The organism is Parasphingorhabdus marina DSM 22363, from assembly GCF_900128895.1.
GTDB lineage: Bacteria > Pseudomonadota > Alphaproteobacteria > Sphingomonadales > Sphingomonadaceae > Parasphingorhabdus > Parasphingorhabdus marina.
Genome location: NZ_FSQW01000001.1, coordinates 680514 through 791526, shown reverse-complemented (window position 1 = coordinate 791526; position 111013 = coordinate 680514). Strand labels below are relative to the sequence as shown.

Below are 111013 nucleotides of genomic sequence, written 5' to 3'. Positions count from 1 at the left end.
AGGTGACGGTTTTCAGCGTCCGGGAAATGAGCTGTTCACCAGCAATCGGGATCAGGCATTTGTGGCTCACGCCATGAGCGACCGCCAGCGGATTGACCACACCGGTCCGTTGCGCCGCCAGCAATATGACATCGAATTTCTCTTGCATTTCAGTTCCTTTCGCCAGGTCCGGGAAAAGATCAACCCTGATTGCGATCGCAACCGGAAAATTTCCCGTCAGCGGAATATGATTGCCATAGCACTGGTTGCCGGTTAGCCAAATCCCCGATGTCCGAAGCAACAGAAAAGCGGGGTTGAACCGGGGTTTGGCCAGAAATTTCCTGAACAGCTGGAAAACAAGCGAAGACTCGCTGGTCCGCGTTTTCCGCAACAGCGCCTGGCTCTTTTCCAGCAAGGGCGTCAGCGCCATTCTGAGCCTGTTCTATCTCGCCGTCGTCACGCGGTCACTTGGCGTTGCGGGGTTCGGGACCTTCATTCTGATCGTCAGCACCGGCCAGATCGTTGCCGCCTTTTTCCGGGTCCAGACCTGGCAGGCGATCGTGCAATTTGGCACGCCTTTGCTGATCGGGGGCGACCGCAACGGGTTTCGGCGCATTGCCAGACGCGGGTTCTTTGTGGAAGCCGGTGGCGGACTTCTCGCCTGCGTCCTGATGTGGTTCCTGCTGCCGCCGCTAGCCAGGCAGTTCGGACTGGAGCCGGATATCCAGTCCGGGCTGTTAACTTATACGCTGATCCTTCTGTTCGCGGTTCGCTCAACCCCGACCGGAATATTGCGGGCGCAAGACCGTTTCCGGGATGGAGCGATTGGCGATGTTGCGATCCCTGTCGTGCGCATGGCGGGGGCCATTGTGCTGGTTTTGACTGCGCCGACGATGATGGGATTTCTGATCGTATGGGGCGTATCCGAGCTTGTCTGTGCTCTGATCCTGTGGCTGCTGGTCTGGCGCAGGGGCAGCAATCCGGACGGACACCTCCCGGCACAATTGTCACAACAGCCAGCGGCGGAGATGCCAACCCGGTCGCTGTTCTTCCGGTTTCTCCTCGCAACCAATCTTTCCCATTTGCTCAATGTGATCCGGGAGCGATTCGTCGTCATCATTGTCGGCCTGTTCGTCGGTGCCGTCGCGGCCGGGCTGTTCAGGCTCGCCGATCAGCTGGCAAACAGTATCAATCGCCTCACCGAGATTTTCGCCAGACCGATATTTGCCGAACTGTCCCGGCTATATGGCCAGAAAAATTTTGATGATCTTTCCCGGCTGTTTTTCAGGTCTCTTCGGATTTCGGCCATCGCCGGAATCAGCATGTTTCTGGTGCTTGTGCTGCTGGGACAGCCGCTCATCCATCTGATGTCGGGATCAGAATATCTGGCTGCCTACCCGCTGCTCCTGCTGCTCGCAGCCGCGACGATCATCAATCTGGTCGGCGTTGGCCTCGAGCCCCTGATCCAGGCATCCGATCGCGCAGGTGCGGCCTTTCTGCTCCGCCTGTTCTCGCTGCTGGTTTTGCTCGGTTTGCTGGCCGTCCTGCTCCCAGGCTATGCCGCCACCGGCGCGGCCGTTGCCATGCTCCTGTCCTCAGCGCTGGGTGCGGCAATGCTGCTTTGGACGAGCTGGACGCTTCTCAAGGAAATCCGGCCGGGTCAATCCGCCTGAGCCGCAGCCTGCAATTGCGCCGCGCGGCTGTCGAAAAATGCCACCATATCGTCCAGAACCGGGCCCTTGTATCGAAACGGCTTGGCGACAGCCATCATGATTTCGAGATGTCCCATGTCCGGATATTCGACATATTCCGCGTCACCTCCGGCTTCGAGCATCCGGTCATGCAATATCCGGCTGTTGCGCGGACGAACCTGGGTATCAGCCGTGCCGGTTGAAAGCCACAGGGGCGGGGCATCGGGTCGGACAAAATTCACTGGCTGGGTCATGTCGGGCTTGTGATAGTCGCCGAAACTGTTCTTCGTCGAGTTCGAGTCAAACGGATAAAAATCATAAGGCCCGGCGAGAGCGGCCACACCCTTGATGATATCTGTCTGCTTGCCCAGCCGGCCGAGCCACTGGCGGTCGAGCGCCAGCATCATCACATTATACGCGCCCGCCGATTGACCGGACAGGAAGATGGTCTCGGGATCACCTCCGAACCGTGCGATATTGTCATGCACCCAGGAAACGGCCCTGGCGCTGTCCTCCACAAAACCGGGGAACCGGGCGTCGGGAAACAGCCGATAGTCTGCCAGTACTGTCAGAAATCCGCGATGGGCCAGAGCCCGTCCGGCAAAGGCATAATGATCCTTGGACCCGGCATGCCATCCCCCGCCGTAGATGAAGACCACAACTGGCAGACGCTGGGACGCTCCGGATCTGGGCGCCCAGATATCGAGTCCGAGACCCTGGTCTTCATCATAAATCTGGTCGCTGACCAGCAGACGCGCGTTGCCATCTCCGGGGATCAGATTATTCGCAATGTCCAGCTGGCGTGGCCCCGGTTGCGACAGGAGCCAGTACAGCACACCGCCCAGCACGAGGCCGACCACAATCAATACCAGGATCCATTTCATGCCCCGACGGTAACCGCGCTAGCTGGTGCTGGCAATGGCGCCCCAGTCAATCGGCTGATGCCGGTCGAGCGACGCGGCAGCGGGTGGCATCGGATATTTCAGGCCATTGCCACAGTTGAACAATACCGCCCGGTCTGACTTGCTGATCAATCCCTGATCCAGCGCGGCCTGGTAACCGGCGACCGTTGCTGCGCCTTCGGGACAGAGCAACAGGCCTTCCTCGCGGCCGACCTGCTGCTGCGCAGCCATGATCGCGTCATCATCCACGGCGATTGCGAAGCCACCGGACTCCTTGAGCGCGCGCAATATCAGGAAGTCCCCAAGGGCAACGGGAACGCGAATTCCCGCGGCCGCCGTCGAGGCATTCTCCCAGATTTCCGCCTCCTCCTTGCCCGCTTTCCAGGCCCGGACGATCGGCGCACATCCTTCGGACTGGACCGCGACCATTCGCGGCCGTTCCGGACCGATAAAACCAATCGCCTCCAGCTCGTCAAAAGCCTTCCACATCCCGATCAGGCCGGTACCGCCTCCGGTCGGATAGAATATCAGGTCCGGAACCTGCCAGCCCAGCTGTTCGGCCAGTTCGATACCCATCGTCTTTTTGCCTTCGACGCGATAGGGTTCCTTCAACGTTGCCACGTTGAACCATCCCATCTCTTTTTCGCCTTCGCCGACAATATGGCCGCAATCATTGATCAGTCCGTTGACCCGCCAGACATGCGCGCCCTGGAGGGCGGTCTCCTTCACATTGACATCGGGCGTGTCATCCGGACAGAAAACAAAGGCCTCCATTCCGGCCCGGCTGGCATAGGCCGACAGCGCGGCGCCGGCATTGCCATTGGTCGGTATCGCCAGTTTTTTCAGGCCGAGCTCCTTGGCCATGGATACGGCCATGCCCAGTCCCCGCGCCTTGAAGGAACCTGTCGGCAGGCGACTCTCGTCCTTCACCATCACCTGGCCTCCGAGACTGCCGGCAAGCGGTACCAGGGGTGTGAATTGCTCGCCTAACGACACGATATTCGCGGGATCCGAAACGGGAAGGAGCTCCCGGTAACGCCAGAAATTCAGGTCTCTTCCGGTGAGCTTTTCCCTGGTCATTGCCGATCGCACGGCATCCAGATCATATTGCACCAGGATCGGCGCTCCGGCAGGAGACAGGTTCTGCACCTCACCGGCCGGGAGCTTTTCTCCTGTCCGGGAACAGATATGATGGCTGACAAAACTCCGGTCCTGCAATGATCGGTTCTCCTTATCCTCGACCGGCATCTAGCAGCCTGCATGCCCCATCCCAATAAAAAAGGCGACCATCTGGCCGCCTTTTTGAAACATATTCCTGCTGAAACCTAGCGCTTGGAGAACTGGAAGCTCTTGCGCGCCTTGGCCTTGCCGTATTTTTTCCGCTCTACTTTACGGCTGTCGCGGGTCAGGAAGCCGGCCGCCTTGACGGTCGACCGCAAAGCCGGCTCATATTTGGTCAGCGCCTGCGAGATCCCGTGCTTGACCGCACCGGCCTGGCCGGAAAGTCCGCCACCCTTGACGGTGACGTCGACATCATACTGGCCTTCGCGTTCGGTAATGGCGAACACCTGGTTGAGCACCAGACGCAAGGTCGGGCGAGCGAAATAGGTTTCCTGATCCCGGCCATTGACCGTGATCTTGCCCTTGCCCGGCTTCAGCCAGACACGCGCAACTGCGTCCTTGCGGCGGCCGGTGGCATAAGCACGGCCATATTGGTCCAGCTCCTGCTCGCGCAGCGGCATGGTTTCGACCGGAGGGGCAGCTTCTGCTGCGGCATCACCAGCTGGTGCTTCCGCCGCGTTGTCACCAGCGATATCCTTGAGATCGGCGAGATCTGTTTTTACGTCCGACATTATGCGCTCACCTTGTTTTTGCGATTCATGGATGCCACGTCCAGCGGCTGCGGGTTCTGGCCATCATAAGGATGTTCGGTACCATTGAAGAGATGCAGGTTGCGCATCTGGGCAAAACCGAGTGGTCCTTTGGGGATCATGCGTTCAACGGCTTTCTCCAGAACGCGTTCCGGAAACTGGCCTTCGAGAACCTTTTCCGCGGTACGCTCCTTGAGACCACCGGGATATCCGGTGTGCTTGTAATAAACCTTCTTGCTGGTCTTGTTGCCGGTGAACTTCACCTTGCCGGCATTGATCACGATGACATGGTCACCGCAATCGACATGCGGGGTGTAGCTTGGCTTGTGCTTGCCGCGCAAAATATTGGCGATGATCGAGGCCACGCGGCCGACGACCAGATCGGTGGCATCAATAATGTGCCATTTCTTTTCGACATCGGCCGGTTTGACCGACTGAGTCTGCTTGCTGATAGCCTTCATGGCCATACTCCTGTGGAAGCTCCATTGGGGAGCGATGAATCAAAAATAGCAAAAGCGGGACGCCAGCGCCCCGCCAAGTGCCGCGCTAATGGCGCTGTTTTTCTTTGAAGTCAAGAGAAAGGGCGGCTTTCCCGACGGGTATTTTAATACCTTGGCTATTCGAGTGAAAAGTTTGGCCCTTGATTCGACCGACCCAGAACATGGACACCCCAGACCGTTGCCACAACCACAAGTGCGCCCACGGCCTGATGCAAAACGGCCAGTGTGATGTCCATGCCGGTCATCACCGTGGCGATGCCGAGCAGGATCTGCACGCCAAAGGCCGTATGTATGGCCACCGATGCCGGGCGTACCTCTTTGCGGACCCTGCGGGCGAGGACAACCAGAAACCCGACCACAACCCATGCCCACCAGCGATGGATGAAATGAGTCAGATAGGGATCGCTGTGCAGCGCAGCGAAAATTCCGGCGGTATAATCAATGCCGCCGGGGACAAAATAGTCATTCATCAAAGGCCATGTGTTCGACACATATCCGGCGTTGAGGCCGGCCACCCAGGCACCAAACAGCAACTGGATGAACAGCACCACCAGCACCGTCGCTCCGAAACCGGTCAGTCGGGCAGGATGGACATGGCCGCTGGCAAGGCGCCGTATATCCAGCGCAGTCCACACAAGACAGCCCAGTATAAACAGCGCCAGCAGCAAATGGGTCGCAAGGCGAAAATGGCTGACATCGGTGCGTTCGGATAGTCCGGAGCTGACCATCCACCAGCCAATCGCTCCCTGCAAACCGCCAAGCAACAGCAATCCGGTCAGCTTCCAGCCATAGCCTGCGGGAATCGCTTTCCGAACGGCAAAAAACAGCAGCGGCAGCGCAAAAGCCAGGCCGATCAGCCGACCCAGCAATCGGTGCACCCATTCCCAGAAATAGATGAATTTGAAGTCCGAGAGTGTCATGCCAGCGGGGCCGGTAATCTCGATATATTCCGGAATTTGCTTGTATTTCTCGAATTCTGCCAGCCAGTCCGCTTCATTGAGCGGCGGTATCGCTCCCATGATCGGTTTCCATTCGGTGATCGACAGTCCAGACTCGGTCAGCCGGGTGATTCCCCCGACAATAACCATGATGAACACCAGAAAGGCGACCGATAAAAGCCAGTTGGAGATGGCGATCGGCCGTGCGCCAGGTGCATCATGACCGGGCTTCATGGTTTGCGCGATGCGGTTCATAGGGCGCTATGTGATGACAAAAGGGAATTCTGACAAGCCTGATGTGCCAAAATCGGAGTCAATAGCGGAAATGATATGTTGTATCTTAACACCTTGGGACCTATATTCTGCGCATTGCAGCAACATGACGGAAAGCTGATTCGTGTTTAAGACTTCGAATCTCTGGAACAAACACGGCCTTTTGGGCAAAGACGGACTTTGGGACCGCATCGCGGTGCTGGTGTCCGGCCTGTGTCTGGTCCATTGCATTTCGACGATGGTCTTCGTCGCATTGCTGTCTTCCGCTGCTGGCGTGCTGCTCGATCCGATCGTCCATGAAATCGGTATCGGCATCGCGATTGCGCTTGGCCTGTTCACACTTGGCCGGGGCGTGCTTGATCATGGCTATGTCATGCCAGCCGCTGTCGGCGGTCTTGGTCTGGGGATCATGATGGGCGCCATCACGATCGGCCATCAGGGAGATCATGGCGCCGGAGAAATTCTCTACACCATGCTCGGCGTGGCGATACTCGCGCTGGGGCATGATCTCAATTACCGCGCAACGCACTGATATTTTTCCCTCAAGCGCCGGGCGGCGACATCCGTCGCCTTGGCTACGCGCCAATAAGGCGCGGCGGACGCCAGAAGATTTTGGCGCCCTTGCCTCGCTGCGCTCGGTTCGGTGCCCCGACGACAAGTCACCAATCCGACGCGCAGCGTCGGCAAGCGCGACCGCGCGCCCGAGCTACTGCGAGGAAAGCCAAGCGGGCGGATGCCCGCGCCCGGCGCTTGAGGTCAAAACAAAGACTCATCCCGGCACCTGAAGGACCAAACAAACAGTTCAAAACCCCTCTCTTGCCCAAAGCCCGCAACATCCCTAAATTGCAGTCATGGGAAAACATGATCATCACGAGCATCACGGCGAGTCACTGGCGGAAGCCGCGCAACAGAATCTCGAGGCCGCCGGCGAAAAGTGGACCGAAACCCGGGCCGCGATATTCGAAGCCCTGGCAGGATTTTCCCGCCCGGCTTCGGCCTATGACATAGCCGAGCTGGTTTCTGCTGCCCGTGGCAAAAGAGTGGCGCCGAACAGTGTTTACCGGATTCTTGACCTGTTTGTGGCGAAAAATCTCGCCATGCGGGTTGAAAGCGCCAATGCCTATATCGCCAACAGCCATCCGGGATGCGAGCATGATTGCATGTTCCTCGTCTGTGACTCCTGTGGCGAAGCGACGCATATCGATGATGACGCCCTGTCTTCGCAGGTCCGGGGCGTCGCGCAGCAAGAGGGATTCAACTCCATCCGCCCCGTGATTGAAGTCCGGGGTGTGTGCCAGAAATGCAACTAGGAGTCCGATTGTCCGGCATCGCAGGTCAGCCTGTGTTCATGCCTGCGCTGCACAATGTTCGACATCGCCTGCCATTGGCGCTAACGTCCGATGAAACAGGGAGCAAATATGTCAGGGCCTGATACACCATTACTGGACAAGGTTACCTACCCCGCCGATCTCAGAAAACTGAAGCCCGAACAGCTCACGCAATTTGCGGATGAGCTGCGCAGTGAAGTGATCGATGCCGTTTCCGTCACTGGCGGCCATCTTGGCGCGGGACTGGGTGTGGTCGAACTGACAGCAGCTATTCACTATGTGTTTGACACGCCCAATGACCGTCTGGTCTGGGATGTGGGTCATCAATGCTATCCGCACAAGATCATCACCGGTCGCCGCGACCGGATCCGCACGCTGCGCAAGGGCGGCGGCCTCTCGGGATTCACCAAACGGTCCGAAAGCGAATATGATCCCTTTGGTGCGGCGCACAGCTCGACGTCGATCAGCGCTGCGCTCGGCTTCGCCATTGCCAACAAGCTGAACGACCGTCCGGGTCGCGGCATTGCCGTGATCGGCGATGGCGCGATGAGCGCGGGCATGGCCTATGAGGCGATGAACAATGCCGAAGCGGCCGGAAACCGGCTGGTCGTGATCCTCAATGACAATGACATGTCCATCGCACCCCCCGTCGGCGGCCTCTCTGCCTATCTGGCCCGCATCGTCTCTTCCCGCGAATTTCTGGGCATCCGGCAACTGGCCCGCCGGGTAGCGAGCAAATTGCCCAAGGCACTCTATGATGCCGCGCGCAAGACCGATGAATATGCCCGCGGCATGACCATGGGCGGGACGTTGTTCGAGGAGCTGGGCTTTTACTATGTTGGCCCCATTGACGGCCACAATATGGAGCATCTGATCCCGGTGCTCGAAAATGTGCGCGATGCGGCCGAAGGGCCCTGCCTTGTCCATGTCGTTACCGAAAAGGGCAAGGGCTATAAATATGCCGAAGAGGCAGCCGACAAATATCACGGCGTTGCCAAATTCGATGTCGTGTCCGGCAAGCAGGACAAGGGGCCGGGCGGCGGCCCGCCAGCCTATCAGAATGTCTTCGGCGAGACGCTGGCCAGACTGGCCAATGACGACTCCCGGATTTGCGCGATCACGGCGGCGATGCCGTCTGGCACAGGTGTCGACAAATTTGCCAGGGCACATCCCGACAAGGCCTTTGACGTCGGCATTGCCGAACAGCATGGCGTAACATTTGCGGCCGGCCTCGCAGCCCAGGGCATGCGGCCATTTTGCGCAATCTACTCGACCTTCCTGCAGCGTGCCTATGATCAGGTCGTCCATGATGTCGCCATTCAGAATCTGCCGGTACGCTTTGCCATAGACCGTGCCGGACTGGTCGGCGCCGATGGCAGCACTCATGCCGGCAGTTTCGACCTGACCTATCTCGCCACCCTGCCCAATTTTGTGGTTATGGCCCCGAGTGACGAAGCCGAGCTGGCACACATGACGCTGACCGCCGCGCAGCATGACAGCGGCCCGATCGCCTTCCGCTATCCCCGCGGCAGCGGCACCGGTATACCGATCCCGGGCCGGCTGGAAGCACTGGAAATCGGCAAGGGCCGGATCGTCAAGCAAGGCAGCAAGGTTGCGATCCTGTCACTGGGTGCGCGGCTCACCGAAGCCATGAAAGCCGCCGACCGGCTCGAAGCCAAAGGCCTCAGCACCACGGTTGTCGATTTGCGCTTCGTCAAGCCGCTGGACGAAGAGCTGATTCGCAGGACGCTCACCTCGCACGAGGTCGCAGTGACCATTGAGGAAGCGGCAGTAGGCGGTCTCGGCGCGCATGTCCTGACTCTGGCCTCCGATCTCGGACTGACTGACGCCGGCCTGAAAATCCGGACGATGCGCCTGCCCGATCGCTTTCAGGACCAGGACAAGCCCGAACTGCAATATGCCGAAGCGGGACTCGATGCGGATGGCATAGTGGATACCGTGCTCAAGGCCCTGCGGCACAACAGCGCCAGCGTGGACAGCAATATCGAGGAAGGCGCGCGCGCCTGAATCAGAATTTCAGGTGAAAGCGGACCGCCCCGCCGAAATCGTCGCCCACTGATTCAAAATGCCCCGGCTCCTGCCGCCAGAACAGGTTTGTGTTGAGATATCCGCCCCATAATGGCGTCGCATAGACCATCTCGCTGACCAGTTCCCGGCCGGCCGGTGCCAGGTTCAGCGTGCGCTGTCCAAACTCCGTCTGCAGCGTCTGGTAGCTGTAGCCGACGGGCAGGAACAGATTGAGGCCGCCATTGCTGACACGGAGCGGCTGGGCAAACCGGAAAGCCAGCTGATCTGCACCCTGAAACAGGCCGGATTTTGTCAGATCGATCGCGAAGCTGGAACTTTGGAGGGTGCCACCGGTCACCAGACTGGCCGATTCAGCTCGGGTCCAGCCCTGGCGCCAGCTGGCGGAGCTATGCCATCCGGCGCCCAGAAGGGCGGAAAGATCGAAGTCCGCCCGGCCATCTGCAAACAGGCTTTGTGCGCCTTGCGCTCCAAGCGTTTCGGAAAAACGCGAACCCAGTATCGTGGCATTCTCATCCATCATGCTGGCGGCAAAACTCAGTGTGGCCGGCCCGATTTTCCGGTCAACGCTCAGGCCGATGGTGGCGAAATTGCGGATGTCGCGAACCGGATTCTGTGCCAGTTCGAGATAACTGGACGCACTGGACACCGGATTGGCACTCCCGCTCTCGGCACTGAGCGTGAGGCCGAAATTGTCAAGTCTCTGGCGCAACGCGAAGGCTGTCCGGGCCTGTCCGGTAAAGCCGCGTTCCCGGCCCGGCGACGGCGCCACCAGGAAAGCCGCGCTGCGCTGGTCCTGCACTTGAGCCACCAGACCGCTGGAGCCGCGGCGGAAACCGACAGCGAGCTCGAGATCCGGCGCGACGCGGGTCATGACCGAAGCGGCCAGCAGCCGGGCCTCCCGGGCATTGTCCCAGGACATTCGAAAATCGTTGAGGCCGATGCCCCGCGTTTCATCCCGGTCGATACTGACCGCAATCTGCAGGCCGTCACTGGCCGCGCTCATGTTGCGCCGGTCGCCTTGCAACGAAGAGGTCAGCCGATATTGCGGTGTGGCGACACTGAGTCCGTGCGCCAGATCCAGGGCAAAGGCGCGATCAAATCCGTCCAGAATGATCGCTCCGACATTTTGCGGCTGCAACGCCGCGTCGCCCATGGCAGCAGATGTCTGTCCCGGGTCAGATGCGATATCAACGGCCACCGACGAACCGGCGAAGCTGGTCTGTCCCTGCGGCTGGAAGGCTTCAGCGATATCGAGAATGCCTCTGCCATATATGCTGTCTGTCCCGGCATCACCCGCATCCCGGGCGCTCTGAAACAACAGGTCGACTATCTGGGACCCGGATAGATTGGGAAAGGCCTGGGCCAGCAAGGCGACAGCGCCCGAAATCTGGGGCGCGGAGAAGGAAGTGCCGCTCCACAGGAAAGCCGTACCTTCATGGTCATCGGCCCGCACCCGCTCCCCGAGTGCCGTGAGATAGCTGGCGGCCTCCGAGCCGGCCCGGTTGCTGAAAGAAGATATGCTCCCGCTGGTACCGACCGAGCCAGCGACAATCACATGTCCGTTGCCGCGCGCAGCGATACCGGCGGCAAATCCGTCCGGTGTGGATTCCCCGTCATTGCCGGCGGAAACGACCACGACCACACCCGCCGCAGCGGCGTCGGATACGGCATTTTGGACGACCCGCGAAATATCCGGTCCGCCAAGTGAAATATTGATCACCCGTGCGCCGGTTGTCCGGGCCTGATTGATCGCCGCAGCAATCGCACCACTGCTGTGACTGCAGCCGTCATCCGGATCATCCGGATCGTCCTCCTGGCAGCTTCCGGGCGTATCCGTCCGCAGCACCAGAATATCACTGTCAAAGGCGATACCATGCGTGGCGTTGTTGTTTTTACCCCCGGCAGCGACCGATGCGACAGCCGAACCGTGACCGCTCTCGTCGGCAATTCCGCGATTACCGGCGAAGTCCGCACTGTCGGGATGGATGCGGCCGACAAATTCGGCACTGGACGCGTTGATCCCGCCGTCAATGACACCCAGAGTCACACCAAATCCGGTGGAACCGCCGTCATAGGCAGTGATCGCCCCGTGCTGCGACGGGCCATCGGACCCGCGATATTCCGCTGTATTGTAAGGGCCAGGCGTCGGTGAAGGCCCAGGAGCGGGGGTGGGAGCAGGGGTCGGCGTTGGCGTTGGTGTAGGCGTGGGAGTTGGTGTCGGTGTGGGGGTTGGGGTTGGAGTCGGGGTCGGCGGGGGTGCAGGAGTGGAACTGGGCGAAGATCCGCCGCATGCGGACAGAAACAGCATCGCCGTCAGCGAACTTCCCCACAATAACTGCTTGCCATGCCGCCTGTTACTCATCTGACGCTTCCCCTAAAACCACGCATATATACATAATATCCCGTTACCGGGACCTTAACAAAGATCAGGGCTTGCCCGACACTCAGGGAGTGACTAGTCGCAATCGACCATGACGCCAGACCACTCGCATATCAACCACTGGATTTTTGATCTTGATAATGTGCTGTATCCGGCGGAATGCGACCTTTTCGCGCTGATTGACGTGAAAATGGGCGAATATGTCGCCCGGTTACTGGACGTGGACCGGGACCAGGCCAGGATTGTCCAGAAACGCTATTTCCATGACCATGGCACGACGCTGGCAGGCCTGATGTATCATCACGGCACCGACCCGCATGATTTTCTCCACAAGGTCCATGATATCGATATGAGCCGGCTGACACCTGCTCCCCGGCTGCGACAGGCGATTTCCGACCTGCCAGGCGAAAAACTGGTCTTTACCAACGGTGACAGGGACTATGCCGAACGGGTGCTGAAACACCGCGGTCTCGACGGCTTGTTTGACCAGATTCACGACGTACTCGCCTGTGATCTGGTCCCCAAGCCGGAACGTGCCGCCTACCAAAGTCTGGTGGAAACAACTGGCATTAACCCCGAACAGTCGCTTTTTGTTGAAGACATGGCGCGCAATTTGCGTCCGGCGAAAGAATTGGGCATGACCACGGTCTGGGTGAATACCGGGTCGGAATGGGGTGCGCGGGATCACGCACCGGACTTTATCGATCACGAAATAAACGATCTGGAACGCTGGATGACCGGCCCGGACATAAACAAGGGAACAGGACCGACATGACGAAAGACCTGATGAATGCGATTGATGCGGCATGGGAGAAACGGGAGTCCCTGTCGATCACGAGCCAGGGAGCGGAGCGGGAAGCCGTCGATGCCGCACTGGCGATGCTCGACAACGGGACCGCGCGTGTGGCGGAGAAATCCGGCGACAGCTGGACGGTCAATCAATGGCTGAAAAAAGCGGTGCTGCTGTCCTTCCGGCTCAATGACAATCAGGTGATTGAAGGCCCGGGCGGTGCCAATCACTGGGACAAGGTGCCTTCCAAATTTGCTGGCTGGGGCGAGAACCGGTTTCGCGAGGCAGGTTTCCGGGCTGTCCCCGGGGCGGTTGTCCGCCACGGGTCGCATATCGGTCGCAACACGGTTCTGATGCCGAGTTTTGTGAATATCGGTGCCTTTGTCGATGAAGGCACCATGGTCGACACCTGGGCCACTGTCGGGAGCTGTGCCCAGATCGGAAAAAATGTCCATATTTCCGGCGGTGCCGGCATCGGCGGAGTGCTGGAACCATTGCAGGCCGGTCCGGTGATCATCGAAGACGGCGCCTTTATCGGCGCCCGGTCGGAAGTGGCCGAAGGTGTTCGTGTGGGAGAAGGCGCCGTGCTTTCCATGGGGGTCTATCTCGGAGCATCGACCAAGATTGTCGACCGGATCACCGGCAAGGTGTGGATGGGCGAAGTGCCGCCCTATGCGGTTGTGGTGCCCGGCAGCCTGCCACCCAAAGTCAATATTGACGGGGCGCCGGGGCCATCGCTGTATTGCGCGGTGATCGTGAAAACCGTCGATGCCCAGACCCGGTCTAAGACCGGCATCAATGACTTGCTGCGGGACTGACGGTGATGCAGCTGGCGGTTTCTCTGGCGTTGTTCGCGGCGACACAGGGCACCGTCATTGGCGAATATGACCCGGGGGCTTACGCAAGGGCAATCACGGAATGCGATCGCCAAATGGCGCATCCGGATGATCCCCATCGCATCACGCCCGGTGTGACCCGCAAGGACGCCAATCTGCCAGCTGCGGTCAAGGCCTGCAAAGCGGCCATTGCGGCAGATCCGGACAATCCCCGGCTCCACTATCAGCTGGCCCGGGCGTACGGGTATAGCGGTCTCGGCAAAAAAGCGCTGCCGTGGCGTGCCAGATCAGTTGCGGCCGGCTATCCGCAGTCGCTTTTTGTGGTCGGGTACATTACCCTGCTCGGCCTCAATGAACAGCCGCAGGATACATGTGAAGGCGGACGCCTGATCCGGGCGTCGGCAAAGGCCGGACGTCTCGCCGGACAGATCGCCTTTCCGGACCATTATCTGGAAGGGCGGTTTGCGGAGTGCGGCTTTGACGTGACCCGGATGGAGTTACTGTCCTATCTCGAAGCCGCTCAGGAAAATCCCGGAGGCGACTTTTATCGGGCCATTTTAATAAGAAGGCTTGCAGATGACGTCCGGTCGGAAGAAAGTCTCGCCGAATGACATGGCAATTGATCAAGGAGCCCGCGCATGACCGTTGTTGAACGGATCAAAACGACACTTCCCGAAAACGACCATCCCTATCGCAACGGGGCATGGACACCCAATTTCGAGGAAGTTGTTGCGGAAGACATGGAAGTGATCGGGACGATTCCCAATGATATTGACGGTCTCTATGTCCGCAATACCGAGAACCCGGTGCATGATTCCATTGGCCGCTATCATCCTTTTGACGGCGACGGCATGATCCACACGATGCGGATCCGGGACGGCAAGGCCGTCTATCGCAACCGCTTTGTCCGGACCACCGGATTTGAGGCCGAGCAGGAAGAAGGCGGACCGCTCTGGGTCGGGATCATGGGTCGGCCATCCGATTCCCGGCGTCCGGGCTGGGGCGCGCATGGCAGCGTCAAGGACAGCAGCTCAACCGATGTTGTGGTGCACGCGGGCACCATATTGTCGACCTTTTACCAGTGCGGCGAAGGATACCGGCTGGATCCGGACACGCTGGAGACGCTGGGGACCGAGAAATGGGTGCCGGAGGACGGCATCTCTGCCCATCCCAAAGTCGATGAAAAGACCGGTGAATTGCTGTTTTTCAACTATTCGACCAAGGCACCCTTTCTCCACTATGGCGTGGTCGGTGCGGACAATGTGCTGAAGCACTATATCCCCGTCGAGCTCCCCGGTGCAAGGTTGCCGCACGACATGGCTTTTTCAGAAAATTACGCGATTTTCAATGATTGTCCGATGTTCTGGAAACCGGAGCTGATCGAACAGAATCTGTATATCCCGACCTATAATCCCGACATGCCGACACGCTTTGGGGTGATCCCGCGCCGGGGTCAGCCGGAAGACATCCGGTGGTTCGAGGCCGAACCAACCTATGTGCTGCACTGGGCCAACGCTTTTGAGGACGGCGACGATCTGGTGCTTGATGGCTATTTCCAGAATCAGCCGGTCCCGGCCCCGCTCACCGACTTCCCCGCCGGCTATGAAAGCATGGGCGCGAGCATCGATCTGCACAGCTTCCTGCCCGAACTGCGCCGCTGGCGGTTCAATCTGAAAACCGGCGCCACCAGCGAGGAGACGCTGTTCGACGACTATCCGGTGGAATTCGGGATGTTCAACCAGCAGGTCGCCGGCGAGCCCTATCGCTACGTCTACAGCGTTACCGGCGAGCCGGGCTGGTTCCTGTTCAACGGCCTGGTCAAGCATGATCTGGAAACCGGAACCGCCGAACGCCTCGACTTTGGCGAGCAGCGCTATGGATCGGAAGCCCCGTTCATTCCGCGCAAGAATGCGCAGTCTGAAGATGACGGTTATCTGATCAGCTTCATCACCGACATGGCGCAGGACCGCAGCGAGTGCATCATCGTCGATGCCAAAGACCTGTCAGCCGGCCCTGTCTGCACCATCATCCTGCCCCACCGGATCAGCAGCGGGACCCACGCCACCTGGGCGAGTGCGGAACAGCTTGGCGGCTAGTCGAACAGGTTTCCATCCGATGGCTTGCTCGCCGGCGGTGTCAGGCCAAGATGCTGCCAGCCGCGATCATTGAGCGCCCGGCCTCGCGCCGTGCGGGCGATCAGGCCGAGCTGGATCAAATAGGGCTCGATCACTTCCTCGATTGTGTCGCGCGGTTCGCTGAGCCCCGCGGCCAGCGTTTCGACGCCGACCGGACCGCCCTTGTAGATGTCGGCGATCATGTGGAGATAGCGCCGGTCCATGGCATCGAGACCAATCGAATCCACTTCCAGCCGGGTCAGTGATGCATCGGCAATTTTCGCATCCACCGTCGCCGCGCCCTCGACCCCGGCGAAATCGCGCACCCGGCGGAGCAGCCGGCCAGCGATACGCGGCGTCCCGCGCGCGCGGCGGGCAACTTCGGTCGCGCCATCCGGGGCAATGGACAGATCAAGCAGTGTCGCGGCCCGGTGCACGACCTGCTCCAGCTCTGCGGTGGAATAGAAATTGAGCCGCACCGGAATCCCGAAGCGGTCGCGCAACGGCGTAGTCAGCAGCCCCTGCCGCGTGGTCGCGCCGATCAGGGTGAACGGCGGCAGGTCGATGCGCACCGAGCGCGCCGACGGTCCCTCGCCGATGATCAGATCGAGCGCGCGATCTTCCATCGCCGGATAGAGCACTTCCTCGACCACCGGATTGAGCCGGTGGATCTCGTCGATGAACAGCACATCGCCTTCCTCAAGGTTTGTCAGCAGCGCCGCCAGATCACCGGATTTGGCAATGACTGGCCCCGAGGTGGCACGAAAGCCAACACCCAGCTCGCGCGCGATAATCTGCGCCAATGTCGTCTTGCCCAGCCCCGGCGGGCCGAAGAACAGCACATGATCGAGCGCCTCGCTGCGCTTCTTCGCCGCCTCGATAAACACCCGCAAATTCGACCGCGCCGCCTCCTGCCCGACAAATTCGTCGAGCGTCTTGGGGCGTAGCGCGGCGTCGATGTCTTCGACCTTGCGTTCCGCATTGATAAGGCGTTCGTCATCAGTCATGCCTGATGCTCTACCCACTTCGTCATTCCAGCGAAAGCTGGAATCTCCAGTTTGATGTCGCTGTGTTGAGAGGATTCACGCGAAGACGCAAAGACGCGAAAGGAGATGCACAGCCTCTTTGCGCCTTCGCGGCTTCGCGTGAGATCCAAACGAACCAAAAAGTGAGTTCTGTCATTCATTTCGAGGGATCGACTGGAGGGCGATTTAGATAACCCGCGAAATTTTCTATTCATAGGGTGCTCACTTTACTCATCGACCAGCCGGTTCCAAAAATATTGGACAACATAATGCACCAAAAGCAAAATTGCCGCAGGCACAGATTGATGAAGCGGAAAGAAAGCAAATATGAGACCCGAAGTTGAGCGTACACCCGGCCCGAACATCGCTTCCGCATAGATATTTAGGCCATAGAGAGCGAGGCAGAGGCTTGCGATCGTAACCAGCCAGGACTTTGGCGCGACAATCATCGGGATGTAAATCGGCGCAACGCACCAGGCGAAGAATAGCGGCGTTGCCACCCACCAAAAAAGCGATGCGGGATTTGCACCGGGAAAAAACATTATCAGAAGTGCCGCTCCATAGCCGAACATCACCAGCAGGTTCGGGATGCCCAGATATTTCGCGACCCTCAACGCGCCGCCTTCTTCAACGCCAGCCTCACCAGCGCATCGAGTGTTGCTCCCTCCCCGGCTTCCGCATCGGCGGCGGCCACCGCGGCACTCGCATCCGCCGGTTTGAAGCCGAGGTTGAGCAGCGCGCTGATCGCGTCGGCGCTGTTGCTGGACGGAGCATGGCCAGCATCGCTGCCGCTGCCCGCAATCGGATCCGTTGCGATGCCGCCGACCTTGTCTTTCAGCTCGTTGACAATCCTGAGCGCCAGTTTCGGGCCGACGCCATTGGCCCGCGCAACCATTGCCTTGTCGCCGGTGGCCACCGCACGGCTAATCTCGCCGGGCTCGAGCGCGGAAAGGATCGCCAGCGCGACCTTGCCGCCCACGCCCTGGACCGAGATCAGCAGCCGGAACCAGTCGCGTTCCGAGCCGCTGGCGAAGCCCATCAGCCGCATGTCATTTTCACTGACCTGCATCTCGGTATAAATGGTCGCGCCATCGCCGATCCCGCCAATCGCGCTGATCGTCCGGGACGAGGCGAAGACCAGATAGCCGACCCCGCGCACGTCGAGCACAATATTGTCGGTGCCGACTTCGTCGATGGTCCCGGTGAGTTTTGCGATCATGCCGCCTTCTTAGCCCAAAAATATTCCCGTGCCATCTTTCTTTCAAGTCATCCTCGCGCAGGCGGAGGTCCATGCTGCAATTCAGAGATTGCCGGAGCACATGACACTATCATTTGGCCATTTTCGGGATCAGGAAACCGCATCCGCTTTGGGCGTTCGGGAGCAATCCAGTTTCGCTTTTGGCACGTACTGATTTTGTGCAAAACAATCGAGCGAAGTATGACATGTTCCCTGTACCAACAGTAGCAGCAAGGTTGTTCGCAGGTGCCGCCCTGTCCGCCTCAATGCGAGATAAGATAGCATTTTCAAAAAGCGGGACTTGAGGATGAAAGAAGGCCAAGACAACATACTTTCCGCATCCAGTCCACGCATGGGCAATCGATTCACGCGATGGCTTGGACGCCTTGTATTGCGGTCTATGGGTTGGCAAATGGTTGGAAAGCTACCGGCGGAAAAAAAGCTGATCATCGTCGGCATGCCGCATACATCCAACTGGGATTTCATACTTGCAATGGCATGCTTGCAATCTGTCGGGCTCAAAGTTTCGTTCATGATGAAAAGAGAGGCGTTCGTCTGGCCGCTGAGTACCTTGTTCAGATATTTGGGTGGAGTGCCGATTGACCGTTCTGCGCAAGGAAATGTGACATCTCAAATGGTGAATTGGTTCGATCGCAACGAAAATGTCTGGTTAGGACTGACGCCGGAAGGAACGCGCAGCAAAGTGAGCGAATACAAAAAGGGATATTTGCGTATCTCCAAGGCTGCGGGAGTCCCGATCGCACTGATTGGAATTGACGCTCGGTCAAAAGAGGTCGTCCTGCACGAAAAAAAATGTGAATATACGGGCGCGAATAATGATGAAGACAACGCAGCTATAAAGAGTTTTGTAGATGCAAATTTCTTTGGAATTAATCCGGAAAATCAATGACAAGGGTTGAGACACAGGCTGGCGGCCATAAACGCCAGCGTCCGCTTTGGGCGCAAAAGCGGACATTGCTATTGGCAAAATGATACCCTACTCCCCGCAGGTAGAGGAGAATTGATCGTCGATGAACCAGAAGTCTTTCGACAAGCTTGTTATCGAACATATCTGGCCAATACTTAAGGAACATGGGTTCCAACGTGACGGCGAAAATGCCGATATCTTCTTTCGGAAAGCGAACGAGGATGTTTATCATTTCGTCGGCCTACACCGTTTGCGCAGCGGTGATCGTTACTATGCGATGGCCTATTTTTCGTCACCGGTAATCATTGAGGACTTTCACAAAAGATTTCCAGAGAGCATTCCCATGGCGAACGCCAATAGGCACTACATCAGTCCTGAGGACGGTGTTGAGGACTATCAAAAGATGTATTTTTGCCGATATGAGGATTCTTTCCTGACAAGTTTTGAGCGTGATTTTAAGCCCGCTTTGCTTAAACATGGTCTTCCTTATCTCGACAATATCCAGAGTGTGGAAGATATGATCCCATTTCTAAGGAGCGACCGTTTTAGGGGTCCGGCTTTGCTCTACGCTGGTCGAAAGGACGAAGCCAGAACTTGCATTGAGCGTCAGATCGAGAAAATCTCCAATATTCCTCTCGATGAAGATGGTCGCGTTGCAAGCGCTCTAGCTTTTCAGAAAGGCCTGTTGGGGATACGGTGACAGTCAGCTGAATGAGAACCGCTCAATGTCGGCTTTCGGGATTTTGCAGCCACTTGATCTTTCCCGAGCATCCCCACGAGACTATACTAAACCCTTTCACCCCCGATGATGCGCATGGGTGATCGCCACGGCCAGCGCGTCGGCGGCATCGGCGCCCGCGATCTCCGCACCGGGCAGCAGGATCCGGATCATCGCCTGCACCTGATCCTTGTCCGCCTTGCCGACACCGACCACGGATTTCTTCACCGCCCGCGCCGCATATTCGCCGACTTCCACCCCGCCGCGCGAGGCGCCGAGCAGGACCACGCCGCGCGCCTGGCCCAGCTTCAATGTGCTTTGCGGATTGGCATTGACGAACACTTCCTCGACCGCCGCGGCATCCGGTTTGAATTCCTTTATGAGATCCGCCAGCTCGAGATCGAGTTGGAGCAGCCGGCTGGCCAGCGCCATTTTGGGATCAGTCTTTATCTGGCCATTGGCGACATGGGAAAGCCGGTTGCCCTCCGTCAGGATGACTCCCCAGCCGGTGGTACCGAGGCCGGGATCAAGACCGAGAATGATCACATAATCCTCCCTGTGCGCAACACGGCGAGGAGGACAGCGTCACCCCAGTTTCTCCATGATCTCGTCGGATACATCATAATTGCCCCAGACGGTCTGGACATCATCATCCTCTTCCAGCGCGTCGATCAGGCCCAATAATGTTTCGGCCTGCGCGGCATCCACTTCGACCTGCACCGTCGGGCGCCAGGCCAGTTTGACAGATTCAGCCTCGCCGAGGGATTTTTCCAGCGCGCCGGCCACTTCGTGCAAATCTTCCATCGCGGTCCAGATTTCATGGCCGTCGCTGTCTGATGCAATGTCTTCCGCACCGGCTTCCATGGCCGCTTCCAGCACCGTGTCTTCGTCTCCGGTACTCGACGGGTACTGGATATAGCCGACCCGGTCGAACCCGTGGGACACCGACCCGCTTTCGCCCATATTGCCGCCATTGCGCGAAAAAATCGTGCGGACATTGGTCACCGTGCGATTGGTATTGTCGGTCAGTGTCTCGACGATCAGAGAGACGCCGCCCGGGCCGAAACCTTCGTAGCGGACTTCGCTGTAATCATCGCCCTCATTGGCGGTCGCCTTGTCGATCGCCCGCTGGATATTGTCCTTGGGCATGGATTGCGCCTTGGCATTGTTGACGGCCAGACGCAGCCGCGGATTCATGTCGGGATCGGGCATCCCCGATTTCGCCGCCACGGTGATTTCGCGGCTGAGCTTGGAGAACATTGCTGAGCGTTTCTTGTCCTGCGCGCCTTTACGATGCTTGATATTGTTGAATTTACTGTGGCCTGCCATAGGAGTCGTCCATCATTTGCAAGAGGATTAGTGTTGTGGGCTCTTTGCCGGATGTTTGAACCCAACTCAACCATTGGATGGCCAGTCGGCCGATTGCGGGAAAGTGCCGCCGGGCTGGTCCGGTTTGTTCGCGCTCCGGTGCTGCATTCACCCGACTGGAAAACACAGGGCCCGGCAAGCGATCTGATCTGGCTTTTTGCGGTCAACTGCCTGATCGTTGTCTGTCTGGCGGCGATCCTTTTTCCGGCCCTGCTGGCATTTGATGTCGAAATGTCTGGCGACATGACCAGCCTGTTCGACCGTCCCGTCTGGCAGATTCTGGCGATCGTCGTGGTTGTCGGCCCGATCATCGAGGAGCTGGTCTTTCGCTCGTGGATCACCGGCCAGCCCCGCTTGCTGATTCCGCTGGGCGGGGTGGCACTGGCCATTGCCGGGGGGCAGCTGATCGGTTTCAGCAACGCCAATCAGCTGATCATCGTGGCGGCCGGCGCCTTGCTGATGCTGGTCACGCTCTTTGCGATGATCCGGTTCTGGAACCGGCCGGTGCCCGGATGGTATGCCCGGATTTTTCCGCTGGTCTTCTGGACCCAGGCCCTGCTGTTCGGCTTTGTCCATATATTCAACTATGCCGGGGACAATCCGGCAGCGCTGTTGCCATTTGTGCTGCCGCAACTGGTCGGCGGACTGGTCTGGGGCTATGCCCGCATCCGCTATGGCTGGTGGTCGAACATCATCATGCACATGGCCTATAACCTGATCGCCACCAGCGGATTGCTGTTCATGCTGCTGGCCGGGCCGCGGCCCGCCTAGTCGGTCACCACTGCGGTGCCGGAAGCCGACACCATCAGCATCGAGCCCTTTTCTCCCACCACTTCATAGTCGAGATCGACCCCGACCACCGCATTGGCACCCAACTTCGCCGCTTCCGCCTGCATCTCGAGCAGGGCCTCGTCCCGCGCCCGTTTCAGGACATTTTCATATTTGCCCGAGCGGCCGCCGACAATGTCCGTGATGCTCGCAAACAGGTCGCGGAACAGATTGGCTCCGACGATGACCTCGCCGATCACAATGCCGCGATAATCCCGGATGGCCCTGTTTTCGAGTGTGTTGGTGGTGCTCACGATCATCCCGCTTCTCCTCTTGCTGAAAGAGCGAAGCTAGCTGATCCGTCAGGCCAGACCAAGCGCCGACTTGTAGGTGTCGAGAATGGCTTCCATTTCCTGGCGGTCATGGGTTTCCATTTTGCGCAGGCGGACAATCTGCCGCATGATCTTGGCGTCATAGCCCTGGCTTTTGGCTTCGCTGTAAACATCACGAATATCGTCCGCGATACCCTTTTTCTCTTCTTCCAGCCGCTCGATACGCTCGATAAACAGACGCAGCTGATCTGCGGCAACATTGCCTTCGCTCATTCTCTTTTCCTTGTGAAACAGGTTATTCGGATTCGGACCGATGCTTTAATCTGCGGGCGCGTTCTTGGCTACGCTTTCCTTCATTCTTTTCAGCCGCTCTGGCGTCGCCTCGGTCTGGAACTTCTTTTTCCATTCCGACGCGGGCATGCCGTGGATCGCTTCGCGCGCTTCCTCCTTGGTCATCGAGCCACCGGCTTCATTGGTCGCTTCCATGATCCAGTCGGCAAGGCAATTACGGCAGAAACCGGCCAGTCCCATCAGATCGATATTCTCGGCATCATGGCGGTGCTGCAAATGGGTGACGAGACGGCGAAAGGCAGCCGCGGCGGCGGCATCAGAAATTTGATCGGTCATAACAGGCTTCCGTTGCTTTTTGTTTTTATCCTGTCATGAAATGGCGTTAGGCGGCATCAAATTAAAGTGGCCGTGAACAGAAATTTACAGGAATTTTCCGATGGCATCGCACATGTTCTCCCGCGACCGCAAGGTAAAGGTGCTGGCAACACTGGGCCCGGCCAGTGGCAGTCCGGCGATGATCGAGAAAATGTACAAGGCGGGCGTCGATGCGTTTCGCATGAACATGAGCCATGGCGAGCACAAGGCTCATGCCGGCAATGTGAAGTCGATCCGTGCGCTCGAAAAGAAAGTCGGCCGGCCGATCACCATTCTGGCAGACCTGCAGGGTCCGAAACTCCGCATCGGCAGCTTTGCCAGGGCCCCGGTGACGCTCAGGGAGGGCGCGAAATTCACGCTCGACCTGCAGCGCAAAAAGGGGGATGCCAGGCGCGTCAACCTGCCGCACCGGGAGATTATCGAGACACTCGAACCCGGACACACGCTGCTGCTCGACGATGGCAAGATCCGGCTGGAAGTGACAAAGACCGACGGCAAAAGCGTTGAGACCAAAGTCATTGTCGGCGGACCGCTGTCGGACCGCAAGGGTGTCAACGTGCCCGAAGTGGTCCTGCCGGTCAGTTCGCTGACCGAAAAGGATCGCAAGGACCTGACTTTCGCGCTCGAGCAGAATGTCGACTGGATCGCGCTCAGCTTTGTCCAGCGCCCGGAAGATGTTGCCGAAGCCCGGCGCCTGATCGGAGGCAAGGCAGCCTTGCTCGCGAAAATCGAAAAGCCGGCGGCGATTGACCGGCTTGAGGAAATTCTCGAACTGTCAGACGCGGTGATGGTGGCACGCGGCGATCTCGGTGTCGAACTGCTCCCGGAACAGGTGCCGCCGCTACAGAAGAAAATCGTCGCCGCCGCCCGCAAGCTCGGGCGACCGGTTGTGGTGGCAACGCAAATGCTGGAATCGATGATCAAGTCTCCGACACCCACGCGCGCGGAAGTGTCCGATGTCGCAACCGCCATCTATGACGGCGCGGACGCGATCATGCTGTCAGCGGAATCAGCGGTTGGCGACTGGCCGATTGAGTCCGCGACAATGATGGACCGGATCGCGGAGCAAGTCGAAAGCGACGCCTCCTACGCCGAACGCGTACATTTCACGGAGACGGTGCCGGATGAGACGACGGCAGATGCACTTGCTGCAGCCAGCTACAATATTGCCCGGACCGTCAAGACGTCGGCGATCGTCTGTTTCACCACGTCCGGCTCCACCGCCCGCCGGATGGCGCGCGAACGGCCCTCGGTCCCGCTTCTGGTGCTGACGCCGAACCGCAACACGGCCCGGCGCGTCGGCCTGCTCTGGGGCGCGCATGCCGTCGTCACGCGCGACGTCAAGAGTTTCGAGGAAATGATCGCCAAAGCCAAGCGGATGGCGCTGCGCCACAAGCTCGGCAAGGCGGGATCGCGGCTGATTGTTTGCGCCGGCGTGCCATTCGGGACCCCCGGCTCGACCAACCTGCTGCACGTCGTGCGGCTGAGCGGAGACGAGCTCAAGCGCAGCTAGCGTAAAGGATGATCAGCTGCGCAAGCTGTCCCAGGGTCCGGTAATCGCATAGGTCATGCCCGGCTGCTGGACATTGACGAACATGGTGCTGCCATCTGGCGAGAAACAGGCCCCGCAGAATTCCGCTTCATCCTGGTGGGCATTGCGGGCGAAATCATAGACTGTCCCGTCGGGTGTCAGGCCGCGCAGATACTGGCTGCCGAGACCGTCCTCGCAAATGATCAGATCGCCAGAAGGCGCGAGGGCGAGATTGTCACACAGGTCCAGTTCGTCGGAACTGGGTGATTCATAAATCATCGTCAGTTTGCCGGTCTCACCCGGCGTATAGCGCCAGACCTGACCGGCCCGCACCGCACCGCCCTGGGTACAGTTGAAGAAAATCTCTCCGGTATTGCTTCCCGGCCGGAGACCGTAAGCCATGCCTTCACCACGGCAGAAATAGGCGGCACCTGCGGCATGCCCGCGAGCGGCAAGGTCGGCATTGGGAGACTCGACATCGTCCAGATCAATCCATGATACCTCAAATTCCTGACCGGCCTTGACCCGGCCCGGACCACCACCGCCCCAGTCTACCGGCCAGTTGTTGGTATTGGCCGATTTCCAGTCATTGATCACCAGCGCCTGCAGCTTTCCGCCTTTCTCCAGTTGCCCGCGTTTGCGCGGTATGAAGCGGTAGAAGAGGCCATTGCGATTGTCTTCGGTCAGATAGACAATGCCGGTTTCGGGATCGACAGCCGCTGCCTCATGCGCGAACCGACCCATTGCCGTGAGCGGGACGGGCTTGATCAGGCCGGTGGCGGAAGATGGCGTTTCAAAAACAAAGCCGTGATGTTTTCCCGGTCCTTCCTCGGGCTTCAGCATTTCTTCCTCGCAAGTCAGCCACGACCCCCAGGGTGTCGCACCGCCAGCGCAATTGGCTGCGGTTCCGGTCAGGACCAGATATTGCGATTCCAGCTGACCTGTGGACTGGTCATAAATCATCTTGCTGACGCCGCCGAAAAACGGACGACCGTCTTTCTTGCGATCATAAAGCTTCCCACGGCCAACCCGGTCGAGCAGCTCGTCATTTTTCCCAAACGGACTGCCATCCTCAACATTGAGCCAGTTTTCGTGATTGCACATCAGGATGCTTTTGCTGGCCGATTCCGGATGCGGAAAACAGGCCATGCCATCAGGGCGCCCGGGGCGATAGAAACCGTCCGACATGACGGTGCCGGTTTCGGCGATCTTGCGGTAGGTGAAGCCCTCTGGCAAGTCGAGCAGGCCGTCCGGATCCGGGATCAGCTTGATGCCCTTGTTGCGGCTATATGCCAGCGCACCGGATGATGCGGAAAAGGCAGCAAAATATAGCCCGACCATCTGTGCTTTGCGGATAAAATCCCGGCGACCAATCTCCATTTCATGCTCCTCGCATCATCCCCTGAAGCCGACAGGATAGAATATGCGCGTGCGCAGACAAAAGAGATTTTCTGCGAACGACATCTGCTCGTCGACGTCAGCGGATGAAATCCAGACTCTCCTGGCGGCTGGCGTCATTCGCCGTGCGGACCGATTCGAGCAGCTGGTCGAGCCGGGTGCGAACAAGGACATGGCCATTAACAAAAACCGTTTCGATGGACCGGGTTGCCGCGATATCGGCGAGCGGGTTTTCCCGCAGCAGCACCAGATTGGCGGCATAACCTGTCCGAATTTGGCCCGCCTTCCAGTTCATCCATGTCGCAGGAATGGTGGTGGCCGACGCCAGTACTTCGGCAGTGGTCATGCCGGCTTCCTGCATCGCCTGCATTTCTCCATGCAGGGAAAAGCCTGGAACCATGACGGGAACGTTAGCATCCGTGCCCGCCATCATTCGCACACCGGCATTCCGGAGCGCTTCAAACAATATCTGCTGGGCCTCGGCATAGGCCGCCCAATAGGCGCCCTGGCGGTCTTTCCATCCCGTGGTCTTGTATTGGTCGGCGAGCCGGTAGCGGTTGGTTTCCGGCAGCCAGCCCATCGCCTGACCTTCGGCCAGCCCGGGATTGACATATTCCAGCTCCACGCCAGCGAGGGTCGGCTTCAGATCCATTTGCTGCGCGCTGAAGCTCTGGATAATGGACAGGGTCGATGTGACGGCGATGTTTCTATCGGCTACGCGTCGCGCAACTTCTGCACTTTTCTCTCGAACAAATGCCAGAAAGTCTTCAGTGGAATCATGTCGGTAGCCGCCAAACTCGCGGTCGAGCGCTTTGACGAATTCCTCGACATGCGCCACTTCGCCCTGATCCGAAGCCCAGAGATCTTCGAGCGACGCGTCCAGGGGAATATGCCCCGTCAGGGGAATTTGCTGTTCCTCCGATTGTTCGCTGGCCCATTGATATCCGGGGAGGCTCAGGAAACTGCTTGCCTTGATCGCATCATATCTTTTCGATTTCAGGGTTGCGACTGCGCTCTGCACATCATTTTGCGATCGTACGACATTGCGTTCTGCAGTCAGCTCTATCCACAGGCCTTCGAAAAAATCATAGGTCGCGAGCTGAGCGGCCACAACGAATAGATCGGGGCCGAGTCGCCCCTGCTCGATTTCCGACCGCCATCTCAGATGCCGCTCGGTCCCGTGCATTTCCCGTATCTGGGTGACACCATTGGCGACATAGAGCAGCAGATCATTTTCACTTCGCCACAAATGAACATGCGAGTCGGTGAATCCCGGCACCAGGTACTTGCCACGGCCATCAATCACCTGTGCGTCTTTCGGAATCGGCGCATCAGCACCGACAAAGGTGATTTTTTCATCTTTGATGCCAACGGTCTGTTGTTCCAGAAACATATCCGCCGCTGGCGCAAGAACATGCACATTGGTGATGAACACAGGCCCCGCATCTGCCGCCCGAGGAAGCGGCTCAGCAATCTGGGTGTTTCCGCCAAACATTTCGACAACGGCGCGCTTGACGAAAACATAGGTGCCAATGCCGCTGACCAGAGTGAGAACAAGCATTCCCAGCAAAATCCGTTTCGCCCATTTACCCATTTCGCGTCACCCTTCCCGGTCGTTTTCCATGTCCAGTGCCCTGTTCAGTGGGCAACTAGACACTGTCTAGCTGCCTCCTATGCGATGTATCTAGACAGTGTCAAGCAAAATGCTAGAATGGCCAGGAAAGGATCGGAGGACCGCCTTGATGACGGAGAGCGAATTTCGACACGAAGGCCTTGCAGCAACTCTGCTCGAGGCGGCTGAGACCGAGCTGTCACAAAGTGGAATAGAACGGATTTCGTTGCGCGCCGTCGCCAAGCGCGCGGGGGTCAGTCATGGCGCGCCCGCCCACCATTTCGGGGACGCCCGAGGTCTCCTGACCGCGCTGGCCGCCAAGGGATATCAGCGCCTGTTGCACTATCAGACAAGCCGCGAGGAGACAGCTGGGCCAGAACCGCTCGCCCGGATTATCGCCTCAGGTTTGGGTTATATCGAATTTGCGGTTGCTTTTCCGGAGCTCTTTGCCCTGATGTTCAATTCGGCCGTGCCCGATCGTTCCGACACGCGCTTTTTCAACGTCGCCCTGTCCGTTTTCGAGCGGCTGGTAGAAAATACCCAGGCTCATAACGGGCGAAATCCTTACACCGATCCGGACAGCATGAAGGATCTGATGGCGTCCTGGTCGGTGGTTCACGGGCTGGCGGAACTGATCATCTCTGGCCGGGCGGAGCGCACTCTGGGACTGGATCAAATGACGGAGGCGCAGCGCGAAGAGACGTTGACGGCAATCCTTCTCCGGGTGAACCGCACCGGGTCATGATCATCGGGTTCGCACCCAAAACCGCCGACCATTCCCTTCTTGTCAGTCCGGCGGATTATGAGTGAGCAGAAAGTTCTCAATGGACTGCAGCAGCGCCATGCGGTCCGCTTCGCGCGTGAAATAGTGATCGGCTTTCTCCAGTGACACAAAGTCGACCGCCTTGCCGGCCTTCTTCATCGCCTTGTACATTTTGGAAGACTGGCCATGATCAACCGTGACATCCTTTTTCCCGTGAACCAGCAGAAGTGGCGCCTTGATCCGGTCAATTGCATAGAGCGGTGAGACGGCCCTGAAATCGGGGGTCATCCGCCGCCATTGCTTGCGGTACAGATTCTCGCGGATCGAACCGCCAAAATCGTTCACTTCCCGGCGCAGCGCCGCAACGCCGGAAATGGCGATGGCACAGCGATACTGGTCGGGATCTTTTGCGATACCCCACATGGCCGCATAGCCGCCATAGGATGCGCCCATGATACAGACGCGATCCGGATTGGCGATGCCTTGATCAACTGCCCATCTGACTCCATCGCTAATGTCATCCTGCATCGCAAAGCCCATCTGACCCTGCCCCTTTTTGACGAAAGCCTGACCATAGCCGGTGGAACCCCGGAAATTGGGCTGGAGAACGGCATAGCCCATATTCGCCAGAAACTGCGCCCAATAGTCATAGCTGAGGCTGTCATGGGACCAGGGCCCGCCATGCGGCAAGACGATGAACGGAAGATCCTTCGCCACCCGCCCGCGCGGCAGGGTCAACACACCTTCAATTTCCAGACCGTCGCGCGCCTCGTATTGCACATATTTGGCCCGGGCCAGCCGGCGGTCACCGATAGCTTCGTTCACTGACGCAAGTTTGGAAAGATTCCCTTTCGCATGGTCATAAAAATAGATCAGACCGGGATTGTCGGCCGTACCGATGCGGACCAGCATTTTCGTCTGATCCCGACTGAGACTCACGATTCTGGCATTGGCATTGGTGGCCGCTTCATCCAGCACTTCCTGGGCCTGCTTGACCTTTGGGTCGAGCCATTCAAAGTCATTATCCTTGGCGTTCAGCCGCACGCCCAACAGCTTTGACCGATCGTGGGACATTTTAACTCTGATGACATCACTGTCGGGATTCTCATAAACCGTCCGGACATCTTCACCGGTCGCGATATTATGCTCCATGATGACTGACTTGCCTTCGGCATTGTCCCGGATCATCCAGCCATTATCGGTACCTGGAACGAAATAAAACGGTACGTCGAGCGATTCTTCCTCGCCCAGATCGGCCTTGTCGACAGTCCGGAAGGCTCGACTGCCTTCCTTGGCATATAACAGCCGGGAGGTTTGGTTGCGATCATTGTAGCCGAGGCCGAACCGGACATTGCCGGAGCCATCCGCGCCCCAGCGCGTGACATATTGCTTACCCTTCAAGACCCGTTTCTGTTTTCCGGTTTCGACATTGACCCGGAACACGCCGGGCCAGAATTCGTCTTCATCACTGTAAATGGACCCTTGTCCGGCAGCGAGGATTTCCGCTGAACCATCGGACGGTGTCCAGATCACCTGGGCGGCATTTTGACCCGTCTGGCGCGTCAGAAGCTTGGTAAATTCACCGGTTTTGCGATTCACGCCGAAAATCCGGGAGATATACCACCGATCGTCGAACACGCGGGTCAGGCCGTACATGCTGATCAGGATATTGTCGTCATTGATCCAGCGGATCCGGCTGATCTCTGTTTCGTCCGGAATCGGAAGCATTTTGATTTTTGTCCGGTCAAAATTGAGCGGAGAAATCAGGATACGCTGCTCACCCTTGACGCCAAAAACGCCAGCGAAATACTGACCATTGGGCGACAGTTCGATCATTTCGATAAAAGGCAGCTTGGCGAAAGCCTCAAGCGGGAGCTTTTCAGCAGAAAGCTGGGATTTGGAAGCCGTTCTGGCACCTTCCGTCGGTGCCGGTTTTTCGACCGTCCGGGCAGGGATTTCCTGACTTTGAGTCGATGTCACGAATAGAATTGATGCCAATAACGGTCCAATCAATGCGATGCCCCTGCTGATTTACTTTGCAAACAACAAGACTAACGAACCCCTTTTTTTGCGCAATAGTCAATGTGCATGGAAACAGGTCCTTTCCGTTCAGACTGTTCTGCCTTCCAGCAGCGCGAAAAAGCCAGTCACATGATTGTCCAGACTGTTGATCAGCTCTTCGTCCGCTTCAACATGCTTGTCATCAGCCCATTTGCGAATAACGGCCGAAACTGCTCCGCCCAAAAAGATCAGGTCGCGATCGGACAATTGGTTCGACAATGTGGAGTTTCGTGTTTCTTCCAGCATCATGTTGGCAATCATCTGGCGAGTCCGATGGGCCATTGCGATACCAGACTCATTATGCTGCTGCCGCCGGAAAATTTGTCTTCTTGCTCTGAGAATGGCGATCAGTCCGGGCAAAAAACCAAACTGCCCGCTCACATCCAGTCCCCGGTTTTCAGGTGCATTGGCTATCAAATCCTGTTCCACCCAGAGGAACATCTGCTCGAGCAATTCGGCCTTCGTGGCGAAATGCGCATAGAAGGTTGAACGAGAGATTCCGGCCTGATCACACAACGTCGAAACCGAAATATCTCTCCAGGCGTATTTCTCCATCAGTAGATTCGCCGCGTCAGCGAGGGATTTTTGCGTTTTTGAAACCCGGATATCCACGATTCTCAGCTCCGCGACCCGTTCCGGACCGCATTGATGCTATCGCAATCTGGAGGCTCAGGGCTCTCGGGCACTGGCGCTGAAGCGCAGACCATCATCGTCCTCCCCCTGCTGGATATTGGCGGCTTCCACCAGTTCAATGGCTTCACAAATCTTGATCGCAACCAGCTTCAGCGCCAGCGAGTCGGCGCTTTTGACGCAAGATTTCAGCAAGTGGGTCAGATAAATACGTTCATCAACGGAATCAGGCATGGTTTGTTTGTGTCCTGGCAGATTGTCCGGCGAGAGCCGATGTTTGATCGCTTGCGGAATGGGAAGCTTTTAGCAATCGCGCTTGTAAAAGCTGCGCAAAGGCATTTTTCGTTGCGAAATCCTGACCATGCAGTTCAAACCTGTGCTCAACCGCCGGCAAACGGACTACCAGGATATAGTGGTAGCTGTTTTCTAAATGAGACGAGACGCTCCGGATGCTTTTCAGCCTTATCGAGCGAGACTGCTGCCCAATCCGGCTGCTGCGCAAGAACAATAGCCGCATATTGGTCAGTATCAGCGAACCGGGAAAAGGATTGCCCTCATTGAGACAACCGATGCTGCCAAAAACCTTTTCTCCGCTCAAACGACAATTTGTGTCGAAATAGCCGAGATCAGAATGCATGCCGGAATGCTCCGGGTGTGCCGCCGCCTGGCCAGGAAATGCAGGAGTCCATTCTGTACCTGGGGGGCAGGGATGCAATGAACTCCTGCAAACTGTGATGTTCGGGAAAAACAGACCCCCCAATGCCCGCCGGGCACCGCGATTGCCTGAAATCTGCATGTAACAAATGAATGATGACCTCCGTTGAGAACTCCTCCAACGGCTAAGTCAAAAGGCGGGCTTTCGACAACGTGGCATCTGTAAAATCGTGAAAAATCACAAAGTTACCGAACAATCATGGCGATTGTGTACGGCCAGTTTCCTACAGATTCGCAAAACACCGCCCCATGTGTCCGGGGTATCCTGGCAATGCTGGCAGCTGATCAGATCAGCTGCAGCGACTCCAACTCCCGCTCGAGATCCTTCGCATCGCCAAAACAATGGCCGCGGATTCCCAGGGCCTGTCCGGCAGCAATATTTTCAGGCCGGTCGTCAACAAACAGGCATTGCTCCGGTGCAACTTCAAATCGCTCAAGGGCCAGGTGGTAAATGGCGGGATCGGGCTTTGCCAGTTTCTCCTCACCCGACACCAGCACATCACGGAAATGATTGAAAATCGGAGCCGTCGGGCGGAACATCTGCCAGAAGTCGGCGGCGAAATTTGTCAGACCGTAGAGCGTCACGCCGCTGTTCGCCAACCGCCGGGCGAGATCGTGAGTCGCATCTATCGGACCGGGAATGGATTCGATGAAGCGCTCCGCATAGGCGCGGATATGTTTTTCATATCGCGGAAACTCGGAAATCCGCTCAGGCACCATTTCCGCCAGCGGCCGTCCGGCGTCATGCTGAAAGTGCCAATCCGGGGTCACCACATGGGCCAGGAACCAGTCCAGTTCTTCCGGATCGTCAATCAGTTTTTCATAGAGATAGCGCAGGTCCCAGCGATAGAGAACCTGACCGACATCAAAGATGACGGTGTCAATGAGGGATTCGGTTCTGGAATTGCCAGTCATGCGACCGACGGGAAGTCGATCAGCCCTGACGCGCCTTGAACCGGCGATTCGTCTTGTTGATCACATAGGTGCGGCCACGACGACGGATCACGCGGCAGTCCCGATGACGGTTTTTGAGCGACTTCAGAGAGTTGCGGATCTTCATTTTGGTACCACGCCTTGCAGAATTGAAATGTTGTGAATCGGCCGGAGCCGCGAACAGACGGTGCAGTTAAGGTTGTCCCGGCCCAAAGTCAAGCGCTCAGGCGTCGTTACCCGGCTGAATATCTCCCAGTTTTCGCTCCCAGGCGAGGGCATGACGGACAATCTGGTCAAGATCGGCATGTTTGGGCTGCCACGGGAAGCGGTCCATGATCGCGCGATTGTCCGAAATCAGCGAATCGGGATCACCCGCCCGGCGCCCTTCGATTTTCCGGTCGATCCGGAGGTTGGTGACCCGGTCCACGGCATCCAGCACTTCCAGTACCGAGAATCCCCGGCCATAGCCGCAGTTCAGAAAATGGCTGGTTTCGGGATCCGCAATCAGCGCTTCCAGCGCCAGAACATGGGCCGCAGCCAGATCGGAAACATGAATATAGTCGCGCACACCGGTGCCATCCGGCGTGTCATAATCGGTGCCGAACACGGCGACTCCATCGCGTTTGCCCAGCGCGGCTTCAACCGCAACCTTGAGCAAATGGGTGGCGCCGATGGTCGACTGGCCGCTGCGCGCCTGGGGATCGGCTCCAGCCACGTTGAAATAGCGCAGGGCGCAGAAATTCATGTCATGGGCGGCGGCCACATCGCGCAGCATATGCTCGGTCATCAACTTGGACATGCCATAGGGATTGATCGGCACCTGCGGCGTGTCTTCCCGCACCGGGCTGGTTTCCGGAATGCCGTAGGTCGCCGCGGTCGAGGAGAAAATGAAATGCTTCACACCATTTGCGACGACGGATTCGATCATGCTGCGGCTGCGCGCGGAATTATTGTCATAATATTTGAGCGGATTCTCCACCGATTCCGGCACAACGACCGACCCGGCAAAATGCATGACCGCGCCGACATTCTCGTCCGCGATAATTTTGGCGACCAGGTCAGCGTCTGATATGTCGCCTTCATAAAAGGGGACATCCTCCGGCACCGCCCAGCGAAATCCGGTGACCAGATTGTCGATCACCGCGACGGACCAGCCCGCATCCCGCAGCGCCAGCACTGCATGGCTGCCGATATAGCCTGCTCCACCGGTAACCAGGACTGTAAAACGTTCGGGCATCTTCATCTCTCGCAATCTGCTGGACTTGAGCAGCCCCGGTTATCGCACAAACATCTCCTTCCGGTTAACCACAGGTCCATCCCGATGCAATTATTTACCAACGGAAAGGGAAATATCGGCTAATATAAGCGCAAATCGCCAAAGAGGATAGATTCTCATGAGGATTCAAAGACTTGCAATCGCGACAGGAATGTCCATCGCACTGGCAGCATGCGCCACGACCACTCCGCCCGTCAGTGTCACACGTTTTCACAATGCCGAAACCATGGCGATCGGCACAGGAACCGTCACCATCGCCCCCGCAGTGGATGGCGAAGAAGGCGGCAGCCTGGAAAAACGCACCTATGATGTGGCGGTCCTGAGGGAGTTGCAGCGCGTCGGCTTCCAGGAGTCTCTTGATCCATCTGAGGCCAGTGAATATCTGGTCCGCGTCCTTGTGGATCAGAGCGTGCTGACCGCTGGCGGACAGCGTTCACCGGTATCCGTTGGCGTTGGCGGCCGCACCGGTGGCTATCGCTCGGGCGTGGGTCTGGGCATTGGAATCAATCTGGGCGGCAAGCCCAAAGACAAGATTGTCACGGAACTGTCGGTCCGGATCAGTCGCCAGTCTGATGGCAATGTCGTCTGGGAAGGTCGCTCGTCCATCGAAGCGAAGCAGGGCTCTCCGGCGTCGCAACCCGGACTTGCCGCATCCCGTCTGGCAGAAGCCCTATTCAGGGACTTCCCCGGACAGTCCGGAAGCACTATCAGGGTGCCATGAGCATAGACATCACCGCTGCGTTCGATTCCGGCAATATCGTTGTTGAAGAGATCAATGACACCTCCGCAACACTGTCGATCCGCAAGGACAAGGACAGTGATTTTTTCCAGTGGTTCCATTTTCGGGTCAGTTGCGCGATTGGCGACGAGCTGACGCTCGCGATCAGGGGGCTAAAGGATTCGGCCTATCCGCAAGGCTGGCCGGGCTATCAGGCATGCGTCAGTGAAGACCGCGATTACTGGGGCCGGACTGAATCGTCCTATGATGACAAAAGCGGGACGCTCACGATACGCTATATCGCGTCCAGCAACATCGTCTGGTTTGCCTATTTTGCGCCCTACGGCATGGAGCGCCACCATGATCTGATCGCCGAAATGGCGGCGGTGGAGGGCGTGACGTGCCGGACACTGGGCTACAGCCTCGAAGGCCAGCCGATTGATTGTCTGGAGATGGGCAGTGGTGACAAACAGGTCTGGCTCTACGCCCGCCAGCATCCTGGCGAAACCATGGCCGAGTGGTGGATCGACGGTGCGCTCGACATGCTCACCGACCCGTCGCATCCGCAGGCGCGCCTGTTGCTGCAGAAATGCCGTCTCCACATTGTGCCCAACATGAACCCCGACGGGTCACGCCGCGGGCATTTGCGGACCAATTTCGCGGGGATCAATCTTAACCGCGAATGGCATGAGCCGAGCGCAGAAAAAAGCCCGGAGGTCCTGTGTGTCCGCAATGCCATGGATGAAAGCGGTGTCGATTTCGCCATCGATGTGCATGGCGATGAAGCCATTCCGGCCGTTTTCATTGCGGGTTTTGAAGGCATCCCCAGCTGGACCGACGAGATGGGCCGCAAATATCACGCCTATCGCGACCGGCTGGCCGAACGCACACCCGATTTCCAGACAGAGCTCGGCTATCCGGTGGCGGCAAAGGGCAAGGCCAATCTCTCGATGTCCACCAATCAGGTCGCCGAACGTTTCGGTGCCATCGCCATGACGCTGGAAATGCCGTTCAAGGATAATCGCGACCTGCCCGACCCGGAACAGGGCTGGTCACCAGAACGCTGTCAGCTGCTTGCCGAGGATTGCCTGGCAACTCTGGCCGAACAGATTGACGATATCTGACAAAATGCCTGGAGCTTATTTCTCAGCCAGTTCCGGCCAGCCCCCGCCAAGCGCCTTGTATGCCGCAATCAGGTTGCGGAAGGCTTCACCGCGCAAAGCGGCATGCCGTTCCTCGGCAATGGCCTGTTCGATCTGCGCATCCAGCCAGGCCAGTTTGGTGACCTCCCCGCTTTTGTAGAGCTCTGCCGACAGCCCGGCATTTTGTGCTGCCCGGGCCACGGATTTTTCTGCGAGATCGGCGGCTTCCTTCGACCGCGCATAGCGAGTCAACGCAGATTCACTTTCGGTAAGCGCAGTCAACACGGCCTGTTCATAGGTGCTGGCCGCGGCATCGACCTTCGCATCCGCGCCGCGGATCTGTGCGCGGATCGTGCCCATCTCGAACAAGGGCCAGGAAAAGGATGGCCCGATCGAATAGCGCCCGCTGCCACCGGAAGTGATCCCGTCAATATCCCGCTCCTGCCGACCGAGGCTGCCGAGCAGGAAAAAGCGCGGAAACAGGTCTGCGCGAGCCACTTTCAATCGCTGCCGCTCGGCATCAAAGCGGAACGCCGCAGCCGCCACGTCCGGCCGGCGCGTCAGCATGTCTGAGGGCAGGCCGGCGAATATCGCATCCGGAAGTGCCGGCAGGCTGCCGGTACCGTCCAGCCGGTCGACCAGTTCCGCCGGTTGTTTGCCGGTGAGCAGGGCGAGCTGAAACATGGCGACCCGGATCCGGCCCTGCAACGGCGGCAGTTCGGCCGCGAGCGCATCCAGCTCACCGGCCGCGGCAATGCTTTCGCTGAGCGGGGCTTCGCCAAATTTGGTCCGCAATTCGGCAAGCCGCAACTTTTCCTTGGCGCTGGCAAGCCGGCTGGTCATCGCCTTTTCCTGCAATTCCAGACTGCGCAGCTCACCGTAGGTCCGTGCCGTCTCTGCCATCACCGTCAGCAATGTCGCCCGGCGCGTCTGCACCGCAGCTTCGGCATCCGCCAGCCGCGCGCGGACGGTGTTGCCTTTGCGCCCCCAGATATCCAGTTCGTAGCTGACATCAAAACCGATATCATAGAGCGAATAGGTCCGGTCAAAACCGGGGACGTTGCCGACCGGAATGAAGCCATTTTCGCTCAGCTGATTGCGGTTCGCGGACCCGCCCAGCCCACCCTGTGGAAACTGACGGCCATTGGCCGCCTCCGCCATCGCCCGGGCCTGACGCACAAGTGCGGTTGAACGGGCGACATCAAAATTGCCGGAAGCAGCTTCGCGGACAAGAGTCGATAGGAGCGGGTCATCCATCCCGTCCAGCCAGTTCGCCGGCAAGGCACCGGGCTCGGTGCCGGACGCAAATTCCGCTGGCGGGTCCTGCACTGCCAGTTCACGATTCGCATCGATCCCGGTCATGCAGGCAGAGAGGCCGGGCAGCAGCATAATCAGGCAGAAATTTCGTGTCATGTTCACTCCATCCTCCGACGAAACAGCCAGGCGGCCGAGGTCAGCGAAATGGCCGCGATCACCATGAGCGGAAATACGCTGGCCAGGATCTGTTGAAAAGACGTGTCTTTCAAAAACACACCATGCGCGATCGTCGTCATGTGGCGCACCGGATTGGCCATGGACAGGCGCTCCATCCAGAAGGGGGTATTGTCAATCGGACTGGCATAGCCGGACAGCAGCACGGCCGGGGTCAGGAAAATGAAGGTGCCCAAAAACGCCTGCTGCTGGGTCGTTGACAGCGAAGAAATGAGCAGTCCCACGCCAACCACCGCGAGCACGAAGAACGTCAGCGCAAAATAGAGCGTGAAAATGGATCCCTGCAGCGGCACGTCGAACAGCCAGATGGTCGCCACGACAAACAGGGTGGCATTGGCTAGCCCCACGAATATCGCCGGTACGGCCTTTCCGATGAGGATCTCGTGCAGTTTCAGAGGTGTCACCAGCAATTGTTCGAACGTACCCAGTTCCCGTTCCCGCGCCACCGACTGGGCCGAAATTGACAAGGTCGTCATGCAGGCGAGAATCCCCAGCAGGCTGGGCAAAACATGCCAGAATTCCTCGAGATTGGGATTATAGGCATGGATGATCGCAACATCTTCACGCGCGGTTTCGGAACCGCCGCGATTTTCAACGGTCAGCGTGATTGCGGCATTCTGCGCGATACGCACCAGATATCCGTTGAAAATCTGCGCAGCATTGGATTTGCGTCCATCGAGCACCACCCGGATTTCGGCGGTCTCGCCAGCGGCAACCCGGCTGGAGAAATCTTCCGAGAACTTGATCCCTGCAAGGGCATCCTGGGCGCGAATGGCCTGCTCGATCTGGTATTCCGCCTGGACCTGGGTCACGTCCGCGACATTCTTGCTGCCCTGAATCTGGCGAATAATCTCTGTCGACGCCGCGCCCTGGTCCTGATTGAGCACCACGATCCGGGCGTGATTGACGTCCAGCGTGGATGCGAAACTGAACAGCAGCAGCTGGATGATCGGCGGCGCGATCAGCATCAGTCGCGCGCGGCGGTCACGCAGCACCGCCAGCGCCTCCTTGATGATCAGCGGTCCGATCCGTCCGCTCATGTCTGTCGCCTCTCACACATTTTTCCTGGTCACCCGCATCGTCATGCCAAAGAAAAACACCCCGAACAGGAACAAGATAGTCATGTTCGGGATGAGCAGCGACCAGACATCGCCGGTCAGGAATATGCTCTGCAGCGGCGGAATCATGTACCGGCCGGGAAACAGATAGGTGATGAACTGGACCCAGCGCGGCATCGAGGAAATCTCGAAAATGAAGCCCGACAACAGGAAGGATGGCAGAAAGGCCAGGATCACGGCCACTTGCGATGCAACAAACTGGCTCTTGGTCAGTGCCGAGAGCAGCAGTCCCTGTGCCAGGCACGGGATGAGAAATACCAGCAGCAACAGCACCAGCATGACGAACGATCCGCGGAATGGCAGACCGAAAACCGCCAGCGCCAGAAAAATGCAGATCGCTGACGCAATCAGGCCGAGCACGACATAGGGAATGAGCTTGGACACGATCAGCTCGGCCACCGTAACCGGCGTCGAAATCAACGTCTCCATCGTGCCGCGCTCCCATTCCCGCGCGATCAGCAGCGAGGTCAGCAGACTGCCGACCATGGTGAGGATCATCGCAATCGACCCGGGGATCAGGAAGAAGCGGCTCGCCAGTTGCTCGTTATAGAGATATTGTGCGCTGACCGACACCGGCGGCGCGACATCGACACCCCGTTCGGCGAGCATCTGCTGTTTCCAGTTTTCATACACGCCCTGGCTGTATCCCGCGAAAAACTGGGCGCTGTTGGGATTGCTGGCATCGGTGATGATCTGGATCAGCGGATCCGGGCCGGTCTTGTGCACATCCCGGTCAAATTGCGATGGAATAACCACGATTCCCCAGATGTGACCGGCCGCCATCTCATCCGAAAATTCCTGGACGGTCTGGCCTGGCTGCACGTCAAAATACGGCGAGTTGACATAATCGGATGCGAGTGCCTGCGAATAGCTCCCCGTGCCCTGCTGGACCAGTCCCATCTTCATCCGGTTGGGATCGAGCGAGACACCATATCCGAACAGGAACAGCATTAGCAGCGGCATGAAAAAGGCGACGATCAGACTGGACGGGTCGCGCAGGATCTGCAGCGTTTCCTTGACCATCAAAGCGGTCAACCGGCGCGGGGCGAACCGGCCGGCCATCAGCTTTCCGCCTCCTGCAAACTGACTGCGCCGGAACTGTCTGGCCTGTCCTCTGACTGATGATTCTGGATCAGTGTGACGAAGGCGCCTTCCATGGTCGGTGGTGTCTCCGGATCTTTTTGCTGCGCGAGCTGCTTCAGGTCGTCCGGCGTGCCAAGTGCAATGGCTTCGCCATGGTGGATCAGAACCAGACGATCGCAATATTCGGCTTCGTCCATGAAATGCGTGGTGACCAGCACGGTGACGCCCTTTTGCACCAGATCATTGATGATCTGCCAGAACTCGCGCCGGGTGCGGGGATCGACGCCGGATGTTGGCTCATCCAGAAACAGCACCGGCGGTTCGTGGATCACTGCACAGGCAAAGGCGAGCCGCTGCTGAAAACCGAGCGGAATGCCGGAGCTGTTCTGGTGAAGTACAGAGTCGAGATCAAACGCTTCGATCATGTCCTGAATCCGCTCCGTGGCCCTGGCCCCCGAAAGGCCATAAACGCCTGCGAAAAACTCCAGATTCTGCCGTACCGACAGGTCACCATAGAGCGAGAATTTCTGCGCCATATAACCCAGCGCCCCGCGGGCTTCACTGCGCGAAGTCCTGAGGTCATGCCCGGCGACACTTCCGGCCCCGGCGGTCGGAGACAACAGGCCGCAGAGCATTTTGAACGTCGTGGACTTGCCGGCACCATTTGGCCCGAGCAGCCCGAAAATTTCTCCGCGGCCAATGTCAAAACTGATCGACCGCACGGCCGGAAAGTCGCCAAAGCTCTTGGCCATGCCATCGGCAATGATCTGTGAGCCGGAAACGTCGCCAATTTCCCGATATCGCTCAGCAACCAGATCGAACCGGTTTTCATCCGGCCCCAATATATCGAAAAAGCCATCTTCCAGTCGCGGGCGCGCAGGAACCAGGCTGCCGGTTTGCCCGCTCCGGATATCTGCCATTGTTGCCGGCTCCCGGTCAGCCAGCAGCAGTCGGATCGCACGGCCCTGGATCGACACATCAAGAATGGCAGGATTATCCTGCAGGCGGTCGACTGTGTCCCGGCGATGCTCCGGCTCGCAATCGAGCAAAAAAACGCGCCCCTCGACCCGACTGACCAGTTCCGCCGGTGGCCCCCGGAAAACCGCCTCGCCCTCGTTGAGCAGCAGGATCCGTTCAAAACTCTCGACCTCGTCCATATAGGCGCTGGACCAGAGGATCGCGTGCCCCTCTTCAGCCAGCGCGTCGACCATTTTTTTGAGTTCGATGCGCGAGATCGGGTCGACCCCGACGCCGGGCTCGTCGAGCAGCAGCACCTTCGGCCGGTTGATCAGGGTACAGGCCAGCGCGAGCTTCTGTTTCATGCCGCCGGACAATTTGCCTGTCGGCCGGGACGTGAAGGCGGTCAGATCGGCAAAGCCGAGCAACCGGTCAAAGCTTTCTTCCCGCTCTCCGGCCGACAGTCCGCGCAGATCGGCATAGAGACGAAGGTTCTCGAGCACGGTAAGGTCCTGATAGAGCCCGAACCGTTGTGGCATGTAGCCGATGCTCTGCTGTGCGAGAGCGGGATCGGCATACAAATTGTCGCCAGCCAGCATGACTTCGCCGGCCGATGGCTGCATCAGTCCGGCGAGGATGCGAACCAGAGTGGTCTTGCCGGCCCCATCCGGTCCCGCAAGACCGACAATCTCGCCGGGCAGCAATCCGAGATCGATCTCCTGCAGCGCGGGACGATCAGCTTCTGCAAAATCCATGGCCAGGCCCCTGGCTTCGATCAGGGGGCTTTGCCGGTCCATCAGCTCCCGCTTTTTTCGTCGGCTTCACCTGAAGCGAGCCGGACCGTAACTGGCTGCCCCTGACGCAATCCACCATCGGGATTGTCCACGACCACACGGAAGCGGTAAACCAGATCCGTCCGCATGTCCTGCGTCTGCACGGTTTTCGGCGTGAACTCGGCCTTGGGTGATACATAACCAATTTTGCCGGACCAGCTCTTGTCGGTGCCGTCGGCGTGAACGGAAACCTTTGTTCCCGGCTTGAGATAGCTCAGCGCGGTCTCGGCGGCATAGGCGCGGACATGAACCGGCCGGTCGATGGTCAGCCGGTAGATCGGCGCACCGGCGCCGGCAATCGCACCAGGCTCCTCGATCCGGGAGGTCACCACACCATCTGAAGGCGCGGTCAACTGCGATTTGCCCAGCCGGGTCCGGGCTTCTGCCAGTTCCGCGCGGGCGGTGGATGCCGACGCTTCGGACAGCCGGATATCTTCCTGACGGCTTCCTGACCGCAGCAGTTTGAGATTTTGTCGCCCGGCTTCCAGATCGGCTTTCGCCTGATCAAAGCGCCGCCGCGAAGCATCAAAATCGGCGCGCGAGACGGCGCCACTTTCGACCAGTTTCCGGCGGCGGTCATATTCCCGTGCGGCCTCAGTGAGGGCACTCTGCCGTCGCTGCACATCCGACCGGGCAATTGCGATTTCTTCCGGGCGATTGCCGTTTTTGACCCGGGACATCTCCGCCTGTGCCGCTTCCATACCGGCCGTAGCCGAGCGAATCCGGTCCTCGAGCAGCGCGGTGTCGAGCGTCGCCATCAGGTCGCCCTTGCGCACCCGATCGCCTTCGTCAAAATTCATCGCAGCGATCCGGCCCTGGAGCTCGAAGCCCAGCTCGACTTCGCGCACATCAATATTGCCGAGAAATTCGGTTTGCCGGTCTCCGGCAGGATCACGAAACAGGAAATACAGCGCGACCGCTGCCAGAATGACCAGAACCACAATCGCGATCCGGGCCGAACTCCTCCTCTTTTCCATCACTTCATCCTTCGGTCTGGCGCCAAGGCTTAGCGGTAACTAACCAGAAAAAGCGACCTTGTCGAATTTTTTGGCTTCGGCGAATCAGCAAAAAGCACATGAGACTCAAGGGTTTGATAGGACAGCGCTTTTGCTGGAAGGTCCAGGTCAGGCAAAATGGCGTTGCCGGTAAAAGGGACCATGTCCCTGTGTTCATTGGGCCACACTATGCATGGGCGTGGCGGGGGTTCGATGTGCGGAAACCACCTGGAGCGGCAGGGAGCACAGCTTGAGGCCGGGTTTCACCTGTCATCATGTCCGCCAGGATCTCGCCAAATGGCCAGAATGTCGCGAAATTCTTTGATCGCTGTTCTGCAAAAAAAATCTCCCCGCCAGGGGGGACTGGCGGGGAGATGCTGAGGCACTCTGGGGGAGGAAAGTGCTGTTTATCCGCGACGGGATGTTGATTATGAACGCCGTTACACTGCGAGAATTGTCAGAGGCGACGCTGAGAGAGCAAGCGAAAAGCTTGTCACAGAAGCCAGAAGTGCACTTGCGAATGCGGCTGGATAGAATTTGGTCATCATGTTTCTCCACTCTTTGGATTTCGATTTAGGCGGTGGACCATTCCATCGTCTTGAACTTTAGATACATCGATGCGGATCGTTGCGCTAACACCAGTATTGCAAATATGTTATGCAAAAACGCATAACTCGGATTTCATCAGGAGAATCAGCAATGTTGGACTGGAATGACCTGCGATATTTTCTCGCCGTCGCCCGGACAGGCAGTACGCTGGCTGCTTCGAAACAACTCAAAGTGAGCCAGTCGACCGTATCCCGCCGGGTGACCGCACTTGAGGAGATGATCGGGGTAAAACTGTTTATCCGGAAGTCTTCCGGATATAGCCTGACACCCCGCGGGGAATCCGTTCTCCCTTCCGCTGAATCGGTTGAAGCGGCCGTTCTGTCATTCTCTGACAGCATCGCCGCAGAGGCCCGCCGGATTGCCGGCACGGTGCGACTGACCACCGTGGAATCCGCGGCCAATGCCTGGATCGTCCCGGCATTAGGCTTGCTCCGCGCACGCTATCCAGACCTCCGGGTGGAGATAATAACGTCAGACCAGAATCTCGATCTTGCGCGTGGAGAAGCAGATATTGCGATCAGGTTTGGTCCCAAACCGACGCAAGAAACGCTGATCGTTCGCCACCTGATTGACATGCAGGAAAGCTTTTATGCCAGTGAGCAGCTGGTTTCTGAACTGGGGATGCCTGAAGATCTGTCCGAAATGATCCGTTATCCGCTTGTCACGTCGGTGGACCGCGAAAGCAGCATCAACAAATGGTTGGCCGAGAATGTGCAGGAGGCGGAGGTCGCGCATCGGCTGAACTCGCTTTCGAGCATCATCACGAGTGTACGATCCGGGATTGGCGCTTCTGTTCTACCCTGCCTCATGGGCGATGACATACGCGGTCTCGTCAGGCTGTTGCCCCCGATTCCCGAACTCACAACACCCGGCTGGATGGTAACGACCGATGAAGCGCGCCGACAGCCCCATATCCGTGCCGTGATTGACTTTGTCGTTGAGCAGATACAGCTTTCGATCGCCCGGCGACCTCCCCATCTTTCCGTGGTCCACGCCGCTTAAGTGAAAACACCCCGCTATGGGCCGCCATAACCCGTGGCAACGTCGGCGGTTCATCGCTGTCGAATATCCGGTACTTTACGGATGTGCATGTCCACCGGGACAAGGCAGAGACGCAATTGCACGGATGACAGGGATGCAGGAGCCCGGGATTTGACGGTATTCGCGATTGAAACAGCAACCAGACAGATTGAGGGCTTTGATCGTTCCAGGATGGTCATTCGCACCTTTTTCGATGAGGCCACCTTTACCGCCAGTCATGTCGTGCACGATCCGGCCAGCCGGTTGGCGGCGATTATCGACCCTGTGCTCGACTATGATCCGTCTTCGGGGCGAACGTCGCACGGTTCTGCGGACGCGGTTGTTGACCATATACGGAACAACGATCTGACAGTCGACTGGCTGCTCGAGACCCATGCTCATGCCGACCACCTGACTGCTGCCCCCTATTTGCAGGAGAAGGTCGGTGGCAAAATCGCCATTGGCCATTTGATCACCACGGTGCAGGGCGTGTTTGCGAAACTGTTCAACACGGGGGATGATTTCCGTCATGACGGGTCGCAGTTCGACCGGCTTTTCGAGGATGGTGACCAGTTTAACATCGGCTCTGTACCGGTCATAGCGTTGCACGTTCCGGGCCATACACCGGCAGATCTCGCCTATGTCGTCGGCGATTCAGTGTTTGTGGGGGATACGCTGTTCATGCCGGACTATGGTACGGCGCGCTGCGACTTCCCGGGCGGCGATGCCCAGGCGCTCTATCAGTCAGTCCGGCGAATCTTGTCTTTGCCAGACCATACCAGATTGTTCATGTGCCATGACTATATGGCGGAAGGGCGGGATTACTATGCATGGGAATCGACGGTGGCGGAAGAGCGCGAGCACAACATTCATGTCCATCAGGGCGTCACGGAGAAGGAGTTTGTGGCCATGCGGACAACGCGAGACAGGACGCTGGACATGCCCAGGCTGATCCTTCCGTCAGTGCAGGTCAACATGCGTGCCGGCTTTTTTCCGGAAGCAGAAGATAACGGGACGCGATATCTCAAGATTCCGCTGGACGTGCTGTGACGCTCGATCCCGACCTGACAATCCTGCCTGCGGACGTCTGGCTGCGGGGCTATATCGGCGGAACGATGATCGGAATCGCCGCAGCAATCATGCTGCTTGGACTGGGCCGCATTGCTGGTGTCAGCGGTTTGCTGGCGCGAACAATGGCCATTTCACAGAGTGGCATGCGCAAGCGGGTGGCGGCGGCTTTTATCGTGGGATTGCCCCTCGGCGGGCTCCTGTTTGAGCTGGCCTTCGGCCCAGTGCTGACTCGCTATCCGCCCTCTATGCTGATGCTGGTGGTCGGCGGGACGGTGGTTGGCTTTGGCACGCGTCTCGGCAGCGGTTGTACCAGCGGACACGGAGTGTGCGGGGTATCACGGCTGTCCCCGCGTTCCTTGCTGGCAACAGCGACCTTTATCGGGTCGGGCATGCTCACCGTGATCCTGATGAAATACTGGGAGCTCGGCTGGTGACGCGCGATATTGCCATTGGCCTGTTCGCCGGGATCCTATTCGGTGCCGGACTGGCCCTATCGGGCATGGCAGATCCGACACGGGTCCGGGATTTTCTGGACATACTGGGAAACTGGGATCCGACCCTGTTGTTCGTCATGGGCGGAGCGATAGTTCCCATGGCGATTGCCTGGTTTGTCCGGATGCAGCTGGAAAAACCGCTGGCCGCATCGCGTTTCGCATTGCCTGATACCAATCCGATTGACGCCAGGCTGTTGCTGGGAGCGGTGCTGTTCGGAATCGGCTGGGGCATCAGCGGCCTGTGTCCCGGACCCGCACTTGTCGGGATCGCCCTGGTGCCGGGCAGTGCACTGATTTTTGTGGTGTTCATGATCTTTGGAATGCTGATGGCGCGACTGGTTGCCAGGAAAGAGGATTCCTAATCAGCGCAGTATCCCTGCAACTACGCAATATTGCGTATCGCGCAGCCAGGACGAGACAGGCAAGCATGCGGCATGACCTGGAAGACCATCCGCCTCGAACTGGCCCGCACTTCTGATTATCCCAACGGGTCTGCAGCCCATGCCTATGTCTTTCGCGTGCCGCTCGATGAAGCCGGATATATTGAACCCGAGGCCTTGAAAGAGGCGGAAAAACGACCGGAGGTCCGGCGTTTCTGGCGCGGGGAACCGGATCAGAAAGGCGTTGTCATTGCTTCGGCAAAAGGCTGGGCCTTTTCCTACCGGGCTGGGGACGATGATGATGAAACGATTTTCCGTCTCAAGGATCATCCGCTCCAGGTCGGCGAATATCTGACAATTACCGAGACCGATGGCAGCGAACTGCCATTCAAGGTGGTGAGCTGTCACGATTGAGCGCTTTGGAAAAAGGGAGAATGACATGATCGGCAAATTCATCATCCGGCCTTTGCTGGCCGCAGCAGCGCTGGTCGGCATTGCTTCCGTTCCGGCAGCTGCGCAGTGCGTGGTCGGAAAAGACCAGATGATCGATCCGCTGAAATTCGACAGCAGCAGCTATGAGATCGTGCACAAGGACAGCGGCTTTGCATTCCCGTCTCTCGTGGCCGGATTTCGGCGCGAATGCGAGATGACGGCCGACTTCAGCGGCAACAATTTCGAGATCGGTTATGTTAAAGAGATTGAGGGCCAAATTGTCGATATCAAGATTGCCGTGGTGCATCTGGAAGATCTCGACGCGAAAAATCACTATCTTATCGTCAAGCCGGATCTGCTCTCGCACTATTCCAGCGCGTCCATCATGTCCGAGGGAGACTATTTCGTCTCCGGCCGACCGGACCTCGAAGCCTTTCAGGGCATTTTTGACGGAGAGAAGGACAAGACACCCTGGCATTTCAGCCTGACCGCAATTGACTATGGCTATTGGGATGCGCGGCTGATCGCATCATATCCGCAGCATATTGATGAACCGGCACAGGAAGCCCTGATGGAGCTGATCAAGGCCTTTCAGTGGCAGACCCCCACAGACAAGCCAACCGAAGATGGCGAGCCATGAAGTCGCGTAACGACAGGGGTGTCAGCTTCTTTGCCAGGCCTACCTGGTAAATACTCGACTGACCAATCGGCTCCGTAACATCCCTGATACACCGCGAATATGTCGCCGCCTAGATTTTCCCCAGTGACTGTTTCCGGTGTCCGGAATCTGCCCGAAAAGGAGAATGATGATGAAGTCGGTGCTGCTCCATATCAACGATGATCCCGGCCTTGAGGCCCGATTGCAGGCGGCGCTGGATCTGACCCGTGCCGTGGATGGTCATCTCCACTGCCTGCGTTCCAACCCCTATCACCCGCAGATGGCTTTTGACGGCGTCACCGGAATGTCGGTCATGTATGACATTGCGAAGATGACTTACAAGGCGGACGAAGAGCTGTGGAAGCGGATCGAGAAACGTCTCGCGGATGAAGATGTTTCCTGGGACTATTCCGAAGAAAATGCCGATGCATCGCGCGGATTGACCAGATGCTCGGCGCTGATGGACATCATTGTTCTCAGCTCGGCCAGCGGTGACTGGGACAGTGCCATTCCGCTGGGGATTTTGGGTGAAGTGCTGTTTGATACGCGTGTGCCTTTGCTGGTTCAGCCGGATACCGTGAAAAAATTCAATGTCGCCGGACCCGCGGTTGTCGCCTGGAACGGCAGTTTCGAGGCCGGCAACGCGTTGCGATCGGCGATCCCGCTGCTGAAACTGTCCAGTGATGTCCACATTGTCACGATTGCGGAAGACAAGGATCATGACCTGCCGCCGCTCGACGCATGCGAATATCTCTCGCGTCACGGCATCAAGTCGGAAGTGCACGAGCAGCAAGCCGAAAAATCTTCCGTTGATACGGCGCTGTTGTCGACGGTTGAAACTCTTGGCGCAGGATACCTGGTGATGGGGGCCTATGGCCACGGCCGCGCTCGCCAGTTCCTGTTCGGCGGCGTGACGAGAAGCATGTTCAAGGACAGTCCTGTCCCGTTGATCGTATCGCATTAGTCAGGAGCAGTTGACCCGCGGGAGAAGTGTGAATGGGTGGAGTAACAATCGCATTTCACGGGGCAGCAGGAACCGTCACCGGATCCTGCTTTGAAATTCGCGGTGCTGGCAAAACCATTCTTGTCGATTGCGGCATGTTTCAGGGTACCCGTTCCCTCGAGAAACTCAACTACGAGCGACTCCCGTTTGATCCGCGGGAACTGGATGCCATCATTCTCACCCATGCCCATCTCGATCACAGCGGACGGCTGCCGAAGCTTTACGCCGAGCGGTGCAAGGCGCCTTGCTTTTGCACCCGGGCGACGGCGGACATACTCAAACCCCTGCTCCAGGATTCCGCCAAGCTCCAGGCGGCCTCGGCAGAACGGCGAAATCGCCGGGCTGACCGGGCGGGACTGCCCAGATTTTCGCCACTTTACGGCGGGCCAGACATTACGGCACTGTACAGGAAAATCCGGACAGCCGAATATTGTGAGCAAATGGATCTCGGCAATCGAGTCTCGATACGCTTTTGGGACGCCCGCCACATTGTGGGTTCCGCCTCCGCCGAAATCACGGTCGCGGGGCAGCGAATACTGGTTTCCGGTGACATTGGATCGGGTGCATCCGTGCCTTGTCCGGATGTCGAACTTGGCGGGTATGACCATATTATTTGCGAGTCTACCTATGGCGACCGTGACCGCGAGGACATTCTGATAAGCGACCGACGCGAAGCCCTGGCGCGCTATGTTGAGGAAACCATCAGCAATGGCGGGAATCTTCTGATCCCTGCTTTCGCTGTTGAACGCACCCAGGTCATACTCGAGGATCTCTCGGCGCTTTTTGACTCCCGGCGGCTATCACCGGTGAACGTCTTTCTCGATGCGCCTCTGGCCCAGAAAGTGACAGAGGCGATTTTGCATTATCGCAACAGCGGACTGGACGTCATGAAGCGTCGCAATATCCGCTTCATTCAGTCGGTCAACGAGTCCAAAAGACTGAACCGGATGACAGGCATAGTCATTGTCGCAGGTTCGGGAATGTGTGAAGGCGGCCGCATCCGGCACCATCTTGTTCGCAATTTGCCAGACCGGCGCGCGCGCATATTGTTTACCGGCTTTCAGGCTGCCGGTACCCTCGGATCGGTATTGCGTGATGGGGCCGAGGCCGTCCGGATTTCCGGCAATGATGTTGTTGTGAATGCAAGGATTACGAGCCTCGACGGCTATTCCAACCATGCCGACCGCAGCGGATTGCTCCACTGGGTCCGGGATCGCAGTCCCGTGACCGGAACCCTCTTCCTGGTCCATGGCGAGGCGAGCAGCCTGAAATCGCTGGCCGGCGAAATGTCGGCGGCGGGAATTGCTCCGGATGTGGCCATCCCTGCACTGGGCGAAACATGGAATCTCGAACCCGCCAGAGCGGCCAGCCGGTTGCGTTCCGCCCGGCCGGATGCGGAGAAGCTTGTCGCATCCCGGGACTGGACTTCGCGGCTCGCGGCCTTGCGTGCGTCAATGGAACACCGGATCAGATCACTGGAATCCGATCGTGACAGGGAGAAAATGCTGGAAGCGCTCAAACGCGCACTGGACGAACGTGTCTGACCTATTGGCGGACCACAAGTACATCCTGCCTGATCCAGCCCAATACAATCCGGGCATTGCTGCCAACACTGGTTTGCAGGGTACCGGTTTTTCCGATCGCACCGAGCACAACCAGATCCGCTTCAGATTCCGCAATCCTGTTCCTGAGTATTTCAGCCAGTTCACCTTGCTCTGTTGTCGAGGTCAAGCGTTCAAATGTCTCGTTACTGATCGTGGTCTGAGCCAGGAAGCGCTCCATGGACTTTCCTGTTTCCCTGACGGCGTCCTTTTCCCCGGACCCGGATTTCAGCCAGCCGGAATAAGGAGGGCGATAGGCATGAACAAGATGCAGCGCAGAATCCGGAAATAGCCGCGCGGCGCAGTTGAGGGCCTTGAGCGAGCAATCCGAGAAATCTGTCGCGATCAATATATTGGCATAGGGCCGGAGTGGCCTGCGCTTGACGAGCAGTACGGGCATGGGTGCACTGCGCAGCAAATGATCCACAGGCGTGCCAAGAAAAATATCCCGGAGTCCGTCATAATGCGCAACGCCGGTAACGATTAGCCTGCACTTTTCCTGCTTTGCCACTTTCAGGATTTCGTCACAGATGTCACCCATCTGGACACTGATCCGGACATCCACGCCGGTTTCCGGAAGTTCGGCCCGGATCCGGCTGGAAATGTCCCTGGGAACCAGTCCCTTCTTTTCGGAATCTTTCGGTTCGATGACATGAACAATATGAAGCGGGCAATTCCAATGGCTCGCCAAAAGAAGTGCCCGGTCCAGCGGACGGTCGCATCTTGCGGTCAAATCAGTAGCCAGAAGGACGGGTTGATGCTGCATTCTGTCCTCCTGGATTACCGAGTCTTTTGCCATTGGCTCTCTGATCGCCAGCAAGAGCTACAGACCGCCATCCTTTCGTCACGCGGGGGAATCGGGGCGTTTGGGGGGTGAAAGGACGGCGGCCTGCGCACCTGCTCAACCCGCCATTCAGGCAGTGTTGATAGGGATCTTGCGTTCCTTCTGAATCGCTTCGGCACTTTTCGGAATGTGCACTGTCAGCAAGCCATCCCTGGCGTCGGCGCTGATTTTCTTGTGATCGACGCCGTTTGGCAATTTGATTGCCCGTTCAAAACTGCCATAATGCCGCTCGGAAAACATGAAGCTTTCGCCTTCTTCTTCGTGGCTTTCGGATTTCTCGCCTTTCAGCCGCAACACCCCGTCGCTGAGCTTGATCTCAATATCATCGCTGCTCATGCCCGGAACCTCGGCTACCAGTTCATATTCGTCCTTCTTGTCGCGCAGTTCGACAGCTGGATCTGCACTATCGTACAATTTCTGCATCATCCGGGAGCCGAAAGCATTGCCGGGAATGTCATCAAACATCCGGTCAAACTCTTCGCGCATTCGGGAAAATGGTTGCCAGACATTTCCGGTCGCCGAGACGGGTATATCGAGCCGGCTGGCGGATCCGGCTGCAGCCGGCAGTTTGGATTTTTTCTTTGCCATTTTGCTTTCCTCATTCATATCGAATCTTCTTGCCCCTGTGTCGGCAATATTACCCCCGCCCGCCGCACAAAATCCGCTCTGTTCCCTAAGGGAAACTACGTATTTCCGGTTTTCCCATCGGCGCCTCTTGTGGAATTGCAGGGCCGGGTTTTGGACTTCTGCCGATTTGCGATATGTTTGCCGGGCTTCGGGAGAGACTCTGACATGAAGGAAAGCGCGGTACTCGAGAAAACCGGCATCACGGCCGACAGGCAATCCTATCTCGAAGCCGTGCTTGCAACATTACCCGAATGTGTCGCGGTCATCGATCGGGATCACTGTCTGATAGATCTGAATCAGGCGGGCCTGGATCTGATCGGTGTCAGCCGTTTCGAAGACTTGCCTGAGGGAGCGCCCTTGTGCCTGATTCACGAACAATATCACGAGGAATATCTGAAAGATCTGGACCAGGTTTTTCGATGTAACAAACAGACAAATTTCCGGCCGATTCACTTTGAAATGACCTCCCTGAACGGTTCTGTCCATTTGATGGAGTGCCGGTTGGCCCCGTTGTTTGACAGGAACGGCGATACCGAAGCGGTTGTCAGCACCTGCCGCGACATCACGGATTGGCGGGCGGCGCTGGACAGGTCCGAGCGATCCGGTTCCATTGTGCAATCTATCCTGGATACGGTGCCCGATGCGATGGTGGTCGCCGACGAGCAAGGTTTGATAACGTCATTCAGCAAGGCGGCGCAAACGTTGTTCGGATATGCCGAACAAGAGGTTGTCGGTCAAAACGTCCGGATCCTTATGCCGGAATATCATGCTGCAAACCATGACCGGTTCATGCAGCGGTATCTGGAAACCGGGACCAAGCGGATCATTGGAAAAGGGCGAGAGGTCGAGGGACTCAAAAAGGACGGTACCGTCTTTCCGATGCGCCTTGACGTCGGCGAGGCCATTGCCGGAGATGATCGGCTGTTTACCGGCTTCATTGTCGACCTGACTGACAAAAAAGCGACGGAAGGAGAGCTTCAGGCGCTCCAGGCCGAACTGCTGCACGCGTCCCGATTGAGCGCCGTAGGCACATTGGCGTCGGCGCTGGCGCACGAAATCAATCAGCCGCTCACCGCCATTGCCAACTATCTTTCCGCAGCCAGAGACCTGGTTGACGAAGGCGATCATATCAACAGGGAATTTCTGGGTGAAGCCTTGCAGGAGAGCGTCTCGGAAAGTCTCCGCGCCGGAAAAATCATCCGTCGGTTGCGCGAATTTGTTTCGAAGGGCGAGATGAAGCGGCAGCAATTGTCGATAGCGCAGCTGGTCGAAGATGCGACCACGCTGGGGCTGGTCGGAGCTTATGACAAGGGCGTGGAAAGTACCGTCCGGATTGCGCCCGATACCAACCATGTTTTTGTCGACCGGGTCCAGATCCAGCAGGTCATGGTCAATCTGATGCGCAATGCGATCGAAGCGATGGCTGACAGCTCGGTCAAAAAACTGACGATCACCGTCAATTCGATCCCCGAGAATGCGGTACAGATCAGCGTCTCTGATACGGGGAGCGGAATTGATCCCGAAGTTGGCGAAAGGATTTTCGATCCTTTTGCCAGTACGAAAAGAGGTGGAATGGGACTGGGCCTTTCCATCTGTCGCACAATTATCGAGGCCCATGAAGGAAAAATCACCGTTGAACCCAATCCTGAGGGCGGAACGATTTTTCGGGTTACCCTGCCCAAAACCGAGGAGGAACTGGATGATGAATGATCGCCTGGTCTATGTTGTCGATGATGATGATGCGGTACGCCGGTCTGCCGCCTTCATGCTGCGCCATGCCGGTTTCAAGGTCCGTCCCGTAGAGTCGGGTGTCGCTTTTCTCAAGATCGCAAAAAACGCCGAGCGCGGCTGCGTGCTGCTGGATATTCGGATGCCGGAAATGAATGGACTCGAAGTCCAGCAGGCAATGGTCAAACAGGGCATTGACATGCCGGTTGTGATCCTGACCGGTCACGGAGATGTCGAGATAGCTGTTCAGGCCATGCGTGCCGGAGCGATAAATTTCCTCGAAAAACCCTATGAGAAAGAAGCCTTGCTGGCGGCCATGGAAGAAGCTTTCCAGCGTCTGGAGAACAGAGATCTGAAGGAAATCGCTGCCTCGGAAGCCAAAGTGCGGCTGGCTTGCCTCACCGGGCGTGAACGGGACGTGCTCGATGGGCTGATGACCGGATATCCCAACAAGACCATCGCCTATGATCTGGGAATATCTCCCCGTACGGTGGAAATCTACCGCGCGAACATGATGGAAAAACTGCGCGTCCGCAGTCTCGCCGAAGCCTTGCGCCTGGGGTTCGCGGCGGAAGAAGCCGAGGCTGCCAGACCGCGTCCTGTAGCGGGCTGAACTCAGGATTCCGATGACTGCAGCCAATTTTTCAGACGGTCCCGGCGGTTTGCCGGGCCCGCTGTTTTTTCCTGCCGGTCGTGGTCAGGGTCGAGCGCCGCTCTGCGACCAAAGCGCCAGAGCGCCGAGTGCCAGTCCGGCGCTGGCGGCACCAAGGACGCTGGCAAAAGGATGGCGTCTCACTTCGTCAGCTGCGCGATTTTTGCCGCGTTCGCCAGCTTCCCGCAGCGTTTCGCCTTTTTCCTTCATCTTTTCGCTGGCAAATTCCGAAAATTGTTTCACCCGTTCACCGGCATCCTCGACAAGTTCATCGCCGAGTTTCGCGACGTCATCCTGAAGTTGCTCAAAATCGCGGCGGAGGGCCGCGATCTGGCTTTCATAGTCATGCTCTTGCAGTGGGCGAGCAATCGTTGCTTCCTTGTTCATGGGGGACTCCTTGGTTGATGTTGCGGCAGAACTAGGATGACAGGTCTTGTCCGTCATTACGTAAATCCCACGAGGCCGGATCAGGTTTCTGATGCTGTTTCCTGTTCAAGCTCGGCCATCAACCGGATGATTTCACTGTCCGCGGTCTGTCTGAAATCGCGGTAGAAATTCCCCACAGCACCGAAATTTGCGGGGGACACCAGGCAGATCATGTCATCACACAATACCGCCAGTTCGTTGAGCGTTGACGGCGGCGCCACCGGGACAGCCATGGTGATATGGCGGGGGCCTTGCTTGCGCACGCACTCCAGTGCCGCCCGCATCGTTCCACCCGTCGCAATCCCGTCATCGACCACGATGATGTTTCTGTCCGTCAGTCCAAGTGGCTTTCGCTCACCCAGATAAATGAGACGCCGGCGTTTGATTTCCTTCAGCTGTCGGCGCATTTCGGCCCGGATATAATTGGGGTTTGGCGCGAGTTCGCGGACAATGCCCTCGTTGAGAACCAGATGCGGGCCGTCCCCGTCGATCACCGCGCCAAGCCCATATTCCTGCCATCCTTCTGCTCCGATTTTCCGGACCATCAGCAGATCGAGAGGGGCATGGAGGGCCTTCGCCACTTCATAGGCCACCGGAACACCCCCGCGCGGCAGGGCAAGAATGACGGGTTCGCCGGAGTTTTTACCGACAAATCGCGCAGCCAGCTTTCTTCCGGCATCGCGTCGGCTGGAAAAGGGAGCAGGTCCCTTCACGTCAGGAACTTTCTTCCGGCCGTTTTATTCGCGGTTCAAGGTCAGCAATGACCTGGCGGGCATCAAAGCTCCGTTCGGCGTCATCGTCGATCGGATAATCGTGCATGACGATGACAGCGTCGGCTTCGAACCGTTCGACTGTCCGGACATCGATATCGTCGTACCAGAACGGATCGCCTCCATAGGGATGCCAGATGGTCCAGCGACCACCGCGATAGTAGCGCCAGTGTGGCCGCCAGTAGCCATAGCCATACCAGGGCCGATACCGTGGCCGCCGGTCCACATAGGTGCGACGATCTCGTTCGGTGGTATGATCGACCATCCGGAACCAGTCCTTGTCATTTTGCAAGGTCAGTTCTGCCGCCCGGTACAGCAAATAGCCCTCGACCGTCTCACGCGAGGTCAGAAAATTTCCCGAAAAATGGACGCGATAGCTATCGTCCGCGATCCTGGTATCCGAATAGCCGCCGGAAACACGCTGGCCGGCAATCTCCGGTTGATAAGGTGTCGCGGTGGCACAGCCGAATAACAGCAGGGTCAGCATCAATGCTGCGATGCCTGACGGCATGTCCTTTGATGGCGTTTTCCATGCCATGTCGTGTCTCCGAATTGTCGAACAGATCAACCTCGCAATGTTCATTGTCCGGACGCTGCTGTCTCTACGTAATTGTTCGGATTGGTTCTTCGCCGGATGTGCTTCAGGGTTCCGGTCCCATATAATGGTCGAGGCAGAAATGACGGAGTTACCGCGAAAATATCACGCGATGGTTATCGATGGTCCGGGAAAACCGCTGCGAGCGACAGAGCGTCCAATAGCAAATCACGGTCCCCGGGAAATTCTGCTGGAAGTCCTGGCCTGCGGCGTGTGCCGGACCGATTTGCATATCCTCGACGGCGAGATTCCTGTGGCAAGATATCCGGTTGTGCCCGGCCACGAAATTGTCGGCCGGGTCCTGGCCTGCGGCGATGAGGTGCAAGGTATCGCTGTTGGCGACAGGATTGGCGTCCCCTGGTTGGGCCACACCTGCGGGCATTGCTCCTATTGTCAGCTGGGTGCGGAAAATCTTTGTGACGAACCGGTCTTTACCGGCTGTACGCGCGATGGCGGATATGCCAGCCATGTCATCGCCGACGCACAATTTTGTTTTCCTTTACCGGCGCGTTTTTCCGATGTTGAGGCTGCACCGCTGTTGTGCGCCGGACTGATCGGCTGGCGGGCCTTGCGCATGGCTGGCGACAGCAGGAAGATCGGTTTTTACGGCTTTGGGGCGGCGGCGCATCTCCTGGCGCAAATTTCTGTCTGGCAAGACCGGAAAGTTTATGCCTTCACAAAAGCCGGGGATGAGAATGGGCAGTCCTTTGCCAGAACACTGGGCTGTGTCTGGACCGGAGGTTCCGATTGCAAGCCGCCCGAGATCCTGGATGCCGCGATTATCTTTGCACCAGTAGGGGGTCTCGTACCCGCGGCGCTGAAGGCCGTGCGAAAAGGCGGTCTGGTCATTTGCGCCGGCATACACATGAGCGATATCCCTGCTTTTCCCTACGAAGACCTGTGGGGCGAGCGAACGCTCATGTCGGTTGCCAATCTGACACGGGAAGATGGAACGACATTTCTCGCTGCCGCCGACAGATCAGGAATTGTTCCTGCGACTACGACATTCCCTCTCTCGCAAGCAAATGACGCGTTGCTGGCGGTGCGCGAGGGCCGATTGAACGGAGCGGCCGTTCTGGTGCCCTGATATCGGGATATCCGTATAAATACCTATCGCTGAACGCAGCGGCAATAATCTAGCTTCAACCATCACTGCTTGCTCCAGAATCCGCGTGTTCGACACGTGGCCAGGGCAAGCCAACAGGCCGGGCCTGTTCATGCTGGATGGAGACACACATGCTGGTGCGAAAAGGCACGAAAATCATCGCCGTGGACGGTGGGAAGCTCTCGGTTTTTCGCAATGTCGGGGAAGCATTTGATCCTGTACTTGAGTTGATCGAGGAAGAACGAAACCCGGTTCCGCGGACATCCGAACTGGGGGATGACAAGCCCGGGCGAAGTTTCAAGAGCAGGAGCCCGCGACGCGGCGCCCATGAACAGACCGATTTGCATCAGAAGGAAGAGGACAGGTTCGCCGTGCAAGCCGCGGACCGGATCAAGGCCATGCTCGGAGAGCAGGATGACGGTGTCATTCTGGTCTCCGCACCCCGCATGCTGGGAATGGTGCGGAAAAACCTGCCACCGGACACCCTGTCGCAGCTGTTGGCCGAGATCCCGAAAACCTTTGGTTCAGGCGATGCTGAACCGCTGGCGCGATTGCTGAAACAGCACCAGAGCTGATGCGCCGGGCCGCCTCTGTTCGCGCCGATCCGCCGGAGGATCTGTATTCCATTCGCGGACTGACCAAGGTCTATGGGGAAGGGCCGACCGCAGTTCACGCCCTGCGCGGCATTGATCTCGACCTTCCCCGGTCCGCGATGGTGGTGCTGCTGGGCGCCAGCGGTTCGGGAAAGTCGACCTTTCTCAATATTGTCGGCGGCCTGGATGATGCGACCGACGGGCAGGTCTGGTTCGAAGGGCAGGAGCTAACCGCCCTCGGACCAGCCGAGCTGACCGAGTATCGCCGCAATTCGGTGAGTTTTGTGTTCCAGTTCTACAATCTTGTCGCCTCGCTCACTGCCCGGGAAAATGTCGCACTGATAACCGAGATCGCCGAAGACCCCATGACACCGGAGGATGCACTGTCGCTGGTCGGGCTGGAAAACCGGATTGATCATTTTCCGTCCCAGCTCTCGGGCGGGGAACAGCAGCGGGTCGCGATAGCCCGGGCGATTGCCAAGCGGCCCAAGGTGATGTTCTGCGACGAGCCAACCGGCGCCCTGGACAGCCAGACCGGTGTGATCGTGCTCGATGCGCTGGACCAGGTGAACCGGGAACTCGGCACCACCACCTTGTTGATCACCCATAATGTGGTCATCGCCGAAATGGCCGACCGGCTGTTGCGCTTTGCCGATGGTGCACTGGTGGAAGACCGCGACAATGCCGACCGGAAATCACCATCGGAACTGCAGTGGTGAGCCTGCCGCAATGGATGGGGGCGCTCGATCGCAAATTGTTGCGGGATATCTGGCGCCTGCGATCACAGGCCCTGGCCATCGCCCTTGTGATCGCTGCGGGAATCGGAATGGTGGTGATGTCCTTCGGCATGATGCGCTCGCTCGAGGCCACTCGCGATGCTTATTATGACCGTTACCGGTTCGCCGATATCTTCGCTTCTGCGAAACGGTTTCCCGAAAGCCTGATCGGCGATGTTCGGGCAATCGATGGCGTCAGCATTGTAGAAGGCCGGCTGACAACGGCTGCCACGCTCGATGTTCCGGGCATGGCCGAACCGGTCACCGCGATTATCCATTCACTCCCTGCCACCGGAATGCCGCGCGTCAATGCACTGGTGCTGCGCAGCGGACGGATGCCCGATCCCCGCCAGCCTGACGAAGTGCTGGCCAGTGAAAAATTTGCTGATGCCGCCCGTATCGCTCCGGGCGATATGATTGAAGCGCTGGTCTATGGCAAGAAGCAAAATTTGCGTGTGGTGGGGACGGTATTGTCTCCCGAATATGTCTACGCCATCGGGCCGGGGCAGATTTTCCCGGACAACAGACGGTTCGGCATATTGTGGATGGGCGAGGAACATCTGGCCGCCGCACTCAACTCGACCAACGCCTATAACGAAGCGCTGATCCGCCTTGAACGGGGGGCTGCCGAGCAGGATGTAATCGACCGGGTCGATGTCCTGCTCGAACGTTATGGCGGGCGTGGCGCGATCCCGCGGAGAGACCAGATTTCCGACCGGTTTCTGGCAAATGAGATGGTCCAGCTGAATAGCATGACTGCGATCCTGCCACCGATTTTCCTGGGTGTTGCTGCTTTTCTGATTAACATGGTGCTGTCGCGCCTGGTTGAATCCGAGCGAGAGATTATCGGGCTTTTGACAGCTTTTGGCTATCGCAGCAGAACGATCATGGCCCATTATGCAAAGCTGGCGCTGGTCCTTTCGCTGCCCGGACTGGTGATGGGAATGATGCTCGGCAACTGGATGGGGCGCGGGCTGGCCGGCATGTTCCAGAAATATTACGTGTTTCCCTTCCTGAACTATCGTGCGGGATTTGACGTGTATTTTGTCTCCTGCCTCGTCGCGATACTGGTCGTACTGATCGGTGCGGCACAAACCGTCCGGAAGATTGGCAAGCTGACAGCGGCCGAAGCCATGCGTCCACCGGTTCCGCCAAATTATTCCGGTGGATTTGCCCGGCTGATCGGGAAGATCAAAAGACTGGACGAACCGACCCGCATCATTTTGCGCGGTCTGGTCCGGCGTCCGGTCCGTACGCTGCTGGGGGCATTTGGTGTCGCCGCGGCATTGGGTCTCTACGTCACATCGGCCGGTTCAATGGACAATGTGGACCTGATGACGGACATGCTGTTCAACCAGGCCAATCGGGCGGATGTCAACGTGACCTTTGCCGAACCGCGAGACGAGCGCGTCCTGTTTGAGCTTGCCCGACTGCCTGGCGTGATGCGTGTCGAACCCGTGCGATCGGTATCCGCGACTTTTCGTGCCGGCCACCGGTCGCGGACGGAAAGCCTGACGGGAATCGAGCCGGCCGGGGATCTCAACCGGCTGATCGACATGGACGATGGCCTGACCCAGCCACCGGTTCGCGGCCTGATGCTGTCGAGCATATTGTCCGGCCAGCTTGGGGTGGAGATTGGCGACAAGGTCCAGGTCGAAATCACCGACGGACGCAGGCCGCATTTGACGATGCCGGTTGCCGATATCCTGAAAAGTCCGGTTGCCAATCCGGCTATTGTGAAATTTGACCAGCTCGGGCCGATCATGCGTGAAACGCCTCTGGCTTCGGGCGCCTATCTCAGCATCGATCCGAACCATGCGGAAACCATCTACCGGCAACTCAAGGACATGCCGATCATCGCAGGGTTTTCGCGTCGCGCCGCTGCCCTGACCGGAATCGAGGAAACCATCGGCGAGACAATGGGGGTTGTCAGTCTGTTCAACACCGGTTTTGCCGCGCTGATCGTCTTCGGTGTGGTGTACAACAATGCGCGTATCAGCCTGGCCGAACGCGCCCGCGATCTGGTGTCTCTCCGCGTGCTTGGTTACCGGCGTCCGGAAGTGTCCTATATCCTGCTCGGCGAACTGGCCCTGATCGTGATCGCGGGACTGCCGCTGGGTATCGTTTTCGGATATTATCTGTCCAGATATCTGACGGCCTCGATGAGCGGGGACCTGTTCATTCTCCCCTTTGCGCTGTCCGCCGAAACCGTGGCTGTAGCCGTTCTGGTCGTCCTCGTAACCGCTGCCATTTCCGCACTGTTCGTCCGCAGCCGGCTGGACAGGCTGGATCTGGTCACTGTGCTCAAGACAAGGGAGTGAGCCGATGATTGGCAAACATTTTTCCCGACCGGGACCCAGGGTGATGATCGCCCTGATCGCCATTGTACTCCTGATTGCGGTCTTTTTCGCTGTTCGTGCTCCGGCGATCGATGTCGATACGGCCGAGGCGGTCCGGGCCCCGCTGCTGGTGACGGTTGATGATGAAGGGGAGACCCGGGTGCGGGACATGTATGTGGTCGCTGCCCCAATCAGCGGAGAATTGCAGCGGGTCCGGCTGGAAGCCGGAGACCCGGTCATCGCGGGGCAAACGATCGTCGCGCGCATCAAGCCCGCCCGCCCCGATTTTCTGGACCCGCGCAGCGAGAGCGAAGTGCGCGCCCAAATCGGTGCTGCGCAGGGCGGCATCCGGTCGGCTTCGGCCCGGATCAGTCAGGCCCGGGCGGACCGGAAACTGGCGGCTGCCGATTTTGAACGGATCGACGCGCTGTATGAACGGGGATTTGCCACCCGGACTGCGCACGATGCGGCCCGAGCGGCAAGGGACAACAGCATCGCGAGGCAGGCGGAGGCCAATGCTGCGCTTGCCACCGCACAATCCGAACTGGCGGCAGCGAGAGCAAGACTCATAACCCCTTCCGGGTCCAACACCGGCGGCGGGGCGCTGGACGTCCGCTCACCGGAAAACGGAGCCGTACTGCGGGTGGTTCAGGAGAGCGAAGCGACGATCACTGTCGGTACCCCCATTATTGAACTCGGCAATCCCGCAGATATCGAAATCGTCACTGACCTGCTGTCCAGTGATGCCGTCCGGGTCAGGTCAGGCAGCGAAGTCCTCATCGACAATTGGGGCGGAGACAAGCCGCTGAAGGGAAAAGTCCGGCTTGTCGAACCGTTCGGTTTCACCAAGATATCGGCGCTGGGTGTTGAGGAGCAGCGGGTGAATGTCATCATCGATTTTGTCGACCCGCAAAAGGCGCGCCAGCGGCTGGGTCATGGCTATCGCGTGATCGTGCAGATTGTGGATTGGTCCGGTGACGATGTTCTGCAGGTTCCGATCAGCGCCCTGTTTCGCGACAAGGGACAATGGTCGGTATTCGCCAATCGCAATGGCAAGGCACAACTGCTCGCGGTCAAGGTGGGCAGGATGAACAACGAGCACGCACAGATCCTGGACGGGCTGGACGCTGGAACAGATGTTATCCTTCATCCCAGCGAGAAAATTGACGACGGCCGGTCGGTCAGGCTGCGGGACTGACTTTCGTCAGATCGAATTCCAGTTGAATCAACGTGGTATCACCCGGACAGCTTCTGGCCGAAAAACCCATTTCCTTTTCCAGTTCAATGGCATCATGATTTTCGCGATCTTCAACCGACTTGAGCATCCGGATTCCGCTCCGCCGGGCTTCGTCGATAACATATTCCAGGAAGGTCCAGCTCATGCCGCGATGCTTGTAGTCCTTGCGCACGACAATCGCGACTTCCGCTTCCGACCTGTCTTCGTTCGCCCCGGTCATCGCGCTGGCGATGATCGTCTTGTCGTCAATATCGAGGGCGACGTAATCCTCCTTGTGATCGTGGTCGACACTGACCAGCAGGTCGAGCATGGAGTCGCCGACTTCCGGTATCGGGGACAGGAAGCGGAAGCGCAGGTCATCGCGCGAAACATGCGTGAAAAATTCCCGCAGTGCCTGGCGATCAGAGGGTTTGACGGGACGGACGTGAAATTCAAATCCCGATCGCGCCTTGAGCGGAACACCGGTGCTGACGATCAGGTCATGCGCTTCTTCATGCAGCGGTTCGGCGAGTTTCTCGCCGGGCGGTTTCTGTCTGGTGTCGCTCATTTCCGGGGGATCCTTCTGACTCGATTTCAGAGGCAGAAGAGATGGAACTGCGGTGTCAGTGGCGCAATCCGTAATGGTCCTTATCGCTCCACCACGGCAGAGTCGATTTCGAGCTCGGCCCAGATCGGCAAATGGTCTGACGCCTTGCGCGCTGACGGGCTGTCGAGGACTCCGGAACGGGTAACGCGAATGCTGCGACAGTGCATGATGCGGTCGAGTTCGGCAATGAGCCCCCGTGAGTGGAAACTCCGTCCGCACGGGGCAAACTGATAGCTGCGGCCAAAATCTTTCAGGCAGCCGCCGGACCGGCGCCACTCGTTGAGATCACCCATCAGGACAGTCGGCACATCCTGACCATGTTCCCTCGCAAGTTTCTCGATCGCCGAGGCCTGCCGCCGGCGCCAGAGACCGGATATGTCGAGATGCATGCCCCAGATGGCCAGTGTCATCCCGCCGGTTTCAATCCGCGCCATGATTGCCCCGCGCGGTTCCAGACACGGGATATGGACGATATCATGCGTGATGATCCGGGCCGACTTGCGAACGAGCAGGGCATTGCCATGCCATCCCATCGAGTCGGTCTGTACGTCGAGCGGAACTGCCTGATAGTCGCTGTTCATCTCGAGCAACAGAGGCGGGATGGCGGCGGCCCGTCCACCAAACCGCCTGTCTGCTTCCTGCAAGGCGATGATATCGGCATCCATCTCATTGAGAACATCAATTGTCCTGTCCGGATTTCTCCGGCGATCAGTGCCGATGCATTTGCGGATATTATAGCTTGCGACTTTCAGCATTGTCCTTGAGCCCTATTGATTTCCTGCAAGCCGGGCAAGCCACATGCCTTGCGTCTCGCGCCCTTTTCGACGTTCTGCCACTGTCTCCGGATGGTCTGACTTACGTAATCTCCCGGATATGGTAGTCGGGCTGCATTCTCTAAGTTTTCTCCGGAAATATCGAACGGGGTTCGGCTGGTGGGCAAAGACGTGATTTCGGAACCGGGAACGATGTCATCCGCCTGGGACAGTGCCGGCAAAATCCTCTCTGTTGCCTCTATCGAAAAAGCATTCGGCCGACGACAGGTCTTGCATGGTGTTTCACTCGACGCAGACCGCGGGGAAACGGTGGGCTTGCTGGGACCCGATGGGGCCGGAAAGACGGTCACATTCTTTTCCATTCTCGGACTGGTGAAAATCAATGCGGGCAAGGTGCTGCTCGGCGGTGAGGATGTATCGCGCATGCCACTTGATCGCCGGGCGCGTCGCGGACTGGGTTATCTTCCGCAAGAGGCGTCGATCTTCAGCACAATGACTGTTGAAGAGAATATCCTCACCGTGCTCGAGCTTTTCGAACCCGACAGGGATGTCCGGATGCAAAAGCTGGATGAATTGCTTGAGGATTTTCACATTACCTATGTCCGCCGGGTGCAGGGCAGGTCCCTGTCCGGTGGGGAACGGCGGCGCTGCGAAATTGCCCGGGCCATGGCGGCCAATCCGGCGATCATGCTGCTCGACGAGCCTTTCGCCGGAATCGATCCGCTTTCGGTACGGGATATCAAAGTCATGATCCGGAAGCTGAAAGAGCGGAATGTCGGCGTTCTGATTACCGACCAGAACGTTCTGGAGCTGGTTGATCTGCTCGACCGGGTATTCGTCATCCACGAAGGGCACATCATTTTCGAGGGTGCGCCGGACGCCATGCTGGAAGATCATGTCGTTCGAGACGTTTATCTCGGGGAGGAATTCGAGCATCTGGATAGCCGCGGTTCGCCGCCGGTACGTAATACCCACTATGTAAAATCCACGAGTGGGCGCCGCCGCTGATTGTCGATATCTCCGGTCTTTGCTGCGGAGTGGAAACGGGATGTTCTGGAACATGTTCGCCCGGGCTCTGGCTGCGCGGGCCCCCTGATCACAGATTGCTGGAGGAACTTGTCATGACCGTAAAGCACGGGATTTTCTGGAAATTCATAATGTTGGCGGTTTTCATAATTGTCGTTTTGTTTGCAGCCGGCAAGCTGTCCTCGCAGATTGTTGCAGAAAGCGGTGACCTGGTCTCTGCCGGATCGGAGACAGCAGAGATGGCGTTTTTCTCCGGGGACCGGGTCAATCTGAGCGTTACGTCTACCGACGACATATTTGCAGCAGGCGAAACCATCATGTCGGATAGCGTTTCTGCCGATCATCTGGTCATGGCTGGCGGAACCATCACCGTCAAAAATGCGAATATCGAGGATCTTGTCATCGCCGGAGGCGAATTGCGTCTGGCGAGCGGGAAGCTGAACGATGACCTGCTTGCGGCCGGCGGCGATGTCCGGATTCAGTCCGGTTTCGATATTGGCGGATCGGCTATTGTGTCCGGCAGTGACGTGCGCATCGAAGCTCCGGTCAGGGCTGAGCTCAGGGCTGCCGCCGGGAAGCTGTATCTCAATTCGGCCGTCGGCGGGGATGCCAAACTGATGGGAGACACCATCGAACTGGGCCCAAAGGCCCGTATCTCCGGTGATCTGCAATACCGGACAGACAGCATGACGATTTCACCCAGCGCCGTTATTTCCGGAACGCAATCCGTGCTGCCCCCGCAAGAACATGAAGAGTTCGAGCGATGGGGCAAAGGGGGTGCCGCGCTGGCCGCAATCTTCTCCACGGCATTCATTTTTGGCGTCGCCCTGCTGGTTGTCGTCGTCGCCATCACCTTGCCCGGCCTGATGTCCGGTGCGGCCAGATCCATCAAGGAGCAGCCGCTGCGAACATTTGGCATCGGCTTCTTGCTGGCGATATTGGCTCCATTTGCGCTGGCCATGCTGTTTGCAACGGTCATAGGCATTCCCCTGGCCCTGCTCATTGCGGCGATTTATCTGGCCGCCACACCTCTGGCCATTGCTGCGACGGTCTATTTCGCCGGAATGCAGGGACGCCGGATGGTCGGCAAGAAAACGAATGATCAGGCCCCGGGTATCCGGGATCGCCTGATCTGGCCGCTGGCGGCGGTTGTGGTGATCGTGCTGCTCGGCATGCTCCCCTATATTGGCGGCGTCATCTGGCTGTTGGCCCTCATACTCGGGCTGGGTGCAATCCTGCCGCGAGGTGGTCAGGCATTGGCAAGAAACGCATCGTAGGAGTTTGCTGCGTCAATGTTTCGGACAGGAGCATTGGAGCTGCGATTATCCTTCATCCCCTGATCTGTTTGAATACCCGAGGATCGACACTTGCCGCCGACAGCATACCGCCAATCAGGGCTCCCGGAAGGCCCGGACTCGTCACATCCTGACCGGCCAGGTGAAGGCCCTGAACCGGCGTCTTCGCGCGAAGGGCATCGCAAACAACACGCTGGGGTGTCACATCGAGGCCATAGAAAGCGCCCTTGCCATGGCCGGTGAATGTGACAGTGGACAGCGGCGTCGCCAGTTCACGATATACAACCAGCTTGGCGAGATCAGGGAAGTAGCGTTTGAACTGGGCCATCAGCGTTTCTTCAACCCTGCGTTTGAAATCCGCATAATCTTTGCCACGGCTGCCGAGAGGCTTGTCCGCCCATTGTTCGACGGCAGTCCAGTCGGCCCAGGCCAGAAACTGCCCCATATGCTTTTGTTGCGGCCCGGGATCGTGCTCGGGATTTTTGAGCGAGCCAAATGATGCGGTCATATGCGGAGGCACACCGTCCGGAGCCGTCTCCCAGACAACATCCACTTCTCCGGTCGGGTAAATCCAGTGGTTCGCTTTCGTCGCGCCAGCGGCTTCAATATCCCCTTCAAACCCTAGAAAGAGGGTATAGTGCGCGATGCTGGAGGGCAGGTCGCGAATTTCTGCTTTCCAGTCTTCGGGCCCGCATTCCTCAGGCAAAAGCGTATCAATGGTTTCCCGCGCCCCGATATTGGAAATGACAATATCTGCCCGAATTTCCTCGCCATCACCGGTCCGCACACCGACAACGCGATCGTCCTCGATCATCAGGCTATCAACATGCACGCCGGCCCGGGTTTCGCCGCCATGTTTGGAAATGGTCGGAATGATATGTTCCGCAAAGGCCGCGCTGCCACCGACAGGATACCAGGATCCGCTGGTCAGGTAGGATGCGGAAATCAGGGCATGCATCGCGAAACTGGCCTTGCTCGGGCGTCCGCCATGATCGCCCCATTGCGCCGCCATGGCTGCGGCCAGTTCCGGATTGTCCGTGAGGCTGTCGATCACGTCCTTGGTCGTCCGGCCGCACCATTTCGCGATGGCTTTGCGGTTCCACCAGTCGAGCATGTCGCCCGCGAATTCCGGCATCGCGCGTGTGGGGAAGATTTTGTAAATCGCCTCGCGGCCTTCTCGCAACGCCCGGGTCCAGCCCTCAATGGCCTCCGCCTCTTCGGGAAAGCGGTCTTTCAGGTCTCGTTCCTGCGCTTCATAAGGCCGCGAGAGCGCGAGCGGCTCGGCTGATCCAATATGGAGATGGTCATAAACCGATCCCAGCGATACGAAATCGATTGGCGTATCGGATATCCAATCGAGCAGCTCCCGCATGGGGTCTCCCGGTGCCACCAAACTCAAGTAATGGATGCCGACATCCCAGGTGAACCCGTTGCGGGAGAAACTGTGCGTCAAACCGCCAAGCGTATGATGCTGCTCGAGCAACAGTACCCGGTGTCCAAGCCTGGACAGCGAGGCAGCGGCGGCCATGCCGCCAATTCCGGAACCTATCACAATGACGTCCCACTTTTCCGTTTCTGCATTTGTCATCATTTCTTCCTCCGCGATTTTCAACAAGTTATGAGCTCCGGGATATCGCCCCTTGTGCATCAGAATCTTGCGATGCTGCTTTGGCCGGAACATGCGTAATGCGATCAGTTTCGATGATGCGGAACTCCCTGATCTTTCAAAAAATCAGGATTCGAATCCTCTGGCGCCTGGAGAAAGCCAAGAATGTTCCGGACGACCCATTCCGGGTTCACCAGAAAAATGTAATGGTCGGTATTCGGTGCAATTTCTGCTTTGATCCCGGGTGCTTGCCGGTGCAGTCGGCGAACGGCACGATTGGCTGGGTAAGTCCTGTCATTCTCTCCAACCAGAAAGAGCATTGGTACCCGCAATTCTCTCCAGTTTGTATCGGTCAGTCGCGTTGGAGAGACGAACTTTCTTCGCTTGAAGCATCGCCGCGCCAGCAGGTCTTCATCCACCATCTCGTCAAGCCGCAAGCGGGTCCGCTCATTCTTCACCGCATCGGGCCCATACCAATAGAAGAAATTTTTGGCGACGAACCGGAACGGCAGAAAATGATAGAGAATGGCCCTTGTCAGGATCACGGGGCCTGGCGAAAGCACCGTGGCAGACGGTGCCAGCAGGACCAATTTTGCAACCCGGGAGGGATGGGCCAGCGAATAGAGGGCGGCCTGCCAGCCGCCATATGAATACCCAACCAGATGGATCCGGTCCAAATCGAGCAAATCAAAGAGTTCGTCGAGCCAAACAACGAAATCCTTCGGGCGAGTCATCTGTTTCGAGTAGATGCTCCGCCCATTGTCGTAGACGTGATCGATGGCAATAGTTCTGAAGCTCTGTGAAAGCGCTTCAATCACCGGCAGCCATGAGAGCGAAGTTTCCGTATCGCCAGGCAAGAGCACCAAAGGTGCGCCGTCGCATGGTCCCTGGATACGGACGAAGGTCCGGCCGAAGGAAGTGTCAACCAGCCGCGTTTCTGATGGCGCTGGCCATTGCTGGGCCAGATGGTCATAGCAGCGGAGATATTCTCGCTTCGCCTCCGGGGATCGAAAGGGGTGATGGGCTTTGGTTGGGACCGCAGGGCTCTTGTCCTTGATATTCATTGTTCAAGTTGCTCTCCACAGGCGCAGAAATTTCCAGCGCCGTGCAGTTGAACCCGCGTTTCTCTTTGGAAAATATCCGTAATGTTCCTGATTTATCAACTGAGGAACATGTTCGAAATTCCGTCGGCCTGGAGAATCGGAGGAGACATCATGACATGGACACGGCGCGAGTTCCTGGCGGCAAGCGGGGTGATGTCGACCTATCCTTTGCTTGGTGGTTGCGGCGATAGTGGCATGACCAGATATGAGGAAGCCGTTGCAGCGCTAAGGGAGGAACTGCCAGCCGAGCCAGCGCTCAGGGATTTCGTGAGATATGCGACACTGGCTCCCAATTCGCATAATACGCAGCCGTGGGAATTCCGGCTGGGTGCCGACAGGGTTGAAATTCTGCCCGATCTTGCCCGTAACTGCCCGGTGGTCGATCCGGATGATCATCATGTATTTGTCTCGCTGGGCTGTGCTGCCGAAAATTTGCTTGTCGCAGCCAATGCACGAAACCGGGCCGGTGAAGCTGTCGTAAACCTTGATGGCACAAGTGCAACCGCCAGGATAACACTGGGTAACGGAGCAGGGATCGATCGCGAGCTCTGCGACGCGATCCCACGGCGTCAATCCACACGTTCCGAATATGATGGCCAGCCTGTCTCGCGGGAGGAACTGGCAGCGCTGGAAAGTGCCGCTACGATGCCCGGCGTCAACACGTTTTTCATCACTGATCGCGGGAAAATGGACGGTGTGCTGGATTATGTCATCGAAGGCAATAGTGCGCAGATTGATGATCCGGCTTTTGTGGAGGAACTGAAAAACTGGATCAGGTTCAATCCAGAAGCGGCTGTTGAGACCAATGACGGCCTGTTTGCCGCCTGTTCAGGTAATCCTACATTACCCACCTGGCTGGGCCGTTTCATGTTTGATCGCTTTTTCACCAGGGATGCCGAGAATGACAAATATGCGAAGCAGGTCCGCTCTTCTGCCGGCATCGTCATATTTGTCGCGGAGAAGGAGGACCAGGAGGGCTGGATCAATGTCGGACGCAGCTTCCAGCGCTTTGCATTGCAGGCGACTGCGCTCGAGATCCGCCATGCCCACCTCAACATGCCCATCGAGGTTGCGCATATCCGCCCCGAATTTGCCCGCTGGATGGGAATTCCCGGTCGCCGGCCAGATTTGATCATTCGTTTTGGAAAAGCTCCGCCCCTGCCCATGTCATTGCGACGACCGGTCAAAGAAGTGATTGCACCAATAGAAGATGTGATCACAGCCTGAACCAGATGTTAGGAGGAAGCACCAATGGCTGCGACAAACAAGGCTGAACTCCTGCAGATCAGCCAGATCGAATTTCAAAAACTGAGCAGACTGATTGCGCCGATCACAACGGAGCAGGCTCTGAAAAAGGATGATGAATCCACATCAATCAAGGATGTGGTTTCCCATCGCGCACACTGGATTACCCTGTTTCTGGGCTGGTATGCGGACGGTCTTGCAGGGAAAACTGTCTATTTCCCGGCAAAAGGCTACAAATGGAATGACCTGAAACGCTATAATTCTGACCTGCGACTGGCGCATAAGGACGTGAGCTGGAGCGAGGCGCGCAAAATGCTGGCCGAAAGCGACGAAAAACTTGCTGATTTCATTCAAACTCACACAGATTCGGAGTTATATGGCGGTCCCATGGCAGGGGCGCACAATAACTGGACTCCAGGCCGTTGGGCAGAAGCGGCAGGACCGAGTCATTACCGGTCTGCAGGAAAATATATCCGTTCCAGACTCAAATCCCTGTAGCAGATATTTGGCTGTCGCCATTCATTCAACAAGATGACGCTTGCCCGGTTGATTTGGGTGTTTCCGCATTCGGGATAAACCGGACACCGGGAACAACCCATTTTGGATTTATCCGGAAAGACCAGAAATCAGAAAAATGGCGGACACGGAGGGATTCGAACCCTCGAAGGACCGTGAGGCCCTTGCCTCCTTAGCAGGGAGGTGGTTTCAGCCGCTCACCCACGTGTCCGCACGACTGGCTGGCCAGGTTGAAGCGCTATAACGAGGCATGGCGCGCGCTGCAACGGGTAAAGTGCGGCAACACAAAGCGCCGGTTTGGCCGATATTGACCGGATTCGCCGAGCAAAAGGCGTTCGCGGCACGATCCGGAACAGAATCCCCCGTTCTCACTCAACAGATCGCAAATATGACTCGGGTCGTCGTCCGTTCATTGCGCAGTCATCAGCAAAAGCCGACACGGAAATCGGCTGGTATGGGAAGGAGTTACCCATGACTAAGTCGTGCCCGAAAGAAATGTCTGTCAATCACCCCATCAAAAAGCGCTGGGGTCAGCAACTGCTTGGCCTGTTTGCTGCCATGATGCTGTCCACCGGGGCGGCGCTGTCGCCGGCCGCTGCGCAAGTGGAAACGATTGACCCCAATGATGCGATTGACGCCGATCTGGCGACACCCGACTATGATGGTGTCCTCGCCACACCGGCCGCAGAGTCCCAGACAACAGTGGGCACGACTGTGGACGCACCAATTGACGAAGACCTCAATGCCGATCTGGTCACTCCCGGCACGGAAACGTCTGAGGCCTATGCTGATACCACCACGGAAACCGACCCTGCCCTGCCGGCAGAGAACGGCACGGCCGTGGCCAATGTTGATGATGCCACCACCTATCAGGATGATGACCTGATCGGAGCGGCCGAAGGCGTTTTCGGCAAGGGCGCCAAGGGTCTGGCAAAAGTCATCGAGGATATTTTGAAGAAGCAGGGACGGCCCAATGCCTATATTGCGGGTCGCGAAGCCAGCGGCGCCTTTGTGGTCGGCCTGCGTTACGGCTCGGGCAAGCTCTACCACAAGATTGAAGGCGAGCGCCCGGTTTACTGGACCGGACCTTCGATCGGATTTGATGTCGGCGGCAATGCAGCCAACAGCTTCGTCCTGGTCTATAATCTGTACGACACCGAAGACCTGTACCAGCGCTTCCCGGCGGGCGAAGGCGCGGCCTATTTTGTCGGCGGTTTCCATGTCAGTTATCTGCGCAGCGGCGACAAGGTGCTGATCCCCGTACGTCTCGGCGCGGGGCTCCGGCTCGGTGCAAATGTCGGATATATGAAGTTCAGCAAGAAGCAGCGCTGGCTGCCCTTCTGATTGCCCGTTTTTATCGCGTAGTTGTTTTTGCGTAGTTCAGAGTTACCGGTCGGCGTTTAGCGGGTCATGCCGCCGACCGGACCTTTTCCATCCGCGACAGATATCGCGCGAGAATGTCGATCTCCAGATTGACTTCCGACCCCGTTTCGAGGTCTGCAAAGGTCGTGACCTTCGCGGTATGGGGGATGATGTTGAGCCCGAAAATCGTGCTGCCATCCGCCTGGTCCTCAACCGTGTTGACCGTCAGCGACACGCCATCCACCGTGACCGATCCCTTGGCCGCGAGATAGGCGGCGATGGATTGCGGCGCCTGAATCCGGACCGGCCGGGAATCCCCTTCGCTCTCGATTCCGACAACCGTACCGACCGCATCGACATGACCGGTGACAATATGCCCGCCCAGTTCGTCGCCAACCTTGAGCGCCCGTTCGAGATTGAGCCGGCGTCCCTCGGTCCACATGCCGGTAGCGGTTTTGCTGATGCTTTCGGCGGATATGTCCACGGCGAACCAGTCGTCGCCCTTGTCCACGACCGTCAGGCACGCCCCGGAACAGGCGATCGACGCCCCGATATCAACGCTGCCCATGTCATAGCCACAGGCTATTTTCACACGGAGATCGCCGCGCTCTTCGACCGCGCTGATCCGTCCAATATCGGTTACAATGCCTGTGAACATGTTTTTTCCTGTTTGTCTGAAGCGGAGGCAGCCTAGGCGGCGCGCTCATATATCTCAAGTCTGTCCTCGCCGAGATCGCGCGTGTCCTCGCGTCGCCAGTGACCATGTGCGCTGTCGAGACTTTCCAGACCATAATCAGCAATACCAGGCAGGCCGCCCCCGATGATGATCGGTGCCCGGTAGAGCAGGAGGCGATCAACCATGTCCGCCCTGAGGAAGGAGGCTGCGGTCTGCGCCCCGCCTTCCACCAGCAGCCAGTTGGTATCTGCCAGACCCGAAATTTCTTCCGGAAATGAAATCTGCACCCAGTTTTCGGGCGGTTCCGCTTCGCCCAGCACCACCGGTTGTGGCGACCGGTTTTCGAGTCCCGGCAGACGGACATCCAGTCCGGGCTGATCCTGTTCCAGCGTGCCGGACCCGACAAGAATCGCATCACAACGCGCCCGTTCGAGATGGGCATGACGCCGTGCCACTGCGCCGGTAATCCATTTGCTGGTGCCGTCGGCCCGGGCAATGCATCCGTCCAGCGACAGAGCCAGTTTCAATGTCACATGCGGCCGCCCATGCTCCATCCGCGTGAAAAAGCCGGCCATCGCCCGGTGCGCTTCCTGCTCAAGAATACCCACCGAAACCGAAATGCCGGCTTCTCCGAGACGGTCAATACCATGGCGGCGTGTCCGCGAATCCACATCAAGTGTGGCGATAATCACCCGGGCCGGGCGGGCCTCGATCACCAGCCGGGAGCAGGTCGGGCCACGCTCGCTATCATGGTCACAGGGCTCCATTGTCACATAGATGTCCGCACCGCGAGCCGCTTTGCCCGCATCCGCCAGCGCCATCGCTTCGGCATGGGGCCGGCCTCCCGGCTGAGTCCAGCCGCGCCCGACAATCACGCCCTTTTTGACGATCACGCAACCGACATTGGGATTGGTTCCGGTGCGCCCGCGGCCCCTTTGCGACAGGGCAATAGCCGCGGCCATGTACCGCGCGTCGTCTGCGCTGCTCAGCATAGCAGGCCGGCTGGTCGTGCCACTTCCACTTCGCCGCGGGCCTTGCGGGCCGCTTCGGCTTCGCGTTCGATTTCCTCCGGGTCCATCCCCGACATCCGCGCCAGTTCCTTCATCGATTCCTTGCGTTTGGCGGCCCATTTGTCCTTTTGGCACTGGATCTGCCAGCGATCTGCCAGGATTTCCTCATCCGTCCGGTCCAGCGACCAGCTTTCGAAGTAGATGACTTTTGGGCCGGGCGGCGGCGCGGTGTTGACCCAAGGGTCAATTACGAACAGCGCGAGTATGAAAGACGTTACGGATATCGCGAGTATTCCGGGGATCACCCGTTCGCGCGGACTCTGACGAACAAAGGCGATAAAGTCCTTGATCCCGCCAACTATGGAGACATCCTTGATAAAGCTCATCGCATCCAGATAGGGTCTTTGACGGGGGTTGACCAGCCCTGCTTTTGGACAGGGCTGGCACATTTTCGGATTTTTCTAGCCGGTTATTTCAAACCGGACCTTCAGATCAATCCAGCTTTCAAACGGCACTCCGTCGCGCATCGCCGGGGTGAATCGCCATTTTTTGAGGGCGTGCCGGCGTGTCGCGGTCCAGAAATCGGGATGCGGCGTGTCGACCAGCTCGATCTGCTTCACCCGGCCATCGGTACCGACCAGAACGCGGACGCTGACCAGCCCTTCGGTCTCGAGACGCAGCAGGCCTGACGGATAGGGTGGCTGGAAACCCGCACTGTAGCGGCTGTTGAGCCTGGCCTGCGCAATGACTGGTTCCGGAACGGCCGGAAGGATGTCGACGGGGAGCCGGTCGGACAGGCCGGTGCCGGTAGTGATTTCCGCGCCGAGATCAACATATCGCGAGTCGACCGGATCGACAGGCAGGGGCCGCTCGACCAGCGGAGCGATATCGGTTGGTTTGGGCGTCGGTTGGGGAATATCGATAACCGGCTTGTCGGGTTCGGGCACCGGATCCACCGGAATGGGGTCCGGTTTCACGTTGTAAAACTCCACAACGTTGGCCGGGGGTCCAGGGAGATCAATGCCCGGCATCGCCAATACTGCCGCTACAATCAGGGCGTGCACACCGATCGCTATACCTATGCCCTTCGCATCTGGCGGCTTGTTTGTGTACGTGGAAACATAACTCATGAGACTTTCCTTTCATCCTTCTCCTCGGATGACGGTACAGCCCCGCAATTTTGGCGCTGTCATGCTGCACCGCCAAATGACATGTTATACTATTACATTTGATAGCGCAAATTTGCCACAGTCTGCTGACGACCGGCGCTTCTGAAGCCTCTCAGGAAATGCTGGTTTTCAGCCGTTCAATCGCCGCATCTCGTCCGATCAGGGGCAGCAGGGCGCTCATGTCCGGACCATGGTCGAGCCCGGTCAGGGCCTGACGCAAGGGCATGAACAGCTTCTTTCCCTTGCGGCCGGTCGATTCCTTCAAAACAAGCGTCCAGTCTTTCCAGATAGTGTCTGACCAGCTCAAGTCCTCCAGCGCCGATAGCGCCTGTCGCAGATAATCACTGTCATCCGCATCCAGGTCCGGTCCGCTGACCGGACCGGTAACGACCTGCCACCAGCCATCCACTTCGCCGAGATGGTGGAGATTGGGCCGGATCACATCCCATGCTGCGGCCGACATGCCCTCGGGCAGCCGGTCCCTGACCGCTTCATGGTCCAGCATGTGAACGATTTTCTGATTGAGCTGCGCCAGCTCTTCCTCGTCAAAACGGGCCGGTGCGCGACCAAAGCGGGCGAAGTCGAATGCCTCTGCCAGGGTCTCGACTTGCGTCACCGGCTCCACCGGATCACTGGTTCCGATCCGGGCGAGCAGCGCGACAATCGCCTGTGGCTCGACATGACGTTCGCGAAACCCGCTGACCCCGAGCGATCCCAGCCGCTTCGACAATTTGCCCTCGGTCCCGACCAGCAGCGCTTCATGGGCAAATTCCGGAACCGGGGCGTCAAAGGCCTCGAACATCTGGATCTGGACGGCCGTGTTGGCGACATGGTCTTCCCCGCGCACGACATGGGTGATTCCCATGTCCATATCGTCAATCGTCGAAGGCAGCATGTAAAGCCAGCTGCCGTCCTCGCGGCGAATTACCGGATCGGACAGGAGCGATGGATCAAATTTCTGCTCGCCCCGGATCAGGTCATTCCAGACAATCGGCCCGTCATGATCCAGCCGAAACCGCCAGTGCGGGGTCCGGCCTTCGGCTTCATAGGCGGCGATCTCGTCATCACTGACATCCAGAGCGGCGCGATCATAAATGGGTGGCTTGCCGCGACCCAGCTGGATCTTGCGTTTCAGATCCAGTTCCTGCGCGGTTTCCCAGGCCGGATAGACCCGGCCGCTCGCCTTGAGCTCGGCGAACTTTTCCTCGTAGCGGGCGGATCGTGCAGACTGGCGTTCCTCGCTGTCGGGGTGCATGCCCAGCCAGGCCAGATCCGCGCGGATCGCGCTGACATATTCTTCCTTCGACCGCTCGGTGTCGGTGTCGTCCAGACGCAGCAGGAACGTGCCGCCATGCTTGCGCGCAAACATCCAGTTGTGCAGCGCGGTGCGGATATTGCCGACATGGAGATGACCTGTCGGCGAGGGAGCAAATCGGGTTTTGACGGTCATGGTGTCCTGAAAGCATTGGTAATGGGATAGCGCCGGTCGCGGCCAAAATTCCGGGTGCCGAGCTTGACGCCGGGAGGTGCCTGGCGACGTTTATATTCGGCAATATAGAGCAACCGCTCGATCCGGACGACCAGATCGCGGTCAAAACCGCGCGCGACCAGATCGGATACGGACAGCTCCTCTTCCACCAGCCCGTGCAGCAGCGGATCGAGGATTTCATAATCCGGGAGGCTGTCGCTGTCTTTCTGGTCCGGGCGCAATTCCGCGCTGGGCGGTTTGGTGATCACCGTGTCGGGCATGACCGGGCCATCCGGGCCCATGCCGAGACTGGGCTTGTTCCGGTTGCGCCATTCCGACAAGCGAAAGACGGTCAGTTTGTAGGCATCCTTGAGCACCGAATAGCCGCCGGCCATGTCGCCATAGATAGTGGCATAGCCGACGCTCATTTCGCTCTTGTTGCCGGTGGTAAGCAGCATGTGACCGAATTTGTTGCTGAGCGCCATCAGGGTGACGCCGCGGATTCGCGACTGGATATTCTCCTCGGTAATGTCCACTTCCTTGTCCGCGAAGCTGCCTTCCAGCATGGCGTCAAAGCCTTCGACCGCAGGATTGATCGGGATCGAATCCAGCCGCGTGCCCAGCATTTCCGCGCAACCCGCCGCATCATCCAGGCTTTCCTGCGAAGTGAAGCGCGACGGCATCATCACGCACCAGACCCGGTCCGCACCCAGCGCATCCACGGCCACTGCAGCAGAGAGCGCACTGTCAATGCCGCCGGACAGCCCCAGGATCACGCCGGGGAACCGGTTGGCATTTACATAGTCGCGCAATCCGACAATCATCGCATTGTAAATGTCGGCCGGATGGTCATCCAGCTGATGGATTTCTCCGGGCGCGCAGGACCAGCGGTCCTGGTCCTGCGTCCAGACAGTGTCGACTATCGCTTCGTCCCAGTCCGGCAGCTGGTGCGTCAATTGTACTTCCTTGTCGAGCACGAAGCTGGCGCCATCAAACACCACTTCATCCTGGCCGCCGACCCGGTTGAGGAAGATCAGGGGGATACCGGTTTCGCGCACGCGTTTCGTTGCGACCTGTCCGAGGCGCCGGTCATCCTTTTCGATCTCGTAGGGGCTCCCATGGACCGAGATGAACAGCTGCGCGCCACGGTCTTTCAGATGCTGGCAAACGGTCGGGAACCAGACATCTTCGCAAATCGGCAGTCCGATCCGGCAGCCGCGAAAGTCGATCGGCTCGGGCAGCGGACCGGATGTGAACAGCCGCTTCTCGTCAAATGTGCCGTAATTGGGCAGCTCGACCTTGTACCGGACCTCGGCAATCTGACCATTCTCGAGCAGGGCAATACCATTATACAGCCGGTCGTCTTCCCGGAAGATTGACCCCACCAGCATCGCACCATTCCGTCCGGCGGTGGCTTCAGCCAGGCGCTGCATCTCCGCTTCCGCGCGTTCGGCTACCGCCGGTTTGAGGACCAGATCCTCGGGCGGATACCCGATCAGCTGCAGCTCCGGAAAGACCACAAGGTCGCTGCCCGGATGATCTCCATATACGGCCAGCATCGCATCGGCATTGCCGCGCAGATCGCCGACCGACTGGGTCAGCTGGGCCATGGTGATGGTGAGTTTGTCCGTCATGGCGCTCTGATAGAAAGCGCCAGCGACAACGGCAAACAAATTATCCGAAAACTGCGGTCCCGAGAATGCGGCCGGGAATGAAGGAAAACAGTCCGGCGACAATCAGTCCGATATACATGCCCTGCATTGCGCGCTGGTGACCGGCATAATCTCCGACGCGCAGCGCCCAGACACCCATCGGGACCGACACCAGAACCAGCACCGAGAAGATGTGGATGAAGCTCAGGCCTGAACCGGCGATGCCTGTGCCGGGCTCTCCGATCCAGAAACTGGAAATGGCGGTAATGATCATCAGCATTCCCCAGATCCGCCCGAGAATCTTGTGCAACGCATCACCCTTCTTGCGCCACAGCACCCATGCGCCCAGAGGAACAGCAGGCAAAACCGTGGCCAGATGGATGATGATCGGAACGTTCAGACCTTCCTGTTCGGCAATCGTATTCTCGTCCGCGACGAAACCGCCGGTCATGCTGCTCAGCGCCATCAGCGCAAATGTCATCAGGATGATTGCCCCGCCAAGCAGTATCGCGGTCTGGAGAGTGTATCCGCCGGTACGGGAAGGCTGCTGTGTCGTCATGTTTTCATCCTTATGGTGTGTGGATCTGCAATTTCATCTTTATGTTCACGTGCCACCGCGATATTCCACGACAGATGCGCCGAATGATCAGTTTCTTCGTGAAAACCGCCCTGCCGGACCACTTGCCCGTTCACGAAGCGCGAACGGGATGACCGGGGAACCATCCCTTGCGCAGCGCCTCAGCGTTGAGCTGCTCGTCATTGCCGGAATCGGCCTCATTCTTGGCCTGCTCGGGCCATTCGGCACCTATCCCATGCCCCTGCCGCTGCGGCTGCTGTACTGGGTCGGGTTCATTCTGGTCGGCTATGCGATATTCCGGCCGATCACCCGCGCTGCAGGATGGCTCCACGAACAGAGCCGCATCCCCCTGCCCGTTGCCATAGCCATCGCCGTCGCCGTAGCGGCCCTGCCGCTGACGATCCTGATCGGTTTCGCGATCAGCGGCATGCGCTGGGGCACCTATCTCACGGGCTCCGCATTCGGCCTGCTCTATCTGCAGTGCGCCGGGGTCGGCGTCGGGATCTTCCTTCTGATGCGATTGATTTTTCCGGCTGATGACGCGCGGACAGCGACGGCACCGGTACCGGCTTCGGGTGCCGTCACGAACGACATGCCGGCCAGCTCAAAGATGCCCAGGACCAGGCTGCTCGACCGGCTACCAGCCGGATTTCCCGAATCGATTCTCGCACTCGGCGTCGAGGATCATTATGTCCGGGTCCACAGCGCTGATCGCAGCGAAATGCTGCTCATGCGCCTGTCGGATGCGATAGCCGAGATGGAGGGTGTGACGGGTGCGCAGACCCACCGCAGCTGGTGGGTGGCTGAGGACGCCGTCAAAACGATCCGGCGGGACGGCCGAAACCTGCGTCTGGTGCTGCAGAACGGACTGGAAGTCCCGGTTTCCCGAACCAGTGTCGCCAAACTGAAACAATTGGGCTGGATTTGAGCAAAAGGCACTTTTGATTCTGCCGGCATCTGTCTAACAAGGGTCCGAATCAGTCATTCGGGTCCGGCACTCCTCACAGGGGTTCCCGTTCCCGCTCTCGGGGGGAAGCCAATCAATGAAACTCATGTCCGGCAACAGCAATCTGCCACTCGCTCAGGCAGTCGCTGACTATCTCGACATTCCGCTCTGCGATGCCAGTGTCAAACGCTTTGCCGATGACGAGATTTTTGTCGAGATCCACGAGAATGTCCGGGGCGAGGATGTCTTCATCCTGCAGTCAACCAGCTTCCCGGCCAATGACAATCTGATGGAACTGCTGATCGGCATCGATGCCCTGCGCCGCGCCTCGGCCAAACGCATCACCGCCGTCATCCCCTATTTCGGCTATGCCCGTCAGGACCGGAAGCCCGGCCCGCGGACGCCGATATCGGCCAAGCTGGTGGCCAATCTGATCACCGAAGCCGGTGCCGACCGGGTCCTGTCGGTCGACCTCCACGCCGGTCAGATTCAGGGCTTTTTCGATATCCCGACGGACAATCTCTATGGCGCTCCGGTGATGTCAGCGGACATCCAGGCCCGTTTCGGCGCACATGAGCTGATGGTCGTTTCGCCCGATGTCGGCGGCGTGGTTCGCGCACGAGCACTGGCCAAGCGGCTCGACAACGCCCCGCTCGCCATTGTCGACAAACGCCGCGAGCGGGCCGGCGAGTCCGAAGTGATGAACATTATCGGCGATGTCTCCGGGCGTTTTTGCATCCTGATCGATGACATTGTCGATTCCGGCGGCACCCTGTGCAACGCCGCCCAGGCGTTGAAGGACAAGGGCGCGACCGAAGTTGTCGCCTATATCACCCATGGCGTCTTGTCCGGCGGGGCTGTCGCGCGGGTCGATGACAGCGGCTTGAAAGAGCTGGTGATCACCGATTCCATCGGCGCCACCGAGGCGGTGAAGGATTCGCAAAAGATTCGCCATCTCACCATCGCCCCCTTGCTTGGCGAAGCGATCAAGCGGATTGCCGACGAAAGTTCGGTTTCCAGCCTGTTTGACTGATCATTTCGCGGTTGGGGAAGTCTCCCGGTTTTGGTAAGTCATTGGCTCATAACAGGATAGTGACTCGTGACACCCAAGGACATTTCCCTCGCAGAACAGCTGGCAGAAGCCGCCGGAGAGGCCATCCGGCCGTTTTTTCGCGCCAAATTTGATCAGGAAGCCAAAAGCGATTCGACCTTTGTTACCGAAGCCGATCGTGCGGCCGAAGCAGCCATGCGGAAAATCATCGAAGCCGAATGTCCGGAGGATGGCATTGTCGGTGAGGAATATGGCAGCATCAACGAAGGTGCATCGCGGCAGTGGATTCTCGATCCGATTGACGGCACCACAAGTTTCATCGCCGGACGTCCGATATTCGGCACCTTGATTGCGCTGATGCAGGATGGCTGGCCGGTGCTGGGCATTATCGACCAGCCGATTGCCCGCGAACGCTGGCTGGGTGTCGTCGGACGCCCGACGCTGTTCAATGGCGAACCTGCAAAAACATCCCGCTGCCGGGATCTGAAAGACGCCGTGCTCGCGACAACCACACCGCATCAGTTCGACGAACATGATGCTGAACATTTCATGAGCCTCGCTGGCAAGGTGGCGCCGCGGAAAATCATCTATGGTGGTGATTGTTATAATTACGGTCTCGTCGCGAGTGGCCATGTCGACGTGGTTTGCGAGGCCGGACTGATGCTGCATGATTTCGCCGCCCTGGCACCAATCGTCGATGGCGCCGGAGGAATGATGTGCGACTGGAACGGCGAGCCGCTGCACGCCGAAGCGGATGGTCACGTCCTCGCCATCGGGGATCAGGCGCGGGTCGATGACGTGCTGGAGGCGATGGCTTGTCATCACTAAACCAGTCCGATGTCAAAATCCGTTTCTTTGCGCCGGCTGATCCGCTGAAACCCTATGTCAGCACGCTCTATCTGACCGAAGTGCAGAGCAGCGACGGCAAGCCGATCAGCGATTATCTGCATCCGGAATGGGCCAATTTGCGGTTCATCACCGGCGATCTGCCCACCGGCGCGATCGGGGATGGCCCGATGGAGGAAGCGCCGCATTTCTTTGTGGCCGGGCCGACCAGCCGGGCCACCCGGTTCCGGGCCACAAACATGCGGTCCTGGGGGATCGGCCTGCTGCCTGGAGGATGGGTCAAGCTGGTCGGGGCGTCCGCCGAAGATTATGCGGACAAAAGCACCGATGGCGACTCAGATCCGGTTTTCGACAAGTTCGCCAGCTTGCACCAAACCATCTATGACGATCCTGCGCCAGCCGCCGAAGAAGCGGCGCGGATCAACAGCTTTCTTCTCGACCTGCTGAAACAGGCGCCGGAGGATAATGAGCTGGTTCAGCAAGCCCATGTCATTCTCGTCGATCCGGAACTCGGCACAGTCCAGGAAATGGCGGACCGGCTGGGGATCGGCGGACGGTCGCTCGACCGGTTGAGTCGCAAGGCCTTTGGTTTCGCACCGAAATTGCTGCTCCGCCGCCAGCGGTTTCTGCGCAGCCTCGCGGAGAATATGCTCAACCCGGAACAGAACTGGATCTCGACGATCGACCCGCAATATTATGACCAGGCCCATTTCGGCCGCGACTTCCAGCGTTTCATGGGCATGAGCGCCAGCGCCTACAAGGCCCTGCCCCACCCCTTCATGAACGCCGCGGTACACGGCCGGATGGCGGCAGCCGGGGCCGGCATGCAGGTGCTGCATGATCCTTCAAGCAAATAGATCCTGTTCAATTTCTTGGTTTCGCCAGGTCAGTCTGAGTCATCATCCACCATGGTCCTCGATACCAGAACGCCTCTTAGAAGCAATAACCAGGCAATCCAGAGCAGTGAGTTTATCTCTAGGATATAGTCATACCAAGGATGTATCTGAATGATGCTGTTCAAGAAGGAAAGAAACAACAGAATGGCGGGGCCGCCAAAAACCACCGATATTATTGCCGTGAGAATCGGCCGATCAGAATTCCAGGCGAACAATTTTGCCGAACGCCCGGAATAGAAGATCATCACAATGGAAGTGACCACCAACACGAAAATCGCGAGCGGTACTGCTACCATCAAGCTACCGTACATGGGAATTGCTATTGTATCGGCATGGGGGTCGAGGGTTCCCGACTTGCCCAGCAGGGGATAGTAGATAAACGCAGTCCCGACTAAAACGAAGGGTATGGAAATTGCGGTCAGCCAAATTGGCCATGGTTTTGTTGGTAAAGGTATCTGGAGCAATCTCACACTTCCCAATTATCGCAGATATTGCGCATCGTCAACGAGGCCACTCTTTGCTTGCAATCCTGCCGAATCCTGCTACTGCGCCCTTTCCGATGTGACGTTCTGGCCAGTGTGGGCTGCCATGTTCGTCCGTAACGGACTCAAGACAAGGAGACCAAAATGCCCAAGTTGAAGACCAAAAGCGGTGTGAAGAAACGCTTCAAGATCACCGCAAACGGCAAGGTAAAGCACGGCGTAGCCGGCAAACGCCACCGTTTGATCAGCCATAACAGCAAATATATCCGTCAAAATCGCGGCACCAAGAAATTGTGTGATGCGGATGCGCGGACAGTGAAAAAATGGGCGCCATACGGGCTGTAAGAGCTCTCGCGACATTTCAGAATTCAAGGATATATAGAAAATGGCACGTGTAAAACGGGGTACGACCACTCGTACAAAGCATAAGAGATTACTGGATCAGGCAAAAGGCTATTATGGCCGCCGCAAGAACACGATCCGCATCGCTCGGCAGGCTGTCGAGAAAGCCGGGCAATATGCCTATCGCGACCGCAAGGTCAAAAAGCGGGCATTCCGCGCGATCTGGATCCAGCGAATCAACGCCGCTGTCCGCCAGGAAGGCATGACCTACGGCAATTTCATCCACGGCACCAAGCTGGCCGGCATCGAGCTCGACCGCAAGGTCATGGCCGATCTGGCGATGAACGAACCGGAAGTGTTTAAAGGCGTCATCAAACAGGCGCAGGACGCACTGGCGAAAGCCTGAGCGTTTTCATTATTTGAAAAAAGCGCCGGAGAGCAATCTCTCGGCGCTTTTTTGTTTTGGGGAAAGGAAACATGCGATCACTTGTCACCCTGAACTTGCTTCAGGGTCCATTTCTCCTTGATAGGAGGCTGCAAGCGGCTAGATGGATGCTGAAACAGGTTCAGCATGACGATGATGCGACGGGGTTGGGTGAATCATGAGTGATATTGAAACAATCAAGGATACATATCTGACGCAGGTCGCAGCCGCGGCAGATGGCGATGCGCTGGAAGCCGTCCGCGTGGCGGCACTCGGCAAGAAGGGGGAGATTTCGCTACTCCTGAAAACTCTGGGCAAGATGACACCGGAAGAACGGCAGAGCGAGGGTCCCAAAATCAATGGCGCACGGCAGGCGGTCGCCGACGCGATTGCCGCCCGCAAAGACGCGATCGAAAGCGAAGCGCTCAATGCGAAACTGGCCACCGAAACGCTCGACCTGACCTTGCCGCCTCCGGCCAGGCCGGCAGGCAGCGTGCATCCGGTCAGCCAGGTGATGGACGAACTGGCGGAAATCTTCGCCGATCTGGGCTTCTCGGTCGCCACGGGCCCCGAGATCGAAGATGACTGGCACAATTTCACCGCGCTGAACATTCCGGACACCCATCCGGCGCGTGCGATGCATGACACATTTTATTTCCCGCAGACGGATGACAAGGGCATGCCGAAGCTGCTGCGCACCCACACATCGCCAGTGCAGATCCGGACAATGATGGATGTTGCCGAGCGGACCGGCGGCGATGGCGAGCCGATCTACATCATCGCGCCTGGCCGGACCTACCGGTCAGACAGCGATGCCACGCACACGCCGATGTTTCATCAGGTCGAGGGTCTGGTCATCGACCGGAACATTCACATGGGGCATCTGAAATGGACGCTGGAAACCTTCGTCCGCGCCTTTTTCGAACGGGATGATATCGAACTGCGGCTGCGGCCCAGCTATTTCCCGTTCACCGAGCCATCCGCCGAAGTGGATGTGGGCTTCTCGGTGGAACAGGGCCGGCGCATCATCGGCGGTGACGCGCGCAGCAATGAAGGCGGATGGATGGAGATTTTGGGCTCCGGCATGGTCCACCCGAATGTTATCCGCAATTGCGGACTGGATCCGGATGTCTGGCAGGGGTTCGCCTTTGGCTGCGGGATCGACCGGCTGGCCATGCTGAAATATGGCATGGACGACCTGCGCGCCTTTTTCGATGGCGACCTGCGCTGGATCGAACATTATGGATTTGATGCGCTTGATGTCCCGACGCTGAGCGGGGGAGTAGGCGCATGAAATTCTCTTTGAGCTGGCTCAAGGCGCATCTCGAGACGGACGCGAGCCTCACCGAAATTACCGAAAAACTGACCGATATCGGCCTGGAACTCGAAGGGCTCGAGAATCCGGCAGACGCGCTGCGCCCGTTCCGCGTCGCGAAGGTCATCGAAGCCGGGCCGCATCCCAATGCCGACAAGCTGCAACTGCTCAAGGTTGACGATGGCAGCGATGAACCGTGGCAGGTGGTGTGCGGCGCGCCCAATGCGAAAAAGGACATGGTCGGCGTATTCGGACCGCCGGGCACCTATATCCCCGGCAGTGATTTCACGCTGAAACCGGCGAAGATCCGGGATGTCGAAAGTTTCGGCATGATGTGCAGTGCGCGCGAACTGGAGCTGGGTGATGATCATGACGGGATTATCGAGCTCGACGCCACGGCGGCGGACGCCGTTGGCCAGAGCTATGCGGATTATGCGAATCTCGATGATCCGGTGATTGATATCGCGATCACGCCCAACCGGCAGGACTGCATGGGTGTGCGCGGCGTGGCGCGCGATCTGGCGGCTGCAGGTCTGGGCAAACTCATTCCGCTGGACGGCACTGCCCCGGAACGATCCGGTGCGGGTCCGGACGTCAGGACTGAAGATCCCGACGGCTGTCCCGCCTTCTATGGTTGCACGGTCAGCGGTCTGACCAATGGCGCCTCGCCCGACTGGATGCAGGCCCGGCTGAAATCGGCAGGCCAGAAACCGATCAACGCCCTGGTCGACATTACCAATTATGTCATGCTCGACCATGGCCGGCCGCTGCATGTCTATGACGTCAGCAAGCTGAACGGCGGTCTCGTTGCCCGCAAAGCTGTCGATGGCGAAAAGCTGGTTGCGCTCAACGACAAGGAATATGTCCTCGACCAGACCATGACCGTGATTGCCGACGCGAGTGGTGCGCATGATATTGGCGGCATCATGGGCGGCGCCGAAACCGGTTCGGAAGAATCCACGACCGAAGTGCTGATAGAATGTGCCTATTTCACGCCCGAGAATATTGCGCGGACCGGCCAGAAACTAATGCTGACCAGCGACGCCCGTCAGCGCTTTGAGCGCGGCGTTGATCCGGCCTTTCTCGACGACGGGATCGATATTGCCACGCGGCTCGTGCTCGACCTTTGCGGCGGCAGTGCCAGCGAGGTTACGCGCGCCGGTACGCCGCCGACCAGTCAGCGCAGCATCGCTTATGATCCCGCAAAATGCCTCTTGCTCGGCGGCGTTGATGTGACCGAAGACCGGCAGAAAGAGATTCTGGAAGCACTTGGATTCAGCGTCGATGGTACCTGGCAGGTCACGGTGCCGACATGGCGCCGGGATGTGCATGGCTGGCAGGATCTGGTCGAGGAAGTGATCCGGATCGAAGGTCTGGATGCGATTCCCTCGACACCTTTGCCGCGCCAGGCCGGTGTCGCCAAACCGACTGCCTCACCCGAACAGCTGGCCGAACGCAAAGCTCGCCGGGCTGCAGCCGCCAGCGGGCTCAACGAGACCGTGACCTGGAGCTTCATTTCGGAGAAGGAAGCCGCACCCTTTGGCGGCGGGACATGGTCGCTGGCCAATCCGATTTCGGAAGACCTGAAGGTCATGCGTCCATCGCTACTGCCCGGCCTGATCGCCGCGGCTCAGCGCAATGCCGATCGCGGCGCGTCGTCGATTCGCCTGTTTGAAGTCGGTCGCCGCTATCTGGAATCGACCGAACATCCGACCATCGGCCTGATCCTCGCCGGAGCCGGCCAGCCGCGTAGCTGGCAAAATGGGGCCGCAACGAAATTCGATGCCTATGATGCCAAGGCCCATGTGCTCGAGATTCTGCTGGCCGCCGGCGCACCGGTGGGCAAGCTGATGGATTTCGGGGAGGCTGGGGACCATTACCATCCCGGTCAGTCTGCCACACTGCGTCTGGGGCCCAAGAAGATCCTGGCGGCCTATGGTGCCCTTCACCCGAATGTCACGAAGGCGCTGGGATTGAAAGGCGGTGCCGTGGCGGCTGAAATCTTCCTGGATGCGATTCCGGTCAAAAAGAAATCCGGTCATATGCGCGACGCGTTCGCCCCGCCGGCCTTGCAAGCCGTCAGCCGCGACTTCGCTTTCATCGTCGACGCGGATCTGGCAGCCAATGATCTGGTCCGGGCCGTGAAGGGTGCAGACAAAAAACTGATCACCGATGCGCGGGTTTTCGACCTGTTCGAGGGTGAATCGCTCGGCGAAGGCAAGAAATCGCTCGCGGTGGACGTGACCCTGCAGCCGACGGAAGCGACGCTGACGGAAGAGGATCTGAAAGCTCTGACGGACAAAGTTGTCGCGAGCGCGTCCAAGCTGGGAGCGGAATTGCGTGGGTGACGGTCCGGTCCCGCCGGATCTCGTCAGCATAGCATCGGACGGCCTTCGGGCTGCGATCCATCCGCTGGGGGCCGAGCTCTGGTCTTTGCGCGACATGCAGGATCGCGAGCTGATGACCGATGCTGATCCGGCTTACTGGACCGGCCGGGCGCCTTTGCTATTCCCGATTGTCGGACGGCTGCGCCATGATCGTTACCGGCTAGAGGGCCGGGAATATGCGATGGAGAAACATGGCTTTGCCCGGCGACAGCAATTTGAACTGACCCAAAGCGCGGACGGCAGGGCGACGTTTTCCCTGTGCGCCAATGCGACAACACGCGCCCAATATCCTTTCGAATTCCGGCTCGACATGGCCTTTGAACTGAAGGGCGCAGAATTGCGGAAAACCGCAACGGTGGCCAACCAGGACGACCGGGACATGCCGTTCAGCTTCGGTTTTCATCCCGCCTTTGCCTGGCCCCTCCCCTTTGGCGGCGCGGCAGGGGAACATGAGATCCATTTTGAGAAAGCCGAACCGGCACCGATCCGGCGAATTGGGGTGGAGCCCGGACTGATCGCCCCGGCTCCGCGGCCCTCGCCTGTGAGGGGCCGGACGCTGCGTCCGGAATATGCCCTTTTCGAGGAAGACGCGATCATCTGGGATGATCTGGCCAGCCGCCAGCTGACCTGGGGGGTGCCGGGGCAGACCCGGCTCGACATCGCCTTTCCCGATACGCCCTGGCTGGGTATCTGGCAGATTCCCGGCGCCCGCTATCTGTGTATCGAGCCCTGGGCCGGGATGGCAGATCCGGCCGGTTATGACGGGGATTTTACCGACAAGCCGGGGATGATGACACTGGCGCCGGGCGAGTCCCGCTCGTTCCACATGTACGTCGGGCTGCGGGAAAATGGAAAGCCGGGTTGATCTCCCGCCCGTTTTCCCTATTGCCGGGTTCCAGTCATGACCGATAATTCCAGAAACCCCCGCCGCACCTTTGCCATCATCTCCCACCCGGATGCCGGTAAAACGACGCTGACCGAAAAACTGTTGCTCAAAGGCGGTGCGATCCATCTCGCCGGCGAGGTCAAGGCGCGCGGCGACAACCGGCGGGCGCGGTCTGACTGGATGAAGATCGAGCAGCAGCGCGGCATTTCGGTGACCAGCTCGGTGATGACCTTTGAGCGGAACGGCATAACCTTCAATCTGCTCGACACGCCGGGCCATGAAGATTTTTCGGAAGACACCTATCGCACGCTGACTGCCGTCGACAGTGCGATCATGGTGATTGATGCGGCAAGCGGGATCGAGTCCCAGACGCTCAAGCTTTTCGAAGTCTGTCGCCTGCGCAGCGTGCCGATCATCACCTTCGTCAACAAGGTCGACCGCGAAGGCCGCGATCCTTTCGAATTGCTCGATGAGGTCGCCGACAAGCTCGCCCTCGACGTCTGTCCGATGAGCTGGCCGACCGGCATGGGCGGGCAGTTTGAAGGCATTTACGACCTCACTCGCAACCAGCTGCACCAGCCGGAAGGCGACAGCAAAAATTATGACGGCAAGGCACAGCAATTTACCGGGCTCGACGATCCGAAACTGGAGGAAGTTTTGAGCCCGGAAGCGCTGACCCGGCTGACCGAAGAGGGCGAACTGGCGCAAGGTGGCTATGCCAGCTTCGATCTCGAAGCCTATCGCAACGGTGACCTGACTCCGGTCTTTTTCGGATCAGCGCTGAAACAATTTGGCGTCGAGGAACTGATCGAGGCGATCGCCGAACATGCGCCGCCACCCCGACCACAGCCCGCCGAGCCCGACCCGATACAGCCGGACAGCAGCGATGTGACCGGTTTTGTGTTCAAGATCCAGGCGAACATGGATCCCCAGCACCGCGACCGCATTGCCTTCATGCGGCTGTGCTCGGGAGAATTCAAACGCGGCATGAAACTGATCCCGTCGGCACTGGGCAAACCGATCGCCATTCATTCTCCCATCCTGTTTTTCGCACAGGACCGGGAAATTGCCGACACCGCCCTGCCCGGTGACATTATCGGTATTCCCAATCACGGGACGCTGCGCGTTGGCGATACGCTGTCCGAAAAAAATCAGGTGCGAATTACCGGGTTACCCAATTTCGCACCGGAGATTCTGCGGCGCGTGATCCTGAAGGATCCGACCCAGACGAAGAAATTGCGCAAGGCGCTCGACGACCTCAGCGAAGAGGGCGTGGTGCAGGTCTTCTATCCGGAAATTGGTGCCAACTGGATTATCGGCGTCGTCGGCCAGCTGCAGCTCGACGTGCTGATCTCCCGCCTGTCCGCCGAATACAAGGTCGAGGCATCGCTCGAAGCCGCGCCATTCGAGACTGCACGCTGGATCAATGGCAGCGACGAAATCCTGAATGCTTTTGCCAATATCAACCAGACCAGCCTCGCCCGCGACCGGGATGACAATCTGGTCTTTCTCGCCAAATCGGCCTGGGATGTCGGTTATCAGGAAGAACGCAATCCCGAAATCACCTTCAGCGCAACGCGCGAACGATAGGAGACATCAGCATGCCCGATATCTGGTCCGTTTATCTTTCGGGAGAAATCCACACCAACTGGCGTCAGGAAATTGCCGAAGGCGCGGCCGCAAAAGGCCTGCCGGTCCGCTTCTCTGCACCGGTGACAGACCATCCCGCCTCTGATGATTGCGGGGTCACCATATTGGGCGCCGAGGATCAAAAATTCTGGCATGATCGCAAGGGTGCCCAGCTAAATGCGATCCGGACATCCACCTTGCTCAAGGAAGCGGATATTGTCGTGGTTCGCTTCGGCGACAAGTACAAACAGTGGAACGCTGCCTTTGATGCCGGCTATGCTGCCGCCCTCGGCAAACCGCTGATCATTAATCACGGACCGGATATCGTGCACCCGCTCAAGGAGGTCGATGCCGCAGCTCTGGCGGTTGCTGAAACCCCCGCGCAGATTGTCGAGATACTTGATTATGTAATCAATGGACGACTGGCCGGTTACACAGATCAGGCCTGAGGCTTCCCCGGATCAAAAGACATAATGGATCGCCAGGCAAGCAGCCAGCCCGACACCAATGTTGAGCGGCAGGCCGATCCACACGAAATCGGAGAAGCGATAGCCACCTGACGTGTAGACAAGCGTGTTGGTCTGATAGCCAACAGGTGTTGCAAAGCTCGCCGATGCACCGAACATGACCGCCACCAGCAGACTCCGGACATCCACGCCGGTCTGCTCGGCGATACCGATGACCAGCGGCGTCATGATCACGGCTACCGCGTTATTGGTCGCCGTCTCGGTCAGCAGGGAAGTCAGCGAATAGACCGCGATGATCAGCAACAGCGGCGGCATCATGTTCAGCAGCGGCAGGATGGTGTCGACGATCAGCTGCACCGTGCCGGCATTTTCCAGCCCCTTTCCGACCGCCAGCATGGCGAAAATCAGCACCAGCACATTGCCGTCCAGTGCGCCCCACGCCTCCTCGCTGTCGATGCACTTGGTGACCAGGACCACCGCCACGCCGATCATGGCCAGAGCAGCAATGGGAATCACACCCAGTGTCGCTGCGATGATGATGATCGCCAGTGTCGCGATCGCGATCGGCGCCCGGTGGCGACGATAGGCGCGCGCGTCGGGTTCCTGCAGGTGCACCAGATCGGCATTTTCCTGCAAGGTCGCGATCGAGATATCATCCGTCTGAACCAGCAGGCTGTCGCCATGTCGAATACGCGCCGACGACAGCAGCGGGCCGGCAATATGGCGCGGCCGGGACAGCCCCAGAACGCGCGCGGGCACCCGTGACAGGAACGGCAGATTGGGAAGCGACTTGCCAACCGACCGGTGTGACGGGCCAATCACCAGTTCGACCAGCCGCGTATGCTCATCCTCGAGCGGCGTATCCGGCTGTTTCACACCCGCATATCCAATCTTCAATCCCGGCGTCTTGGCGAGCGACAGCAATTCTTCCTGGGTGACCGAAGCGACCAGCGTGTCACCGCCTGACAGGACATGATCAGTCATGTCGGAACGATCGACGACATTTCCCAGCTTGCGTCCCAGGACCGTGGCGCCGGATGGAGCGAAAAGCCTGGTCGCCGATACTGTTTTGCCCAGTAAACTGCTTTCGTCCTCAAACCGGATATCTGTCAGATAGCGGGTTTCGACCTGCCCGTCGGCGAGCCCCCCGCTTTTCCGGTCCGGCAGCAGAAAAGGTCCCAATATACCGATCATCACAATCCCGGTCGCGGCGGCAATCAGGCCGACCGTGGTGATTTCGAACAGGCCGAAAGGAGCCTGGCCATTTTGCTGCGCCACACCGTCAACAAGCAGGTTGGTGGATGTTCCCAAGAGAGTGAGACTGCCGCCGAGAATGGAAATATAGGATAGCGGGATCAGCAGCTTGCTCGCGGCGATACCGGCGACGGCGGCGATTTTCTTCATGATCGGAATCAGGATGATCACCACCGGTGTATTGTTGATAAAGGCGGATGCGCCGAAGGTCCCGCCCAGAAATCCGCCTATCGCGAGTTTCGGCCGGTCTTCCGCATGCCGGGCTGCGAATCCTGCCAGCGCCTCGATCACGCCCGTCCGCATCAACGCCCCGGAGAGAATGAACATCGCTCCGATCGTCAGCGGCGCCGGATTGGAAAAGACCCCGAAAAGGTCATCGCTGCTGAGCAGCCCCAGCACCAGCATCATCGCTGCCGCGACGACCGCAGTAACCGCCGGCCCCTGCTTCTCGGTGACAAAGGCCCAGAACAGGGCGACAAGAATCGCCAGTCCGACATAGGGTTGTGCCAGTTCCCAGGTGGATGCCCAGTCCAAATTCCGCTCCTTCGGCCAACAGCCCGATGTTCAAGCCTGTCAGAATACAGGGTTATAATGTGCTGAACAGGGGGATTCAGTTATTCCTTCGCGACTTCCAATCTCGCAATCAGATTAGAACTGGCGTCGAATCCCTCAATATAGCAGATTCGTACTTTCGCACCCCCTGTGATCGATCCACCATGAGACCTGGTGTTGTTATATCCCCCAGTTATAACGTAATCGGAAAATGCGAAATCAACCTCTTCGACCGTGAATGTCTCACGAGCATGACCGCTTTTCGGCATTGGAACAAAATTTTCAACTTCTCCTTCAACCACCGTGCAACGATTGTGTTCGGATGCATCTGCAACTCGCGTGTTATCGGTCCAAGTGATGATTCCAGCTGTCATTGTCCAGAAAATGGCGAAGAGAAAAATCAGCCAGTAATACCAGTTTCCAAAGAACCTATTTTGAATTTTTCCAAAATACTGGCGAAGGTTGGGAAAAAACAAAAGGGTTCCTGAAACCGCCGTGATCACCAATCCGATTCCGACAAACATCCAGCCTGAAAATCCTGCAGTAGCGGCATCATAGACGAGCTCATATTCCACCCGATCACCCCCGCAGCAAAAACACCGCATGTTCGGCCATCAGATTGGCCAGACCGCGGCCGGTTTGTGTGTCCCCGCTGAGAAACCACTGGCCTTCCTGTTGCAACTGTTCTTCCCGCACCAGCGAGCGGAAATCGTCAATCGTGACATGGTGGATATTGGGTGTGTCATACCAGCGTTCAGGCAACAGCCGGGTGACCGGCATGCGGCCGCCGATAAGGAGCGACAGACGGACGCGCCAATGGGCAAAATTGGGGAAACTGACAAAGCCCTGCTGCCCGATGCGCAAAAGCTGCTCCACGATCATGTCGGGGCGCATGGTTGTCTGCAAGGTCTGGCTGAGCACGGCATAGTCGAAACTGCCATCGGGATAGGCCGTCAGGTCGGTGTCGGCATCGCCCTGGACCACGCTGAGCCCCTTGGCCACCGCTGCGGCGACATTGGCGGGATCGATTTCCAGCCCGCGCGCATCGCAGCCCTTGTCATCGCGCAGTGCGGCCATCAGGGCGCCATCACCGCAACCGATATCGAGCACCCGGCTGCCGGGGGTGATATTGTCGGCAATGATCTGGAGGTCCGGACGGAGCAGAGTCATTTCCCATCCCCCGACTTGAGAAACCCGCCGACAATCCGGTCCATCTCGGCATTTTCGAGCAGGAAGCTGTCATGGCCAAAGGGGGCGGACAGTTCAACAAAACTGGCTTCGGCTCCTGCCGCGTTCAGGGCATGGACGATCGCCCGTGATTCCGCAGTCGGATATAGCCAGTCGCTGTCAAAACTTATCAGACAAAAGCGCGCCTTTGATCCGGTGAAGGCGGTGGCCAGCGATCCGCCATGGTCTTCGGCGAGATCAAAATAGTCCATCGCCCGGGTGATGTAGAGATAGCTGTTGGCATCAAAGCGGTCGGTAAAAGTGCTGCCCTGATGGCGGAGATAGCTCTCGACCTGAAAATCGGCGTCGAACCCGAAAGTCTTTGCATCCCGGTCCTGCAGCCGCCGCCCGAATTTCTCGGTCAGACCTTCTTCGGACAAATAGGTGATATGCGCTGCCATCCGGGCCACAGCCAGGCCGCTGACCGGCGGATCTTCATCGGCATAATAGGCCCCGCCCCGCCAGCGCGGGTCGGCCATAATCGCCTGGCGCCCGACTTCGTGAAAAGCGATATTCTGGGCGCTGTGCTTGGCGGTCGAGGCAATGATTACCGCCGATTTCACACGCTCCGGATAGAGCGCTGTCCAGCTGATACCCTGCATCCCGCCCATCGAACCGCCGACCACGCTGTGGAGGCGTTCGATGCCAAGATGATCCAGCAGCATCGCCTGGGCCCGCACCATGTCGGCTATGGTGAGCACCGGAAACTCCATCGCCCAGGCCTCGTTCGTTGCCGGATTGACGGTGGCCGGCCCGCTGCTCCCGAGGCAGCTGCCAATCACATTGGCACAGATGACAAAATAGCGATCGGTATCAATCGGCTTGCCGGGCCCCACCATGCGAACCCACCAGCCATCCTTGCCGGTAACGGGATGGGTGGAAGCAACATATTGATCGCCAGTCAGTGCGTGACAGATGAGGATCGCATTGCCGGCATCGGCATCGAGCGTGCCATAGGTCTCATAGGCAATATCGACAGGCGCCAGCGTGGCCCCGCTGTCCAGAGCCAGCGGACCGGGCAGCTGGACAGCCCTGTCCAGTCCAAAGCGCAGATCGTCATTCATGGATTGCAGGGGCTAAGGCGCTAAAACCGGGGCGTCAATTGATATTGCAGTTGACACAAGACCGCTTGTGACTAGTCGAGAGCCAATATTTCGCGAGCGGGACCATTCCATGACCGGACAAAGCAAAACCGACAAAGCAAAGGCCTTTTATGATCTGATGTTCAATCAGTGCAAGGCAGCGGAGGCGGTTGAGCGCTATGTCGGTGCGGATTATGTCCAGCACAATCCGGAGGTGGGTGACGGCAAGCAGGCTTTTATCGACTATTTTGACCGGATGACTCGCGACTATCCCGGCAAGTCGGTGGAATTTGTCCGCTCTGTCGAGGAGGGCAAACTGGTAGTGCTGCACTGTCATCAGAAATGGCCTGGCGATGAAGATTATGCGGGGATGGATATCTTCCGGTTTGATGACAACGACAAGATAGTGGAACATTGGGACGTATTGCAGGTGATCCCGAAACGGTCGAAGAATGACAATGGCATGTTCTGATGGGAATTGATGTTATGAGCAAACCACAACCGAAAGACTGGATCATGGGCATTGCGCCCTATGTGCCGGGCAAGTCGAGCAGCGACAGCGGGCAGAAACTGGTCAAGCTGTCGGCCAATGAAAATCCCCTCGGGTGCAGCCCGGCGGCGAAACAGGCACTGTCCGATGCCTCGGGCGAGGTCCCGCGCTATCCCGATCCCGGGTCCACAAAGTTGCGGGAAGCAATTGCGGCAAAGCATGATCTCGATCCGGCCCGGATCATCTGCGGCACCGGCTCGGATGATATCCTGCACCTGGCCGCCAATGCTTTCAGTGGACCGGGCGACGAGATTATCTATGTCCGATATGGCTTTGCCGTCTATGATATTGCCGCGCGTCGCTATGGCGGGACACCGGTCATCGCGGACGATGTCAATTATGGCACCGATGTCGATGCGATCCTTGCCAAGGTGACCGATCGCACCCGGGTGGTTTTCATCGCCAATCCCAACAACCCCACCGGCACCCTGTCGAGCGCCGAAGAGATCCGCCGGTTGCAGGCAGCCCTGCCTGCCCATGTCCTGCTCGTGCTGGACGGTGCCTATGCGGAATATCTCGAAGCAGACGAGGATGATCAGGCGCTGGAAATGGCGGCGACGCTACCCAATGTGCTGGTCACCCGGACCTTCTCCAAAATCCACGGACTGGCTGCCGAACGGATTGGCTGGGGATATGGGCCGGAGGAGATTATCGGCGCCATGAACCGGATCCGTCTGCCGTTCAATGTCACTACCGCCGGCCAGGAAGCCGCGCTGGCAGCCTTGGCGTCGGAAGATTTTGTCGCATCCAGCCGGGAACATAACCGCCGCTGGCGCCAGTGGCTGTCCGATGAATTGACGGGGATGGGCAATCACGGCCTGCGGGTCATCCCGAGCCATACCAATTTCCTGCTTGTTCTGCTCGAAGGCAAAGTCACCGCAGAACAGGCCAATAATGCGCTGATGGAAAAAGGCTATGCGGTGCGCTGGCTGCCCGGACAGGGACTGGTCAATGGCCTGCGGATCACCATCGGGACCGAAGAGGAAACGCGCGGCGTGGCAGCGGCCCTGCGTGCAATTCTGGAAGCCGCCTGATGCTCCCTTTTGCCAATATTGCGATCATCGGACTGGGACTGATCGGATCGTCTATTGCCCATGCCACGCGCGCGCAGATGCCAGGTGCCCGGATCACCGGCTTTGATCAGGATCCCGCCGTCCGCGCCCGTGCCACCGAGCTCGGTTTTTGTGATGATATCAGCGACAGCGCCGGCGCGGCCGTCATTGATGCCGATCTGGTGATGCTCTGTGTTCCGGTGGGCGCCATGGCTTCCACCGCGGCGGACATAGGTGCCGATCTGCCCGCCGACGCTGTAATCAGTGATGTCGGCTCCTCCAAGGCGAGCGTGATCGCCGCACTCACCGAAGTGCTGCCCGAAGCGCGGATCATTCCCGCCCATCCGGTGGCCGGGACCGAGCATAGCGGCCCGGATGCCGGCTTCGCCACCCTGTTCCAGGATCGCTGGTGCATCCTCACTCCACCGGAAACTGCGGTGAAAGCCGATATCGAAAAGGTTCGTGCCTTCTGGGAGAAGCTGGGTGCCAATATCGAGATCATGGACGCAAAGCATCATGACCTCGTACTCGCCGTGACCAGCCATCTGCCGCATCTGATTGCCTATACGATCGTGGGAACCGCATCAGATCTCGAAGATGTGACGCGCAGCGAAGTGATCAAATATTCGGCCGGCGGTTTCCGCGACTTCACCCGGATTGCCGCTTCCGACCCCACCATGTGGCGCGATGTCTTCATGTCCAACAAGGACGCCGTGCTCGAAATGCTGCAGCGCTTTTCCGAAGATCTGACCGCCCTGCAGCGAGCCATTCGCTGGGACAAGGGCGATGAACTGTTCGACCTTTTCACAAAGACCCGGGCCATCCGCCGCCGGATCATCGAAGAAGGTCAGGACGACGCCGCGCCGGATTTCGGCCGGCATCACGAATAAAGCCGTCCGTCCGGACCCGGTCAGTCGTTCAGCGCATTGATCGCGGCATGTACCCGGTCGCGGATCTCGTCGCGTCCGAGGCCCGGTTCAATCTCGTCCTGCACCTCGTAAGTGATCACGCCACTGCGCTGCACGAACGTATCGCGCGGGGAGATGATTCCGCTGTTCAGGGCCACGGGAACGAGCGGCAGTCCAAGCAACTTGTAGATGCCGGCAAAGCCGGTCTGGAGCTCCGGTCGCTGGCCGTGATGCGCCCGGCTGCCTTCGGCAAATATGACAATCGGCCGCCCTTCATCAATCGCCCGCCGCGCCTGCTTGATAATCTGCCGCATCGCGGCGCCGCCACCATTGCGGTCAATCCCGAGCAATCCATGCTTGCGGGCAATCCATCCCCATAAGGGGATGACCAGCAGTTCCTTTTTCGCAATCACTACCGGCTTTTCGAAAATTCTGAGAAGATCGATGGTTTCAAACATGCTTTCATGTTTGAACACATAAAGGAGAGGCTCGTTGCGCAGCTCCCCCTTGATTTCCACACGTATGCCCAGAATGACCCGCGCGCACAGATAATGATAGCGGCTCCACCAGCGCGCCATGGCATGGGTGCCGCGAACGGAGAACAGAGCGACCAAAAAGGCCACGATGATGATCGGCGTCGAGCCGCCGTAGAAAACGGGAATGAACAGAAGCGAACGGATGCCAGAAATCAGTTTCATATGCCCACCAGCGCCGCGAGATATCGCGTGAGAAACTTGTTATATTCCTTGAAGAGCGTGCCCAGCGACGGCGCGGTGGATACGGCATCTTCGGTGATGGAAATCTCCGGCGGCAAGGCGCGCTCCAGTTCCAGCCGGGCGCGCCGCATGTGCCAGTCCGAAGTCACAAGGCGAATCGAGCGATCCTCGCGCCGCGCCGCCCATCGCGCGGTCTCCAGCGCATTGGACCGGGTGTCGACCGCCTGAAAGCCCAGATCAATGCAACACTCAAACAGGCTTTCCGGCCGCTCATACTGGGCCGCCAGTTCGTTGGGTTTCACATTCCGGTCGACACCGGACACCAGTAACCGTTCCGCCTTTTCGCCTTCGACCAGGCGCAGCGCATGCTCGATCCGGCCCGGTCCACCGGTCAGGACGACGGCGGAATCCGTTTCGACATCCGATCCCGCCGGACGCGGCAGATCGATGGTAAACCAGGCAAAACCGATCATCCAGATGAGGAACAGAAAACTGAAAAGGCGCAATAGCATAAGCGAAACTACAAGATCTTTTTCAACGCGCCCATGATGGTCATGCGGGCGGTCATCATCGCGAGGAGCATTCCCATTATCGGAATGGCAGCGATAATCAACATGCTCTGCCACGAAAGCCCCAGTGACTGGACCAGGCCGGACCCCAGAGCGGAGAGCTGCATGCCGAGCAACCAGATGATCGCGGCGCCGCCCACCAGCCCGATTATGCCCCCAAGCAAGGCGTCCAGTGCTATGCGGCGCTGAAACAGCTTGCTGATCTGACGATCCGTTCCGCCCAGCAAATGGATGATCCCGATTGTCTCGTCATGGGTATTGAGAGCAGCCCGGGCCGAAATGATGACAGCGGCAGCGGTGGCGGCAGCAAGCAGAAACACGAGTCCCAAAGCAATCCACTGGAGTGACCGCACCAGATCGATAACCGGCTCGATAAGACCGCTGCTGGGTTCGACCCGCGCGGCAGAGGACAGCTGAGCGGCGGCAGATTGCAGCTCTTCCAGCTCTGCCGGACCTGCCTTCCGGGCCAGAGTGACGTCAATCAGTGCCGGCAGGGGGATGTCTTCGCCGATATCCTGCGTGCCCAGCCAGGGTTCGATCAGTTCTCGAATTTCTCCTTCCGGCAGCACCCGGACCTGCGCCACAATGTCCAGTCCGCGCAGACTGGCCGCCACATCCTCGCTTTGCCGGTTCCTGACATCCGCATTCGCTTCAACAATCTGCACGGTCACACGGCTGGACAGGTCATCAGAAACACTTCGCGCGGCCTCGGAAAAGGCGAGGCCCGCCGCCGTCGCCAGCACCATCAGGAAAATCATGATCGCAATAACCCAGGGCATGGGTCCAGACAATCGGCCTTCCGGGATCAGTCTGCGGTCATGGCCGGGTATGAAGAAAAACTGGAGCATCCGTTCGCCGAATCAAACCGTTGTATCTTGCGGTATCGGCGGATGGCGCAGCGAGCCTGTCGGATCCGACAGGCTACCCTTTTCCAGCTTCATCATCTGGGCGCCGGGAACCTTGCTGAGCAGATGGATGTCATGGGTCGCCACCACAATAGTGGTACCCAAAGTGTTCAGGGCTTCGAACAGTTGCAGCAGGCGGACGGCCATGTCGGGGTCCACATTTCCGGTTGGCTCGTCCGCCACCAGAATCTCCGGACGTCCGATAACAGCACGCGCAATAGCCACCCGTTGCTGTTCTCCACCAGACAAGGTCGCAGGGCGAGCTGATGCCCGGTCACCAAGCCCGACCCAGTCGAGCATTTCCGCGACCGGCGTTTCGAGATCCTTCTCCCGTACGCCGGCCACCCGCAAAGGCAGTGCAATATTGTCAAAGGCCGACAAATGCGGAACCAGGCGAAAATCCTGGAACACCACGCCAATCCGGCGGCGAAATCCGGGCAATCGGGCACGCGGCATGGTCACCGCATCCTCTCCAAAAAGCCGAATGACACCCCGGCTGGGACGCTGCGACAGATAGAGCAGCTTGAGCAGCGACGTCTTGCCCGCTCCGGAGGCGCCGGTCAGGAAGTAGAAACTGCCCGGATATAGCGTAAAACTGAGATCCGACAGCGTTTCGGCACCGGCCCCATAGCGCAATCCGACATTTTCAAACTGAACAATTTCATTCATTCGGACAATCGATCCACCTGTGTCGGCACCTTGCTTGCGGGCCGCCCTGTCCAATAGTCCTTTCGCAGGCGGGAAATCAACTGGCAGATCACCGGCTTTGCCTTTTGACGCGTTCGAAACGCAGAATTTCCGGTCCTTGTCTCAAAACCATGCACCGCGGGCTTGCAGTTTCGTGTTACGGCGTGTTTAGAGTGACGTCATGATATTGAATTGCCCGGCATGTAAGACGCGATATCTTGTTCCGGACAGTGCTATCGGCCCGACCGGCCGATCCGTGCGCTGTGCGTCATGCCGTCACAGCTGGTTTCAGGAAGGTGGAATCACCGAACCTCCCCCGGCCCCCGCGCCGACCCCGCCTATCCCTGAAACGGCGCCAAAACCGGCTCCGCCCAAGGCCGTTGTTCCGGAAGAAACATCGCTGGCAGCCCATGCCGCACAGGCAGGACCGGTTCCCGATATTCCTTCCTACGCCACGGACGAAAGCAGCTTCGCCCACGAACCGCCGTTCAAGCCGCGGCGCAATCCGGCCAAATTGTGGACAGCGGCAGCGATCGCTTTTGCGCTTGCCGTTTCGGTCATCGGCGGCGCGCTGTACATATTCGGTGCGCCCAACTGGTTTGAAAGCTATCGTTTCGCCTCGGTCGACCAGACCCCGTTGCTCATCGAACTCTCAGCCAATCAGGATCGCCGGACGTTGCCGGACGGGACGGAATATTTCGCCGCCAGCGGCACAGTGATCAATCCTTCCGATACCGAACAGCCGGTTCCGCCGATGCTCGTGATGCTCCGCGATGCCAGCGGACGGATCGTCTATAGCTGGCAAATGAAGCCTCCGGTGAAGACACTGGCGCCTGGCGGCAAGGTCAATTTCAATGAAGCCAAGCTGGATGTCCCGCGGGCGGCTACCGATCTTGAAATCGGCTGGGCCGACATATCCACGCCTACTGAATAAAGTCGAACCAAACCCAAAATAACCGCCTGGAATCGTTCAATAGAATTCGATCAGGATCTGCTGCGTTTCGCCGCCAATATTTGCCGACTTGCGATCACGGGCTTTTGGCAGCACCAGGCTGTTGCTATCGCTGCCGATAGGCAGAGAACGGGCACGGGGATCCGGCGCTTCAAAGCGCACGGACTCTCCGCGAATGATCCGGGCCGATACGGATGCCCTGGCCCCGGCTCGCGGCCCGTTCGACCGGCTGACCGGCAATTCTGCCGTCGCCGAGCCGGCCAGCAGAACCAGGGGGGCAAATATCAAGTCCATCGACAACAAAAGAGCGGGCATGGGGACCATCCGGCAAGGTAAATAAAAGGTTAACGGGCCGATATGTGGGCCTGAACCTCTGAAAACGGACGCGATGCGGAAAACTGTACTGCAAAGGGACAGATATCCGGCCAGACTGTCATGATCAGTCGGCCGAAATGCACCAAGAATATCTGTTGCGGGACTCCGGACCCTTTGCTAATGGCACCCGCCTACCTCGGGGCGATACGCCCCTTCTCCAGATGACATGTGCGGTCGTGGCGGAATTGGTAGACGCGCAGCGTTGAGGTCGCTGTGGGATTAATCTCCCGTGGAAGTTCGAGTCTTCTCGACCGCACCAGTCATCCGGCTCAAGACATATTGCTGGTCAATCAGACGCCGGTTTGGGACCAAGGCGCCGGCTTCTTCGTCCCTTTCGCGACATCGCCGGAATTTTTCCCGAACGTCCGCTTTCGCTGATTTTCTTGCGTTCCAGGATCGCTGCGCGCTTCTCGGCCTTGCGTTGCAATATCAGACCACCAAGGATCCCCAGATTTATGGCGATCATATATTGCACCGACGCGGTCACCAGAACCCACTCGTAGAGACAGTGGAGCGACACGATGAACATGGCGACACCGATTCCCAATGCCAGATCCCCTCTCGGATCTCCCCGATTTTGCCAGGCAAAACGCAATGCGGCAAATATCGGGACAAAAAGGAAAAGCATGAAACAAACGAGCCCCAAATAGCCGGTCTCTGCGGCAACCAGCAAATAGGCATTATGGACCTTTGCAGAACGACTGGCATAGTTCCAGATCACACCGGCCTCTTCCGAATATCCACGGGTGTTCGCAACCACAACATACTGGTTGGCGCCAACGCCCATCGGATTGTCGGCCAGGATCATCGCCGCGGCCCGTTCAAATGCCTGGCGCTCCTCGGAGCTGCCCTCGGCCGAACTGATCGCGAAGCGTTGTTCCAGTGATGCCAGGGCAACCGGGGTCGCGATGGCAAGCACCAAAAGTCCGGCAATTGCCGCACGGGTTTTGCGTGCACTCGGTTTGCGGATCATCGAAAGGCCGATGAGCAATACAACCCCGATTCCCGCAAATCCGATTGTCGCTCTGGATGCACCGGAAGCCACCACGATCAGGGCGGAAGCGACACCCAGCAAGGGCAGTTTGCTCTTGTTCGATGCAAGCAGCAAAGCCAGCGACGGATAGAGGACAAAATGGGTGACCATGCCCAGCAGGTTCTGGTGCCCGAGCGTTCCGCTTGCCTGTACCACACCTGACAATTTCTGGCTGGTCGCGACACCGGCCTGCAATGCAATCCCGCACACCAGTCCGGCAATGATCAGCCGCGGCGCGGCTTCATTCCGGCACACGGTGGCCACTGCCATAAAGACCAGCAACACTGTGCCCAGTTGCCAGACATAGAAAAACGCAGCTTGCGGGTTATCGGCAAAGAAAATGGACAAGGCCGCGGACAGCAAATAGGCTAGGATAATGCCGACAAAGGGGTAGGTGAACACCCGTGCCCGCGACGCAAGAATGATCCCGAGCGCCATTGCGTCGAGAAGGGAAATGATCACGCCCTTGGTTTGGCCCGGCCAGGCGGCCCAGCTGATAAATGCGGCATCAAGATTCCAGCCCGCAATAAGAAACGGCATAAATCCCAGTGCAAAATACATGTAGCGCCGGTATCTGGCGTTTTGGCGATACAGCGTCATGAACACTGGTATCGACAGCATGATCACGACAAGGGCAACGAACCTCATGCGCCTATCTCCATGCTGTCATGATCCGTCATGTGCCACTCAACCTCTTGCACCCGTCTGTTAGACCTTTCCGACTCAAAAATCATCCCGCATCTGCACTTTTTGGTGCCGCCAGGTAAGGATTGGACCAAAAATTCCGGTGCTGGTCCAGCAAGCAAGGCGGTTAACGCCGTCCCGTTGTGGGACAGCGGCGGCGGGGGCATTTTGGCTTATTGAGAATCATTCTCTTTCGCTCCAGAAAAACGGCCAAAATCCGGGCCTTTTTCCCGCCTAAAAATCGTGGAAAAATGAGATTTTATCTCATTTTCTCCTGCTTTTTTTGTCCGGGCAGCTATGCTCGTTGACTCTTTTTGCGGCTTCGAATTAACTCTTTGTTAAGCCTATTCTGGCGAAGTTGAGGGGAAAATCATGAATAAATCCAAATTGTTAATGGCTAGCGCTGCGCTTGTAGCGCTGCCGCTGGCGACTGTGCCTGCCAACGCTCTGACGATTGTGCTGAACAATCTCGGCGGTGTGGAAGAAGGCACGGGAGCCTTTAACGCATTCAGTGCTGCCGCACGCTTCTGGGAAAGCGTGTTTACCAACGATGCAACGATCAATCTGGACGTCGGCTTTTCCCAGCTCGATCCCGGCGTTCTTGGCGGGGCAACCAGCAATCGTGACCTGATTGCGGTTGGCGAATATACCAGCCGGCTTGCAGCGACCGGTACGACGGCGCTGGATGCGGCTGTGGTACTTCCAAACACCACACCATCGGCAATTATTCCGGGCGATTCGGTGGGTGCCATTCTGTCACGACCCGGCGCTAATCCTGGAGAGTTTACACGCGAAATCGATAATGACGGCGGGGTGAACAATTCGGTGCTGGCCCTCAATTCGGCGGTATCGAAAGCCCTCGGCGATTTTGCCGTCGACGTGAATGGCGATGCGCTTGACGCGAACCGCACCGATGGCACGGTTCAGTTCAGCACGGAATTTGCATTCGATTTCAATCCGACCGACGGTATCGATGCCGGTGCGTTCGACTTTGTCGGCATAGCCATTCATGAAATCGGCCATGCGCTGGGATTTGTGAGCGGTGTAGACACCTATGATTTCTTTGACGGAAACCCGGTTCTCGATGACTTTGTGATCTTTTCCGGACTGGACCTGTTCCGGTATAGCCAGGAAAGCGCCGCAGCCGGTGTTCTCGACTGGGCCTTTGGCGGACATGAAGACCCCAATACCGCATCCTATTTCTCGATTGATGGCGGCGTGACCAATTTTGGCGGTGATGCCTTTTTCTCGACCGGCGATTTTAATGGCGACGGACGCCAGGCCAGTCACTGGAGAGATGTCGGATTTGGCGAGGAACAACGGGGAATCATGGACCCGACCTTCGGGCGTAATCAGGAAGGGATTATCACCAACCTCGATCTGGCGGCTTTTGATGCCTTTGGCTGGAACCTGAACTACAATGCTCTTGTCGAACTGGACCGAGAGTTCCGGACGAGCGAACTTGAAGTTTCGGCTGTTCCGGAACCGGCAAGCTGGGCGATGATGATCGGCGGCTTTGGCCTGATTGGCGGTGCAATGCGTCGTCGTCGCAAGATGACCACAAAGATCAGCTACGCCTGATCTGACTCAGGCAAGTTATCGAAAAACCCGCTGGCGAAAGCTGGCGGGTTTTTTGATTCATCTATTCAGATGGTTAAGTCAATTTTCAGCAATTACGGCTATGCAGACAGCTTCTTTGTACGGCGCAACGAAATAGGCTACAGCGTCTGCATCATGTTCGATCCGGCGAGACCATTGCAATGACAATTTTTTCCCGCCGCATGATGTCCCAGCTGACCTGGGTGGCCGGATCCTACGGTGCGGCGCAGGTCCTGCGCCTTGTCACCAATGTCATTCTTGCGCGCCTGCTGGCACCCCAGCTGTTCGGGATGATGGTTATCGTCAATACGCTGCGGACCGGAATCGAACTGCTTTCCGACATCGGCATCGGTCAGAATATCGTCAGCAACCGCCAGGGTGACAAACCCGATTTTTATAACAGCGCGTGGACGATCCAGATCATTCGCGGGATATTGCTTTTCGGCATTGCACTGCTGCTGGCGAGTCCGATTGCCGGCTTCTACGAAAGCCGTGAGCTTGTTGAAATCATTCCGGTCGTCGCCATCGTTTTCCTGCTGACGGGATTCCAGTCGCCCTCCCGCTATATCTTGCAAAAACGCCAGGAAGTGAAAACCCTGGCCTATTTCGATGTCTTTACCGGCGTGGTCACGGCGGTGGTCCATATCGCACTGGCGCTATATTCGCCAACCATCTGGGCGCTGGTGGTCGGCCTCGTCCTGTCCACAGCCATTTGTTCCGCGGCCAGCTTTTTCCTGATCGACTATCGCACGCACCGCATTGCCATTCACAAGGAACATGTGAAGGCGATCATCTCGTTCGGCAAATGGGTGTTCGCCTCGTCCATCGTCTTTTTCCTCGCGATGAATTTTGATCGCCTCTATTTCGCCAAGGAAATACCCTTTGCCCTGCTCGGCATATACGGCATCGCGCGGACGTTTTCGGACATGATCGCCCTGCTCGCACAGCGCGTCGGCAACATGATGGTCTTTCCGAAAGTCGCCGGCTTCGCCAAAGATCGCTCAGAGCTCCGGCCAGCGATTTCAGGCCTCCGGAAGAAGGCTCTGCTGGCTGCCGCACTTGGCCTGTCCCTTGTTGTGGCGATTTCGGACGTGATCATCGTCCTGCTCTATGATGATCGCTATCTTGCCGCCGCCTTTTTCCTGCCGATCCTGATGGCCGGGACATGGTTCTCGATTCTCTCGACCATCGGCGAATCCTGCATGCTCGGAATCGGCAAGTCGGTGCACACCGCCCAGGCAAATCTCGCGAAACTTGTCTGGCTGGTTATCGCCGTACCGCTGGCATTGACCTATTCGGGTTTTGTCGCGGCCTTGTGCGTCATCGCGATCGCCGATCTGTTCCGCTATATCTCGCTTGCGATATCCCAGTGGATGGAAGGCCTCTCCTTCCTGCGGCAGGATATTGTGCTGCTGACGCTGTTCCTGCTGCTGATTGCGGGATGGCGGCTGTTGCTGGTCCAGCTCGGCCTGGTCGCAGATTTTGAAACCTGGTTCGGATATTACGGGAATACGAGCCATGTCTGATCCTCGAACGGCAATCAACCAGGCCGGTTCCGGTGATGCGAAGACCGGGATAGTGATCATTGGCCGGAACGAGGGAGAGCGACTTGTCCGCTGCCTCGAATCGCTCGCGACATCACGCGCGCCAATAGTCTATGTCGATTCCGCGTCCACGGATGGCAGTCCGGAAGCGGCCAGGGCGCGCGGCGCCCTCGTCCATGATCTCGACCTGGACAGGCCCTTCACGGCGGCCCGGGCGCGCAATGAAGGGCTGGAAAAACTCCGCCAGCTCACCCCGGATCCGGAATTTGTTCTGTTTGTGGACGGTGACTGCGAAGTCGAGCCCGGCTGGATGGAAGCCGCCACCCGGTTTCTCGACGATCACCCCGAAGTCGCCGCGGTTTGCGGTCGCCGCCGCGAACGCTATCCGGATGCGTCCGTCTATAACCAGCTGTGCGACCGCGAATGGAATACGGCGATCGGGGAGGCTGCGGCATGTGGCGGCGATGCCCTGATGCGCGGCGAGGCTCTCGCGATAACGGGGGGGTTCTTCGCCGGCCATGATTGCCGGCGAAGAACCCGAACTATGCCACAGATTGCGCGCGGCAGGCCTGAAAATCTGGCGGCTCGACGCGCCGATGACCATCCATGACGCAGACATGCATCACTTCCGCCAATGGTGGCTGCGCGCGATCCGCAGCGGCTTCGGTTATGCGCAGGTCTGGGACACCACCCGCAAGCGCGGCAATCCGCTTTATGGCCGGGAAATTTTCCGCGCCCTGTTCTGGGCTCTGGTCTTGCCAGTCGTTTTCCTCATTGCCGGATGGTTCCAGCCGATATTCTGGGCGGGACTGCCACTCGCCTATGCGTTGCAAATCATGCGCATGGCGGTTCGTGACGGCGTGGCCCGGAAATTCTCCTGGCAGCAGGCGGGCCTCACCATGATCGGAAAATTTGCTGAACTGGCCGGCATCGTGCGATATGCCAAAAGAAAGTTGCTGGGGCGTCAGGGAGGCACGATTTTCTACAAATGACCGGAAAGCTTGAACAGGAAAACGGTCAAAAGACCGGAGGCCGGGAACCGCTTCACGCCGGTACGATCGGCTATCTGACCAGCCAGTATCCGGCCGCTTCCCACACCTTCATTCGCCGCGAGATCGAACAGCTGCGATCGGGCGGACTGCCCATCAAAACCTATAGCATCCGGCGGCCCGAAACTGACCTGGCAAGTGCCGCCGATCAGCGGATGCGTGAGGAAACATATTATGTGCTGAACGCGGGGATTGGGGCCTATGTGGTCAGCCATCTGAGAGCGCTGTTCACCCGCCCGCTGCGCTATTTGTCCTGTTTCACCCGAGCCATGCGCCACCGGGTGCCGGGACTCAGGGCCCTGATCTGGGCGCTTTTCCATTTTGCCGAAAGCATCGTCCTTGCCCGGCAACTGGAAAAGGACGGTGTCGGCCACCTCCACAACCATTTCGCCAACAGCGCGGCAACCGTCGGCATGCTCGCGTCACGGTTCAACAAGATCCCCTGGAGCCTGACCCTGCACGGCATTTCCGAAACCGACTATCCGGCCGGCTTGCTGCTCGCCGACAAGATTGCCGAAGCCCGGTTTGTGGCTTGCGTATCGTGGTTTGGACGGGCGCAGGCGATGCGGATTGTTCCGGTCCGCGTCTGGGACAAGTTTCACATCGTGCGCTGTGGCATCACGCTGGATGAACTCCCCCGGCGGTCGGAGCCGAATGGAGAGCGAACCCGCAAGCAGATTATTTGCGTGGCGCGACTGTCCAGCGAAAAAGGCCATCCGGGGCTGCTTCAGGCCTTTGCCGGTCTCGTGCGGGAGGGGCATGACGTCGAGCTTCTGCTGGTCGGCGATGGCCCGGCTCAGGCGGAAATCCAGGCGCAGTGCGATGAGCTGGCGATCAGCGACCGTGTGAAAATGGCCGGGCGTCTGTCTGAACAGGATACGCTGGCGGCCATTGCCGGTTCGGACATTCTTGTCCTGCCGAGCTTCATGGAGGGTCTGCCTGTTGTTCTGATGGAGGGCATGGCGCTGGGCAAGCCAGTTGTCGCCAGCCGCATCGCTGGCGTTCCCGAACTGATTGACGATGAACATAACGGCTTGCTGTTCCATCCCGCGGACTGGGATGGTCTGCGGCGAGCGCTGGACCGGACATTGTCGGATGCAGCCGGCGCCAGCAAAAGAGCCGAGAGGGCCCGCGTGAAAATATCGGAAGAATTTGACGTAAAAATTGCGGTTTCTCCTTTACCCGAACTCTTTGCCAATGCGAAGCAGGCCGGTGCGCCGCTTCCGCGAGGGGAACAACCATGATTTTTGACCAGTTCGACAGCATCCGGATCATCAATCTGCCCCACCGCACGGACCGGCGGGCGGAAATGGAAGGCGAACTGAAACGCCTCGGTCTGCTCGACGACCCGCGCGTGGCCTTTTTCCAGGCTTTTCAGTTTGATGAAGCCGGACCGTTCAGCTCGCCCGGCGCGCGCGGCGTATATCAAAGTCACCTCGCAATTCTGGAGGAGGCAGCAGAAAACGGGCATCGGGTGCTGATACTGGAAGACGATTGCGACTTTGTTCCCGACGCCGCGCTCTATGCGCCGCCGGACGACTGGTCTGTCTTCTATGGCGGATATGAGGCGTCTGATCCGGATGACCTGCCGGCGAGCAATATCATCGGGGCGCACATGATGGGCTTTGCTCCCGATACTGCAATCCATCTTTCCAACTATTTGAAAACATTGGAATATGAGGGAATTCACCCGCCCATTGACGGAGCTTATGTCTGGTACCGGCGTGCCTTTCCCGATACCAAAACCCTGTTTGCCGAACCGGTCATCGGATATCAGCGGCCGTCTCGAACCGATATTGCGGATCTGAAGTTTTTTGACAGAGTCCCGGTTATTCGCACCGCCGTTGCCGCCGCACGCAAGCTGAAACGCCTGCTGGTCCGCTAGGCCTGCGTCCTACCAGGACGTATCGATATCGTGCTTGCGGCAGACCAGATCAATATAAGATCCGGGTGCCGGCGGCTTGTCAAACAGTCCGACAAGGCGGCTGTGCCACATGTGTACCGCCCGCGTATCTTCTGCCAGCATGCCTTCAACCACCGCTGCCGGTTCATAGAGCGTCCGCGCATCTTTCCATCGCACCGGATAGAAAACGGTCGGCGGCTTCGCATGGTTTTCGATGTTGTTCTTCTTGATCACATGCGTAACCAGCCCCGACGCGTAGGTGCCCCAGGGCATCTCATCCAGTCCGATCGGGCCCTTTGTCAGGCGCTGCCAGTAGAAGGCCAGCGACCGTTTGGGGCCAAACCAGGGGGGGCGCTGATTGGGTTGCGGAATGGTGTTGAGATCATGGACCATCGCGGAACCTGCCGGCGCCAATAGCACGGCGTTGTTGACCCAGCCTTCATATTCCCAGCCGAATACATGATCTTCGGCAAAATCGAGCGGGCGGAGAAAATAGAAGTCCATGTCCACCCAGTAACCGAGGTCTTTGGCGAGCAGCTCATAGCGCCAGAAATTGGCACCCAGTGCGACCGATCCAGTATCGGCATAGGTCAGCAACCGCTCGCGGGGCATCACCTCCGCAGCATCTCGCAATTCCACACCATCAGGCACCCCTTCCAGCTTGTCGGGTTCATAGGACCAAAGTGTGAATTCGTGGCCCGTGGCCAGCCCGGACACCAGGCAAAGGCGTTCCAGATAACTGAGTTTGTTGCCGACCCAGAGTGAATTGAGCTTTTGCAATGCCAAGGGAGACTCCGCCAATCTTGTGCGCGACCGGACGCCTATTTGCACAACCGGCAGCCCCTGTCGATCAGCTTTACCATATTGTTAAGGACATTCCTGCTAATCGGGATGGCGCGATGGCTTGACGAGACATCGGGCGAGTGCAAAACATGCACGCAGAAATCCTATCCTCGTGATTATGCAAGGGAATTTCCGGAAATGTCGAAACTTCCTCAATCATTTCAGGATATGCGCGCCCTGGGCAGAGCGATGCGTCTCAAATGGTCCGGCATCCGCAGCGGAATCACCATCTCCGACCAACCGGCATTTGATCCGGATTTTGAGGCCCTGTTCCGCGAACAGATTCAAAATGTGCAATTTTATCTCGAATTTGGCTCGGGGGCTTCGACCCTGATCGCAGCACGAGCAGGCGTTGAAACCATCTGTGTCGAAAGCGACCGCAAATTCGCGCAAGCCGTGAGCGATGCCGTCGGCAAGGATGCACCTGTCACGATCATTCACAGCGACATCGGGATGACGGAAGACTGGGGCTATCCCGTCTTTACGCGCCCGACAGCAAAGCATCATCAGCGCTGGCGGAACTATACCGAAAAAGCGTTTGCTCAGGTGGCTTCGACGGGACGATTCCCCGATCTGATTCTGGTCGATGGCCGGTTTCGCAGAGCCTGCGCGCTGGCATCTGCCTACGAAGCGGTGCAGGCCGGTGCAGAGACCGTGATTCATGTCGACGATTATGTCGGGCGGGATCATTATGCCGCAGTCGAGGACTATCTCGGCACACCGGAAATCACTGGACGAACGGCCTGCTTTCGCATTTCAGCCGATACGCTCCGGCAAGATATTACGCCGGAGATCCTCCACAAAGTCCATGAAGATATCCGCTGACTGAGCGGGTCGCGCCGCTCTGCCAGCACGGGATCAGCAAGCGTCTGGCTTTCCGGCCGGTCTAGTCCGCGTAATATTTGGAATAGGCGCCCGACCCGTACCCATAGCCATAAGGGTCCACCAGGCCGCCGACATAGCGGTTGAGAACCGTTCCCAGGCAAGGCGTCGGTTTGAGCAGTGACACGGTATTGTTCATCTGCTTTTTGGTTGTGATTCCCTGTTCGATTACCAGCATGTAGGCATCGAGAAACTGTGCGATCATCAGCGTGTCGTCATTGGCAAAAGCCGGTGGGAGATCGCAAATGACAATCGCGTCATCAGGTAGCCGCGCAATGGCTTCCATAAGCTGTTCAAATCGCTTGCCCGCAAGCATCTCGGCGGAATTGGTCTTGACCCGATAGCAGGGGAAAAACGCCAGATTACTGTCATTTATGCGGTGACCAACGGCCTTCAGGTCGTCGGTTTTCCCCTCAAGAAACTCGCCCAGGCCAAGCTTGCCGTGGATTCCCAGAGCTTCGGCAAGCGAACCTCGTCGCAGATCAAAATCGAAAAGATATACCGTCTGATCAGCAAGGCGCGACAGGGCCGCCGCCAGATTGAGGGACAGAAACGACTTGCCGGCCGCCGGTGTCGCAGATGTCATGCCCAGAATTTTCCATTCCTGGGCGTCCAGTTCCTTCACAACCTGCGAGCGCAGGAGGTTGAAGGGGCGTGAACGGATGTCATTGCCCCGGAAGCCGACGACATGGTTCTCCTCCAGCGTCTCTTCATCAGGAAGAAGCGCTTCGAGCTCCGCAGGTGTTGGAATCACCAGGGGCGGGGAAAAATCTGAGGATTCAGTAAAGGTGTCGGACACGAGTGGGTTCCACGGAAATTTGAGAGAAGAATGAAGGTGCTAAATGGCTTCGGCAGTTTTTCGTCGGAATGGCCAGAAACTCCGGGCAGGCTTTTCCTGCCCTTGCTCCCGGATTGTCGGGACGACAACCATGGGCGGCGCGCCCAGCACGTTTGATATGGTCTTGGGGTCACGGATCGGCTGCATGAACAGCTCGGTTCCAAACACCAGCAATAATCCCAGTGCTATCCCGCCGCCGAACCCGGCTGCAGACAATAGCATCCAGTCGGGCGATGATGGCTTGTCCGGGATCACCGGCGGATCAATAACCGAAAGCCGTTCGCCCATTTGCTCGTTTTCTGCCTTCACCCCGGCCTGAGCGGCGAGCAGTCTGCGGGATACGGTCTGATACTGCTCATTGAGTCCGTTAAGCCGCAGCTGCAGGGACTCAATCTGCTGCAACACCAGCGGCGCCCTCGACTGCGCAGACAGGGCTGCACTCATCCGCGCAGTGTCAGCGGCTTTTGCCGACCGCAGCGCAGAAATCTGTGTGTTATTAAATGCGATTTGCTGGTCGATACTGTCTACGGGTATCTTTGTCACATTCTGGTCCGCCAGTTGCTTGGCTTCGGCCAGGCGCTGTTTGGCAATAATGACATCGGGATGATCATCGGAATAAACCGCTCTGGCACCGGCAAGCTGTTGCTCTGCCGACGTTACAACGGGATCGCGATTTGAAGATTTGAGCAATTCTTCGCGCTGGGTGACGAGCTGCGAATTTTCGCGCTGCAGGGCGCCGATTTGCACATCATAGCTGCCGCCGCCGCCAAACATGGGGACGCCGCTATTGGCCAGCACGGCTCCGTTTTGCGCCTTGATCGTCGCAATCTGGTTTTCCAGGGTCTGGATTTGCACCTCCAGACCTGCGGCCTGGTCGGTCAGAAACTCTTCGGTACTGCTCGCCTGCTGTGAATTGACCGAGGAGTCGAGCTGCAAAACCTGTTCGGTCAGGTCCTGGGCAACGCTCTGCGCTTTGACGGGATCGGAATATTCATAGGCGAGCATGAAAGCTATGGTCGCATTCTGCCCGGTACCAAGGCGCGAGACTTCCGCTGTCATTGGCGCGATTTCGATCGAGTCACGCATGCTTTCGACAATTTCCGACAATGGCGTGCTGCCGCGGTCGGACTGGTACAGCTCATATCTGTTGATGAGTTCGATCAGTC

The 111013-nt window shown here is 58.3% G+C and carries 115 protein-coding genes, 2 tRNA genes and 2 pseudogenes (2 of these 119 only partly in view); 59 read left to right on the top strand and 60 right to left on the bottom strand.

Annotation, left to right across the window (positions count from 1 at the left end):
* Positions 1–148: the 5' portion of an NTP transferase domain-containing protein gene (locus tag BUQ90_RS03965; RefSeq protein ID WP_159437024.1), read on the bottom strand. 662 nt of this gene lie to the left of the window's left edge; only the first 148 of its 810 coding nucleotides appear in the window; the start codon lies at positions 146–148; its stop codon lies off the left edge, out of view.
* A gap of 157 nt (positions 149–305) precedes the next feature.
* On the opposite strand from BUQ90_RS03965, the gene BUQ90_RS03960 reads away from it, so the two are divergent.
* On the top strand, positions 306–1652 hold the full coding sequence (locus tag BUQ90_RS03960) for a lipopolysaccharide biosynthesis protein (RefSeq protein WP_074203810.1): 1347 nt from the start codon (positions 306–308) through the stop codon (positions 1650–1652).
* On the opposite strand, the gene BUQ90_RS03955 is transcribed toward BUQ90_RS03960, so the two are convergent.
* From BUQ90_RS03955 to BUQ90_RS03935, 5 genes are all read right to left on the bottom strand, one after another.
* Positions 1640–2554 carry an alpha/beta hydrolase gene (locus BUQ90_RS03955; protein WP_074203809.1) on the bottom strand — a complete coding sequence of 305 codons (915 nt, stop codon included), beginning with the start codon at positions 2552–2554 and terminating at the stop codon, positions 1640–1642. The two genes, BUQ90_RS03960 and BUQ90_RS03955, sit on opposite strands and share 13 nt — an antisense overlap.
* 18 nt (positions 2555–2572) lie before the next feature.
* Positions 2573–3820, bottom strand: coding sequence for a threonine synthase (locus BUQ90_RS03950; protein WP_074203808.1), 1248 nt, complete (start codon positions 3818–3820; stop codon positions 2573–2575).
* A 77-nt stretch (positions 3821–3897) separates the two neighbouring features.
* Positions 3898–4425, bottom strand: a complete 528-nt coding sequence (rpsI, locus tag BUQ90_RS03945; RefSeq protein WP_074203807.1) for a 30S ribosomal protein S9 — start codon at positions 4423–4425, stop codon at positions 3898–3900.
* On the bottom strand, positions 4425–4904 hold the full coding sequence (rplM, locus tag BUQ90_RS03940) for a 50S ribosomal protein L13 (protein WP_074203806.1): 480 nt from the start codon (positions 4902–4904) through the stop codon (positions 4425–4427). Before rplM ends, rpsI begins: the two co-directional genes overlap by 1 nt.
* 155 nt (positions 4905–5059) lie before the next feature.
* Positions 5060–6136, bottom strand: coding sequence for a COX15/CtaA family protein (locus BUQ90_RS03935; RefSeq protein WP_074203805.1), 1077 nt, complete (start codon positions 6134–6136; stop codon positions 5060–5062).
* 142 nt (positions 6137–6278) lie between these two features.
* Here BUQ90_RS03935 and BUQ90_RS03930 point away from each other — a divergent pair, with 142 nt between their 5' ends.
* The 3 genes from BUQ90_RS03930 to dxs all read left to right on the top strand — a co-directional run bounded on the left by BUQ90_RS03930 (position 6279) and on the right by dxs (position 9510).
* Complete coding sequence (locus BUQ90_RS03930; protein ID WP_074203804.1) at positions 6279–6686, top strand: MerC domain-containing protein; 408 nt, start codon at positions 6279–6281, stop codon at positions 6684–6686.
* Between the two features lie 319 nt (positions 6687–7005).
* A complete protein-coding gene (locus tag BUQ90_RS03925) occupies positions 7006–7464 on the top strand; it encodes a Fur family transcriptional regulator (protein ID WP_074203803.1) in 459 nt (152 codons plus the stop codon).
* Positions 7465–7572: 108 nt separating this feature from the next.
* Positions 7573–9510 carry a 1-deoxy-D-xylulose-5-phosphate synthase gene (dxs, locus tag BUQ90_RS03920; RefSeq protein ID WP_074203802.1) on the top strand — a complete coding sequence of 646 codons (1938 nt, stop codon included), beginning with the start codon at positions 7573–7575 and terminating at the stop codon, positions 9508–9510.
* A 1-nt stretch (position 9511) separates the two neighbouring features.
* On the opposite strand, the gene BUQ90_RS03915 is transcribed toward dxs, so the two are convergent.
* Positions 9512–11893 (bottom strand): S8 family peptidase, encoded by a 2382-nt coding sequence (locus BUQ90_RS03915; protein WP_159437023.1) that lies wholly within the window; start codon positions 11891–11893, stop codon positions 9512–9514.
* 109 nt (positions 11894–12002) lie between these two features.
* Here BUQ90_RS03915 and BUQ90_RS03905 point away from each other — a divergent pair, with 109 nt between their 5' ends.
* The 4 genes from BUQ90_RS03905 to BUQ90_RS03890 are packed head-to-tail and all read left to right on the top strand — an operon-like array spanning position 12003 to position 15633.
* Positions 12003–12686, top strand: a complete 684-nt coding sequence (locus BUQ90_RS03905) for a pyrimidine 5'-nucleotidase (protein WP_074203801.1) — start codon at positions 12003–12005, stop codon at positions 12684–12686.
* Complete coding sequence (gene dapD / locus BUQ90_RS03900; RefSeq protein ID WP_074203800.1) at positions 12683–13519, top strand: 2,3,4,5-tetrahydropyridine-2,6-dicarboxylate N-succinyltransferase; 837 nt, start codon at positions 12683–12685, stop codon at positions 13517–13519. The genes BUQ90_RS03905 and dapD overlap by 4 nt, the downstream gene beginning before the upstream one ends.
* A 5-nt stretch (positions 13520–13524) precedes the next feature.
* A complete protein-coding gene (locus BUQ90_RS03895; protein WP_074203799.1) occupies positions 13525–14148 on the top strand; it encodes a tetratricopeptide repeat protein in 624 nt (207 codons plus the stop codon).
* 27 nt (positions 14149–14175) lie between these two features.
* The gene (locus BUQ90_RS03890) at positions 14176–15633 is read left to right on the top strand and encodes a carotenoid oxygenase family protein (RefSeq protein ID WP_074203798.1); all 1458 of its coding nucleotides are present in this window, start codon (positions 14176–14178) and stop codon (positions 15631–15633) included.
* Here the strand turns inward: BUQ90_RS03890 and ruvB are convergent.
* The 3 genes from ruvB to ruvA form a co-directional block, all read right to left on the bottom strand.
* Entirely contained in the window at positions 15630–16658 is a 1029-nt protein-coding gene (gene ruvB / locus BUQ90_RS03885; protein ID WP_074203797.1) for a Holliday junction branch migration DNA helicase RuvB, read from the bottom strand. The two genes, BUQ90_RS03890 and ruvB, sit on opposite strands and share 4 nt — an antisense overlap.
* A gap of 245 nt (positions 16659–16903) precedes the next feature.
* Entirely contained in the window at positions 16904–17218 is a 315-nt protein-coding gene (locus BUQ90_RS03880; protein ID WP_143182712.1) for a hypothetical protein, read from the bottom strand.
* 68 nt (positions 17219–17286) lie between these two features.
* Positions 17287–17895 (bottom strand): Holliday junction branch migration protein RuvA, encoded by a 609-nt coding sequence (gene ruvA / locus BUQ90_RS03875; protein ID WP_074203795.1) that lies wholly within the window; start codon positions 17893–17895, stop codon positions 17287–17289.
* A gap of 325 nt (positions 17896–18220) precedes the next feature.
* Here ruvA and BUQ90_RS03870 point away from each other — a divergent pair, with 325 nt between their 5' ends.
* Complete coding sequence (locus BUQ90_RS03870; RefSeq protein ID WP_084192467.1) at positions 18221–18823, top strand: 1-acyl-sn-glycerol-3-phosphate acyltransferase; 603 nt, start codon at positions 18221–18223, stop codon at positions 18821–18823.
* A gap of 121 nt (positions 18824–18944) precedes the next feature.
* On the top strand, positions 18945–19541 hold the full coding sequence (locus BUQ90_RS03865) for a hypothetical protein (RefSeq protein WP_074203794.1): 597 nt from the start codon (positions 18945–18947) through the stop codon (positions 19539–19541).
* Positions 19542–19637: 96 nt separating this feature from the next.
* On the opposite strand, the gene ruvC is transcribed toward BUQ90_RS03865, so the two are convergent.
* Both ruvC and BUQ90_RS03855 read right to left on the bottom strand, forming a co-directional pair.
* The gene (gene ruvC / locus BUQ90_RS03860; RefSeq protein ID WP_074203793.1) at positions 19638–20105 is read right to left on the bottom strand and encodes a crossover junction endodeoxyribonuclease RuvC; all 468 of its coding nucleotides are present in this window, start codon (positions 20103–20105) and stop codon (positions 19638–19640) included.
* Positions 20106–20144: 39 nt separating this feature from the next.
* Positions 20145–20888 carry a YebC/PmpR family DNA-binding transcriptional regulator gene (locus BUQ90_RS03855; protein ID WP_074203792.1) on the bottom strand — a complete coding sequence of 248 codons (744 nt, stop codon included), beginning with the start codon at positions 20886–20888 and terminating at the stop codon, positions 20145–20147.
* 51 nt (positions 20889–20939) lie between these two features.
* On the opposite strand from BUQ90_RS03855, the gene BUQ90_RS03850 reads away from it, so the two are divergent.
* Positions 20940–21698, top strand: a complete 759-nt coding sequence (locus BUQ90_RS03850; protein ID WP_074203791.1) for a CPBP family glutamic-type intramembrane protease — start codon at positions 20940–20942, stop codon at positions 21696–21698.
* On the opposite strand, the gene BUQ90_RS03845 is transcribed toward BUQ90_RS03850, so the two are convergent.
* The 3 genes from BUQ90_RS03845 to BUQ90_RS03835 are packed head-to-tail and all read right to left on the bottom strand — an operon-like array spanning position 21695 to position 22654.
* Entirely contained in the window at positions 21695–22015 is a 321-nt protein-coding gene (locus BUQ90_RS03845) for a heavy metal-binding domain-containing protein (protein ID WP_074203790.1), read from the bottom strand. The two genes, BUQ90_RS03850 and BUQ90_RS03845, sit on opposite strands and share 4 nt — an antisense overlap.
* Positions 22016–22057: 42 nt before the next feature.
* Positions 22058–22300, bottom strand: coding sequence for a DUF2312 domain-containing protein (locus BUQ90_RS03840; protein WP_074203789.1), 243 nt, complete (start codon positions 22298–22300; stop codon positions 22058–22060).
* A 45-nt stretch (positions 22301–22345) separates the two neighbouring features.
* Positions 22346–22654 carry a DUF1244 domain-containing protein gene (locus tag BUQ90_RS03835; RefSeq protein WP_074203788.1) on the bottom strand — a complete coding sequence of 103 codons (309 nt, stop codon included), beginning with the start codon at positions 22652–22654 and terminating at the stop codon, positions 22346–22348.
* Positions 22655–22754: 100 nt separating this feature from the next.
* On the opposite strand from BUQ90_RS03835, the gene pyk reads away from it, so the two are divergent.
* Complete coding sequence (gene pyk / locus BUQ90_RS03830; RefSeq protein WP_074203787.1) at positions 22755–24206, top strand: pyruvate kinase; 1452 nt, start codon at positions 22755–22757, stop codon at positions 24204–24206.
* Positions 24207–24218: 12 nt separating this feature from the next.
* On the opposite strand, the gene BUQ90_RS03825 is transcribed toward pyk, so the two are convergent.
* Complete coding sequence (locus tag BUQ90_RS03825) at positions 24219–25604, bottom strand: alkaline phosphatase PhoX (protein WP_074203786.1); 1386 nt, start codon at positions 25602–25604, stop codon at positions 24219–24221.
* Positions 25605–25701: 97 nt separating this feature from the next.
* Positions 25702–27216, bottom strand: coding sequence for an amidohydrolase family protein (locus BUQ90_RS03820; RefSeq protein WP_074203785.1), 1515 nt, complete (start codon positions 27214–27216; stop codon positions 25702–25704).
* A 148-nt stretch (positions 27217–27364) separates the two neighbouring features.
* Here BUQ90_RS03820 and BUQ90_RS03815 point away from each other — a divergent pair, with 148 nt between their 5' ends.
* Positions 27365–27979, top strand: a complete 615-nt coding sequence (locus tag BUQ90_RS03815) for a TetR/AcrR family transcriptional regulator (RefSeq protein WP_074203784.1) — start codon at positions 27365–27367, stop codon at positions 27977–27979.
* A gap of 42 nt (positions 27980–28021) precedes the next feature.
* Here the strand turns inward: BUQ90_RS03815 and BUQ90_RS03810 are convergent, their stop codons facing one another.
* From BUQ90_RS03810 to galE, 7 genes are all read right to left on the bottom strand, one after another.
* A complete protein-coding gene (locus tag BUQ90_RS03810; RefSeq protein WP_143182711.1) occupies positions 28022–29977 on the bottom strand; it encodes an alpha/beta hydrolase family protein in 1956 nt (651 codons plus the stop codon).
* A gap of 129 nt (positions 29978–30106) precedes the next feature.
* Positions 30107–30670, bottom strand: a complete 564-nt coding sequence (locus BUQ90_RS03805) for a TetR/AcrR family transcriptional regulator (protein WP_074203783.1) — start codon at positions 30668–30670, stop codon at positions 30107–30109.
* Between the two features lie 57 nt (positions 30671–30727).
* The gene (locus BUQ90_RS03800; RefSeq protein WP_074203782.1) at positions 30728–30922 is read right to left on the bottom strand and encodes a hypothetical protein; all 195 of its coding nucleotides are present in this window, start codon (positions 30920–30922) and stop codon (positions 30728–30730) included.
* Positions 30915–31325 carry a PH domain-containing protein gene (locus BUQ90_RS03795; RefSeq protein ID WP_074203781.1) on the bottom strand — a complete coding sequence of 137 codons (411 nt, stop codon included), beginning with the start codon at positions 31323–31325 and terminating at the stop codon, positions 30915–30917. The genes BUQ90_RS03800 and BUQ90_RS03795 overlap by 8 nt, the downstream gene beginning before the upstream one ends.
* 362 nt (positions 31326–31687) lie before the next feature.
* The gene (locus tag BUQ90_RS03790) at positions 31688–32317 is read right to left on the bottom strand and encodes an HAD family hydrolase (protein WP_074203780.1); all 630 of its coding nucleotides are present in this window, start codon (positions 32315–32317) and stop codon (positions 31688–31690) included.
* Positions 32318–32336: 19 nt separating this feature from the next.
* The gene (ykgO, locus tag BUQ90_RS03785) at positions 32337–32462 is read right to left on the bottom strand and encodes a type B 50S ribosomal protein L36 (protein ID WP_007165381.1); all 126 of its coding nucleotides are present in this window, start codon (positions 32460–32462) and stop codon (positions 32337–32339) included.
* A 96-nt stretch (positions 32463–32558) separates the two neighbouring features.
* Positions 32559–33572, bottom strand: a complete 1014-nt coding sequence (gene galE / locus BUQ90_RS03780) for a UDP-glucose 4-epimerase GalE (RefSeq protein ID WP_074204858.1) — start codon at positions 33570–33572, stop codon at positions 32559–32561.
* A gap of 157 nt (positions 33573–33729) precedes the next feature.
* Between galE and BUQ90_RS03775 the strand changes: the two genes are divergently transcribed.
* Together BUQ90_RS03775 and BUQ90_RS03770 are read left to right on the top strand one after the other, a co-directional pair.
* On the top strand, positions 33730–34332 hold the full coding sequence (locus tag BUQ90_RS03775) for a DUF4136 domain-containing protein (protein WP_074203779.1): 603 nt from the start codon (positions 33730–33732) through the stop codon (positions 34330–34332).
* Positions 34329–35453: a M14 family metallopeptidase gene (locus BUQ90_RS03770; RefSeq protein WP_074203778.1), complete on the top strand. Its 1125-nt coding sequence runs from the start codon at positions 34329–34331 to the stop codon at positions 35451–35453. The genes BUQ90_RS03775 and BUQ90_RS03770 overlap by 4 nt, the downstream gene beginning before the upstream one ends.
* A gap of 15 nt (positions 35454–35468) precedes the next feature.
* Here the strand turns inward: BUQ90_RS03770 and BUQ90_RS03765 are convergent, their stop codons facing one another.
* The 5 genes from BUQ90_RS03765 to BUQ90_RS03745 are packed head-to-tail and all read right to left on the bottom strand — an operon-like array spanning position 35469 to position 41930.
* Positions 35469–36884: an efflux transporter outer membrane subunit gene (locus tag BUQ90_RS03765; protein WP_074203777.1), complete on the bottom strand. Its 1416-nt coding sequence runs from the start codon at positions 36882–36884 to the stop codon at positions 35469–35471.
* Between the two features lie 2 nt (positions 36885–36886).
* Positions 36887–38002, bottom strand: a complete 1116-nt coding sequence (locus tag BUQ90_RS03760) for an ABC transporter permease (protein ID WP_074203776.1) — start codon at positions 38000–38002, stop codon at positions 36887–36889.
* Positions 38003–38014: 12 nt separating this feature from the next.
* On the bottom strand, positions 38015–39142 hold the full coding sequence (locus BUQ90_RS03755) for an ABC transporter permease (protein ID WP_074203775.1): 1128 nt from the start codon (positions 39140–39142) through the stop codon (positions 38015–38017).
* Complete coding sequence (locus tag BUQ90_RS03750; RefSeq protein WP_074203774.1) at positions 39142–40917, bottom strand: ATP-binding cassette domain-containing protein; 1776 nt, start codon at positions 40915–40917, stop codon at positions 39142–39144. Before BUQ90_RS03750 ends, BUQ90_RS03755 begins: the two co-directional genes overlap by 1 nt.
* A complete protein-coding gene (locus BUQ90_RS03745) occupies positions 40917–41930 on the bottom strand; it encodes an HlyD family secretion protein (RefSeq protein ID WP_074203773.1) in 1014 nt (337 codons plus the stop codon). The genes BUQ90_RS03750 and BUQ90_RS03745 overlap by 1 nt, the downstream gene beginning before the upstream one ends.
* A 717-nt stretch (positions 41931–42647) precedes the next feature.
* Here BUQ90_RS03745 and BUQ90_RS03740 point away from each other — a divergent pair.
* The 8 genes from BUQ90_RS03740 to BUQ90_RS03705 all read left to right on the top strand — a co-directional run bounded on the left by BUQ90_RS03740 (position 42648) and on the right by BUQ90_RS03705 (position 49159).
* Entirely contained in the window at positions 42648–43559 is a 912-nt protein-coding gene (locus BUQ90_RS03740) for a LysR family transcriptional regulator (RefSeq protein WP_074203772.1), read from the top strand.
* A gap of 210 nt (positions 43560–43769) precedes the next feature.
* On the top strand, positions 43770–44627 hold the full coding sequence (locus BUQ90_RS03735; RefSeq protein WP_204244771.1) for an MBL fold metallo-hydrolase: 858 nt from the start codon (positions 43770–43772) through the stop codon (positions 44625–44627).
* Positions 44624–45082 (top strand): YeeE/YedE family protein, encoded by a 459-nt coding sequence (locus BUQ90_RS03730; protein WP_275425805.1) that lies wholly within the window; start codon positions 44624–44626, stop codon positions 45080–45082. The genes BUQ90_RS03735 and BUQ90_RS03730 overlap by 4 nt, the downstream gene beginning before the upstream one ends.
* Positions 45076–45504, top strand: coding sequence for a DUF6691 family protein (locus BUQ90_RS03725; RefSeq protein ID WP_074204856.1), 429 nt, complete (start codon positions 45076–45078; stop codon positions 45502–45504). Before BUQ90_RS03730 ends, BUQ90_RS03725 begins: the two co-directional genes overlap by 7 nt.
* 72 nt (positions 45505–45576) lie before the next feature.
* Positions 45577–45936, top strand: coding sequence for a hypothetical protein (locus tag BUQ90_RS03720; protein ID WP_074203770.1), 360 nt, complete (start codon positions 45577–45579; stop codon positions 45934–45936).
* A gap of 25 nt (positions 45937–45961) precedes the next feature.
* Positions 45962–46594, top strand: a complete 633-nt coding sequence (locus tag BUQ90_RS03715) for a hypothetical protein (RefSeq protein ID WP_074203769.1) — start codon at positions 45962–45964, stop codon at positions 46592–46594.
* Between the two features lie 163 nt (positions 46595–46757).
* Complete coding sequence (locus BUQ90_RS03710; protein WP_084192463.1) at positions 46758–47576, top strand: universal stress protein; 819 nt, start codon at positions 46758–46760, stop codon at positions 47574–47576.
* A 32-nt stretch (positions 47577–47608) separates the two neighbouring features.
* Positions 47609–49159, top strand: coding sequence for an MBL fold metallo-hydrolase (locus BUQ90_RS03705; protein WP_074203767.1), 1551 nt, complete (start codon positions 47609–47611; stop codon positions 49157–49159).
* A gap of 1 nt (position 49160) precedes the next feature.
* Here BUQ90_RS03705 and BUQ90_RS03700 read toward each other — a convergent pair whose 3' ends face one another.
* A complete protein-coding gene (locus BUQ90_RS03700) occupies positions 49161–49982 on the bottom strand; it encodes a universal stress protein (protein ID WP_074203766.1) in 822 nt (273 codons plus the stop codon).
* A 147-nt stretch (positions 49983–50129) separates the two neighbouring features.
* Entirely contained in the window at positions 50130–50648 is a 519-nt protein-coding gene (locus BUQ90_RS03695) for an Hsp20/alpha crystallin family protein (RefSeq protein WP_074204855.1), read from the bottom strand.
* A 204-nt stretch (positions 50649–50852) separates the two neighbouring features.
* On the opposite strand from BUQ90_RS03695, the gene BUQ90_RS03690 reads away from it, so the two are divergent.
* Positions 50853–52397, top strand: a complete 1545-nt coding sequence (locus BUQ90_RS03690; protein WP_074203765.1) for a PAS domain-containing sensor histidine kinase — start codon at positions 50853–50855, stop codon at positions 52395–52397.
* Complete coding sequence (locus BUQ90_RS03685; RefSeq protein WP_074203764.1) at positions 52387–53028, top strand: response regulator transcription factor; 642 nt, start codon at positions 52387–52389, stop codon at positions 53026–53028. The genes BUQ90_RS03690 and BUQ90_RS03685 overlap by 11 nt, the downstream gene beginning before the upstream one ends.
* 84 nt (positions 53029–53112) lie before the next feature.
* On the opposite strand, the gene BUQ90_RS03680 is transcribed toward BUQ90_RS03685, so the two are convergent.
* The 3 genes from BUQ90_RS03680 to BUQ90_RS03670 form a co-directional block, all read right to left on the bottom strand.
* A complete protein-coding gene (locus BUQ90_RS03680; RefSeq protein WP_074203763.1) occupies positions 53113–53454 on the bottom strand; it encodes a hypothetical protein in 342 nt (113 codons plus the stop codon).
* Between the two features lie 80 nt (positions 53455–53534).
* Complete coding sequence (locus BUQ90_RS03675; RefSeq protein WP_074203762.1) at positions 53535–54206, bottom strand: phosphoribosyltransferase; 672 nt, start codon at positions 54204–54206, stop codon at positions 53535–53537.
* 1 nt (position 54207) lies between these two features.
* Positions 54208–54801 carry a CC0125/CC1285 family lipoprotein gene (locus tag BUQ90_RS03670; RefSeq protein WP_074203761.1) on the bottom strand — a complete coding sequence of 198 codons (594 nt, stop codon included), beginning with the start codon at positions 54799–54801 and terminating at the stop codon, positions 54208–54210.
* A gap of 124 nt (positions 54802–54925) precedes the next feature.
* On the opposite strand from BUQ90_RS03670, the gene BUQ90_RS03665 reads away from it, so the two are divergent.
* From BUQ90_RS03665 to BUQ90_RS03645, 5 genes are all read left to right on the top strand, one after another.
* The gene (locus BUQ90_RS03665) at positions 54926–55945 is read left to right on the top strand and encodes a zinc-dependent alcohol dehydrogenase family protein (RefSeq protein WP_239447347.1); all 1020 of its coding nucleotides are present in this window, start codon (positions 54926–54928) and stop codon (positions 55943–55945) included.
* Positions 55946–56094: 149 nt separating this feature from the next.
* On the top strand, positions 56095–56538 hold the full coding sequence (locus BUQ90_RS03660) for a host attachment protein (protein ID WP_074203760.1): 444 nt from the start codon (positions 56095–56097) through the stop codon (positions 56536–56538).
* The gene (locus BUQ90_RS03655) at positions 56538–57275 is read left to right on the top strand and encodes an ABC transporter ATP-binding protein (protein WP_074203759.1); all 738 of its coding nucleotides are present in this window, start codon (positions 56538–56540) and stop codon (positions 57273–57275) included. Before BUQ90_RS03660 ends, BUQ90_RS03655 begins: the two co-directional genes overlap by 1 nt.
* Complete coding sequence (locus BUQ90_RS03650; RefSeq protein WP_084192459.1) at positions 57272–59653, top strand: ABC transporter permease; 2382 nt, start codon at positions 57272–57274, stop codon at positions 59651–59653. The genes BUQ90_RS03655 and BUQ90_RS03650 overlap by 4 nt, the downstream gene beginning before the upstream one ends.
* A 4-nt stretch (positions 59654–59657) precedes the next feature.
* Entirely contained in the window at positions 59658–60869 is a 1212-nt protein-coding gene (locus BUQ90_RS03645) for an efflux RND transporter periplasmic adaptor subunit (RefSeq protein WP_074203758.1), read from the top strand.
* On the opposite strand, the gene BUQ90_RS03640 is transcribed toward BUQ90_RS03645, so the two are convergent.
* Entirely contained in the window at positions 60853–61455 is a 603-nt protein-coding gene (locus BUQ90_RS03640; RefSeq protein ID WP_084192458.1) for a GNAT family N-acetyltransferase, read from the bottom strand. The two genes, BUQ90_RS03645 and BUQ90_RS03640, sit on opposite strands and share 17 nt — an antisense overlap.
* An 80-nt stretch (positions 61456–61535) precedes the next feature.
* Entirely contained in the window at positions 61536–62249 is a 714-nt protein-coding gene (locus BUQ90_RS03635; protein WP_074203757.1) for an endonuclease/exonuclease/phosphatase family protein, read from the bottom strand.
* A gap of 177 nt (positions 62250–62426) precedes the next feature.
* Between BUQ90_RS03635 and lptB the strand changes: the two genes are divergently transcribed.
* Together lptB and BUQ90_RS03625 are read left to right on the top strand one after the other, a co-directional pair.
* Positions 62427–63275, top strand: coding sequence for an LPS export ABC transporter ATP-binding protein (gene lptB, locus BUQ90_RS03630; protein ID WP_074203756.1), 849 nt, complete (start codon positions 62427–62429; stop codon positions 63273–63275).
* Positions 63276–63424: 149 nt separating this feature from the next.
* Complete coding sequence (locus BUQ90_RS03625) at positions 63425–64570, top strand: DUF8173 domain-containing protein (RefSeq protein ID WP_143182709.1); 1146 nt, start codon at positions 63425–63427, stop codon at positions 64568–64570.
* A gap of 52 nt (positions 64571–64622) precedes the next feature.
* Here BUQ90_RS03625 and BUQ90_RS03620 read toward each other — a convergent pair whose 3' ends face one another.
* The gene (locus BUQ90_RS03620; protein ID WP_074204851.1) at positions 64623–66176 is read right to left on the bottom strand and encodes a phytoene desaturase family protein; all 1554 of its coding nucleotides are present in this window, start codon (positions 66174–66176) and stop codon (positions 64623–64625) included.
* Between the two features lie 104 nt (positions 66177–66280).
* Positions 66281–67258: an alpha/beta fold hydrolase gene (locus BUQ90_RS03615; RefSeq protein WP_074203754.1), complete on the bottom strand. Its 978-nt coding sequence runs from the start codon at positions 67256–67258 to the stop codon at positions 66281–66283.
* A 150-nt stretch (positions 67259–67408) separates the two neighbouring features.
* Here BUQ90_RS03615 and BUQ90_RS03610 point away from each other — a divergent pair, with 150 nt between their 5' ends.
* Both BUQ90_RS03610 and BUQ90_RS03605 read left to right on the top strand, forming a co-directional pair.
* On the top strand, positions 67409–68524 hold the full coding sequence (locus BUQ90_RS03610) for an Acg family FMN-binding oxidoreductase (RefSeq protein WP_074204850.1): 1116 nt from the start codon (positions 67409–67411) through the stop codon (positions 68522–68524).
* Between the two features lie 24 nt (positions 68525–68548).
* On the top strand, positions 68549–69040 hold the full coding sequence (locus BUQ90_RS03605; RefSeq protein WP_074203753.1) for a ClbS/DfsB family four-helix bundle protein: 492 nt from the start codon (positions 68549–68551) through the stop codon (positions 69038–69040).
* Between the two features lie 137 nt (positions 69041–69177).
* On the opposite strand, the gene BUQ90_RS03600 is transcribed toward BUQ90_RS03605, so the two are convergent.
* Positions 69178–69269 (bottom strand) — tRNA-Ser (locus tag BUQ90_RS03600).
* Between the two features lie 284 nt (positions 69270–69553).
* Between BUQ90_RS03600 and BUQ90_RS03595 the strand changes: the two genes are divergently transcribed.
* Positions 69554–70402: a DUF1134 domain-containing protein gene (locus BUQ90_RS03595; RefSeq protein WP_074203752.1), complete on the top strand. Its 849-nt coding sequence runs from the start codon at positions 69554–69556 to the stop codon at positions 70400–70402.
* Positions 70403–70466: 64 nt separating this feature from the next.
* Here BUQ90_RS03595 and BUQ90_RS03590 read toward each other — a convergent pair whose 3' ends face one another.
* From BUQ90_RS03590 to BUQ90_RS03560, 7 genes are all read right to left on the bottom strand, one after another.
* Positions 70467–71078, bottom strand: coding sequence for a riboflavin synthase (locus BUQ90_RS03590; protein ID WP_074203751.1), 612 nt, complete (start codon positions 71076–71078; stop codon positions 70467–70469).
* Positions 71079–71110: 32 nt separating this feature from the next.
* Complete coding sequence (gene ribD, locus BUQ90_RS03585; RefSeq protein ID WP_338044507.1) at positions 71111–72088, bottom strand: bifunctional diaminohydroxyphosphoribosylaminopyrimidine deaminase/5-amino-6-(5-phosphoribosylamino)uracil reductase RibD; 978 nt, start codon at positions 72086–72088, stop codon at positions 71111–71113.
* Complete coding sequence (locus BUQ90_RS03580) at positions 72082–72555, bottom strand: hypothetical protein (RefSeq protein ID WP_074203750.1); 474 nt, start codon at positions 72553–72555, stop codon at positions 72082–72084. Before BUQ90_RS03580 ends, ribD begins: the two co-directional genes overlap by 7 nt.
* 12 nt (positions 72556–72567) lie before the next feature.
* Positions 72568–73236 (bottom strand): energy transducer TonB, encoded by a 669-nt coding sequence (locus tag BUQ90_RS03575; RefSeq protein WP_074203749.1) that lies wholly within the window; start codon positions 73234–73236, stop codon positions 72568–72570.
* 151 nt (positions 73237–73387) lie between these two features.
* Complete coding sequence (gene gltX, locus BUQ90_RS03570) at positions 73388–74725, bottom strand: glutamate--tRNA ligase (protein ID WP_074203748.1); 1338 nt, start codon at positions 74723–74725, stop codon at positions 73388–73390.
* Positions 74722–76377, bottom strand: a complete 1656-nt coding sequence (locus BUQ90_RS03565; RefSeq protein WP_074204848.1) for an NAD+ synthase — start codon at positions 76375–76377, stop codon at positions 74722–74724. The genes gltX and BUQ90_RS03565 overlap by 4 nt, the downstream gene beginning before the upstream one ends.
* A gap of 40 nt (positions 76378–76417) precedes the next feature.
* Positions 76418–76954 (bottom strand): DUF2306 domain-containing protein, encoded by a 537-nt coding sequence (locus BUQ90_RS03560; RefSeq protein ID WP_074203747.1) that lies wholly within the window; start codon positions 76952–76954, stop codon positions 76418–76420.
* A gap of 148 nt (positions 76955–77102) precedes the next feature.
* On the opposite strand from BUQ90_RS03560, the gene BUQ90_RS17380 reads away from it, so the two are divergent.
* From BUQ90_RS17380 to BUQ90_RS03540, 4 genes are all read left to right on the top strand, one after another.
* The gene (locus tag BUQ90_RS17380; RefSeq protein WP_159437021.1) at positions 77103–77900 is read left to right on the top strand and encodes a LytTR family DNA-binding domain-containing protein; all 798 of its coding nucleotides are present in this window, start codon (positions 77103–77105) and stop codon (positions 77898–77900) included.
* Positions 77901–78015: 115 nt separating this feature from the next.
* Positions 78016–78951, top strand: coding sequence for a ribose-phosphate pyrophosphokinase (locus tag BUQ90_RS03550; RefSeq protein WP_074203746.1), 936 nt, complete (start codon positions 78016–78018; stop codon positions 78949–78951).
* A gap of 66 nt (positions 78952–79017) precedes the next feature.
* Positions 79018–79797, top strand: coding sequence for a histidinol-phosphatase (gene hisN / locus BUQ90_RS03545; RefSeq protein WP_074203745.1), 780 nt, complete (start codon positions 79018–79020; stop codon positions 79795–79797).
* Positions 79785–80672, top strand: a complete 888-nt coding sequence (locus BUQ90_RS03540) for a helix-turn-helix domain-containing protein (RefSeq protein WP_074203744.1) — start codon at positions 79785–79787, stop codon at positions 80670–80672. Before hisN ends, BUQ90_RS03540 begins: the two co-directional genes overlap by 13 nt.
* 29 nt (positions 80673–80701) lie before the next feature.
* On the opposite strand, the gene BUQ90_RS03535 is transcribed toward BUQ90_RS03540, so the two are convergent.
* Positions 80702–81175 (bottom strand): hypothetical protein, encoded by a 474-nt coding sequence (locus BUQ90_RS03535; RefSeq protein WP_074203743.1) that lies wholly within the window; start codon positions 81173–81175, stop codon positions 80702–80704.
* A gap of 162 nt (positions 81176–81337) precedes the next feature.
* Between BUQ90_RS03535 and rpmI the strand changes: the two genes are divergently transcribed.
* The 7 genes from rpmI to BUQ90_RS03500 all read left to right on the top strand — a co-directional run bounded on the left by rpmI (position 81338) and on the right by BUQ90_RS03500 (position 88625).
* A complete protein-coding gene (gene rpmI, locus BUQ90_RS03530) occupies positions 81338–81538 on the top strand; it encodes a 50S ribosomal protein L35 (RefSeq protein ID WP_074203742.1) in 201 nt (66 codons plus the stop codon).
* Positions 81539–81578: 40 nt separating this feature from the next.
* Positions 81579–81941, top strand: coding sequence for a 50S ribosomal protein L20 (gene rplT, locus BUQ90_RS03525; protein WP_074203741.1), 363 nt, complete (start codon positions 81579–81581; stop codon positions 81939–81941).
* 196 nt (positions 81942–82137) lie between these two features.
* Positions 82138–83253 (top strand): phenylalanine--tRNA ligase subunit alpha, encoded by a 1116-nt coding sequence (pheS, locus tag BUQ90_RS03520; RefSeq protein ID WP_074203740.1) that lies wholly within the window; start codon positions 82138–82140, stop codon positions 83251–83253.
* On the top strand, positions 83250–85622 hold the full coding sequence (gene pheT, locus BUQ90_RS03515; RefSeq protein ID WP_074203739.1) for a phenylalanine--tRNA ligase subunit beta: 2373 nt from the start codon (positions 83250–83252) through the stop codon (positions 85620–85622). Before pheS ends, pheT begins: the two co-directional genes overlap by 4 nt.
* On the top strand, positions 85615–86526 hold the full coding sequence (locus tag BUQ90_RS03510; RefSeq protein ID WP_074203738.1) for an aldose 1-epimerase family protein: 912 nt from the start codon (positions 85615–85617) through the stop codon (positions 86524–86526). Before pheT ends, BUQ90_RS03510 begins: the two co-directional genes overlap by 8 nt.
* Before the next feature lie 36 nt (positions 86527–86562).
* A complete protein-coding gene (locus tag BUQ90_RS03505; protein WP_074203737.1) occupies positions 86563–88137 on the top strand; it encodes a peptide chain release factor 3 in 1575 nt (524 codons plus the stop codon).
* A gap of 11 nt (positions 88138–88148) precedes the next feature.
* A complete protein-coding gene (locus BUQ90_RS03500; RefSeq protein WP_074203736.1) occupies positions 88149–88625 on the top strand; it encodes a YtoQ family protein in 477 nt (158 codons plus the stop codon).
* A gap of 12 nt (positions 88626–88637) precedes the next feature.
* On the opposite strand, the gene BUQ90_RS03495 is transcribed toward BUQ90_RS03500, so the two are convergent.
* The 4 genes from BUQ90_RS03495 to metX all read right to left on the bottom strand — a co-directional run bounded on the left by BUQ90_RS03495 (position 88638) and on the right by metX (position 92740).
* Positions 88638–90431 (bottom strand): SLC13 family permease, encoded by a 1794-nt coding sequence (locus tag BUQ90_RS03495; RefSeq protein ID WP_074203735.1) that lies wholly within the window; start codon positions 90429–90431, stop codon positions 88638–88640.
* An 80-nt stretch (positions 90432–90511) separates the two neighbouring features.
* A complete protein-coding gene (locus tag BUQ90_RS03490) occupies positions 90512–91024 on the bottom strand; it encodes a hypothetical protein (protein WP_074203734.1) in 513 nt (170 codons plus the stop codon).
* 4 nt (positions 91025–91028) lie between these two features.
* Positions 91029–91619, bottom strand: coding sequence for a methionine biosynthesis protein MetW (gene metW, locus BUQ90_RS03485; RefSeq protein WP_074203733.1), 591 nt, complete (start codon positions 91617–91619; stop codon positions 91029–91031).
* The gene (gene metX / locus BUQ90_RS03480) at positions 91616–92740 is read right to left on the bottom strand and encodes a homoserine O-acetyltransferase MetX (protein ID WP_074203732.1); all 1125 of its coding nucleotides are present in this window, start codon (positions 92738–92740) and stop codon (positions 91616–91618) included. Before metX ends, metW begins: the two co-directional genes overlap by 4 nt.
* A gap of 109 nt (positions 92741–92849) precedes the next feature.
* Here metX and BUQ90_RS03475 point away from each other — a divergent pair, with 109 nt between their 5' ends.
* From BUQ90_RS03475 to BUQ90_RS03465, 3 genes are read left to right on the top strand one after another with little or no spacing between them, the layout of a single operon-like run.
* Positions 92850–93230: a nuclear transport factor 2 family protein gene (locus BUQ90_RS03475; RefSeq protein WP_074203731.1), complete on the top strand. Its 381-nt coding sequence runs from the start codon at positions 92850–92852 to the stop codon at positions 93228–93230.
* 14 nt (positions 93231–93244) lie between these two features.
* Positions 93245–94342 (top strand): histidinol-phosphate transaminase, encoded by a 1098-nt coding sequence (hisC, locus tag BUQ90_RS03470; RefSeq protein WP_074204846.1) that lies wholly within the window; start codon positions 93245–93247, stop codon positions 94340–94342.
* Positions 94342–95250, top strand: coding sequence for a prephenate/arogenate dehydrogenase family protein (locus BUQ90_RS03465; RefSeq protein WP_074203730.1), 909 nt, complete (start codon positions 94342–94344; stop codon positions 95248–95250). The genes hisC and BUQ90_RS03465 overlap by 1 nt, the downstream gene beginning before the upstream one ends.
* A gap of 20 nt (positions 95251–95270) precedes the next feature.
* On the opposite strand, the gene BUQ90_RS03460 is transcribed toward BUQ90_RS03465, so the two are convergent.
* From BUQ90_RS03460 to ftsE, 4 genes are all read right to left on the bottom strand, one after another.
* Positions 95271–95966: a lysophospholipid acyltransferase family protein gene (locus BUQ90_RS03460; RefSeq protein ID WP_239447346.1), complete on the bottom strand. Its 696-nt coding sequence runs from the start codon at positions 95964–95966 to the stop codon at positions 95271–95273.
* Positions 95963–96496, bottom strand: a complete 534-nt coding sequence (locus BUQ90_RS03455) for a YdcF family protein (protein WP_074203729.1) — start codon at positions 96494–96496, stop codon at positions 95963–95965. Before BUQ90_RS03455 ends, BUQ90_RS03460 begins: the two co-directional genes overlap by 4 nt.
* Before the next feature lie 8 nt (positions 96497–96504).
* Positions 96505–97332: a cell division protein FtsX gene (locus tag BUQ90_RS03450; RefSeq protein ID WP_159437020.1), complete on the bottom strand. Its 828-nt coding sequence runs from the start codon at positions 97330–97332 to the stop codon at positions 96505–96507.
* A gap of 81 nt (positions 97333–97413) precedes the next feature.
* Entirely contained in the window at positions 97414–98127 is a 714-nt protein-coding gene (gene ftsE / locus BUQ90_RS03445) for a cell division ATP-binding protein FtsE (protein WP_074204844.1), read from the bottom strand.
* A gap of 199 nt (positions 98128–98326) precedes the next feature.
* Between ftsE and BUQ90_RS03440 the strand changes: the two genes are divergently transcribed.
* Entirely contained in the window at positions 98327–99079 is a 753-nt protein-coding gene (locus BUQ90_RS03440; RefSeq protein WP_074203727.1) for a zinc-ribbon domain-containing protein, read from the top strand.
* 36 nt (positions 99080–99115) lie between these two features.
* On the opposite strand, the gene BUQ90_RS03435 is transcribed toward BUQ90_RS03440, so the two are convergent.
* Positions 99116–99412 (bottom strand): hypothetical protein, encoded by a 297-nt coding sequence (locus tag BUQ90_RS03435; RefSeq protein WP_074203726.1) that lies wholly within the window; start codon positions 99410–99412, stop codon positions 99116–99118.
* Positions 99413–99642: 230 nt separating this feature from the next.
* On the opposite strand from BUQ90_RS03435, the gene BUQ90_RS03430 reads away from it, so the two are divergent.
* Positions 99643–99731: transfer RNA gene (locus BUQ90_RS03430), tRNA-Leu, on the top strand.
* A gap of 27 nt (positions 99732–99758) precedes the next feature.
* Here BUQ90_RS03430 and BUQ90_RS03425 read toward each other — a convergent pair.
* Complete coding sequence (locus BUQ90_RS03425; RefSeq protein WP_074203725.1) at positions 99759–101153, bottom strand: O-antigen ligase family protein; 1395 nt, start codon at positions 101151–101153, stop codon at positions 99759–99761.
* A gap of 408 nt (positions 101154–101561) precedes the next feature.
* Between BUQ90_RS03425 and BUQ90_RS03420 the strand changes: the two are divergent.
* The 7 genes and pseudogenes from BUQ90_RS03420 to BUQ90_RS03400 all read left to right on the top strand — a co-directional run.
* Positions 101562–102587, top strand: a pseudogene (locus BUQ90_RS03420) (NF038122 family metalloprotease); the annotation flags it as partial.
* A gap of 69 nt (positions 102588–102656) precedes the next feature.
* Positions 102657–102770, top strand: a pseudogene (locus BUQ90_RS17970) (PEPxxWA-CTERM sorting domain-containing protein); the annotation flags it as partial.
* Positions 102771–102949: 179 nt separating this feature from the next.
* Positions 102950–104314, top strand: coding sequence for an oligosaccharide flippase family protein (locus BUQ90_RS03415; protein ID WP_074203723.1), 1365 nt, complete (start codon positions 102950–102952; stop codon positions 104312–104314).
* Positions 104307–104942 carry a glycosyltransferase family A protein gene (locus tag BUQ90_RS17770; protein ID WP_204244731.1) on the top strand — a complete coding sequence of 212 codons (636 nt, stop codon included), beginning with the start codon at positions 104307–104309 and terminating at the stop codon, positions 104940–104942. Before BUQ90_RS03415 ends, BUQ90_RS17770 begins: the two co-directional genes overlap by 8 nt.
* A complete protein-coding gene (locus BUQ90_RS17765) occupies positions 104929–105324 on the top strand; it encodes a hypothetical protein (protein WP_204244730.1) in 396 nt (131 codons plus the stop codon). The genes BUQ90_RS17770 and BUQ90_RS17765 overlap by 14 nt, the downstream gene beginning before the upstream one ends.
* Positions 105321–106625: a glycosyltransferase family 4 protein gene (locus tag BUQ90_RS03405; RefSeq protein ID WP_074203722.1), complete on the top strand. Its 1305-nt coding sequence runs from the start codon at positions 105321–105323 to the stop codon at positions 106623–106625. Before BUQ90_RS17765 ends, BUQ90_RS03405 begins: the two co-directional genes overlap by 4 nt.
* Positions 106622–107266: a glycosyltransferase family 25 protein gene (locus BUQ90_RS03400; RefSeq protein WP_074203721.1), complete on the top strand. Its 645-nt coding sequence runs from the start codon at positions 106622–106624 to the stop codon at positions 107264–107266. Before BUQ90_RS03405 ends, BUQ90_RS03400 begins: the two co-directional genes overlap by 4 nt.
* Positions 107267–107275: 9 nt before the next feature.
* Here BUQ90_RS03400 and BUQ90_RS03395 read toward each other — a convergent pair whose 3' ends face one another.
* On the bottom strand, positions 107276–108070 hold the full coding sequence (locus BUQ90_RS03395; RefSeq protein ID WP_074203720.1) for a hypothetical protein: 795 nt from the start codon (positions 108068–108070) through the stop codon (positions 107276–107278).
* A 195-nt stretch (positions 108071–108265) separates the two neighbouring features.
* Here BUQ90_RS03395 and BUQ90_RS03390 point away from each other — a divergent pair, with 195 nt between their 5' ends.
* Positions 108266–108952 (top strand): class I SAM-dependent methyltransferase, encoded by a 687-nt coding sequence (locus BUQ90_RS03390; protein ID WP_159437019.1) that lies wholly within the window; start codon positions 108266–108268, stop codon positions 108950–108952.
* Between the two features lie 61 nt (positions 108953–109013).
* Here BUQ90_RS03390 and BUQ90_RS03385 read toward each other — a convergent pair whose 3' ends face one another.
* Together BUQ90_RS03385 and BUQ90_RS03380 are read right to left on the bottom strand one after the other, a co-directional pair.
* Positions 109014–109808, bottom strand: coding sequence for a CpsD/CapB family tyrosine-protein kinase (locus BUQ90_RS03385; protein ID WP_074203718.1), 795 nt, complete (start codon positions 109806–109808; stop codon positions 109014–109016).
* Positions 109809–109847: 39 nt separating this feature from the next.
* Positions 109848–111013, bottom strand: the 3' portion of a protein-coding gene (locus tag BUQ90_RS03380) for a GumC family protein (protein WP_074203717.1). 283 nt of this gene lie beyond the right edge of the window; the window shows 1166 of its 1449 coding nt (coding positions 284–1449); its start codon lies off the right edge, out of view; the stop codon is at positions 109848–109850.

What these genes read in the sequence shown, in the direction of transcription:
- BUQ90_RS03435 (WP_074203726.1), bottom strand. Translation starts at nt 99,412, where the DNA reads ATGCCCGCTCTTTTGTTGTCGATGGACTTGATATTTGCCCCCCTGGTT.
- BUQ90_RS03950 (WP_074203808.1), bottom strand. Translation starts at nt 3,820, where the DNA reads ATGCCGGTCGAGGATAAGGAGAACCGATCATTGCAGGACCGGAGTTTT.
- BUQ90_RS03880 (WP_143182712.1), bottom strand. Translation starts at nt 17,218, where the DNA reads ATGTTTTTTCCCGGTGCAAATCCCGCATCGCTTTTTTGGTGGGTGGCA.
- BUQ90_RS03825 (WP_074203786.1), bottom strand. Translation starts at nt 25,604, where the DNA reads ATGGAGATTGGTCGCCGGGATTTTATCCGCAAAGCACAGATGGTCGGG.
- BUQ90_RS03705 (WP_074203767.1), top strand. Translation starts at nt 47,609, where the DNA reads ATGGGTGGAGTAACAATCGCATTTCACGGGGCAGCAGGAACCGTCACC.
- BUQ90_RS03760 (WP_074203776.1), bottom strand. Translation starts at nt 38,002, where the DNA reads ATGAGCGGACGGATCGGACCGCTGATCATCAAGGAGGCGCTGGCGGTG.
- BUQ90_RS03615 (WP_074203754.1), bottom strand. Translation starts at nt 67,258, where the DNA reads ATGAATATCAAGGACAAGAGCCCTGCGGTCCCAACCAAAGCCCATCAC.
- BUQ90_RS03685 (WP_074203764.1), top strand. Translation starts at nt 52,387, where the DNA reads ATGATGAATGATCGCCTGGTCTATGTTGTCGATGATGATGATGCGGTA.
- BUQ90_RS03815 (WP_074203784.1), top strand. Translation starts at nt 27,365, where the DNA reads ATGACGGAGAGCGAATTTCGACACGAAGGCCTTGCAGCAACTCTGCTC.
- BUQ90_RS03765 (WP_074203777.1), bottom strand. Translation starts at nt 36,884, where the DNA reads ATGACACGAAATTTCTGCCTGATTATGCTGCTGCCCGGCCTCTCTGCC.
- BUQ90_RS17770 (WP_204244731.1), top strand. Translation starts at nt 104,307, where the DNA reads ATGTCTGATCCTCGAACGGCAATCAACCAGGCCGGTTCCGGTGATGCG.
- BUQ90_RS03400 (WP_074203721.1), top strand. Translation starts at nt 106,622, where the DNA reads ATGATTTTTGACCAGTTCGACAGCATCCGGATCATCAATCTGCCCCAC.
- gltX (WP_074203748.1), bottom strand. Translation starts at nt 74,725, where the DNA reads ATGACCGTCAAAACCCGATTTGCTCCCTCGCCGACAGGTCATCTCCAT.
- dxs (WP_074203802.1), top strand. Translation starts at nt 7,573, where the DNA reads ATGTCAGGGCCTGATACACCATTACTGGACAAGGTTACCTACCCCGCC.
- ruvB (WP_074203797.1), bottom strand. Translation starts at nt 16,658, where the DNA reads ATGACTGATGACGAACGCCTTATCAATGCGGAACGCAAGGTCGAAGAC.
- BUQ90_RS03580 (WP_074203750.1), bottom strand. Translation starts at nt 72,555, where the DNA reads ATGTGCCAGCCCTGTCCAAAAGCAGGGCTGGTCAACCCCCGTCAAAGA.
- BUQ90_RS03620 (WP_074204851.1), bottom strand. Translation starts at nt 66,176, where the DNA reads ATGACAAATGCAGAAACGGAAAAGTGGGACGTCATTGTGATAGGTTCC.
- BUQ90_RS03565 (WP_074204848.1), bottom strand. Translation starts at nt 76,377, where the DNA reads ATGACGGACAAACTCACCATCACCATGGCCCAGCTGACCCAGTCGGTC.
- ykgO (WP_007165381.1), bottom strand. Translation starts at nt 32,462, where the DNA reads ATGAAGATCCGCAACTCTCTGAAGTCGCTCAAAAACCGTCATCGGGAC.
- BUQ90_RS03460 (WP_239447346.1), bottom strand. Translation starts at nt 95,966, where the DNA reads ATGAAACTGATTTCTGGCATCCGTTCGCTTCTGTTCATTCCCGTTTTC.
- BUQ90_RS03605 (WP_074203753.1), top strand. Translation starts at nt 68,549, where the DNA reads ATGGCTGCGACAAACAAGGCTGAACTCCTGCAGATCAGCCAGATCGAA.
- BUQ90_RS03840 (WP_074203789.1), bottom strand. Translation starts at nt 22,300, where the DNA reads ATGAGCGAAGGCAATGTTGCCGCAGATCAGCTGCGTCTGTTTATCGAG.
- pheS (WP_074203740.1), top strand. Translation starts at nt 82,138, where the DNA reads ATGAGTGATATTGAAACAATCAAGGATACATATCTGACGCAGGTCGCA.
- BUQ90_RS03855 (WP_074203792.1), bottom strand. Translation starts at nt 20,888, where the DNA reads ATGGCAGGCCACAGTAAATTCAACAATATCAAGCATCGTAAAGGCGCG.
- BUQ90_RS03500 (WP_074203736.1), top strand. Translation starts at nt 88,149, where the DNA reads ATGCCCGATATCTGGTCCGTTTATCTTTCGGGAGAAATCCACACCAAC.
- BUQ90_RS03905 (WP_074203801.1), top strand. Translation starts at nt 12,003, where the DNA reads ATGACGCCAGACCACTCGCATATCAACCACTGGATTTTTGATCTTGAT.
- BUQ90_RS03560 (WP_074203747.1), bottom strand. Translation starts at nt 76,954, where the DNA reads ATGACGACACAGCAGCCTTCCCGTACCGGCGGATACACTCTCCAGACC.
- BUQ90_RS03710 (WP_084192463.1), top strand. Translation starts at nt 46,758, where the DNA reads ATGATGATGAAGTCGGTGCTGCTCCATATCAACGATGATCCCGGCCTT.
- BUQ90_RS03770 (WP_074203778.1), top strand. Translation starts at nt 34,329, where the DNA reads ATGAGCATAGACATCACCGCTGCGTTCGATTCCGGCAATATCGTTGTT.
- BUQ90_RS03955 (WP_074203809.1), bottom strand. Translation starts at nt 2,554, where the DNA reads ATGAAATGGATCCTGGTATTGATTGTGGTCGGCCTCGTGCTGGGCGGT.
- BUQ90_RS03390 (WP_159437019.1), top strand. Translation starts at nt 108,266, where the DNA reads ATGTCGAAACTTCCTCAATCATTTCAGGATATGCGCGCCCTGGGCAGA.
- BUQ90_RS03735 (WP_204244771.1), top strand. Translation starts at nt 43,770, where the DNA reads ATGGTCATTCGCACCTTTTTCGATGAGGCCACCTTTACCGCCAGTCAT.
- BUQ90_RS03850 (WP_074203791.1), top strand. Translation starts at nt 20,940, where the DNA reads ATGTTTGAACCCAACTCAACCATTGGATGGCCAGTCGGCCGATTGCGG.
- dapD (WP_074203800.1), top strand. Translation starts at nt 12,683, where the DNA reads ATGACGAAAGACCTGATGAATGCGATTGATGCGGCATGGGAGAAACGG.
- BUQ90_RS03610 (WP_074204850.1), top strand. Translation starts at nt 67,409, where the DNA reads ATGACATGGACACGGCGCGAGTTCCTGGCGGCAAGCGGGGTGATGTCG.
- metX (WP_074203732.1), bottom strand. Translation starts at nt 92,740, where the DNA reads ATGAATGACGATCTGCGCTTTGGACTGGACAGGGCTGTCCAGCTGCCC.
- BUQ90_RS03895 (WP_074203799.1), top strand. Translation starts at nt 13,525, where the DNA reads ATGCAGCTGGCGGTTTCTCTGGCGTTGTTCGCGGCGACACAGGGCACC.
- ribD (WP_338044507.1), bottom strand. Translation starts at nt 72,088, where the DNA reads ATGCTGAGCAGCGCAGACGACGCGCGGTACATGGCCGCGGCTATTGCC.
- BUQ90_RS03425 (WP_074203725.1), bottom strand. Translation starts at nt 101,153, where the DNA reads ATGAGGTTCGTTGCCCTTGTCGTGATCATGCTGTCGATACCAGTGTTC.
- ftsE (WP_074204844.1), bottom strand. Translation starts at nt 98,127, where the DNA reads ATGAATGAAATTGTTCAGTTTGAAAATGTCGGATTGCGCTATGGGGCC.
- BUQ90_RS03935 (WP_074203805.1), bottom strand. Translation starts at nt 6,136, where the DNA reads ATGAACCGCATCGCGCAAACCATGAAGCCCGGTCATGATGCACCTGGC.
- BUQ90_RS03740 (WP_074203772.1), top strand. Translation starts at nt 42,648, where the DNA reads ATGTTGGACTGGAATGACCTGCGATATTTTCTCGCCGTCGCCCGGACA.
- BUQ90_RS03750 (WP_074203774.1), bottom strand. Translation starts at nt 40,917, where the DNA reads ATGGACCGGCAAAGCCCCCTGATCGAAGCCAGGGGCCTGGCCATGGAT.
- BUQ90_RS03465 (WP_074203730.1), top strand. Translation starts at nt 94,342, where the DNA reads ATGCTCCCTTTTGCCAATATTGCGATCATCGGACTGGGACTGATCGGA.
- BUQ90_RS03595 (WP_074203752.1), top strand. Translation starts at nt 69,554, where the DNA reads ATGTCTGTCAATCACCCCATCAAAAAGCGCTGGGGTCAGCAACTGCTT.
- BUQ90_RS03820 (WP_074203785.1), bottom strand. Translation starts at nt 27,216, where the DNA reads ATGGGTAAATGGGCGAAACGGATTTTGCTGGGAATGCTTGTTCTCACT.
- rpsI (WP_074203807.1), bottom strand. Translation starts at nt 4,425, where the DNA reads ATGTCGGACGTAAAAACAGATCTCGCCGATCTCAAGGATATCGCTGGT.
- BUQ90_RS03795 (WP_074203781.1), bottom strand. Translation starts at nt 31,325, where the DNA reads ATGCATTCTGATCTCGGCTATTTCGACACAAATTGTCGTTTGAGCGGA.
- BUQ90_RS03640 (WP_084192458.1), bottom strand. Translation starts at nt 61,455, where the DNA reads ATGAGCGACACCAGACAGAAACCGCCCGGCGAGAAACTCGCCGAACCG.
- BUQ90_RS03455 (WP_074203729.1), bottom strand. Translation starts at nt 96,496, where the DNA reads ATGCTATTGCGCCTTTTCAGTTTTCTGTTCCTCATCTGGATGATCGGT.
- BUQ90_RS03790 (WP_074203780.1), bottom strand. Translation starts at nt 32,317, where the DNA reads ATGACTGGCAATTCCAGAACCGAATCCCTCATTGACACCGTCATCTTT.
- BUQ90_RS17765 (WP_204244730.1), top strand. Translation starts at nt 104,929, where the DNA reads ATGACCATCCATGACGCAGACATGCATCACTTCCGCCAATGGTGGCTG.
- BUQ90_RS03590 (WP_074203751.1), bottom strand. Translation starts at nt 71,078, where the DNA reads ATGTTCACAGGCATTGTAACCGATATTGGACGGATCAGCGCGGTCGAA.
- BUQ90_RS03680 (WP_074203763.1), bottom strand. Translation starts at nt 53,454, where the DNA reads ATGAACAAGGAAGCAACGATTGCTCGCCCACTGCAAGAGCATGACTAT.
- BUQ90_RS03690 (WP_074203765.1), top strand. Translation starts at nt 50,853, where the DNA reads ATGAAGGAAAGCGCGGTACTCGAGAAAACCGGCATCACGGCCGACAGG.
- BUQ90_RS03695 (WP_074204855.1), bottom strand. Translation starts at nt 50,648, where the DNA reads ATGGCAAAGAAAAAATCCAAACTGCCGGCTGCAGCCGGATCCGCCAGC.
- BUQ90_RS03575 (WP_074203749.1), bottom strand. Translation starts at nt 73,236, where the DNA reads ATGAGTTATGTTTCCACGTACACAAACAAGCCGCCAGATGCGAAGGGC.
- BUQ90_RS03635 (WP_074203757.1), bottom strand. Translation starts at nt 62,249, where the DNA reads ATGCTGAAAGTCGCAAGCTATAATATCCGCAAATGCATCGGCACTGAT.
- BUQ90_RS03755 (WP_074203775.1), bottom strand. Translation starts at nt 39,142, where the DNA reads ATGGCCGGCCGGTTCGCCCCGCGCCGGTTGACCGCTTTGATGGTCAAG.
- BUQ90_RS03405 (WP_074203722.1), top strand. Translation starts at nt 105,321, where the DNA reads ATGACCGGAAAGCTTGAACAGGAAAACGGTCAAAAGACCGGAGGCCGG.
- BUQ90_RS03835 (WP_074203788.1), bottom strand. Translation starts at nt 22,654, where the DNA reads ATGACCGATCAAATTTCTGATGCCGCCGCCGCGGCTGCCTTTCGCCGT.
- BUQ90_RS03915 (WP_159437023.1), bottom strand. Translation starts at nt 11,893, where the DNA reads ATGAGTAACAGGCGGCATGGCAAGCAGTTATTGTGGGGAAGTTCGCTG.
- BUQ90_RS03440 (WP_074203727.1), top strand. Translation starts at nt 98,327, where the DNA reads ATGATATTGAATTGCCCGGCATGTAAGACGCGATATCTTGTTCCGGAC.
- BUQ90_RS03775 (WP_074203779.1), top strand. Translation starts at nt 33,730, where the DNA reads ATGAGGATTCAAAGACTTGCAATCGCGACAGGAATGTCCATCGCACTG.
- BUQ90_RS03660 (WP_074203760.1), top strand. Translation starts at nt 56,095, where the DNA reads ATGCTGGTGCGAAAAGGCACGAAAATCATCGCCGTGGACGGTGGGAAG.
- rplT (WP_074203741.1), top strand. Translation starts at nt 81,579, where the DNA reads ATGGCACGTGTAAAACGGGGTACGACCACTCGTACAAAGCATAAGAGA.
- hisC (WP_074204846.1), top strand. Translation starts at nt 93,245, where the DNA reads ATGAGCAAACCACAACCGAAAGACTGGATCATGGGCATTGCGCCCTAT.
- BUQ90_RS03655 (WP_074203759.1), top strand. Translation starts at nt 56,538, where the DNA reads ATGCGCCGGGCCGCCTCTGTTCGCGCCGATCCGCCGGAGGATCTGTAT.
- BUQ90_RS03415 (WP_074203723.1), top strand. Translation starts at nt 102,950, where the DNA reads ATGACAATTTTTTCCCGCCGCATGATGTCCCAGCTGACCTGGGTGGCC.
- BUQ90_RS03670 (WP_074203761.1), bottom strand. Translation starts at nt 54,801, where the DNA reads ATGGCATGGAAAACGCCATCAAAGGACATGCCGTCAGGCATCGCAGCA.
- BUQ90_RS03505 (WP_074203737.1), top strand. Translation starts at nt 86,563, where the DNA reads ATGACCGATAATTCCAGAAACCCCCGCCGCACCTTTGCCATCATCTCC.
- BUQ90_RS03700 (WP_074203766.1), bottom strand. Translation starts at nt 49,982, where the DNA reads ATGCAGCATCAACCCGTCCTTCTGGCTACTGATTTGACCGCAAGATGC.
- BUQ90_RS03865 (WP_074203794.1), top strand. Translation starts at nt 18,945, where the DNA reads ATGAACCAGAAGTCTTTCGACAAGCTTGTTATCGAACATATCTGGCCA.
- BUQ90_RS03450 (WP_159437020.1), bottom strand. Translation starts at nt 97,332, where the DNA reads ATGCCCTGGGTTATTGCGATCATGATTTTCCTGATGGTGCTGGCGACG.
- BUQ90_RS03715 (WP_074203769.1), top strand. Translation starts at nt 45,962, where the DNA reads ATGATCGGCAAATTCATCATCCGGCCTTTGCTGGCCGCAGCAGCGCTG.
- BUQ90_RS03475 (WP_074203731.1), top strand. Translation starts at nt 92,850, where the DNA reads ATGACCGGACAAAGCAAAACCGACAAAGCAAAGGCCTTTTATGATCTG.
- BUQ90_RS03800 (WP_074203782.1), bottom strand. Translation starts at nt 30,922, where the DNA reads ATGCCTGATTCCGTTGATGAACGTATTTATCTGACCCACTTGCTGAAA.
- BUQ90_RS03745 (WP_074203773.1), bottom strand. Translation starts at nt 41,930, where the DNA reads ATGGAAAAGAGGAGGAGTTCGGCCCGGATCGCGATTGTGGTTCTGGTC.
- rpmI (WP_074203742.1), top strand. Translation starts at nt 81,338, where the DNA reads ATGCCCAAGTTGAAGACCAAAAGCGGTGTGAAGAAACGCTTCAAGATC.
- BUQ90_RS03665 (WP_239447347.1), top strand. Translation starts at nt 54,926, where the DNA reads ATGGTCGAGGCAGAAATGACGGAGTTACCGCGAAAATATCACGCGATG.
- BUQ90_RS17380 (WP_159437021.1), top strand. Translation starts at nt 77,103, where the DNA reads ATGACCGGGGAACCATCCCTTGCGCAGCGCCTCAGCGTTGAGCTGCTC.
- metW (WP_074203733.1), bottom strand. Translation starts at nt 91,619, where the DNA reads ATGACTCTGCTCCGTCCGGACCTCCAGATCATTGCCGACAATATCACC.
- pyk (WP_074203787.1), top strand. Translation starts at nt 22,755, where the DNA reads ATGGCATCGCACATGTTCTCCCGCGACCGCAAGGTAAAGGTGCTGGCA.
- BUQ90_RS03550 (WP_074203746.1), top strand. Translation starts at nt 78,016, where the DNA reads ATGAAACTCATGTCCGGCAACAGCAATCTGCCACTCGCTCAGGCAGTC.
- rplM (WP_074203806.1), bottom strand. Translation starts at nt 4,904, where the DNA reads ATGAAGGCTATCAGCAAGCAGACTCAGTCGGTCAAACCGGCCGATGTC.
- BUQ90_RS03625 (WP_143182709.1), top strand. Translation starts at nt 63,425, where the DNA reads ATGTTGGCGGTTTTCATAATTGTCGTTTTGTTTGCAGCCGGCAAGCTG.
- BUQ90_RS03845 (WP_074203790.1), bottom strand. Translation starts at nt 22,015, where the DNA reads ATGATCGTGAGCACCACCAACACACTCGAAAACAGGGCCATCCGGGAT.
- BUQ90_RS03925 (WP_074203803.1), top strand. Translation starts at nt 7,006, where the DNA reads ATGGGAAAACATGATCATCACGAGCATCACGGCGAGTCACTGGCGGAA.
- ruvA (WP_074203795.1), bottom strand. Translation starts at nt 17,895, where the DNA reads ATGATCGCAAAACTCACCGGGACCATCGACGAAGTCGGCACCGACAAT.
- BUQ90_RS03870 (WP_084192467.1), top strand. Translation starts at nt 18,221, where the DNA reads ATGAAAGAAGGCCAAGACAACATACTTTCCGCATCCAGTCCACGCATG.
- BUQ90_RS03720 (WP_074203770.1), top strand. Translation starts at nt 45,577, where the DNA reads ATGACCTGGAAGACCATCCGCCTCGAACTGGCCCGCACTTCTGATTAT.
- pheT (WP_074203739.1), top strand. Translation starts at nt 83,250, where the DNA reads ATGAAATTCTCTTTGAGCTGGCTCAAGGCGCATCTCGAGACGGACGCG.
- BUQ90_RS03890 (WP_074203798.1), top strand. Translation starts at nt 14,176, where the DNA reads ATGACCGTTGTTGAACGGATCAAAACGACACTTCCCGAAAACGACCAT.
- BUQ90_RS03645 (WP_074203758.1), top strand. Translation starts at nt 59,658, where the DNA reads ATGATTGGCAAACATTTTTCCCGACCGGGACCCAGGGTGATGATCGCC.
- galE (WP_074204858.1), bottom strand. Translation starts at nt 33,572, where the DNA reads ATGCCCGAACGTTTTACAGTCCTGGTTACCGGTGGAGCAGGCTATATC.